This window comes from Corynebacterium antarcticum (assembly GCF_016595285.2).
In the GTDB taxonomy this organism is placed as follows: domain Bacteria; phylum Actinomycetota; class Actinomycetes; order Mycobacteriales; family Mycobacteriaceae; genus Corynebacterium; species Corynebacterium antarcticum.
Map to the genome: position 1 here is coordinate 230,687 of NZ_JAENIP020000004.1, position 115,343 is coordinate 346,029.

The 115,343-nt window shown below is 67.2% G+C and carries 95 protein-coding genes, 1 tRNA gene and 3 pseudogenes (2 of these 99 running past the window's edge); 43 read left to right on the plus strand and 56 right to left on the minus strand.

The genetic code is table 11. The annotated features are described in order from the left end of the window. A protein-coding gene (locus JIM95_RS10640) for a hypothetical protein (protein ID WP_248113870.1) crosses the window boundary here: on the minus strand, nucleotides 1–81 show its 5' end (the start). It extends 177 nt beyond the left edge of the window; 81 of the gene's 258 nt are visible here — the first part of the coding sequence; the start codon lies at nucleotides 79–81; its stop codon lies beyond the left edge, outside the window. Next, entirely contained in the window at nucleotides 78–1,754 is a 1,677-nt protein-coding gene (locus JIM95_RS10645; RefSeq protein ID WP_200256355.1) for a nitrite/sulfite reductase, read from the minus strand. Before JIM95_RS10645 ends, JIM95_RS10640 begins: the two co-directional genes overlap by 4 nt. 769 nt (nucleotides 1,755–2,523) lie before the next feature. Here JIM95_RS10645 and JIM95_RS10650 point away from each other — a divergent pair. The 3 genes from JIM95_RS10650 (at nucleotide 2,524) to JIM95_RS10660 (ending at nucleotide 8,221) form a co-directional block, all read left to right on the plus strand. Further along, on the plus strand, nucleotides 2,524–5,622 hold the full coding sequence (locus JIM95_RS10650) for a heterodisulfide reductase-related iron-sulfur binding cluster (RefSeq protein ID WP_200256353.1): 3,099 nt from the start codon (nucleotides 2,524–2,526) through the stop codon (nucleotides 5,620–5,622). Nucleotides 5,623–5,761: 139 nt separating this feature from the next. Then, entirely contained in the window at nucleotides 5,762–6,817 is a 1,056-nt protein-coding gene (locus JIM95_RS10655; RefSeq protein WP_200256350.1) for an ABC transporter substrate-binding protein, read from the plus strand. A gap of 129 nt (nucleotides 6,818–6,946) precedes the next feature. After that, nucleotides 6,947–8,221, plus strand: coding sequence for a pyridoxal phosphate-dependent aminotransferase (locus JIM95_RS10660; RefSeq protein WP_418904045.1), 1,275 nt, complete (start codon nucleotides 6,947–6,949; stop codon nucleotides 8,219–8,221). Nucleotides 8,222–8,481: 260 nt separating this feature from the next. Here the strand turns inward: JIM95_RS10660 and JIM95_RS10665 are convergent, their stop codons facing one another. Next, nucleotides 8,482–8,883 (minus strand): hypothetical protein, encoded by a 402-nt coding sequence (locus JIM95_RS10665; RefSeq protein ID WP_248702965.1) that lies wholly within the window; start codon nucleotides 8,881–8,883, stop codon nucleotides 8,482–8,484. A 97-nt stretch (nucleotides 8,884–8,980) separates the two neighbouring features. Here JIM95_RS10665 and JIM95_RS10670 point away from each other — a divergent pair, with 97 nt between their 5' ends. Together JIM95_RS10670 and JIM95_RS10675 are read left to right on the plus strand one after the other, a co-directional pair. Beyond that, a complete protein-coding gene (locus tag JIM95_RS10670) occupies nucleotides 8,981–9,616 on the plus strand; it encodes a DUF8175 domain-containg protein (protein ID WP_200256766.1) in 636 nt (211 codons plus the stop codon). Between the two features lie 99 nt (nucleotides 9,617–9,715). Further along, entirely contained in the window at nucleotides 9,716–11,035 is a 1,320-nt protein-coding gene (locus JIM95_RS10675; RefSeq protein WP_200256347.1) for a YibE/F family protein, read from the plus strand. Nucleotides 11,036–11,175: 140 nt separating this feature from the next. Here the strand turns inward: JIM95_RS10675 and JIM95_RS10680 are convergent, their stop codons facing one another. The 7 genes from JIM95_RS10680 to dcd all read right to left on the minus strand — a co-directional run bounded on the left by JIM95_RS10680 (nucleotide 11,176) and on the right by dcd (nucleotide 16,582). Continuing rightward, a complete protein-coding gene (locus JIM95_RS10680) occupies nucleotides 11,176–12,498 on the minus strand; it encodes a UDP-glucose dehydrogenase family protein (RefSeq protein ID WP_200256346.1) in 1,323 nt (440 codons plus the stop codon). A 105-nt stretch (nucleotides 12,499–12,603) separates the two neighbouring features. After that, on the minus strand, nucleotides 12,604–12,735 hold the full coding sequence (locus JIM95_RS11435; RefSeq protein WP_255567699.1) for a hypothetical protein: 132 nt from the start codon (nucleotides 12,733–12,735) through the stop codon (nucleotides 12,604–12,606). Between the two features lie 186 nt (nucleotides 12,736–12,921). Next, entirely contained in the window at nucleotides 12,922–13,902 is a 981-nt protein-coding gene (locus tag JIM95_RS10685; RefSeq protein WP_200256344.1) for an ABC transporter substrate-binding protein, read from the minus strand. After that, complete coding sequence (locus JIM95_RS10690) at nucleotides 13,899–14,573, minus strand: ABC transporter permease (protein WP_200256342.1); 675 nt, start codon at nucleotides 14,571–14,573, stop codon at nucleotides 13,899–13,901. The genes JIM95_RS10685 and JIM95_RS10690 overlap by 4 nt, the downstream gene beginning before the upstream one ends. Before the next feature lie 7 nt (nucleotides 14,574–14,580). Beyond that, entirely contained in the window at nucleotides 14,581–15,219 is a 639-nt protein-coding gene (locus JIM95_RS10695; protein WP_200256339.1) for an ABC transporter permease, read from the minus strand. Continuing rightward, on the minus strand, nucleotides 15,216–16,022 hold the full coding sequence (locus JIM95_RS10700; RefSeq protein ID WP_200256337.1) for an ABC transporter ATP-binding protein: 807 nt from the start codon (nucleotides 16,020–16,022) through the stop codon (nucleotides 15,216–15,218). Before JIM95_RS10700 ends, JIM95_RS10695 begins: the two co-directional genes overlap by 4 nt. Next, a complete protein-coding gene (dcd, locus tag JIM95_RS10705) occupies nucleotides 16,019–16,582 on the minus strand; it encodes a dCTP deaminase (RefSeq protein ID WP_200256330.1) in 564 nt (187 codons plus the stop codon). Before dcd ends, JIM95_RS10700 begins: the two co-directional genes overlap by 4 nt. 149 nt (nucleotides 16,583–16,731) lie before the next feature. Here dcd and JIM95_RS10710 point away from each other — a divergent pair, with 149 nt between their 5' ends. The 3 genes from JIM95_RS10710 (at nucleotide 16,732) to JIM95_RS10720 (ending at nucleotide 19,890) form a co-directional block, all read left to right on the plus strand. Further along, entirely contained in the window at nucleotides 16,732–17,595 is an 864-nt protein-coding gene (locus JIM95_RS10710; RefSeq protein ID WP_234034383.1) for an ATP-binding cassette domain-containing protein, read from the plus strand. Further along, nucleotides 17,592–19,739: a YhgE/Pip domain-containing protein gene (locus JIM95_RS10715; protein ID WP_200256328.1), complete on the plus strand. Its 2,148-nt coding sequence runs from the start codon at nucleotides 17,592–17,594 to the stop codon at nucleotides 19,737–19,739. The genes JIM95_RS10710 and JIM95_RS10715 overlap by 4 nt, the downstream gene beginning before the upstream one ends. Before the next feature lie 77 nt (nucleotides 19,740–19,816). Continuing rightward, a tRNA-Gly gene (locus JIM95_RS10720) sits at nucleotides 19,817–19,890 on the plus strand. Nucleotides 19,891–20,360: 470 nt separating this feature from the next. Here the strand turns inward: JIM95_RS10720 and JIM95_RS10725 are convergent. Both JIM95_RS10725 and JIM95_RS10730 read right to left on the minus strand, forming a co-directional pair. Further along, nucleotides 20,361–20,975, minus strand: coding sequence for a hypothetical protein (locus JIM95_RS10725; protein WP_200256326.1), 615 nt, complete (start codon nucleotides 20,973–20,975; stop codon nucleotides 20,361–20,363). Nucleotides 20,976–21,139: 164 nt separating this feature from the next. Continuing rightward, entirely contained in the window at nucleotides 21,140–21,322 is a 183-nt protein-coding gene (locus JIM95_RS10730) for a hypothetical protein (RefSeq protein ID WP_200256324.1), read from the minus strand. A gap of 464 nt (nucleotides 21,323–21,786) precedes the next feature. Between JIM95_RS10730 and JIM95_RS10735 the strand changes: the two genes are divergently transcribed. Then, on the plus strand, nucleotides 21,787–22,077 hold the full coding sequence (locus JIM95_RS10735; protein ID WP_267164937.1) for a helix-turn-helix transcriptional regulator: 291 nt from the start codon (nucleotides 21,787–21,789) through the stop codon (nucleotides 22,075–22,077). Here the strand turns inward: JIM95_RS10735 and JIM95_RS10740 are convergent. Then, nucleotides 22,061–23,776: a VanW family protein gene (locus JIM95_RS10740; RefSeq protein WP_200256320.1), complete on the minus strand. Its 1,716-nt coding sequence runs from the start codon at nucleotides 23,774–23,776 to the stop codon at nucleotides 22,061–22,063. The genes JIM95_RS10735 and JIM95_RS10740 overlap by 17 nt on opposite strands. 99 nt (nucleotides 23,777–23,875) lie before the next feature. Beyond that, entirely contained in the window at nucleotides 23,876–25,105 is a 1,230-nt protein-coding gene (locus JIM95_RS10745; RefSeq protein ID WP_200256311.1) for a glycoside hydrolase family 3 protein, read from the minus strand. A gap of 183 nt (nucleotides 25,106–25,288) precedes the next feature. On the opposite strand from JIM95_RS10745, the gene JIM95_RS10750 reads away from it, so the two are divergent. From JIM95_RS10750 to JIM95_RS10760, 3 genes are all read left to right on the plus strand, one after another. Further along, entirely contained in the window at nucleotides 25,289–25,774 is a 486-nt protein-coding gene (locus tag JIM95_RS10750) for a universal stress protein (protein ID WP_200256309.1), read from the plus strand. Nucleotides 25,775–25,844: 70 nt separating this feature from the next. Further along, complete coding sequence (locus JIM95_RS10755; protein WP_200256307.1) at nucleotides 25,845–26,042, plus strand: DUF2613 domain-containing protein; 198 nt, start codon at nucleotides 25,845–25,847, stop codon at nucleotides 26,040–26,042. A 3-nt stretch (nucleotides 26,043–26,045) separates the two neighbouring features. After that, a complete protein-coding gene (locus tag JIM95_RS10760; protein WP_200256305.1) occupies nucleotides 26,046–29,357 on the plus strand; it encodes an alpha-(1->3)-arabinofuranosyltransferase domain-containing protein in 3,312 nt (1,103 codons plus the stop codon). A gap of 220 nt (nucleotides 29,358–29,577) precedes the next feature. On the opposite strand, the gene JIM95_RS10765 is transcribed toward JIM95_RS10760, so the two are convergent. Next, nucleotides 29,578–30,729, minus strand: coding sequence for an acyltransferase family protein (locus JIM95_RS10765; RefSeq protein ID WP_200256303.1), 1,152 nt, complete (start codon nucleotides 30,727–30,729; stop codon nucleotides 29,578–29,580). A 73-nt stretch (nucleotides 30,730–30,802) separates the two neighbouring features. Here JIM95_RS10765 and pgfA point away from each other — a divergent pair, with 73 nt between their 5' ends. Then, entirely contained in the window at nucleotides 30,803–31,993 is a 1,191-nt protein-coding gene (gene pgfA / locus JIM95_RS10770) for a cell envelope lipid trafficking protein PgfA (RefSeq protein ID WP_200256301.1), read from the plus strand. A gap of 10 nt (nucleotides 31,994–32,003) precedes the next feature. Then, complete coding sequence (locus JIM95_RS10775; RefSeq protein WP_200256299.1) at nucleotides 32,004–33,500, plus strand: MmpA family trehalose lipid delivery protein; 1,497 nt, start codon at nucleotides 32,004–32,006, stop codon at nucleotides 33,498–33,500. Here JIM95_RS10775 and JIM95_RS10780 read toward each other — a convergent pair. Further along, a complete protein-coding gene (locus JIM95_RS10780) occupies nucleotides 33,448–34,563 on the minus strand; it encodes a glycosyltransferase family 4 protein (RefSeq protein WP_200256297.1) in 1,116 nt (371 codons plus the stop codon). The genes JIM95_RS10775 and JIM95_RS10780 overlap by 53 nt on opposite strands. 42 nt (nucleotides 34,564–34,605) lie before the next feature. Between JIM95_RS10780 and JIM95_RS10785 the strand changes: the two genes are divergently transcribed. Then, nucleotides 34,606–35,394 carry a class I SAM-dependent methyltransferase gene (locus JIM95_RS10785; RefSeq protein WP_248113849.1) on the plus strand — a complete coding sequence of 263 codons (789 nt, stop codon included), beginning with the start codon at nucleotides 34,606–34,608 and terminating at the stop codon, nucleotides 35,392–35,394. Nucleotides 35,395–35,587: 193 nt separating this feature from the next. Here the strand turns inward: JIM95_RS10785 and JIM95_RS10790 are convergent, their stop codons facing one another. Both JIM95_RS10790 and JIM95_RS10795 read right to left on the minus strand, forming a co-directional pair. Then, nucleotides 35,588–37,741: a DUF5979 domain-containing protein gene (locus tag JIM95_RS10790; protein ID WP_200256295.1), complete on the minus strand. Its 2,154-nt coding sequence runs from the start codon at nucleotides 37,739–37,741 to the stop codon at nucleotides 35,588–35,590. A gap of 406 nt (nucleotides 37,742–38,147) precedes the next feature. Continuing rightward, nucleotides 38,148–39,983 (minus strand): phosphoenolpyruvate carboxykinase (GTP), encoded by a 1,836-nt coding sequence (locus tag JIM95_RS10795; protein ID WP_200256293.1) that lies wholly within the window; start codon nucleotides 39,981–39,983, stop codon nucleotides 38,148–38,150. Nucleotides 39,984–40,308: 325 nt separating this feature from the next. On the opposite strand from JIM95_RS10795, the gene trmB reads away from it, so the two are divergent. The 4 genes from trmB to JIM95_RS10815 are packed head-to-tail and all read left to right on the plus strand — an operon-like array spanning nucleotide 40,309 to nucleotide 45,284. Continuing rightward, entirely contained in the window at nucleotides 40,309–41,076 is a 768-nt protein-coding gene (gene trmB, locus JIM95_RS10800) for a tRNA (guanosine(46)-N7)-methyltransferase TrmB (RefSeq protein ID WP_200256291.1), read from the plus strand. A 56-nt stretch (nucleotides 41,077–41,132) separates the two neighbouring features. Then, nucleotides 41,133–41,819, plus strand: a complete 687-nt coding sequence (locus JIM95_RS10805; protein WP_200256289.1) for an NYN domain-containing protein — start codon at nucleotides 41,133–41,135, stop codon at nucleotides 41,817–41,819. A gap of 55 nt (nucleotides 41,820–41,874) precedes the next feature. Beyond that, complete coding sequence (locus JIM95_RS10810; protein WP_200256287.1) at nucleotides 41,875–44,193, plus strand: MMPL family transporter; 2,319 nt, start codon at nucleotides 41,875–41,877, stop codon at nucleotides 44,191–44,193. An 8-nt stretch (nucleotides 44,194–44,201) separates the two neighbouring features. Beyond that, entirely contained in the window at nucleotides 44,202–45,284 is a 1,083-nt protein-coding gene (locus JIM95_RS10815; RefSeq protein ID WP_234034382.1) for a lysylphosphatidylglycerol synthase transmembrane domain-containing protein, read from the plus strand. A 336-nt stretch (nucleotides 45,285–45,620) separates the two neighbouring features. Here the strand turns inward: JIM95_RS10815 and JIM95_RS10820 are convergent, their stop codons facing one another. The 5 genes from JIM95_RS10820 to JIM95_RS10840 form a co-directional block, all read right to left on the minus strand. Further along, nucleotides 45,621–47,048, minus strand: coding sequence for a hypothetical protein (locus JIM95_RS10820; RefSeq protein WP_200256283.1), 1,428 nt, complete (start codon nucleotides 47,046–47,048; stop codon nucleotides 45,621–45,623). 191 nt (nucleotides 47,049–47,239) lie between these two features. Next, on the minus strand, nucleotides 47,240–47,989 hold the full coding sequence (locus JIM95_RS10825; RefSeq protein WP_200256281.1) for a sugar isomerase domain-containing protein: 750 nt from the start codon (nucleotides 47,987–47,989) through the stop codon (nucleotides 47,240–47,242). Nucleotides 47,990–48,106: 117 nt separating this feature from the next. Next, nucleotides 48,107–49,441, minus strand: a complete 1,335-nt coding sequence (locus JIM95_RS10830; RefSeq protein ID WP_200256279.1) for a PTS ascorbate transporter subunit IIC — start codon at nucleotides 49,439–49,441, stop codon at nucleotides 48,107–48,109. A gap of 39 nt (nucleotides 49,442–49,480) precedes the next feature. Next, nucleotides 49,481–49,765 (minus strand): PTS sugar transporter subunit IIB, encoded by a 285-nt coding sequence (locus JIM95_RS10835; RefSeq protein ID WP_198739198.1) that lies wholly within the window; start codon nucleotides 49,763–49,765, stop codon nucleotides 49,481–49,483. Between the two features lie 56 nt (nucleotides 49,766–49,821). Continuing rightward, nucleotides 49,822–50,265 carry a PTS sugar transporter subunit IIA gene (locus JIM95_RS10840; RefSeq protein WP_200256277.1) on the minus strand — a complete coding sequence of 148 codons (444 nt, stop codon included), beginning with the start codon at nucleotides 50,263–50,265 and terminating at the stop codon, nucleotides 49,822–49,824. A 595-nt stretch (nucleotides 50,266–50,860) separates the two neighbouring features. Here JIM95_RS10840 and JIM95_RS10845 point away from each other — a divergent pair. From JIM95_RS10845 to JIM95_RS10880, 7 genes are all read left to right on the plus strand, one after another. Beyond that, nucleotides 50,861–51,757, plus strand: a complete 897-nt coding sequence (locus JIM95_RS10845) for an SIS domain-containing protein (protein ID WP_200256276.1) — start codon at nucleotides 50,861–50,863, stop codon at nucleotides 51,755–51,757. Nucleotides 51,758–51,788: 31 nt separating this feature from the next. After that, the gene (locus JIM95_RS10850) at nucleotides 51,789–52,748 is read left to right on the plus strand and encodes a 1-phosphofructokinase family hexose kinase (RefSeq protein WP_200256273.1); all 960 of its coding nucleotides are present in this window, start codon (nucleotides 51,789–51,791) and stop codon (nucleotides 52,746–52,748) included. Nucleotides 52,749–52,775: 27 nt separating this feature from the next. Then, nucleotides 52,776–53,612 (plus strand): class II fructose-bisphosphate aldolase, encoded by an 837-nt coding sequence (locus JIM95_RS10855; RefSeq protein WP_200256271.1) that lies wholly within the window; start codon nucleotides 52,776–52,778, stop codon nucleotides 53,610–53,612. Nucleotides 53,613–53,749: 137 nt separating this feature from the next. Continuing rightward, nucleotides 53,750–54,586 (plus strand): DeoR/GlpR family DNA-binding transcription regulator, encoded by an 837-nt coding sequence (locus JIM95_RS10860; protein ID WP_200256269.1) that lies wholly within the window; start codon nucleotides 53,750–53,752, stop codon nucleotides 54,584–54,586. Nucleotides 54,587–54,687: 101 nt separating this feature from the next. Then, entirely contained in the window at nucleotides 54,688–55,854 is a 1,167-nt protein-coding gene (gene nagA, locus JIM95_RS10865; protein WP_200256267.1) for an N-acetylglucosamine-6-phosphate deacetylase, read from the plus strand. 90 nt (nucleotides 55,855–55,944) lie between these two features. Further along, nucleotides 55,945–56,433: a DUF3054 domain-containing protein gene (locus JIM95_RS11535; RefSeq protein ID WP_200256259.1), complete on the plus strand. Its 489-nt coding sequence runs from the start codon at nucleotides 55,945–55,947 to the stop codon at nucleotides 56,431–56,433. An 896-nt stretch (nucleotides 56,434–57,329) separates the two neighbouring features. Beyond that, the gene (locus JIM95_RS10880; RefSeq protein WP_200256257.1) at nucleotides 57,330–57,593 is read left to right on the plus strand and encodes a hypothetical protein; all 264 of its coding nucleotides are present in this window, start codon (nucleotides 57,330–57,332) and stop codon (nucleotides 57,591–57,593) included. Nucleotides 57,594–57,714: 121 nt separating this feature from the next. Here the strand turns inward: JIM95_RS10880 and JIM95_RS10885 are convergent, their stop codons facing one another. The 11 genes and pseudogenes from JIM95_RS10885 to JIM95_RS10930 all read right to left on the minus strand — a co-directional run bounded on the left by JIM95_RS10885 (nucleotide 57,715) and on the right by JIM95_RS10930 (nucleotide 74,924). After that, nucleotides 57,715–59,265: an acyl-CoA carboxylase subunit beta gene (locus tag JIM95_RS10885; protein WP_200256255.1), complete on the minus strand. Its 1,551-nt coding sequence runs from the start codon at nucleotides 59,263–59,265 to the stop codon at nucleotides 57,715–57,717. A gap of 24 nt (nucleotides 59,266–59,289) precedes the next feature. Then, nucleotides 59,290–60,384: pseudogene (locus JIM95_RS11600) on the minus strand (alpha/beta fold hydrolase); the annotation flags it as partial. Between the two features lie 77 nt (nucleotides 60,385–60,461). Further along, nucleotides 60,462–64,122, minus strand: a pseudogene (locus JIM95_RS10890) (beta-ketoacyl synthase N-terminal-like domain-containing protein); the annotation flags it as partial. A 167-nt stretch (nucleotides 64,123–64,289) separates the two neighbouring features. Continuing rightward, entirely contained in the window at nucleotides 64,290–66,134 is a 1,845-nt protein-coding gene (locus tag JIM95_RS10895; protein ID WP_200256729.1) for a FadD32-like long-chain-fatty-acid--AMP ligase, read from the minus strand. Nucleotides 66,135–66,243: 109 nt separating this feature from the next. Then, nucleotides 66,244–67,224, minus strand: a complete 981-nt coding sequence (locus JIM95_RS10900) for a cutinase family protein (RefSeq protein ID WP_200256253.1) — start codon at nucleotides 67,222–67,224, stop codon at nucleotides 66,244–66,246. A 5-nt stretch (nucleotides 67,225–67,229) separates the two neighbouring features. Next, nucleotides 67,230–67,784, minus strand: coding sequence for a DUF732 domain-containing protein (locus tag JIM95_RS10905; protein WP_200256251.1), 555 nt, complete (start codon nucleotides 67,782–67,784; stop codon nucleotides 67,230–67,232). Next, nucleotides 67,784–69,772 carry an alpha/beta hydrolase-fold protein gene (locus JIM95_RS10910; RefSeq protein WP_200256249.1) on the minus strand — a complete coding sequence of 663 codons (1,989 nt, stop codon included), beginning with the start codon at nucleotides 69,770–69,772 and terminating at the stop codon, nucleotides 67,784–67,786. The genes JIM95_RS10905 and JIM95_RS10910 overlap by 1 nt, the downstream gene beginning before the upstream one ends. 457 nt (nucleotides 69,773–70,229) lie before the next feature. Continuing rightward, nucleotides 70,230–71,258, minus strand: a complete 1,029-nt coding sequence (locus JIM95_RS10915) for an alpha/beta hydrolase (RefSeq protein ID WP_200256247.1) — start codon at nucleotides 71,256–71,258, stop codon at nucleotides 70,230–70,232. Nucleotides 71,259–71,414: 156 nt separating this feature from the next. Then, complete coding sequence (locus tag JIM95_RS10920; protein WP_200256245.1) at nucleotides 71,415–72,395, minus strand: decaprenyl-phosphate phosphoribosyltransferase; 981 nt, start codon at nucleotides 72,393–72,395, stop codon at nucleotides 71,415–71,417. After that, nucleotides 72,392–72,904: a phosphatase PAP2 family protein gene (locus JIM95_RS10925; protein ID WP_200256243.1), complete on the minus strand. Its 513-nt coding sequence runs from the start codon at nucleotides 72,902–72,904 to the stop codon at nucleotides 72,392–72,394. Before JIM95_RS10925 ends, JIM95_RS10920 begins: the two co-directional genes overlap by 4 nt. Next, a complete protein-coding gene (locus JIM95_RS10930) occupies nucleotides 72,897–74,924 on the minus strand; it encodes a glycosyltransferase (RefSeq protein WP_200256241.1) in 2,028 nt (675 codons plus the stop codon). The genes JIM95_RS10925 and JIM95_RS10930 overlap by 8 nt, the downstream gene beginning before the upstream one ends. 186 nt (nucleotides 74,925–75,110) lie before the next feature. On the opposite strand from JIM95_RS10930, the gene JIM95_RS10935 reads away from it, so the two are divergent. Beyond that, nucleotides 75,111–76,514, plus strand: a complete 1,404-nt coding sequence (locus tag JIM95_RS10935) for a DUF5129 domain-containing protein (RefSeq protein ID WP_200256237.1) — start codon at nucleotides 75,111–75,113, stop codon at nucleotides 76,512–76,514. A gap of 1 nt (nucleotide 76,515) precedes the next feature. Here the strand turns inward: JIM95_RS10935 and glf are convergent, their stop codons facing one another. Next, nucleotides 76,516–77,718 (minus strand): UDP-galactopyranose mutase, encoded by a 1,203-nt coding sequence (gene glf / locus JIM95_RS10940; protein WP_200256235.1) that lies wholly within the window; start codon nucleotides 77,716–77,718, stop codon nucleotides 76,516–76,518. Between the two features lie 388 nt (nucleotides 77,719–78,106). On the opposite strand from glf, the gene JIM95_RS10945 reads away from it, so the two are divergent. Then, the gene (locus tag JIM95_RS10945) at nucleotides 78,107–80,200 is read left to right on the plus strand and encodes an N-acetylmuramoyl-L-alanine amidase (RefSeq protein WP_200256233.1); all 2,094 of its coding nucleotides are present in this window, start codon (nucleotides 78,107–78,109) and stop codon (nucleotides 80,198–80,200) included. A 90-nt stretch (nucleotides 80,201–80,290) separates the two neighbouring features. Here JIM95_RS10945 and JIM95_RS10950 read toward each other — a convergent pair whose 3' ends face one another. The 4 genes from JIM95_RS10950 to serS all read right to left on the minus strand — a co-directional run bounded on the left by JIM95_RS10950 (nucleotide 80,291) and on the right by serS (nucleotide 84,375). After that, complete coding sequence (locus JIM95_RS10950; RefSeq protein ID WP_200256228.1) at nucleotides 80,291–80,935, minus strand: TetR/AcrR family transcriptional regulator; 645 nt, start codon at nucleotides 80,933–80,935, stop codon at nucleotides 80,291–80,293. Nucleotides 80,936–81,236: 301 nt separating this feature from the next. Beyond that, nucleotides 81,237–82,061: an HAD family hydrolase gene (locus tag JIM95_RS10955; RefSeq protein WP_200256227.1), complete on the minus strand. Its 825-nt coding sequence runs from the start codon at nucleotides 82,059–82,061 to the stop codon at nucleotides 81,237–81,239. Then, nucleotides 82,058–83,026 carry a lysophospholipid acyltransferase family protein gene (locus JIM95_RS10960; RefSeq protein ID WP_200256226.1) on the minus strand — a complete coding sequence of 323 codons (969 nt, stop codon included), beginning with the start codon at nucleotides 83,024–83,026 and terminating at the stop codon, nucleotides 82,058–82,060. Before JIM95_RS10960 ends, JIM95_RS10955 begins: the two co-directional genes overlap by 4 nt. A gap of 89 nt (nucleotides 83,027–83,115) precedes the next feature. Continuing rightward, the gene (gene serS / locus JIM95_RS10965; protein WP_200256225.1) at nucleotides 83,116–84,375 is read right to left on the minus strand and encodes a serine--tRNA ligase; all 1,260 of its coding nucleotides are present in this window, start codon (nucleotides 84,373–84,375) and stop codon (nucleotides 83,116–83,118) included. Nucleotides 84,376–84,475: 100 nt separating this feature from the next. On the opposite strand from serS, the gene JIM95_RS10970 reads away from it, so the two are divergent. The 3 genes from JIM95_RS10970 (at nucleotide 84,476) to JIM95_RS10980 (ending at nucleotide 86,715) form a co-directional block, all read left to right on the plus strand. Next, nucleotides 84,476–85,243 (plus strand): GntR family transcriptional regulator, encoded by a 768-nt coding sequence (locus JIM95_RS10970; RefSeq protein ID WP_200256223.1) that lies wholly within the window; start codon nucleotides 84,476–84,478, stop codon nucleotides 85,241–85,243. 78 nt (nucleotides 85,244–85,321) lie between these two features. Next, complete coding sequence (locus JIM95_RS10975; protein WP_200256221.1) at nucleotides 85,322–86,341, plus strand: septum formation family protein; 1,020 nt, start codon at nucleotides 85,322–85,324, stop codon at nucleotides 86,339–86,341. 29 nt (nucleotides 86,342–86,370) lie between these two features. Next, nucleotides 86,371–86,715 (plus strand): metallopeptidase family protein, encoded by a 345-nt coding sequence (locus JIM95_RS10980; RefSeq protein ID WP_200256219.1) that lies wholly within the window; start codon nucleotides 86,371–86,373, stop codon nucleotides 86,713–86,715. Between the two features lie 459 nt (nucleotides 86,716–87,174). On the opposite strand, the gene pheA is transcribed toward JIM95_RS10980, so the two are convergent. Beyond that, on the minus strand, nucleotides 87,175–88,017 hold the full coding sequence (pheA, locus tag JIM95_RS10985) for a prephenate dehydratase (RefSeq protein WP_200256217.1): 843 nt from the start codon (nucleotides 88,015–88,017) through the stop codon (nucleotides 87,175–87,177). A 59-nt stretch (nucleotides 88,018–88,076) separates the two neighbouring features. Between pheA and JIM95_RS10990 the strand changes: the two genes are divergently transcribed. From JIM95_RS10990 to JIM95_RS11000, 3 genes are all read left to right on the plus strand, one after another. Beyond that, complete coding sequence (locus tag JIM95_RS10990) at nucleotides 88,077–89,315, plus strand: amidase family protein (RefSeq protein ID WP_200256215.1); 1,239 nt, start codon at nucleotides 88,077–88,079, stop codon at nucleotides 89,313–89,315. 80 nt (nucleotides 89,316–89,395) lie between these two features. Next, nucleotides 89,396–90,076, plus strand: coding sequence for a CPBP family intramembrane glutamic endopeptidase (locus JIM95_RS10995; protein ID WP_200256727.1), 681 nt, complete (start codon nucleotides 89,396–89,398; stop codon nucleotides 90,074–90,076). Between the two features lie 20 nt (nucleotides 90,077–90,096). Beyond that, on the plus strand, nucleotides 90,097–91,458 hold the full coding sequence (locus JIM95_RS11000; RefSeq protein WP_200256209.1) for an LCP family protein: 1,362 nt from the start codon (nucleotides 90,097–90,099) through the stop codon (nucleotides 91,456–91,458). A gap of 82 nt (nucleotides 91,459–91,540) precedes the next feature. On the opposite strand, the gene JIM95_RS11005 is transcribed toward JIM95_RS11000, so the two are convergent. From JIM95_RS11005 to JIM95_RS11020, 4 genes are all read right to left on the minus strand, one after another. After that, nucleotides 91,541–92,455, minus strand: a complete 915-nt coding sequence (locus JIM95_RS11005) for a DUF5926 family protein (protein ID WP_200256207.1) — start codon at nucleotides 92,453–92,455, stop codon at nucleotides 91,541–91,543. A gap of 35 nt (nucleotides 92,456–92,490) precedes the next feature. Continuing rightward, complete coding sequence (locus JIM95_RS11010; protein WP_248702966.1) at nucleotides 92,491–93,234, minus strand: glycerophosphodiester phosphodiesterase family protein; 744 nt, start codon at nucleotides 93,232–93,234, stop codon at nucleotides 92,491–92,493. 166 nt (nucleotides 93,235–93,400) lie between these two features. Further along, on the minus strand, nucleotides 93,401–94,363 hold the full coding sequence (locus JIM95_RS11015; protein ID WP_200256203.1) for an L-lactate dehydrogenase: 963 nt from the start codon (nucleotides 94,361–94,363) through the stop codon (nucleotides 93,401–93,403). Between the two features lie 176 nt (nucleotides 94,364–94,539). After that, nucleotides 94,540–95,145, minus strand: coding sequence for a DUF6891 domain-containing protein (locus JIM95_RS11020; RefSeq protein WP_200256201.1), 606 nt, complete (start codon nucleotides 95,143–95,145; stop codon nucleotides 94,540–94,542). A gap of 127 nt (nucleotides 95,146–95,272) precedes the next feature. Here JIM95_RS11020 and JIM95_RS11025 point away from each other — a divergent pair, with 127 nt between their 5' ends. Continuing rightward, nucleotides 95,273–96,016 carry an HAD family hydrolase gene (locus JIM95_RS11025; protein WP_200256199.1) on the plus strand — a complete coding sequence of 248 codons (744 nt, stop codon included), beginning with the start codon at nucleotides 95,273–95,275 and terminating at the stop codon, nucleotides 96,014–96,016. Between the two features lie 169 nt (nucleotides 96,017–96,185). Next, a complete protein-coding gene (locus JIM95_RS11030; protein ID WP_200256197.1) occupies nucleotides 96,186–97,379 on the plus strand; it encodes a glycoside hydrolase family 16 protein in 1,194 nt (397 codons plus the stop codon). A 107-nt stretch (nucleotides 97,380–97,486) separates the two neighbouring features. Here JIM95_RS11030 and msrA read toward each other — a convergent pair whose 3' ends face one another. Beyond that, on the minus strand, nucleotides 97,487–98,179 hold the full coding sequence (gene msrA, locus JIM95_RS11035; protein WP_200256195.1) for a peptide-methionine (S)-S-oxide reductase MsrA: 693 nt from the start codon (nucleotides 98,177–98,179) through the stop codon (nucleotides 97,487–97,489). 256 nt (nucleotides 98,180–98,435) lie between these two features. Here msrA and JIM95_RS11040 point away from each other — a divergent pair, with 256 nt between their 5' ends. Further along, nucleotides 98,436–99,044, plus strand: a complete 609-nt coding sequence (locus JIM95_RS11040; RefSeq protein WP_200256193.1) for a superoxide dismutase — start codon at nucleotides 98,436–98,438, stop codon at nucleotides 99,042–99,044. Nucleotides 99,045–99,117: 73 nt separating this feature from the next. Here JIM95_RS11040 and JIM95_RS11045 read toward each other — a convergent pair whose 3' ends face one another. The 6 genes and pseudogenes from JIM95_RS11045 to JIM95_RS11065 form a co-directional block, all read right to left on the minus strand. Next, on the minus strand, nucleotides 99,118–99,954 hold the full coding sequence (locus JIM95_RS11045) for an ATP-binding cassette domain-containing protein (RefSeq protein WP_200256191.1): 837 nt from the start codon (nucleotides 99,952–99,954) through the stop codon (nucleotides 99,118–99,120). Beyond that, the gene (locus tag JIM95_RS11050; RefSeq protein ID WP_248702967.1) at nucleotides 99,951–101,060 is read right to left on the minus strand and encodes a FecCD family ABC transporter permease; all 1,110 of its coding nucleotides are present in this window, start codon (nucleotides 101,058–101,060) and stop codon (nucleotides 99,951–99,953) included. Before JIM95_RS11050 ends, JIM95_RS11045 begins: the two co-directional genes overlap by 4 nt. Then, nucleotides 101,057–101,401, minus strand: coding sequence for a FecCD family ABC transporter permease (locus tag JIM95_RS11440; RefSeq protein WP_336296550.1), 345 nt, complete (start codon nucleotides 101,399–101,401; stop codon nucleotides 101,057–101,059). Before JIM95_RS11440 ends, JIM95_RS11050 begins: the two co-directional genes overlap by 4 nt. Nucleotides 101,402–101,495: 94 nt before the next feature. Further along, nucleotides 101,496–102,035: pseudogene (locus JIM95_RS11445) on the minus strand (FecCD family ABC transporter permease); the annotation flags it as partial. Nucleotides 102,036–102,127: 92 nt separating this feature from the next. Further along, on the minus strand, nucleotides 102,128–103,165 hold the full coding sequence (locus JIM95_RS11060; RefSeq protein ID WP_200256189.1) for an ABC transporter substrate-binding protein: 1,038 nt from the start codon (nucleotides 103,163–103,165) through the stop codon (nucleotides 102,128–102,130). Between the two features lie 151 nt (nucleotides 103,166–103,316). Further along, nucleotides 103,317–104,237 carry a LysR family transcriptional regulator gene (locus tag JIM95_RS11065; protein WP_200256187.1) on the minus strand — a complete coding sequence of 307 codons (921 nt, stop codon included), beginning with the start codon at nucleotides 104,235–104,237 and terminating at the stop codon, nucleotides 103,317–103,319. A gap of 82 nt (nucleotides 104,238–104,319) precedes the next feature. Here JIM95_RS11065 and JIM95_RS11070 point away from each other — a divergent pair, with 82 nt between their 5' ends. Together JIM95_RS11070 and JIM95_RS11075 are read left to right on the plus strand one after the other, a co-directional pair. Then, nucleotides 104,320–105,570 (plus strand): MFS transporter, encoded by a 1,251-nt coding sequence (locus JIM95_RS11070; RefSeq protein WP_200256185.1) that lies wholly within the window; start codon nucleotides 104,320–104,322, stop codon nucleotides 105,568–105,570. 9 nt (nucleotides 105,571–105,579) lie between these two features. Beyond that, nucleotides 105,580–106,950: a hypothetical protein gene (locus tag JIM95_RS11075; protein ID WP_200256183.1), complete on the plus strand. Its 1,371-nt coding sequence runs from the start codon at nucleotides 105,580–105,582 to the stop codon at nucleotides 106,948–106,950. Here JIM95_RS11075 and JIM95_RS11080 read toward each other — a convergent pair. Continuing rightward, nucleotides 106,940–108,469: a TM0106 family RecB-like putative nuclease gene (locus JIM95_RS11080; RefSeq protein ID WP_200256181.1), complete on the minus strand. Its 1,530-nt coding sequence runs from the start codon at nucleotides 108,467–108,469 to the stop codon at nucleotides 106,940–106,942. The genes JIM95_RS11075 and JIM95_RS11080 overlap by 11 nt on opposite strands. An 84-nt stretch (nucleotides 108,470–108,553) precedes the next feature. Here JIM95_RS11080 and JIM95_RS11085 point away from each other — a divergent pair, with 84 nt between their 5' ends. Both JIM95_RS11085 and JIM95_RS11090 read left to right on the plus strand, forming a co-directional pair. Then, entirely contained in the window at nucleotides 108,554–109,192 is a 639-nt protein-coding gene (locus JIM95_RS11085) for a DUF6474 family protein (protein ID WP_200256179.1), read from the plus strand. 551 nt (nucleotides 109,193–109,743) lie between these two features. Beyond that, nucleotides 109,744–110,082: a histone-like nucleoid-structuring protein Lsr2 gene (locus tag JIM95_RS11090; protein ID WP_200256177.1), complete on the plus strand. Its 339-nt coding sequence runs from the start codon at nucleotides 109,744–109,746 to the stop codon at nucleotides 110,080–110,082. A 242-nt stretch (nucleotides 110,083–110,324) separates the two neighbouring features. Here JIM95_RS11090 and JIM95_RS11095 read toward each other — a convergent pair whose 3' ends face one another. Beyond that, complete coding sequence (locus JIM95_RS11095; RefSeq protein ID WP_198736633.1) at nucleotides 110,325–110,963, minus strand: LuxR C-terminal-related transcriptional regulator; 639 nt, start codon at nucleotides 110,961–110,963, stop codon at nucleotides 110,325–110,327. Nucleotides 110,964–111,051: 88 nt separating this feature from the next. Continuing rightward, complete coding sequence (locus tag JIM95_RS11100; protein ID WP_200256175.1) at nucleotides 111,052–112,341, minus strand: sensor histidine kinase; 1,290 nt, start codon at nucleotides 112,339–112,341, stop codon at nucleotides 111,052–111,054. Here JIM95_RS11100 and JIM95_RS11105 point away from each other — a divergent pair. Continuing rightward, nucleotides 112,340–112,942 (plus strand): DUF2020 domain-containing protein, encoded by a 603-nt coding sequence (locus tag JIM95_RS11105; protein WP_200256173.1) that lies wholly within the window; start codon nucleotides 112,340–112,342, stop codon nucleotides 112,940–112,942. The two genes, JIM95_RS11100 and JIM95_RS11105, sit on opposite strands and share 2 nt — an antisense overlap. Here the strand turns inward: JIM95_RS11105 and JIM95_RS11110 are convergent. Both JIM95_RS11110 and JIM95_RS11115 read right to left on the minus strand, forming a co-directional pair. Continuing rightward, nucleotides 112,939–113,091 carry a hypothetical protein gene (locus JIM95_RS11110; RefSeq protein WP_200256171.1) on the minus strand — a complete coding sequence of 51 codons (153 nt, stop codon included), beginning with the start codon at nucleotides 113,089–113,091 and terminating at the stop codon, nucleotides 112,939–112,941. The genes JIM95_RS11105 and JIM95_RS11110 overlap by 4 nt on opposite strands. Before the next feature lies 1 nt (nucleotide 113,092). After that, a complete protein-coding gene (locus JIM95_RS11115) occupies nucleotides 113,093–113,932 on the minus strand; it encodes a class E sortase (protein ID WP_200256169.1) in 840 nt (279 codons plus the stop codon). A gap of 138 nt (nucleotides 113,933–114,070) precedes the next feature. On the opposite strand from JIM95_RS11115, the gene yidC reads away from it, so the two are divergent. Next, a protein-coding gene (gene yidC / locus JIM95_RS11120) for a membrane protein insertase YidC (RefSeq protein ID WP_200256167.1) crosses the window boundary here: on the plus strand, nucleotides 114,071–115,343 show its 5' portion. Its footprint extends 59 nt past the window's final position; 1,273 of the gene's 1,332 nt are visible here — the first part of the coding sequence; it begins with the start codon at nucleotides 114,071–114,073; its stop codon lies off the right edge, out of view.

The window sequence follows — 115,343 nt, forward strand, 5'->3', positions numbered from 1 at the left end:
GAAGAGGTCGGTTCCGCCGCAGTACGCGCAGTACTGCGGGAAGCCGCGGTTGGGGTTGGGCGTGTCGACGCGGTAGCTCACTGCAGGTCCCCCTCGTCGGCGCGCAGGACCCATTCGCGGAACTGCTCGCCCTCGGTGCGCTGCTCGCGGTAGCGCTCGACGAGCCGGACGACGTAGTCGCCGAGTTCCGCGGAGGTGACCTTGTGTCCGCGCAGCTTGCGGCCGAAGTCGGGGTCGAACCCGAGGGCACCGCCGAGGTGCACCTGGAAGCCCTCGACCTTGTTGCCCTCGTCGTCGTTGACGAGCTGGCCCTTGAGTCCGATGTCGGCGACCTGGGAGCGGGCGCAGGAGTTGGGGCAGCCGTTGAGGCTGATCTTCAGCGGGACGTCCATGTCGACGAGCCGGTCCTCCAGTTCGTCGACGAGCTGGATCGCCCGGGCCTTGGTGGTCACGAGTGCGAGCTTGCAGAACTCGAGGCCGGTGCAGGAGATCACGCCGCGACGGAACTCGCTCGGCTCCGGATACAGGCCGGTGGCGTGGAGCGCCTCCTTGAGCGGTTCGACCTGCCGCTCCTCCACGTCGAGGAACAGCAGCTCCTTGTCCACCGTCGTGCGGATCCGGGTGACGCCGTGGGCCTCGGCGGCGTCGGCGATGGCGATGAGCTGGTCGCCGGAGGCGTGACCGACGGTGGGCTTGACGCCGACGTAGAAGCGACCGTCCTTCTGCGGGTGGACCCCCAGGTGGTCGCGGTTGCCGGGATTGACCGGGGCGGCGGAGCCGTCGAGGAGCGGGCGGCCGAGGTACTCGTCCTCGAGGACCTGGCGGAACTTCTCCACGCCCCACTTCGCCACGAGGAACTTCAGCCGCGCACGGTTGCGCAGGCGACGGTAGCCGTAGTCGCGGAACACCTTGACCACGGACGCCCAGACCTCGGGCACGTCGTCGAGGGGGACCCACACGCCGAGCCGCTGGGCGAGCATCGGGTTGGTCGACAGCCCGCCGCCGACGTAGACGTCGAAGCCGGGGCCGTGTTCGAGGTGGTTCACGCCGATGAAGGAGAGGTCCTGGATCTCGTGGGTGACGTCCTGGCGGGGCGAGCCGGAGATCGCGGACTTGAACTTCCGCGGCAGGTTGTGGAGTTCCTCGCGGTGCAGCCAGTCCGAGGTGATCGCCTCGATGGCGGGGGTCGCGTCGATGATCTCGTCGGCGGCGATTCCCGCGACCGGGGATCCGAGGATCACCCGCGGCACATCGCCGCAGCCGCAGAGGGTGGACAGGCCGACGGCGTCGAGTTTCTCCCAGATCGCGGGGACGTCCTCGATGCGGATCCAGTGGAGCTGGATGTTCTGTCGGTCGGTGAAGTCGCCGGTGCCGCGGGCGTAGTCGCGGGAGATCTCGCCGACGGTCCGCAGCTGGGTGGTGCTGACGACGCCGCCGTCGAAACGCACCCGCATCATGAAGAACCTGTCCTGCAGCTCGGCGTTGGTGGCGTTGCCGGTGTGCTCGCCGCCGAGGTCCTGGCGGCGCTGCGTGTACAGGCCGACCCACTTGAACCTGGGCGCGAGGTCCTCTTCGGCGATGGAGTCGAAGCCCTGCTTCGAGTAGATGTCGATGATCCGCTGCCTGCAGGACATCCCAGGGTCCTCGGCCTTGATCCGCTCGTCGTCGTTGAGGGGCTCGGTGCCGTCGATCTTCCACTGGCCGTCCGGCTTGCGCTGGCGGGCGGGCCGTTCCTTGACGGTTGTCGGTGCCATGGGGTGCTCCTTGGAAAGCCCGGTTCCGGTGGTGCCGAGGCCGGGGCCGCGATGGGGGTGCTGTTGGTGTGGCCAAGTCTGACACAGGAAACGCTTTTACGGCCATAAAAACGGCATTTTTTATGAACCGATCTGTCTATTTGAACGTTTTTGGTCGCTTTAAACAGTCCATATGGACAAACTATGCTCATGAATGAAATAGACCGTTCTGTACACACCCCGGTCTGTGCGCAATCCTCCACCGTCGGGCAGCGCCAGTCGTCGACAGGACCGGACACCCCCACTCCCCGAGCCCCCGTTCCGGACCGGACGGAACGACCCGACCCCGCACGCCGCCCGCCACAGGCGCACAGCCGATCATGCGGGGAGCGGGACGCCGGACCACGGCGCCACAGCCGGGCCCCGGCACGCCGACCGCTCCGCCCCACCCCGGGCCGAGAGACAACCGTGTTCCCCGGAACCACTTCGTCGACGGCACCGCACCGACACTGCAGCCGGCTCCCCGGGAAAGGTCCCGACCGCACACCCCCACCCCGAAGCCGGCCGCCGTCCGTTATTTTCAGGAACGCCGAACCATCCCCGGACGTCCCTTGAACAGACGGGTTCCCGTCTCCACCGGCGGATCGCGCCGACGTGGGACGCGGACTCTGTTGGGGAGATGACCAGGCCACCGCTTAGAGTGGGAACCACCAAGCCCGCACGCGGCCAGCCCGCCCGTGACGGGCGCTGATCACCCGTTCTCCCGCCCACGCCAAGGATCCCTCCCGCGATGACGCTCGCCGCAGCCCCAACCATGACCAGCACCACGGTGGTACTGGGATGCATCGGTTTCCTGCTGTCACTTCCCGCGTGGTTCTACTTCCTCCGGGGCGCGAGCCGACTCTTCCGGCTCGTCCGTGGGGGGCAACCCCTTCCGGGGCGCACCGACCGCCCCACGCGACGCGTCGGCACGCTGTTCAGGGAAGTCGTCCTCCACAGCGAACTGGCCCGGAAACCCGCGATCGCGGCGGCACACTGGCTGGTCATGGTCGGTTTCCTCATCGGCTTCGTCCTCTGGTTCGAGGCCTACATCCAGACCTTCCGGCCACGCGGCGGGTGGCCCATCGTCAGCGAATGGGGCATCTACCACCTCGCCGACGAATTGCTCGGCATCGGCACCGTCGCCGGTATCTGTTTCCTGATCGGCGCCCGGCTGCACACCGGCACCCGCGAACGCATGTCCCGGTTCTACGGATCCAATGCGCGCGCCGCGCACTTCGTCGAGGGCGTCGTCCTCATCGAGGGACTCGGAATGATCGCCGTGAAGTCGGCGAAGATCGCCACCTACGACGACATCCACCCGCACCTGTGGTCCGATTTCCTGACCATGCACATCGCGCAGCTCCTCCCCGCGAGCGCCGTGATGGTCAGCGTGTTCGCCCTGATCAAACTGCTGTCCGGGACAATCTGGCTCTTCGTCGTCGGGCGGCAACTGTCCTGGGGCGTGGCCTGGCACCGGGTCACCGCATTCTTCACCATCTTCCTCCAGCGCAACGCGGACGGCGCACCGGCGCTCGGCGCGCTTGCACCAATGGTCTCGCGCGGTGAGAAAGTCACCCTCGACAGCGTCGACGAGCTCGACCCCGACACCGACCCGATCGGCACGGGCACTCTCCGGGACGCGTCCTGGAAGATGCTTCTCGACGCGACGACCTGCACCGACTGCGGGCGCTGCCAGGAGCAGTGCCCCGCCTGGAACACCGCGAAGCCACTGTCCCCGAAGTTGCTGATGACCGACATCCGCGACGCGATGGTGACCAACTCCCCCTATCTCCTCGACCCGTCCCTGCTCGAGGCCGACACCTCCCACGACGGTGTGGACGTACTCAAGCTCGTCGGCGAGGGCCGGACCATCGAGCCGGACGTGCTGTGGAGCTGCACCAACTGCGGTGCCTGCGTCGAACAGTGCCCGGTGGACATCGAGCACATCGACCACATCGCCAACATGCGCCGGTTCGCGGTCCTCGCCGAATCGGAGTTCCCCTCCGAGCTGGCGGGCCTGTTCAAGAACCTCGAGGCCAAGGGCAACCCGTGGGGCCGGAACTCAGCCGACCGCGCCACCTGGATCGAGGCCGCACGCCGCGACGGTATCGAGATCCCGGTCTTCGGTGAGGACGTCACCGACTTCAGCGACACCGAGTACCTCTTCTGGGTCGGGTGTGCCGGTGCCTACGACGATGAGGCGGTCAAGACGACCCGTGCCGTCGTCGAACTCCTCCACACCGCGGGAGTGAAGTTCGCGGTGCTCTCCAAGGGCGAGACCTGCACCGGCGATCCCGCCCGGCGCGCCGGCAACGAGTTCCTGTTCCAGATGCTCGCTCAGGAGAACATCAGCACCCTCAACACCGTGTTCGAGGGTGTGCCGAAGGGCCAACGCACCATCATCACCACCTGCGCCCACTGTTTCAACACCCTGCGCAACGAGTACCCGGACTTCGACGGCCACTACGACGTCGTCCACCACACCCAGATCCTGAACAAGCTGGTCCGCGAGAAGCTCCTCACCCCGGTCCCCCGCCGACCCGAGGACCGCCGGCCGATCACGTACCACGACCCCTGTTTCCTTGGTCGCCACAACAAGGTCTTCGACCCGCCGCGCGAGCTGCTCGGCGCCACGGGGCATGATCTCAGGGAAATGGACCGCAACCGGAACGAGGCTTTCTGCTGCGGTGCGGGCGGAGCCCGCATGTTCATGGACGAGACCATCGGCACCCGGATCAACGAGAACCGCACCAGTGAGGCGCTCGCCACCGGCGCCGAGGAGATCGCCGTCGGCTGTCCCTTCTGCACCGTCATGCTCACCGGAGGGGTCAAGGCCCTCTCCGACAAGCCCTCCGCCGAGCAGCCGAAGGTCCGGGATGTCGCGCAGATGCTCCGCGATGCCGTCCTCGTCGAGGGACAGCTACCGGAACCCCGCGAGCGTGCCTTCCTCACACCGCCCCGTCGGGACACCCTGGATCTGGGTCTCACCTCCGTGAAGCCGCGGAAGAAGGGCACCTGCGGGAGCTCCTCCGGTGGTCAGGGCGACCGGGCTGTGCCCGTCGTGTCCACGAAACCGCCCCAGCCGACCACCACTCCCGATACTCCGAAGGAGCCCGGAACTCCCCCTGCCCCTGCCGGATCCGAGGCCACGAAAACCGCCGTCCCCAAGGCACCCGCAGCACCACGGGCAGCCGGCGGAGCCACACCGCAGGCACCGAAACCCGCCGTACCACCGGCACCGGGCGCCAGAGTGCCCGGTGCACCAGCCGGACCCGGGACCACGAAACCGACGGCTCCAAAAGCACCCATGGCACCCGGCACCACCGTTCCACCGGCACCAGGCTCAACCCGGTCCGGAGCACCAAAAGCTCCCGCAGCTCCCGCAGCACCCGCGGCCCCGAAACCCGCCGTACCACCGGCACCGGGCGCCAGAGTGCCCGGTGCACCAGGCACTCCCCCTGCCGGCTCCGGAACCGCAAATACCTCTGCCCCCAAGGTCCCCGCAGCGCCACGGGCAACCGGCGGATCCACGACGCCTGCCACACCCAAGGCACCCGGCTCTGCCACGCCGCAGGCACCCGCCGCTCCGAAACCTGCCGCACCACCGGCACCGGGCACCAGGGTGCCCGGTGTGCCCAAGGCTCCGACGGCCCCGGGAACTCCAGGCGCCCCGAAGGTACCGGGGGTTCCCACGGCGCCCGGCGGGGCACCACTGAAGCCGAGCGTGCCCAAGGCTCTCGGCGGCGGCACCCCGAAACCGCCGGGCGGAGTTCCCGGTGTGCCGGGAACGGAAGAACGGGTGCAGCCCACGGCCACCGAGGCACCGGGGCGGGAATCCGACGCCTGACCACCACGAGGCTTCTTCCCCCGCTGCGGGTTCCCCCGCGGCGGCGCCCGGCAGCGAGACGATTCACGCGCTGTTAACGTCGGGGGTGTATCTCAGACACTGACTGACCGCACTCCCGCGGCCCCCCGAAGGATTCCCCGTGACCACACCGTCCCGATTCCGACGTGCCGGCGTTCTGTTCTTCGCCACAGCACTCAGCTTCTCTCTGGCCGGCTGCGCCGCACACAGCGGCACCCCGGCTCCGGGAACCACGTCGCGGGAGTCGACGGAGGTCACCTCGCCGCAGGCAGCTGACGGTAGGCAGATCAGTATCGTCCATGCACTCGGAACGACGAAGCTCGACGCCCCGGCCAGGACCGTTGTCGCTCTCGATGACTCCTGGGCGGACGCGGTGCTCATGCTGCACGGCACTCTGGTCGGGTACACCGAGACGTACACGCACGGCACTGAACTCGGTGCCTACCTGGGCGATCTCCCAGAGGAATTCGGCGCCGGGGCTGCGATCGTGGGGACTCCGCGGGAACCTGACTTCGACGCGATCGCGGCGCTGAAACCAGACCTGATCGTCGGGGCCGCGGAAACCGGTGGGGAGCACTACCAGCGGCTCTCCGAGATCGCCCCGACGGTGTTGTCGGAGGGCGCGCCGACCACCTGGAAGAGTCGCTACCTGGTTCTCGGGAAAGCTCTGGGGGCGGAAGGTGAGGCGTCCGCCATGCTCGGACGGTACGAGGAGGAGGCGCGACGAATCGGCGGTGAGATCAACGCCGGGGCATCGGATCCGACGATCTCGGTTCTCCGGTTCCAGAACGGCCCGACGAGGATTTACGCGGCGGGATCCTTCCCCGGTACGGTGCTCACCGACGCCGGGCTGGCGCGGCCGAAGTCGCAACGCGGCAACCAGGATTTCATCAAGGTCACCGCCGAGCAGGTCGCGGACGTCGACGCCGACCGGATCTTCATCACCACCAGCCCGTTGGGTGGGGAACGCTCCATGGAGAGCTTCCGGGCGACTGAGAGCTGGTCGGATCTCGAGGCCCGGACCGTCCCCGCCGATGACGCGGCGTGGACCACCTCGGAGTCACTGCCGGGCGCGTACGCGATCCTCGACGAGCTCGCCCGCGCATTTCACGTGGACGGACCCGTTGTCCCCGAGGGCCTGGCACGGTACGCCGGTGCAGTGAGGAACGAACGGTAGCCCCCAGTTGAATCGCGGGGACCGCCCCCATTCACCCCCCTGAATCAGTCACCGCAATTGTGCTATGTACGGCAAAACGCCGGGACTGTTTTCCCGAAGCTCCCCGGTTCGGACGCCGTAGATGGCACGATGGTGTCCATGACTGATGCGACCCCCACTCCCAGTGACCCGACCAACGGCACCATGCGACGGCGGATCCGACACGCCCGCCGCCTGGACAACGTCGCGTACGAGATCCGCGGACCCATCAGCGCCGAAGCCGAACGGCTCGAGCGCCAGGGGGTCGAGATCCTGAAGCTGAACACCGGAAACCCGGAGATCTTCGGCTTCCATGCACCGGAAGCCGCCGTGAAGAGCATCATCGCCAACATCGGACCGGCGCAGGGATACTCCACCGCCAAGGGGATACCCGAGGTCCGGGAAGCCATCGTGCGCCGTTACGCGGAGATTCCCGGGTTTCCCGAGTTCGACGCCGACGACGTATTCCTCGGCAACGGCGTCTCCGATCTGATTCTCATGGTGACCACGGGCCTGCTGAGCCCCGGCGACGAGATTCTCATCCCCATGCCCGATTATCCGCTCTGGACGGCGGCGACCAGTCTCGCCGGTGGCACCGCGGTCCACTACCGGTGCGACGAGGACTCCGCCTGGAATCCGAACCTGGATGACCTCCGTTCGAAGGTGTCGGACAGGACCCGCGCCATCGTCGTGATCAGCCCGAACAACCCCACTGGTGCGGTGTATTCGAGGGAGACCCTGGAGGGCATCGTCCAGATCGCCCGCGAGAACGATCTGCTGCTGCTGTCCGACGAGATCTACGACCGGATCCTCTACGACGACGCGGAACACATCAGCGTGGCCACCCTCGCCCCGGATCTGTTCACCATCACCTTCAACGGGCTGTCGAAGGCGTATCTCGCCGCGGGCCTGCGCGCGGGGTGGATGGTGCTCACCGGACCCAAGGACCACGCGAAGGAGTACATCGAGGGGCTCGAACTCCTCGCGGGTACGCGCCTGTGCTCGAACGTACCCGCACAGTTCGCCATCCCCGCGGCCCTGGAGACCCACCAGGACATCTTCGATCTCACGGCTCACCGGGGCCGGCTCCTCGAGCAACGGAACATCGCCTACGAGGGGATCAACTCCATCGACGGGCTCAGCACCGTGAAACCGATGGGGGCGCTGTACAACTTCACCCGCATCGACCGGAATGTCCACGACATCCACGACGACGCGAAGCTCATGCTCGACCTGCTGCGTCAGGAGCACATCCTGATGGTTCAGGGAACCGGCTTCAGCTGGGACGAACCCGATCATTTCCGGATGGTCACGCTGCCCGCGAAGGACCAGCTGTCCGAGGCCATCGAGCGGCTGGGCAATTTCCTCGCACACTACCGCCAGTAGGCGTGACACGGCCCGCCCACAGAGGTTCCTTTCCGGGAGACGGCGCAGTGCGCGGGCCGTTTTCTCTATCATTGACCCATGTGGCCGGTCTCCTGACCGGCGTCGGCGGCAGCTCCGCCCCGACAATCGTGCACCACCGATGACGAGATGAGGACCAGCGTGCGGAAGAGTTCCGGTTACGACAGTTCCACCCTGACCCCACGGGGTCTGTTCGCCACCCTGACCACACTGACCGTCGCGGGATTGATCGCAGCCAGCGCCTACATGTACATCGGCGACGAGGAGGCGGGCGCCGCCACCGCGGGGCAACCGACCACCGACCCCGGGACCAGTGCCCCGTCTTCCACGACGGAATCAACGGGATCGTCCACCACGGAATCAACGTCGGCCGGGACGACGTCCCCGGGATCCACCGAGCCTTCCTCCACCGGTTCCACCCCCACGACGACGGCGACATCGTCGTCCCCGGCTCCCGAGACCGGCAGCTCGAGTACCTCCACCTCGGGTGCGGAAGCCACCGGGAGTGCGACGACGTCCTCTGAATCGACCTCCGCCACGGCCTCGGGGAGCTCGACGTCCTCTCCGCGCACCTCCTCGAAGGGCTCGTCCACGACGGCGACCTCCTCGTCCACCGGGAAAACGAGCGAGCGGAGGAGCAGCACCCGCGGCACGGCCACCTCGACGAGCAGCAGTACGGCGTCGGAGCCCTCGGAGAAACCGGAGCCCTCGGCGCTCGCCGGGAAAACCTACGCCACCGACATGGATCCCGCCGAACGTCGCACCGCCGACGTGGACGGCACCACCGTCTACTATCCCGCGGATCCCGCCGGTGACGTGTTCGAGGATGACGGCGGTGCGCTGACACCCGAGGACGAGAGCTGGTTGACCGCAGCCCCGAAGGTGGAGTGGCAGCGACTCAAGGAGAACAGGGCCACCGACACCGCGTGGGACTTCCCGTTCAGTGCATCGGACGGCCCGTGGCAGGTCACCGATGGTGTCGCCCACGGCTTCAGCCGCACCCCCCAGGGCGCGGCGCTCGCGGCCTGGCACGTCTTCCAGGGCGTCAACCGGGGAGGGATCGACGCCGTCCGGACCGCACGTACCTTCCTTCCGCCGAGCACGGATCCGGCCCGGCTCGATGCCGCGATCGCCGATCCGTCGATCATCCCGGAGACCCCCGACTACTCCGCGCCCATCCCGGTGGCGTACAAGGTCGACACCTTCACCGACGGGCTCGCGGTGATCACCTTCGCGACCGCGCGGGACGGTGACGTCGTCTCCGTGGTCACGATGGTGGTCGAGTGGATCGACGGTGACTGGCACCAGAGCGACCAGTTCATCCGCAGTCTCAGCCTGATCGACGCGGACCGGATCGAGGACTGGGCGCGCTGGTAGAACGGCCCACCGGCCCGCCACCCCGATCCCGGTCCGTGGCGGGCCTTTTACTGTTGCACTGACCACGACTCTCCCCTACTTCCCACCAAGGAGCACGCGATGGGGCGGCACCACCGATCCGACAGTCACGCGGACCCCACAGAGAACATCGCCGGTCACCTCGCCGCACACGGCATCGGCCCGGACGGTAATCCGCTGCCGAAGCGGAAGGGTGAGAGGAGACCCTTCACGACCGCCCAGTGGATCCTGAGCGCATTCCTCATCCTCACCTTCCTCGGCACCGTGGCCGGGCTCGTCGTCCTCTGGCCGTCGTCGGAGAAACCGAACGTCGCCCCCTCGTTCCAGAACATCTCCTCCCTGTCGAAGGACAAGGTCGGGGGCACCGTCTCCCTCATCACCGACGGTTCCTGCAATTCGCCCTCAGTGGGCCGGGTGTTCGAGTCCTCCCCGGTCATCCCGCTGGAGGAGTCCGACCGGGTCTGTGAACAGGCGATCATCGACATCACCTCAGGGGTCAACGAGGGCAAGCGGACGATGCTGATGCTCTCCGGGCAACCGGGTGACCCCGACCTCGCCGTGGACGAGAGGATCCTGCTCTACGAGGAGACCACGGCCGAGGGCGCCGCGGGGTACACGTTCGCGGACTACCAGCGCGGTTCCACGCTCCTGATCTGGGGACTCGTCACCGCGCTCGGCGTGGTGCTGCTCGGCTCCTGGCTGGGGGCGAGGTCCCTCGTCGGTCTCGCGGTCACGTTGGCGGGCGTCGGTGTCTTCCTGCTTCCCGCGCTGCTGCGCGGTGGTTCACCGCTGACACTGGCCGTCGTCTGCGGATCCGCGGTCCTCTTCGCCGCGCTCTACCTGGTGCACGGCGTGAACTGGAAGACCTCCTCCGCGCTCGGCGGCACCCTCATCGCACTCGGTATAGCGGCCGTCCTCGCGCAGTTCGCCATCAGGGGAACCCAACTCCGTGGCCTGGGATCCGAGGACAACCTGATGATCCAGCTCTATCTGCCGGATGTCTCCGTCACGGGGCTGATGCTGTGCGGCTTCATCATCGGTTCCCTCGGTGTGCTCAACGACGTGACAATCTCCCAGGCATCCACCGTCAACGAACTCGCCGCCATCGATCCGCGCGCGACCCCGTGGCGGCTGTTCAAGGGCGCCATCCGGGTCGGACGCGACCACATCGCCTCGATCATGTACACCCTGGTGCTGTCCTACACCGGTGCGGCGCTCCCGCTGCTCCTGCTGCTCACCGTCGCGGACCGCCCGTTCGGGGAGCTGCTCACCGGTGACATCATGGCGACCGAGCTGCTGCGCTCCGCCGTCGGCGCTCTCGCGCTGACCATGTCCGTTCCGATCACCACGGCCATCGCGGCGTTCACGTGTTCGGGGCGGGGGCACTCCCACGACCACTGAGTCCCGAACCACCAGCGGGGTCGGCGCGGAATCTCCGCCCACCGGCGTTTCACGCACGCGGATCCAACCGGACGCGTGCCCGGGGAGCCGGACACCCGCGGAGACGGGGCGCCGGACGGATCGGAGGGGACCCGGGGGCGTCAGTGGCTGCGGCCGATACCCCGGTAGTCCCAGCCCGCATCCACCCAGTCCTGCGCCGGGAGGCAGTTGCGGCCGTCGATGATGAGTGGTCGGTGCACGAGAGAGCGGGCCACGACTGGGTCGAGGTCGATGAACTCGCGCCATTCCGTGGCGAGTACGACGACCTCGGAGTCCTTGAGGGCGTCGAGTGCCGTCGACGTGTAGGTGAGCTCAGGGAGGATCCGCCGGGCACCGTCCATCGCCTGCGGGTCGTGGACGACGACCTGAGCGCCACTGCGGGCCAGTGATCCGGCGATGACCAGTGCGGGGGAGTCGCGGATGTCGTCACTGTCGGGCTTGAAGGCGGCACCGAGGACCGTCACGCGGTGCCCGGTCACGTCGCCGTCGTCGAAGGACGCGGTGACCGTGTCGATGACGGACTGGCGCTGACCGAGATTGATGCGGTCGACGTGGTCGAGGAGTCCCGGGATTCCGGTGGCACCGAGCTGCTCGGCCCGGGAGGCGAACGCACGGATGTCCTTGGGCAGGCAACCTCCGCCGAAGCCGAGTCCCGCGCCGAGGAACCGCCTGCCGATCCGGGTGTCGTAGCCGAGGGCGTCGGCGAGCTGGGTGACGTCGGCGCCGGAGCGCTCACAGATCTCGGCGATGGCGTTGATGAAGGAGATCTTGGTGGCGAGGAACGCGTTCGCGGCACCCTTGACGAGTTCGGCGGTGGCCAGGTCGGTGAGGAGGAAGGGGGTGCCGTCCTCCAGGGTGCGGGCGTAGACCTCGCGGATCCGGGACTCCGCCGTCCCACCGGGTGCCACGCCGAGGACGATGCGGTCGGGGTGCATTGTGTCCTTGACCGCGTGCCCCTCGCGGAGGAATTCGGGATTCCAGGCGATCTCCACGCTCGTACCGGGTCCGGAGAGTTGATCGACCATGCGCTGGAGGTCGGCCGCGGTGCCCACGGGGACGGTGGATTTCCCGACGATGAGGTGATCTCCGTCGAGATTCCCGACGAGGGCGGTGACGGCGCTGTGCACCTGGCTGAGATCCGCGGAGCGCCCCTCGGAGTGCTGGGGCGTGCCGACGGTGAGGAAGTGGACGTCGGCGAAGCGCGCGGCTTCCGCGGGGTCCGTGGTGAAGGAGAGTCTGCCGTCCGCGATGTTCCGGGTGAGTTTCGCGGCGAGGCCGGGCTCGTGGAAGGGGACCTCGCCCGCGTTGAGTGCGTTGATGCGTTCGGGGCTGATGTCCACGCCGAGGACCTCGTGGCCGAGTTCGGCCATGCAGATCGCGTGGGTGGCCCCGAGGTAGCCGGTTCCGATGACGGTCAGTTTCATGTCACCAGTTGTACCCCCCGTGGGTTAGGGGAAGGTGAACACTGTTTGAATGACCTGACCCGGGGTCCGGACGGTGTCCGGGCCCCGGGTCAGCGTGCGCAGGAGTCAGTCTTTGGGCATGCTCTTGCGGTAGCAGTAGATCGTGTACAGCGCCATCAATACGATGATCGCGGTGATGACCGCGACGACGATCACGCTCAGGGTGGGGTTCCACCAGCTTGCGTCTGTGGTCGGCATGTTGCTCCTCCTCTCCTGCGTCGGTCCTCCCCGGTCCAGCGACGGTGCAGCGCTGACGGCTCCGGGTACGGCGGCGGTATCGTTGCCTACAGGTTACGGTGCCGACGCCACCGGCGGGGCGGAATCCCCCCGCGAATCACCACTAATTGTAGCGGCAGGTGACACCCGGGGGCGAACTCCGCGGGTTCAGGAATTCTCGGCGACGAAGTCCCGGGCGATGGTCTCGGGCTCGGCCTTCTCCGGCCCGATGTTGCGGATGTTCATCTCGAGCAGCGCCTCGGTGGTGAGGTCGGCGTTGATCCTGGTGATCGCCTCGCGTGCCTCCCCGGAGACTGCCTTGCCCTGCATCAGCGGGAGGACGTGCTGGGGAAGGATGAGGTTCTCGGGGTCCTCGAGGGTGACCAGCTCGATCTCCTCGCCGTCGGTGCTGAAGGTCGGCGAGGTGGTGTAGACGTTGGCGACATTGGCCTTGCCCGTGGTCAGGGCGGCGATGGTGAGCGGCCCACCGGAGTCGGAGATCGGGATGATGCTCATCTTATCGCCCTCGATGCCGTACAGCTCCTCCAGCCCGGAGGGACCGTAGGGCCGGTCCTTGAGCTCGGGGTTCGAGGCGATCCGGATGTCGTCGAGGTTGGCCAGGTCCGCGAGGGTGACCAGTTTGGCCTGGTCGGCGAGTTCCCGGGTGACCCGGTAGGAGTCCTTCGATTCGCCGGGGGCGGCCTTGCCCGTGGCCAGCCCCGCGGGCAGGGCCTTGTTCAGGCCGTTGAGCACCTGATCCTCGGTGGCACCGACGGGCAGCTCCTGGTTCTCGGCGGCCATGAAGTACTGGGCGAGGTTGCCGGAGTATTCGGGGACGATGTCCACCGAGCCCTCCTGCAGTGCCTTGAGATAGACGTCGCGGGAGCCGATACCGGACCGGACCTCCACCTCGAAGCCGGCGTTGCGGAGGGTCTCGGCCCAGATCTGTCCGATGATCTCGCTCTCGGGGAAGTTCGCGGTGCCGATGACGATGCTGTCCGTGGCGTGCGTGGCCTTCGTCTCTCCGTCCGAGTTTCCCTCGCTCAGCGGGTCGGAGGAGCCCGAGCACGCGGCGAGGGGGAACACCAGGGCCAGCCCTGCGAGGGTGGCGCCGGCGCGGCGGAGGAGCTGGTTGTTCGGGAGGGTCATGAGGTGACGCCTTTCGGTCGTAGTCGATGTTGCAGGAGAGCGAGTGTCACGTCGGCTGCGAGGGCGAGCAAGGACACCAGGATGGCCCCGACGAGCATCTGCTCGTAGTCGCGGAGAGCTAGTCCGTCCAGCAGGTAGCGGCCGAGCCCACCGAGCCCGATGTAGGCCGAGATCGTGGCTGTGGCCAACACCTGGAGTACGCATGATCGTACCCCGCCGACGATGGTGGGGGCCGCCAACGGAAGCTCGATGCGGGTGATGATCTGCCCCTCGTTGTGCCCCATCGCCCGGGCCGCGTCCACGACCGGTCGGGATACGGTGGCCACGCCGGAGACGGTGGCCGCGAGGACGGGCGGGACCGCGAGGATGAGCAGCACGATGGTGGACGGGACGATGGGTAGCTGTATCCCGAAGCTGATCTCGAGGGTCAGCCACGTCAGCAGCCCGAGGGACGGTATGGCGCGCAGCGCACCGGTCGCCGCGATGACCCCGGACGCCCCTTTCCCGGTGTGCCCCAGATAGAGGCCGAGCGGGAGCGCGATGATGAGGGCGAGTGCGACGGCGAGCACGGAGTACCAGAGGTGTTCACCGAGGCGCTCCGCGATTCCACCGGCCCCGGGCCAGTTGGCCGGGTCGGCGATGAATGAAACGGCACCGCTGAAGTGGTTCACCGTCGTCTCACCTCCCCGCCCAGGGCATGAGCAGTCGGCCCGCGAGGACGAGAACGGCGTCGAACACGAGCGCCAGGATCACGGTCCCGACGACCCCGGCGATGATCTCCGTGGGGAACGAACGGACGAAGCCGTTGGTGAACAGGGTGCCGAGGGACTGCACACCGGTGAGGGCGCCGACGCTGACCAGCGAGATGGTCGAGGCGCTGACCACCCTGAGCCCGGCGAGGATGATCGGGCCGGCCAGCGGGAGCTCGACGGTGAGGATCTGCCGCCACGCGGGGTACCCCATGGCGACGGCGGCCTGCTTCTGCGGTTCCGGCACCGAGTCGAACGCGTCGGCGGTGGTGCGGATCTGCAGTGCGAGCCCGTAGAGGGTCATCGCGACGATGACGTTGAGCGGGGAGAGCACGGAGGTGCCGATGACGAGCGGCAGGACCACGAACAGGGCGAGCGAGGGGACCGCGTAGAGCAGGCCGGACGCGGTGACGAGCACCTCCCGGGAGATGCGGTTGCGGCTGGCGATCCAGCCGAGGGGCAGTGCGATGATCAGGGAGGCGATGATGGCGGGCCAGCTCAGGTTCGCGTGCGCGAGAGCCAGCTCACCGATGCGGTCGAGGTTTCCGGCGATCCAGCCCCAGTTCACCGGACCACCCCTTTGACCCGGCCGTGCCGGTCGACGGCGACGGTCGTGCCGTCCCTTTCCCGCAGGGTGAGTTCGCGGTCCTGCGTGCCGACGAAGCTGGCGACGAAGTCGCTGGCGGGGGCGGTGACGAAATCCTCGGCGGTTCCGGCCTGCGCGATCCGGGCCCCCATCTCGAGCAGGACGATGTTGTCGCCGAGCAGGAACGCCTCGTCGATGTCGTGGGTGACCAGGACGATGGTCTTGGAGATCTTCTCCTGCAGGTCGAGGACCTGTTCCTGCAGGTCCCTGCGGACGACGGGGTCGATGGCACCGAAGGGTTCGTCCATGAGGAGGATGTTCGGGTCGTCGGCCAGCGCGCGGGCGACGCCGACCCGCTGCGCCTGGCCGCCGGAGAGTTCACTGGGGTAGCGCTTCGCGAGGGAACCGTCGAGGCCCAGAAGCTCGAGGAGTTCGGCGGCCCGTTCCCGGGCCTGCTTCCGGGGCACCCCGTTGAGCCGGGGCACGGTGGCGATGTTGTCCGCCACCGTGCGGTGCGGCAGCAGCCCGGAGTTCTGCATGACGTAGCCGATGCTGCGGCGGAGTTTGACGGGATCGACCCCGGCGAGATCCTCGCCGTCGATGAGCACCCGGCCCTCCGTGGGCTCCACCATGCGGTTGATCATCCGGAGGAGGGTGGTCTTCCCGGATCCCGAGCTGCCGACCAGCACGGTCGTGGACCGGGCCGGTATGTCGAGGGTGAAGTTCCTGACCGCGGGCGTGGTGGCTCCGGGGAAGGTCTTGACGACGTGATCGAACTGGATCATTGGAAGTTGAGATACGCCTTTGATGGAGTTGGTCCGCGTTGACCCTGGTATTTCGAACCCAGCTGGGAGGAACCGTAGGGAACCTCCGCGGGGGACGACATACAGAACAACGCCAACTGACCCACTTTCATTCCCGGCCACAGAATGATCGGCAGATTCGCCACGTTGGACAGCTCCAGGGTGATGTGCCCGGAAAAGCCCGGATCGATGAATCCCGCGGTCGAGTGGGTGAGCAGACCGAGGCGTCCGAGGGAGGACTTGCCCTCCAGGCGTCCGGCGAGATCCGCGGGGAGGGTGAACTTCTCCAGGGTGGCCCCGAGGATGAATTCCCCCGGGTGCAGCACGAAGGGCTCGTCCTCGCCGACCTCGACGAGGCTGGTCAGTTCGTCCTGCCGCAGTTTCGGATCGATGTGGGTGTAGCGCGAGTTGTTGAACACCCGGAAAAAGCGGTCCATGCGGACGTCGATGCTCGACGGTTGCACGAGATGCGGGTCGAACGGATCGATGACGAGATCGCCGGAATCGATGCGGGTACGGATGTCACGGTCGGAGAGCAGCACGGCACCGAGTCTATCGTCTGGCGTCTCGACTGGGGACAGATGCGGGTTGATCTCGGAAAATGACCCTAAGTGGAAGTTCAGCCTCCGGTTGTACTACTGTAGCGTCAGTTCCATTCACGTCACCTCCTTCTGCCCCATCGGGAGCGCACATGTCCTCCGAAATCCCCGAAACCTCCGAACCTCATCCCCACCGGGACGACGATGAGTCGACCGGAAAGGCCACGACGTCATCACGCACCGTCGGACAACGCGCCACACCCGAGGTCGGCGAACCCCACCCCGCGGTCATCGCACACGACATCTCCGTCCGTGGTGAGGAGGGCCCCGTCTACGGGCCCCTCGACGTGGAGATCCCCGGTACCGGCCTGACCGTGCTCTCCGGCAGGGGCGGCGGCGGGCGCACCGCCCTGGCCCTGACGATCTCCGGACGGATGAAACCCCGTACCGGCACCCTCGAGGTGCTCGGGGAGACGAAGCCTTCGGTGATCCGCAGACACGTCGCCATCGCCGGGGTGGACGACATCGACCTGCTCGACCGCGACGTGCGCATCCACGTGATCCTCACCGAACACCGCGCGTGGTCCACACCGTGGATCATGTGGACGCCTCGGGCCGACCAGGACTACTACGAATCGGTCTGCCGCCCCGTGTTCGGCGAGCGTGATCTGCCTCCCCTCGACGCCTACGTCTCCCAGATCTCCGGTCTCGACCGGCTGCTCATCCGGATCGCCCTGGCCCTGCGGCCCGCGAACGGCGAGGAGATCGGCATGCTCGTCATGGACGATCTCGAGCAGGTCCACGAGTTCGACGACCGACTGATCCTCGTGACCGTGCTGAGTCGGCTGGCGGAGGACATCCCCGTCGTCGTCAACGCCGTCAACCGACTCCCCGACGATTTCCTGCCGGACTACACACTGATTGAACTGTTCACGGATGCGTCGCACCTCCAGCCCGATCACGTCGGTTCCGACCTGGACCGCATCCACCGCATCGCCAAGGAGGCGGAACTATGATCGCCGGATTCACACTCGGAACGGAACTGCGCCGGTTCCTCCGGTCCAAGCTCGGACGTGTCGCCATGGTCGTCCTCATGCTCATGCCGCTGATGTACTCGGCGCTGTACCTGTGGGCGTTCTGGAATCCCTTCGGCCACGTCGACAAGATGCCCGTCGCCTTCGTCAACAGCGACCTCGGCACCGAGGTCGACGGAGAGGAGATCAACGCCGGCAACCAGATCGTCGACCAGCTGAAGAAGGAGGACCGGGTCCACTTCGACTTCGTCTCCGAGCAGGAGGCCGAGGAGGGCGTGCGGGACGGCAGGTACTACTTCTCCGTCCAGCTGACACCGGACTTCTCCGAGGCGGTCGCCTCCCCCACCACCGGCGACGCCCGCAGGGCCGTGATCCAGACGACCTACAACGACTCGAACGGCTACCTCTCGACACTCATCGGCGAGAACGTCCTGCGCACCATGCTGCCCGCGATCTCCGACCGGATCGGCGAGGAGGCGGTGGACAAGGTCCTCATCGGCATCCAGTCCGCCGGTACCGGCCTGGAGAAGGCCGCGGACGGTGCCACACAACTGCACGACGGCGCGGAGAAACTCAACGACGGCGCGGTCCGGCTGAACGAGGGTGCGGTGAAGCTCAACGGCGGACTGGATTCCGCCCTCGCGGCGACGACGAAGCTCAGCACGGGCGCGGCGAAGGTGGACGCGAACGTCGTCAAGCTCGGCGCAGGCGCCGATAAACTCGCCGACGGGACCCAGCAGCTCAACGACCAAGTCGAGGGCGCGGCGACCAAGCTCACCGCCCTCGCCCAGGGCGTGGACCAGCTCGGCGGCGGCATGGACCAGCTCGCCGACGGCGCGGTCCGCATCGACGCCGGGGTCCAGCAGCTCAACGCGTCCCTGTCACAGGTCACCGACATCCAGACCACCGCGTCGGGCAACATCCGGCAGCTCGCCGACCAGCTCCGCCAGGTCCCCAACCCCGACGTCCAGAACGTGGTCAGCCAACTCGACCGGCTGGCCTTCGACATCGACCACAACGCGCTCGGCCAGAACGCCCCGGCGACCGCGCAGCTCACCGAGCTCGGGAACGGCACGAGCGAGCTCGCCTACCAGCTCTCCGACCCGCAGGCCCCGTTCCGCTCCGGTTTCAACCAGCTCAGTGAGGGCACGACGGTCCTCCCGGGCAAGCTCGGCGAACTGCAGAGCGGCGTCAGCCAGCTCAACGACGGCATGCGGCAGCTGGACACCGGGCTGAACAAGCTGCACGAGGACGGAACCTCCCGCCTGGTCACCGGCACCGGTGAACTGCAGAACGGCCTGCAGAAGCTCGACGACGGTGCCGGGAGCCTCGTCGACGGCACCACCAGACTGATCGACGGCACGGGCCGACTCAGCGACGGATCCGGCGAACTGGCCACCAGGCTGAACGAAGGTGCCCAGGCCGTACCGAAGTGGGACACCGAACAACGCAGGGGGGTGGCCAGTGTCCTCGGTGGGCCGGTCAGCCTGAGGACGACCAACGATGTGGGTTCCCACACGTTCGGCGCGGGACTGGCCCCGTTCTTCTTCTCGCTGGCGATGTTCATCGGTGGCCTGATCATCTTCATGATCATGCGACCGCTGCAGAACCGGGCGGTCGCCAGCGGCGTCGCACCGCTGCGCGCCGCCCTCGACGGGTTCCTCCCGGCGGCCCTGATCGCGATCGGCCAGGCGACCGCCATCTTCCTGGTCACCCGCTACGGAGTCGGCCTGGAACCGATCTATCCGATCGGCCTGCTCGCCTTCTGTGTCCTCGTGTCGCTGATGTTCACCGCGGTGAACCAGCTGCTCAACGCGGCCCTCGGCCCCGGGGCGGGCAAGGTCGTCGCGATGGCGTTGCTCATGCTGCAGCTGCTCGCCTCGGGTGGCCTGTACCCGGTGGAGACCGAGCCCGCGCTGTTCCAGTGGCTGCACCCGATCAACCCGATGACCTACTCGGTCAACGGCTTCCGGCAGCTGATGTACGGTCACGTCGACGACCGTATGCCACAGGCCGTCGCGGCGGTGATCTTCGTGTTCCTGCTCAGCATGACGCTGACCGCGGTGGTGGCGCGCCGCGACCGGAGGTGGACGATGAAACGCCTGCACCCGCCGATCAAGATCTGACCACCTGCGGCCGTGTTCACGACCCGTTCAGACCGTGTTATCATGGTCCGGTAGTTGCGCGAGAGCGTGACACCGATGCCGATGTAGTTCAATGGTAGAACTCCTGCTTCCCAAGCAGGTGGCGCGGGTTCGATTCCCGTCATCGGCTCCACTCAGACGCCCATTTCGATGCAGAGCCCGGCCAGGTCGGACTTCGGATCGAAATGGGCGTTCTGCTTGTCAGCTCAGGTTTCCGGATGTCGGGGTGGGTGGTTCACCGGTGCGGTCGGGCGTGACCGACGTCCCCGGCAGGGCGATTCTGTGGCTACCGCTCAGGGGCTGAGGGAGAGCGTCAAAACGTGTCGGGTTCCGTCAGAAGGGATGGGGCGGGCGTCAGATTGTCTGGTGCCGGTGACCCAGGCCGCCAGCCAGAGACGTCATGTCAGTCATGGCCGTAAACATGCCCACCGGAACAGCGACACCGGACCACCATCATCCTTCCGACCCGACGGCGGGTACAGGGCGGAACGGGCGCAGACCTCGCCCCGGTGCAGCAAGCGACGGTAACGCCGTCGGGCCCCTCAGAACGGGGCGCGGGCGGCCGGAAACCCGTCACGCGGACGCGTCGGCGGCGTCACCCGGTTACGCCGCGGCGCCGAGCTTTCTCGCGACAGACAGGAGCGCCAGGGCGTAGCCCGCGCAGCACCCCGACAGCATTCCCCCGGCGATCGCCCACTCGTTGGAGAAGTCCGTCGTTCCAGCGCTCCAAGCGAGCGCGGTGGCGGCGAGGGTGACCGGGACGACGAACCGGTCGACGGCCCTGCGGTAGGCGATGAGCATGGAGATGAAGTGGAGGGACACCGAGGTGATCACGAGCGGCAGGAACAGCCACCACAGGTCGAAGATCCCCAGTATGAAGGCGGCGGTGATGGCGATTCCCTCGAGAGCCGAGGTGATGTTGACGAATCTCGTGGCGGACCGGGAGGGAACGGCCTGCTCCGGCCAGCGGCGGGACAGCAGCCAGGTGACGAGGGCGATGCCGACGGCCCCGCCGAGACCGGCCGCCGTGGCCTCCCACGAGCGGGCGAAGAAAGTCAGTGCCGCATAGAAGACCGTCAGCACCCCGAGAAACAGGGCGACGGACATCAGCGTTCGGCGGGCCTTGCGGAGGTCTGTGCCACCCGCCTGCCCATCCCACGTGCCGCTCGCAGTCTCCACCTTCGCGCTCCCCACTGTCGTCTCCTTCGCGTTACCCACCTTGTCCTCCCTACGAGAACGGGTGCAGGTCGGTGCCTGATATCGGTTACTTCCCCGGCCGCGGGCCGGGCCCGCCGCTCCGTTTGGAGGGTCGCCGGCAACCCCACCCGAAATCGACGGGAAGGACCATGGGGCTCACAACCGTGACGGATTCGAGGCCGAGGCTACGCTCGTAGAGCGAGGTTTTTGCCGCGAGCGTACACGTCGATATCGTCGCCGAGCCTGTCGAGCAGTTTGCACAGGAGGCTTTCCGATCCGCGGATCAGTTCCTCCGGCCACACCGTGCCCTCATAGATCGGGTTCGTTTCGGGACAGTGCGGCAGGGGGTGGTCGTCGATATCGTGCACGAGCCGAGGATTCTCGGACCGCCGTTTGATCTTGTCGGGATCGCGTGCACCCCTGGAATCCGGTCAGGGACGTCCGCCCGGGCCTCGTTGACCGACGCATCCAACGCCTTCAGCGGACCCGGATGGTATCCCGTGCCGAGCGAGCTGATCGTGTCCGCGCGGACCGGGAAGATCCCCACGGACACGCCGAACGCGCTCGCCAGCAGGCCCGCCTCCACCTCCATTCCCGGCAGCTGCACCCGGGCGGGGAGCCACCGCGGAGCCGTTCCCACGCCGGTTCCCCGTATCCAGAGAACGTGCTCATCCCGATGCTGGGGAAGCACCTCGAGGCACCCCCACGTGAGGGTGACGCTAACTTGGCCCGCATCCCCGAATGGATCTGAATTCATGGATATGGGCCGAACTTCGCGGTTAATGACAGTGACAGCCCAACAAACCGTGCGTCATGTGTGATACTCAGTCCTATGTCTAGTCAACCGCGAAGCCGCCCTGCCGCTTTGGGCACGGAAATCGCCGCCAAGTTGCGCGAAGCTCTCGCCAGACGCCAGGTTACACAGGCTGAACTCGGCAAACGGGTCAGCATCTCCACCAGCCAGATCAGCCTCTACCTGCGGGGCAAACGATCAATGTCCCTCGACGAATTCAACAGCATCTGCGCCGCCCTCGAGCTCTCCGCCGATGAGGTGTTCAGCCAGGCCTTCCTGCTCACCAGTGGCCGTCAATCCAGCTCGACCGGACTCAGCCGCACTGGATGATCGGCGAGGGGTCGTAGACGGTGGTCCGGGTCTGTCGGTCGATCTCTGTACCGTTCAGATCCCGGATGATCCGGGTATCCGAGGTGGTGAACCCCGGAGCACCCGACGAGGGGACACAGTTGTCGTCGGTGAGGGTGATCCGGGTCGGTGGAGTCTCGGCCCACCGACCACCCGGCACCGATTCCACCTCGACTGTCTTGACCCCGGTCATCCGCACGGTGATGGAGTTGTCCCCGGTGACCGTGTTGATCATGACGGGGTAGGGGGAGTTGTTCCGGAACTGCAGGTCGATCAGCCCCTCGAACACGGTCGCCTCCCGGCCCGCCGGATACCGCGAGATGTAGTAGCTGTGGGGAGTGTGCGCGACATCGTCGAAGCCAGCGAAGTACGCCGCGTTGTAGAGGGTCGTCGCGAACTGGCTGATCCCGCCACCGACCGCGGTGTCGGCGTGTCCGTTCAGGATGATGCCCGATTCCACGAACCCCTGGGCGGTACCCCGAGGTCCCGTGTACCCGTTCAGGGAGAACACCTGGCCCGGTGCCACGACGGCGCCGTCCACCATTTCCGCGACACGGCGGATGTTCACGCCGGAGGCGTAGGAGAACCCGGTCGTGGTGAACTCGCTGACGGTCTCGTCGAAGGTCGCCTTCTCCGCGTCGGCGGTCGTGAAGCGCGCCGGTTCATCGGTGTAGGTGACCTCGAACTCCCTCGGTTCAGACCCGGTGATTCGCTCCCGGAGTCCGGCGACGAGGGCCTCGCCGTCCACGGTGCGACCGTCGGAATGCGGTGTCACCGTCCGGGATCCACCGGCGAAGGCGATCCTGGCGTTCTTCATCGGCACCTCCGTGCCGGCGAGGTTCTCCATCAGGATGTTCCTCGCCGCATCGGCGTCGACGTCGGTGTGCAGGTCCTCCCCTTCCGACCGGAAGGTGACGACCTCACCCATCCGCTCGACGGGGATGACACCGTCCACGCCGTCGGCACCGTGGGCGGTCACGGGACCGGAGACCGCCTTCGCGGCGGGGCCGTCGACGACTCTGGACACCGCCTTCTCGCCGATCACGGGATCGATCCGGTGCACGGCGACGTGGACGCCGTCGGGATTCAGCCAGTCAGCCGCGACCCGTTGCCTGAGTTCCTCCGGTTCGATCCCCTGCCCCGCAGCCGGCTGGGTCACCCGGACCTCTCCGGCCTCGATGGACACCTCCCCCTCCGTCGGCGGGATCGCGAGTTCGGTGGAGAGCCGGTCGATCTCGGGCGCGAGTGCGGTGTCATCCACGTCGCTGACGATGCCCACCTCGCGCTCCCCGAGGAGACCGCGGAAGCGGTCGACCGGATTGAGCGGCGGTTCCCCCGCCGCAGCGACCGTCGCCCGCCAGTTCGGGTGCAGTCCGGCCGCCACCGGGTCAAGGACCGCCTCAGCGGCCCCGGCGGTGACCGTGACCGGCGCGGCGAGTGAGTCGTCGAGCTCCGTGGCGAGACGGACCTCGGCGTCCTGCGGGGCCAATCCCCCGATCGCGACACCGGCCACGGTGACTCCGCGCGGGACCTTGTCCTTGCTCAGGAGGTAGTCCGCACCGTAGACGGCGAGGATGAGAACGAGGGCCCCGAGAACGGTGCCGAGGACGATCGCCCCTGTTCGGCGACCGGAGGATGATTCAGCGGCGGGGGCTGGGGTGTCGGGATCAGCGGAATGCACACCGCTCACACTATCCACCGGCTGACCGCGCGGCGACCCCCACCCGAGTCCGAGACGTCCCCGTTACCCTACCGTTACACAGGCGTTATGCATCCGTTTTCAGCCCGGAAGCGGACCGAGATTCTGCACCTGCACACGCAGTGCGGAGGCCTCCAGCTGCTCGAACGGGAACAGCCCGTCGGTGACCGCCCGGTCGACGGCATCGACCGCGGCAACCAGGTCATCGGTGGAGATCCACAGGGCGACATCCGCGCCGGCCAGCAGCGCGGCGAGGACGGCCTGCGGGGCATTCATCCTGCTGCTCACCGCCTCCATCCCGGACAGGTCATCGGTGTAGATGACCCCGTCGAACGGTTTCCCCCCGGGGTAGTCACCGCTGCGCAGAAGATCGTAGACGGCCGGATTGAGGGTGGCGGGGAGCCCCTCCTCCCCCAGTCCGGGCACGATCATGTGCCCGACCATCACCGCACCCGGTGCGGAATCCAGCACCGGACCATAGGGCCTCAGGTCCAGTTCCCTGAGCTGATCGACCCCCGGGGTGAGCACCTGGTCGTAGTGACTGTCCCCCGTGGCACGGCCGTGGCCCGGGAAATGCTTGAACACGGGCGTGATCCCCGCATCCCGGAGCCCAGCCGCGAACGCCGAGGCGTACTGAGCCGCACGCTCGGGATCGGGTGAAAAACTCCGGTCCCCGATCGCGGCGCCGGCGGGCTCCCCCGTGGTGTCCAGAACGGGCGCGAAATCGACGGTGACCCCCGCAAGCTCGAGCTTCACCCCCAGCTCGAAGGCGAGCGCCCGGACCTGTTCCGGGCTCATCGTCTCCGCCATGGTCCGGGGTGCGGGAAGGTGCCCGAAGATGTCGGGTTGGCGGACGACCCGCCCACCCTCGGCGTCAATGGTCACCGCGAACGGGCGCCCGACCGCCTGCCGGAGCGCCGCGATGTTGCGGTCGGCACCGGTGAGCAGCGCCGGATCCGTCCAGGAACCGATGAAGATCCCGCCGGCACCCTGCTCGAGCGCGAACAGCGCGTCATCGTAGTCACGGACACCGACCGTCATCAGGGAGGCGACGAGCCCACGCTGCGTCGCGGGCAGATTGGCCCGGGCCGCCGCGACCGGCTCCGGTTCGGGCGGCGGCGGGACGGGATCCGGAACGATCGGGGGCACGGGTGGACCGTGGAATTCACCGGTATCGACGTGAAAACGGGGATCCGGTGCCGGGAGGGGTTCCGGCGTCGCCGTGCAGGCGGACAGTCCCAGCAGCACGCCCCCGAGCGCAAGGGCGGTCCAGCGAGGTCGGCGGCGCGGGGACGGACCGTCACACAGCATTCGCGTGCCCCTCCTTCACCGAGTTTTCTTCCCACCCTGTGCCCACAGTGTGCCGGAGTCGGCCCCGTGACGCGAACCTCACCCCGATCGACAACCGTACCCACCCGACTAGGATTGTGGGCCACGGACCGCGGTGACCCACCCGATCCCACGTACCCACAGCCGACCCGAGGAGCACCAGCCATGCCGGAGTCCGACCCGACCACCATGCTCATCGCCTACGACGGATCAGATGAGGCCCGACGGGCGCTGACCTACGCCGCGGAGCTGCTCTCACCCCGGCACGTGCAGATCATCACCGCGTGGGAACCGATGCAACGGCAGGCCGCCCGAGCAGCGGGTGCACCCGGAGTCTCGGTCGTGGACTGGAACGCGGACGATGACGGCGACCCGGCACACGACGAGGCGCTGGCGGTCTGCCGCGAGGGCGCGGAGATCGCGGAATCCCTCGGGCTCATCGCCCACGCCCACCTCGTCGAGTCGACGGGGGCCATCTGGTCCGCCATCGTCGACGCGGCCGAACAGCTCCGGCCCGATGTCATCGTCACCGGCACCCGGGGAAACAGCGGTTTCCGATCGCTGCTGCAGTCCTCGACGGCCGACAACGTTCTGCACCACGCCGGGCTCCCGGTCTTCATCGTTCCTCCGTTGGAGGAGAACGACGGGTAGCTGGTAACCTCTGCTTTTGTCTCCGACACATCCCGGCCCACCCCACGAGAGATCACGGCAGCGACCACCCATGGCATTTGAATCAGACTCCGACACGCGGCGCACCCTCGGCCCGGCGCTGGCCAGCGTCGTCGTCGGCGTGATCCTCGGCGGCGCCGCGGTCATCGGCGTGGCGAAGCTCTCCGGGCAGGATCAGATCCCGCAGGAGCAGGTCATCAGCAGCGATGAGGCCCTCCTCGGCGGCGCGGAGTACGGCACCCGCGAGTAGCCCGTGCGTACCGCGGCCCGCACTCACCTCATCGGCTGGTTCCTGCTGGGTGTCCTCTCATTCCTGCAGTCACCGGGCCTCACCGTGGCCGACACCAAGCACGACCTCGCCGTCGATCCGGCGGCGTTCCTCGGCCGCGCCACCACAGCATGGTCGGACACCTTCCCCCTGGGCCAGCTGCAGAACCAGGCCTACGGCTACCTCTTCCCCCAGGGACCGTTCTTCCTGTTGACGGACCCCCTACCGGACTGGTTCGCACAGCGACTCTGGTGGACCGTGGTCCTCGGGGTGGGGTACTCGGGATTCCTCCGGCTCGTCCGGGTGCTCGACGTGGGCAGCCCGGTGTTCCGTGTCCTCGCCGCAGTTCTCTACGCCCTGTCCCCCCGGATACTGACGACCCTGGGCGCGATCTCCTCCGAGGCCTGGCCGGTCGCACTCGCCCCATGGATCCTCGCGCCTCTCGTCGCCGGTCGGTTGAGCCGGTCGCGGATCGCGGCGTCGGTCCTCGCGGTGGCCTGCCTGGGGGCCGTCAACGCCACGGCCACCCTCGCGGCCTGTGTCCCCGCGGGGCTGGCCCTCGCCTGGTGTGTCCTGCGCAGGCGGCCCGGTGCGGGGCGGCTCGGCGTGCTCTGGCTCATCGGCTGCGCCGCGGTTTCCGCCTGGTGGATCGTCCCGTTGCTCGTGCTCGGCCACTACGCTCCCCCCTTCACGGATTTCATCGAGAACGCCTACGTGACCACCCGGTGGCTGAATCCGACGGAGATACTGCGCGGGACGACGAGTTGGGCGCCGTTCGTCGACACCGAACGGGTGACCGGCAACCTGCTGGTGACCTCCCCGGTATTCATCCTGTTCACCTCCGGCGTCGCGGCGCTGGGCCTCATGGGGCTCTGTCGCCCCATCCCACGGCGCGGTCTCTGGGTCGGGATGCTGCTCATCGGGCTCGTGATTCTCGGGGCGGCGCACGGCCCGCTCGGCCCCGAGCTCCGCGGGTTCCTCGACGGCCCCGGCGCGGCACTGCGCAACATCCACAAGTTCGACCCCGTGGCCCGGATCCCGCTGCTCGTCGGATTCGCGGCACTGGGGCGGGCGCTGCCGGTGCCGGCGACACGCGCGCAGCTGCTGGATCCGGGCCGTCGGCACGCGGCCGCCGTACTCGTCGCGCTCATCGCGCTCGGGGCATGCGCCCCGGCCCTCAGCGGCAGACTCGCCCCCAGAGGCGGCTGGGACGAGGTTCCCGCCCACTGGCGGGAGACCGCGGACTGGCTCAACGCCCACGCGCGGGACACCCGGACGCTGATCCTCCCGTCCGCATCCTTCGCCAGGCAGGACTGGGGCTGGACCCGCGACGAACCCCTGCAACCGTTGCTGGATGTCCCGTGGGTGGTGCGGGACGCCGTGCCCCTCGTCCCGCCGGAGGCGATCCGTGGCCTGGATGGTATCGACGCCGTCCTGAATTCTCCGGCCGTCGATCCCGCGGACGCGATTCGCGCCGTACGCAGACTGGGGGTCGGGGTGATCGTGGTGCGCGATGATCTTCCCGGCGCGCCGGCCGGTGACCTGGTGGACCGGCTCCGGGACAGTGGCGCCGCCGCCCACGACTTCGGTGCGGTCACCGTCTTCGAGGTCGATCCCGGCCTGTACATGACCACGACCACGGATGATCCCGTCCGAGTCGCCGGGGGCGGGGAGTCACTCGCACTTCTCGACGCCCTCACCGGCTCCGCCGCACGCACCCTCGTCGACGGCGGCGCGGAGATCGTCACCGACACCCCGCAGCTGGTCGCCCGCAACTACGGCGCGGTGAATGGTGCGGTCTCCGCCCCACTCACAGATCCGGACGAGGGCGCGGACGTACGCAATCCGGTGGCGGACTACCCCTCGGCCGGACCGATGACCCGCGTCGCCGCACGGGGCGGCACGGTCCGGGTCTCCTCCTCAGCCTCGGACGCCACGAGCTTCGGCGGCGCTGAGCCGGGGGCGTCGGTCACATCCGCCGTCGACGGTGACCCCACCACCGCCTGGTACCCCACCCCGGGCCGGCAGGCGGGCGAGTGGATCGAGATCAGTGCAGACCACCCGGTGGCCGACCCCGTACTGCAGATCACCGCCACCGGCGACGATGTGGATGTGACCGTCACCGCCGGGGATGCCGGCGTCGATACGCACCTGGTGGCCGACGAAGACACGAGCATCCCCGTGCCCGGCGGCCGGGCCGACACCGTCCGGGTGACCCTCGGCGGATCACGGGACCGGGTGGGCATCTCCCGCATCGCGCTCGACGGGGTGACCGTCCACCGGACGGTCACGGTGCCGGACACGTCCCCGGGCGTGCGGCAGTTCCTCCTTCAGCGGGTCACCACCGGCGAGGATGTCCTCGACCGCACATTCACAGTGCCCCGGGACATGAGCGTGCGGCTCGACTCACCCGACTGCCGGAACCCGCGCCCGGTGGACGAGGACCCCAACCACGGGATCACGCTGGCAGATCAGGCGCGGGAGCGCAGTCTCCGGATCGACGGCGGATTTGTGTCGTGTGGAATGGTACAGCTCGCCGCCGGAGACCACCATCTGCGCACCCGGCAGGAGTGGACGCTGCTCACCGAGGAGGGTTTCACCGGTGGAACGACACCTGTGGCGGTGGGACGTGATCTCGCCCCGGCGGACACCGACCGGCTGCTCGTCACCGGGCGCGCCGCCCTCGACGGGCTCACCGCCACGGTCGGCGGTACCGCGGTGGACGCGAATGTGGTCGACGCCGCGACGCGGTCCTTCCGTGTCCCGGCCGGGGTCGGCGGCGCCGTGGAACTGCACTTCGCCGGTGACGCCCCCTACCGGGCAGGGCTCATCAGCGGTGTCGTGGCGTGGCTCTGCGCTGTGGCGCTGTGTGTGCTCGCGGTGATCCGCGGCCGTGGGAGCTCCGTACCGGACACCGGCGCAGACGTGGAACGGGGCGGCGTTCCGCGCCTGCCCGGGGGAGCGGTCGCCCTGTGGCTGGTCGGTGGTTGGGCCGGACTCGCCCTCGGGGCGGTGACGTGGGTGGTACCGCGGTACACCCTGATCCGTCCTTCCGTTCTCGCCGGTGGCGGGGCGGCTGTGGCCGGCATGTGGCTCGCTCACGCCCCCTGGCCGCAGGGCGGCTACGCCGGTGACGTGCCGTTCGTCGGGCTCGCCGCCCTGGTCTCGGTGGCCGCCGTGGTTTCGGCCCACCGGGCGGATCCGCAGCAGGACGCCCGGCCGGAATCAGCGGGCACGGGAGCCACCCCGGGCGGAGGCGGGAAGGCGCGGTCCGGGAGCTCGCCCACCGATCAATGAATGCGGACGCTTCCGCGAAGCGCCACACGATCGACCTGCCCGGGCCGTGTGGGGAAGGAATCCTCCGCATCGACATCGGGCGCTTCCGGCCGTGGTCCGGGAGACCGGGGCGCCACGACGTGGACGTGCCGGACACACGGAATCCGGATGCCCGCGGGAAGGTGTCCGGCTCCGGGCACCTCCCGGCTCCCGAAGCAGTCACAACCACCACCGCTCCTCCTCAGAGAGGTCGAGCCGGTTCCCCCGATCCCTCCCGCAGATACTGTCGCACCCCCACGAGCTGCCGCGTGGCGGTCCTCGCGGGTTCCTCCACGAGCACGTACACGGCGGCGGACACGGGGACCGTCACGGCGAGGGTCAGCACCGCGATCAGCGCGGTGTGACCGGTGAAGGGAGAAATACCCGTGAGCGGGAACATCAGCTCGAGCACCGGCAGGTGCACCAGGAAGATGGAGTAGGACCACCGGCCGAGGGCCTGGAACGCCGGGGTGGTCAGCAGTCCCTCCCGGGGTGCGAGGGCGTACGGGAGGACGACAGCGGCGGTGAACACGGTGCCCGCCAACACGCGGAGGACGAACTCGCCCGGCTGCGGGTGCACGAGACCGACGGGCCCGTACCAGGGTTGCGCGGCGATCCACAGCGTGACGACGGCGAGGCCCCACCACACCGGTCGCCTGCCCAGTATCCGGAGTGGCCGCGGCGTGAGGCGGCCCTCCACCTCCGCGGCGATCATGCCGACGGCGAACCAGCAGGTGAACGCGGGCGGGAGGATCTGCAGGTTGGCGACGCCCGGCGCGGGTGACGCGGCGACGAACGGCAGCCAGGCCCACCCGAGGCTCACCACCGCCACGAGAACGATCGCGGGGATGCGGGCCCGCCCCGGCAGGACACCGGCCACCACCGCGAGCAACGGCAGCGCGGCGTAGAAGGCGACCTCGACGCACAGGGACCACAGGTGCGTGAGCGCCGGTGCGAGACCACCCGGGACATAGATCTGGGTCATCGTCAGGTTCGTGACCCGCTGGACACCGGTACTGCGGTAGGCGTCGGGAAGGAGCATCAGCACGGCGGCGACCACCACCAGATATGCGGGGAAGATCCGCCCCACCCGGCTGACCAGGTAGCGGGTCCAGGAGACGTCCCGACCGGACCGGGGTCCGTAGCGTCGCCACAGCAGGAACGCCGACAGGGTGAAGAACACGGGGACGAAGAAGTCGAACCGTCCGAGGATTCCCCCGATGAAACCGGTGGGTGCCAGCCCGGTCTGGAAGGCGACGTGGGTGAGCAGGACACCGATGGAGGCGACGGCGCGAAGCCCCTCGAGTGAGGCGTTGAACCGTGTAGTTTGCGGGTACGATCCTTCTGTGCCCATGGCGCGTCCGCCTTTCCGCCCGCGTCATCCGGGCACATGTTCTTGCACAGATCCTAGTTGGAAGGGGGTCGCGATGACCTCGCGGGTCTCCGGCTTCACCGCCCTCACACTCGGCGTGGCGCTCGTCGCCGTCGCCGTTCTCCTGCCGTCGTTCCTCCTGCCGCGCCTGAAGGTGATTCCGCTGGATGCGGGCGGTAAGACGGTGACCCGCGAGGTGGACGCCACCCTCCTGGATTCCCGCGCGTTCGGGTCCCGGGAAGTTCTGCCCGAACATGCGGCGAATCCCGTGTGCGAGGGCGACGAGGTCCCGGTGTCCTGTTTCATCGGCCACGCGACCCCCGTCTACGGCAACCGCAGTATCAGCGTCGTCGAACCGGCGGACGCCGATGTGGTGACGCTGCGGGCGGGCAACGTCCTCATGCGGACCGACCGTCCGGAGCCGGACAACATCATCTCCGCGACGGTGGACACGATCACCCTGAACCGGCGCACCGCACTCCCGGTGGAGGAGCCGGTGTCGAGTTTCCACGCGACCTCCCCGAGGCTTGGCCTCGATGACATGCGCAACGGTTTCACGCGGGAGGGCGTGCAGTACCAGTTCCCCTTCGATTCGGACGCCCGCTCGTACCCCTACTTCGACACGACGGCACAGGAGGCGCAGCCCATCGACTTCGTCGACGAGGAGGTCCTGTCCGGGCACGGGGAGGTCAAGGTGATGCGCTATCACCAGCAGGTCGGCCCCGTGAATATGTTCACGGCCATCAGCGGGGTGTTCAATCTGGACGGTGAGGTCAGCGAACACGAGAAGGCGTCGCTGAACGCACTCCGGATGACCACACCCGCCCGCGACTGGTACACCCCCGCCGAGCTGGAGGAGCGTGGCCTGGCTCCGGACGAGCGGGTGACGATGACCCGCTACTACGCCAACGACCGCACGGTGTGGGTCGAGCCGTCGACGGGCGTGATCGTGCACGGGCGGGAGTACCTCAACTACTTCTTCGCACGCGACGACGACGAGGCGCGCACCATGGCGCAGGCCCGCTTCGATGACCCTGACGCCGCCGTGAACCCGAACCGCACGGCACTCGCCATGACGGCGGAGTGGAACGACGCCACGCAGGACCGTCAGTGGGCGAAAGCCCTCGACGGCCGGTCGAAACTGAATCTCCTGGGCTCGGTCGGCTGGAGTGTCGGCATCGCCGGGGCGTTGCTCATCCTCCTCGGTGTCTGGCTGCTGCGTCGACGGCCGCGGTCCCGGCCGTAGACTCTGTGGCGTGATCCGCCGTACCGTTCTGACCGCCTGGTCGGTCCTCTGCGTCGGTGTTCTGCTGTGGCCGCTCGTCGGAGCGGGCGCCCTGATCCAGCGGGACATGGTGGTACTCCCCCACCCGGCGCTGAGCCTGTCGGCCCTGGGCTTCGGTGACCTACCGGCACGGGGGGCACCGCAGGACGGGGTCCTGGCTCTGGCGGGGATGCTCGTCGATGCCTCGGTGCTCGCACGACTGCTTCTTCTCCTCGCGGGCCTGGCCGGTGCCGCCGGAGCCGCGGCACTCGCGCGGCACGTCACCGGCGGTGACAGGCTCGGCCCGCAACTCGCCGCGGTGACCGTGACCATCGCCAACCCTTTCGTGGTGGAGCGTCTGGTGCAGGGGCACTGGTCCCTGGTGATCACCGCATGGCTGCTGTCCGGAATCGCCTGGGCCGCGCTCACCGGGAACCTGACGGCGCTGACCGCGGGGCTGTGGGCGGCATCTCTGACGCCGTCGGGTGCCGTGCTGGGAATCGCGGTGGCGGTCGCGTGCTCGTGGCACCGGCCGCGGCAGGTACCGGCCGCCGCCGGGATCGGTCTCCTGGTGACTCTCCCGTGGCTGGTGCCGGCGCTGCTCGGTGGGGCCGGCACGGGCGCCGGGGGTGCCACCGCGTTCGCACCCCGGGCGGAGCATCTCGTCGGGACCGCCGGTGCGCTGCTCGGGCTGGGGGGTATCTGGAACGGGACGGCCGTTCCGGCCTCGCGGTCAGCGGGATTCGCGGTGTTCGGGGTCCTGCTCGCAGTACTGCTGGCCGCCGGGATACGCAGGTGCCCACGACCGCTGCTGATACTCGCGGGCACCGGGTTCGGGATCGCGCTGGGGTGGTGGCTCCTGCCCGGGGCCGCCACCTGGTCGCTCGCCCATGTGCCCGGGGCCGGGTTGCTGCGGGACGCACAGAAGTACGTCGTCCTGGCCGTCCCCGCATTCGCTGCGCTGGCCGCTCTCGTCGCGGACCGCCGGGTACTCCTCGCGGGGGCGGTCATCCTCCTCGCCGTGCTCCAGGTGCCCGACGCCCCCCGCGCGGTGGGAGTTTTACAGCCGGTTCCGGCGGATCCCGCGTGGACCCGGCTCGCGGAGGTCGCGGATGGCCGTGACGTGCTGATCACCGACGCGGGAACGATCATCACCTACCGCGGCAGAACCGTCGTCGACCCGCGGTCCAAAGCCCTCCCACTCGTCGACCCCGGCGCTCTGAGGGTCGACGGCGAGCTCACCGACGCCCCGAACCCGCGGTGGGTGCGGGGCGTGGAGTCGTGGCGGGGCGGCGACACCGACGGCGTCCGCGCTGCCGGGATCGGGGTCGTCGTCGACGACGGGGCGGTCCACGATCTCGGCGGGAGCCCGCGCCGGGACTGGCGTTGGTGGCTGGGCCTCGGGCTGACCGGGTCGTGGCTCGCCGTACCGGTGCTCACCGCCGTGTTGCGACGCGCTCCAGCAGTTCGGCGAACTGCCCGCCTGTGAGTTCCCAGGAGAACTCGGTGGCTCGGTTCTCTGCCGCGGCACCGAGCCTGGCTCGCCGGGTGGGGTCGTCGAGAAGCGCAGCGGTCGCGCGGATGAGCGCCGCCTCATCGTCGACGAGAACCCCGGTGACCCCGTCGATGACGGAATCATTGAGTCCCGCCGAACTGCGGTACCCGAGGGTGGGCACACCGTGCTGTGCCGCCTCGACGACCGCGAGCCCCCACCCTTCCTTCCTGGACGGCATCAGATGCAGTGCGGCGCGGGCGAGGAGGGCGTGCTTGTGTTCCTCGCTGACCTGGCCGTGCAGGACGATCCGGTCCTCGATCCCGAGCGACAGTGCGTGGTCCCTGAGCTCCTGCTCCCACCACCCTGAGCCGATGACATCGAGGACCACGTCCCGCGTCGGCGCGAGCGCCGCGATCACGTTCATGGCGTGCTCGATCTGTTTGTGCGGCACGAGGCGGGACAGCGTCACCAGATGCGTCGTCCCGCTTTCCGGATAGCGGGCGAAGTCAGTCGGCGCCGGGTCGACGCCGTTGCGGATGATCCGGATCGCCTCGGCATCGACCCCGAGTTCCACGAGTTCCCCCGCGGACGGCCCGGAGACCGTGACATAGGGACTGGACCTGTACACCCGGGGCGCCACACGGCGTTCGAGGAACCATCCGATCCGGCTGAGTACCGGCCCCGCGACCGGCCACTGCTCCCGGTGGCAGTGGTGGGTGAGCAGTACCGTCGGCCTGCCACCGAAGATGCGGGCGAAGAACGGGATCCCGTTCTGCGTGTCCACGATGACGTCGACACCCCGCAACGGTCCCAGCCCGACCCGTGCCGCGAGGAGCCCCGCCCACGCACGCGGATAGACGGTCAGCTTTCCGCCGGCGCGGGTGAAACGGATCCCGTTCCGGGTCTGTCTCCGTGGTGCGGCGTCGTGCGCGGCGGTCCGGTAGACCACCTCGTGGCCGCGCCGGACGAGGTACTCCCCCACGCGCTCCAGGTAGCGCTCACTGCCGCCGCCCTGGGGGTGGGAGGTGTCGCGCCAGCACAGGAACAGGATCTTCATGACCCAGTCAGTCTAACCGGCGGCCACCGATACACTGTCACAGTGCTGTTTCTCCCCTCATACCGGCTTCCCCGGACCCGGCGCCTGGCGACTCTCCGCCGGTCGGTCGGTCTCCTCCGGGACTTCCGCTTCGAACAGGCCCTCCCGGAACTGTTCTACGGGCACCTCGCGGAGGACACCGCCCGGATCCTGGAGTCACTCCACGCCGACTGTACGGGTGCGGGTCTTTCCGGACGTCACATCCTCGACGTCGGGGGCGGTCCCGGCTACTTCTCCCGGGCGTTCGCCGCACGTGACTGTGACTACGTCACGGTCGAACCGGACGCGGGGGAGATGTCGGCGGCCGGTATCGAGGTCGATGCAGCCGTCCGTGGCTCCGGTACGGCGCTGCCGTTCCGGGACGGGGTATTCGACCTGACCTACTCCTCCAACGTCGCGGAACACATACCGGATCCGTGGTCGATGGGCGATGAGATGGTGCGGGTCACCCGCCCCGGGGGACTCGTGGTGTTGAGCTACACGGTGTGGTTCGGTCCTTTCGGCGGCCACGAGACCGGTGTGCTCCCGCACTACATCGGTGGTGGTTTCGCTCGTGACCGGTACACCCGGCGGCACGGCCGTCCGCCGAAGAATGTGTTCGGTGAGTCGCTCTTCGACGTCTCCTGCGCGGCCGGCCTGAGGTGGGCGTGGTCGAGTGGCGCCGAGGTGTGCGGCGTGTTTCCGCGCTACCACCCCGCGTGGGCGTGGTGGATGGTCCGCGTTCCGGTGCTGCGGGAGTTCGCGGTGAGCAATCTGGTGATCGTGCTGCGCAGACGCACCGAACTGGCCTGAATCCGGCGTCCGGTGGGGCTCCCCGGGGATCAATCACCGACCGGAATGGGCTCTCTCATCCCGTGAATTTCCCGGATTGATGTACGCACCTGTGTGAACACCGGGACCGGGCCCAGGAACTGACGAGGCCGCCCCGGGAAGGTGTCCTCCCGGGGCGGCCCGATGGCGATCACCTGGCGGTGATCAGCCTGGATCAGCTACGGCGGCGGCGCACCATCACCAGTCCGAGTCCCATGAGGAAGAAAGCCACCAGGACGAGCAGCAGGACGTTCGCTCCGGTCTCGGCGAGCAATCCTCCCCGGCGTTCCTCCTTCGGCTGTTCGGTCTGGTTGTTCGGTGACTGTTCGACGTGAGTCCCGGGGGCCGGTGCACCGGGGACGGTCGGTGTTGCCGCCGGACCCGTGTTCGACGAACCCTGGGTGGCCACTGATCCACCGGAGGACAGCAGGGGAAGCAGCGCGACTGAGGCCAGTGCCGCCGAGCCGACCAGGGGGATGAGCCAGGGGATTCCCGCCGAGGACGCCCATCCGGAACCGTCGACGACTGGCGGAGGCCCGTCGTAGGTGTTGGTCACCTTCAGATCATCACTGTCATCGACAGCGACGACCACAGTCGACGACTCCGGCGACACGGTCAACGAATAACCGTCGAACTCAGCCGAACCCCTGTCCTCGACCACGGTGCACACGGTACCCACCGGGAACTCCGGCGACTGCACCGTCTCCCCGGCACGAACATCCAACATGCCGGTCGTTTCACCACAGGTGTAGGTGAACTCGAAGACCATATCCCTGACATCGGCTTCGTCCAGACCCTCAACCTGCTTCGTCACACTGAACGACGCGGTCTTGGGTGCGTAGGTGTTGCGGATGGCCAGTGAGGAGACGCGGTTGTCGCCGACGACCACGACCGCCTGTTGTTTGTCGTCCGAGATGGTGACCCTCGAGTCACCGCCCTCCTTCTCGAATACGGGAGCGGCCCAGGTGTAGTTCTCAGTGTCCGCCGGGGCCTGCTCCGTCACGGTGACTTCCGTGCCCTTGAGGAATTCGGGGAGGGAATCGAGATCGGCCTGTCCCTCGGTCACCTTGACGATCTCATCGTGCACCGTTCCGTCGGGATCCACCCAGTGGAGGTTCACCGAATACCTGTCACCGGCGAGGGGCCCCTTGAATCCGGCGGGTACCGTCCCGACGCCACTGACCACATTCTTCGTGAGCGCGATCTTGCCGTATCCGGGCCTGCCGTAGGCGTAGCCGCCCACCATCGCCTTCGCTGTGATCGTGGAGTCGAAGTCGACACCGTCGATGCGCGCGGTGTTGCTGACCCGTGAGCCGTTCGGGAAGGCGTCCATCGGGAACTGGGTGTAGATGTTGATCTGGTAGACCTTGCCCTTCTCGGTCGCCGGGATTCCGATGGTGGCCTTGGAGTCGTCCCAGTCGATCGTCCAGTCATCGGCGGGCAACGGGGTTGCATTGCCACCGTGGGCGACGTACTCCCATGTACCACCGGAGGCGTCTTCGTCGGCCCGGGTGCGCACGCGGATGTCGGTGCCCTCCTTCCGCTCGAAGTCGTAGGTGTTCGAGCGCTCGAACGGAGTCTGGGGTCCCTCCATCTCGTCGATGATCTTCAGGGCTCCACCTGTTCCGTTGACGACGATGCTCCACCGGATGATTCCGAGGTTCTCGGTCCAGCTGGCCACCCCGACGAAGTTGCCGGTCTTCGAATTGTTCTCCTGGATGACCTCGGGCTGGTTCGGATTCTTCACCGGGGGGAGAACTCCGTCGCCGATGACGTCCTCGTCGAGAATGCTCGTCACGCTCACGGTGGCGGGACCGATGTCGAAGGACCACGGAGTTATCTCTTCGTTCGCGACCCCGTACACGAGCATGTCGTAGTGGCCGCCGACGTCCTGCGAGTTCTTTGTGACGAAGTCGGTGAATACACACCTGACGGCGTGGTCATCGTCCGCGTTCTCGCACTCGAGGACCACATCTCCTGAGGCGTCGGTGAGGTTCACCGCCTTGCTGACCGTGTGCAGCCATCCCGGCAGTTCGAAGACGAGGTAGTCGCCCGGCTGCACCGCCTTGTCCGGATCATCCTGGAACTCCTTGGCGCTGAAGTCGATGCTCAGGGTGAGTGCCTCGTCCGAGCGCAGAGGCTCCGAGGCGCGTTTTCCGGAGCTCCGGGTGAAATTGACACTGGTGACGTAGTCCGCGGTCCGGTCGGAGCCGGTTTCAGCGCCGGCGGTCGGGACGGAGATGAACGCCAGAATCAGTGCCAGTACTGACGCGAGTGTCGCCAGCATCACGATCGGCAGAGGTCGTCCCCGCAATTGTCGCGTATTCATGTTGTCAGTTTTCTCTTTTCGGTCAGGGCGAACGTTCTTCGCTTATCTCTCCGGCGATCATCCGGAGAAAATTAAGCTGGAATTCCACCGTTACCTTACAGAATCCTCGCAGCAACCCTGCGAAAGCCTACCAAAGGTTTCCGGTACGCAAAAAGGCTCTTCACCTCGCAAAACAACGGCGGTATCCATTTTCCTGACCCCACTACCCCACCAAATAGAACGGAATCAGCGCCGCAAATCTCGATCAAACCTATTTGAGATATCTGTGCACGAAAGATCGGTTGTAAACCGTTTTCAGAACCATCAGAATCAATGGGCTCCGGGTGTTCGACCACGGCACGACAAAGCCCGGGGGCCACCGACAGCGGGTACTGTCGGTGGCCCCCGGGCGAGAGACTGTCCGGTACTACTCCCCGGAGTGCTTCGCGATGCGCTCCTTGAGCGCCTCGAACTGCTCGAAGACCTCCTTGGGGACGGCCGGGCCGAGCTTCTCCAGCCAGGCGGCGTTGTCCTCCATGTCCCGGGCCCACTGCTCCGGGGGAGCGGTCAGTGCCTCCTCGACATCGGCACGCGGGGTGTCCAGGCCTGTGAGGTCGAGGTCCTCGGCCCGGGCGGTGTGGCCCGCAACGGTCTCGTCGGCCTCGACACGACCCTCGATCCGGTCGACGATCCACTTCAGCACGCGGCTGTTCTCGCCGAATCCGGGCCACAGGAAGCGGCCGTCATCGCCGCGGCGGAACCAGTTGACCAGGAACACCGGCGGCATCTTGTCGCCGCCCTTCTCACCCATGTCGATCCAGTGCTGCAGGTACTCGCCGGCGTTGTAGCCGATGAACGGGAGCATGGCCATGGGATCGTGGCGCAGGGCACCGACCTTGGCCTCGGAGGAAGCGGCGGTCTGACCGGAGGACAGCAAGGTTCCGATCATGGTGGCGTGATTCCAGTCGAAGGCCTGCGTGACCAGCGGAACGGTGTCGGGACGACGGCCGCCGAACAGGATCGCGGAGACCGGGACACCTCGCCAGTCGTCGAACTCCTCCGCCGCAACCGGGCACTGGGAGATCGGGACGCAGTAGCGGGAGTTCGGGTGGCTGGACGGCTCGTCGGAGTCCGGGGTCCAGTCGTTGCCCTTCCAGTCGATGGCGTGATCGGGCTTGTTCTCCAGGCCCTCCCACCAGACGTCACCGTCATCGGTGAGCGCGACGTTGGTGAACAGGGAGTTGCCCGGCTCCATCGTCTTCATGGCGTTGGGGTTGGAGTCGTAGTTGGTTCCGGGTGCGACACCGAAGAAGCCGTTCTCCGGGTTGACCGCGTAGAGGCGGCCGTCCTCGCCGAACTTCAACCACGCGATGTCGTCGCCGACGACCTCGGCGGTCCAGCCGTCGATGGTCGGCTCGAGCATCGCCAGGTTCGTCTTGCCGCAGGCGGAGGGGAACGCCGCACAGATGTAGTACGCCTTGCCCTCGGGGGAGGTGAGCTTCAGGATGAGCATGTGCTCGGCCATCCAGCCCTCGTCGCGGGCCATGACGGACGCGATACGCAGGGCGTAGCACTTCTTCGCCAGAATGGCGTTTCCGCCGTAGCCGGAACCGTAGGACCAGATCTCACGGGTGTCCGGGAACTGGGTGATGTACTTCGTGTCATTGCAGGGCCAGGCGACGTCTTCCTCACCGGGCTCCAGCGGCGCGCCGACGGAGTGCAGGGCGTGCACAAACTCGCCGTCGTCGCCGATCTTCTCGAGGGCCTCGGTGCCCATGCGGGTCATGATGCGCATGGACATCACGACGTAGGCGGAGTCCGTCAACTGGACGCCGAGCTTCGGGTCGGGGTCGCTGATCGGGCCCATGCAGAACGGGACGACGTACATCGTGCGGCCCTTCATGGCCCCCCGGAAGCACTCCGTCATCTCGGCCTTCATCTCGGCCGGATCCATCCAGTTGTTCGTCGGACCGGCGCCCGACTCATCCTCGGAGCAGATGAACGTCCGAGACTCGACGCGGGCGACATCCGCGGGATTGGACCGTGCCAGGTAGCTGTTGGGACGCTTCTCCTCATTCAGCTTGATGAGGGTACCCGCCTCGACGAGCTCGGCACCGAGCCGATCCCATTCTTCCTGGGAACCGTCAGCGAAGACGACCCGATCGGGCTGGAACAGCTCCACCGCCTCGGAGATCCATCGGATCAGTTCCTCGTTCTTCGTGGGCAGTGCACCCTCAAGGCGCGGGATTGTTGACTCGGTCATCTTTACTCCTGACATCTTCTGTCGTTCGGCAGAGTTCTCATCGCCCAGCGTAGCCCGGGCACCGACACCTTGCAGCGAGTCGCATTGAGACCCTGACCACATTTGTCATTACCAGTTCGACACCCCCGAATTTCCCTCATCCACGAGGTGCAATCCGCCCGTTTCGGTGAAGATATCCCGCCCCCTCCCGGGGGTGTTCTGGTTTTCCTTCCCCTCGATCCGGGTCGTCGTGGCCCGACCGCTGACCGAGCATCGAGCGGACGGCGGCCACGGACGCCGGCGCGTGTATTGAAGTTTGTCCGGCACAGCAGGCAAACTGGAGAGGATGTCTAGCACCGATAATTTCCCTAGCCCCGGCGATCTCGGGGAACTTCCCTCGGGTCGCCGCCTGCAGTCCGTCTTCGACGACGGGCTCGATTACCCGCGCCTCGGCAACGTCACGTTCCGCCGGGGCACCCTCACCGACAATCAGCAGCGCCTCTGGAACGAGCACTGGCCCAGACTCGGCAAGGTCCTCGTCGACGAGACGATCGACACCGATGCATGGTTCGGGCGCAGCGCCCCGACGATCCTCGAGATCGGCTCCGGAACCGGCACGTCCACGGCGGCGATGGCCGTCGAGGAGCCGGACGTCAACGTCATCGCCGTCGAGCTCTACAAGCCGGGCCTGGCGAAACTGCTGGGCGCGACCGTCCGGGGCGGCATCGACAACATCCGGATGATCCGGGGCGACGGCATCGAGGTGCTCAACCGCATGATCGCGCCGGAGTCGCTCGCCGGAATGCGGATCTTCTTTCCGGACCCCTGGCCCAAGGCGCGGCACCACAAGCGCCGCATCATCCAGTCCGGGCCACTGAACCTGATCGCCGGCAGGCTGAAGCCCGGAGGTGTGCTGCACGTCGCGACGGATCACGCCGACTACGCGGAGTGGATCTCCGATCTCGTCGACGTCGAGCCGCAGCTCGAGTACCGGGGATGGCCGTGGCCGGACTGCCCCCAGCTGGTTGACCGACAGGTGATCACGAAGTTCGAGGGCAAGGGACTCGACCGCGACCACCGCATCACCGAGTTCCTGTGGCAGCGCCCCCTGTGAGTGCGGTCCCTCCAGTCCTCCTCCCCTTGACCCGATGACCAGCGAAAGACCCTCCAATGAATAACGCCCATCACGATCACACGCACAACTACAGCGAGCACACGGACAATACGACGGATCCGGGCCCGCAGACCCTCCTGCTGGTCTGGGACGCACCGAACCTCGACATGGGTCTGGGCGCGATCCTCGGGGGGCGTCCGACCGCCGTGTACCGACCGCGTTTCGACGCCATCGGCCGTTGGCTCCTCGGTCGTGCCGATATCCGCTCGGAGGAGCTCGGGTTCCATCTGGAGCCTGAGGCCACCGTGTTCACCAATGTCGCTCCCGGCGGCTCCGATGTCGTCCGCCCGTGGGTCGAGGCGCTGCGGAACGTCGGTTTCGCGGTGTTCGCGAAACCGAAGACCGACGACGACTCCGACGTCGACCCGGACATGCTCGCCCACATTCGCCGCCGACACGAGGAGGGGATCCTCCACGGCCTCGTCGTGGCGAGCGCCGACGGACAGAATTTCCGCGAAACGCTCGAGGAACTGGCCTCCGAGATGCCCGTCACGGTGATCGGTTTCCACGAGCACGCGTCATGGGCGGTGAGCTCGGAGACCATCGAATTCATCGACCTCGAGGAGATCCCCGGCGTGTTCCGCGAGCCACTGCCGCGGATCTCCCTCGACTCTCTCCCCGAGGGCGGCGCCTGGCTGCAGCCCTTCCGGCCGCTGTCGGCGCTCCTTTCCGGCCGTTCCTGATCCGACACTGACCGTTCCATCCCTCCGAGACCGAAGACAAGGAGTCGACGCCACCGTGTTCACAACCTGGGGACGACTCGCCTACCGGTACCGCCGCGTGGTTCCGCTGGTGGTGCTCACCGCGATCTGTGCGCTCTACATCCTGTTCGGACTGCGCCTCGACGACCGGATGAGCCAGGAGGGCTGGGACGATCCCGGCTCATCCTCCTCACGCGCCGCCGCGATCGAGCTCGAGACCTTCGGCCGGGACAACAACGGCGACGTCGTTCTCCTGGTCCACGCACCCGAGGGGGGCACCGTCGACGATCCGACGTTGTTCACCGCGATCGCGGAGCACCTCGAACGCCTCCGCACCGAGCATCCCGATGAGATCAGTCACGTCACCGGCTACTTCGACAAGACCCGGAACCGACAGCTGGTCTCCACGGATCACCGCACCGCGTTCGCGGCGATCGGACTGAAGGGCGACGGCGAACAGACGCTGAAGGACTTCCGGGCGGTAGAGGACGACCTCGTCCCGGACGGTCTTCCCGACGGCGTCGAAGTCTTCGTCGCCGGATCAACCGCTGTCGCGGACGCTCTCGACAAGGGCATGGCCGGGGACGTCTCCCGTGCCGAGGTCTACGCCCTTCCCGCGGTGGCGCTGCTGCTCATCATCGTCTTCGGATCGATCGTCGCCGCCACCATGCCGCTGATCGTCGGTGTTCTGTCGATCCTCGGTTCGCTCGGCATTCTCTCCATTCTCGCCGGGTTCACACAGGTCAACGTGTTCGCCCAGTCAGTGGTCACACTCCTCGGCCTGGGTCTGGCGATCGACTACGGGCTATTCATGGTGTCCCGGTTCCGCGAGGAACTGGACCGCGGATCGGACATCCCGGACGCGGTGGCGACGACGACGGCGACTGCCGGAAAGACGGTGGTGTTCTCCGCGGGCATGGTCGCCGTCGCACTGTCCGGCCTGCTCATCTTCCCCCAGGCGTTCCTCAAATCCGTCGCCTACGGCGCGATCAGCGCGGTCGGACTCGCGGCACTGCTGTCGATCACCGTGCTGCCCAGCATCTTCGGCCTGCTCGGGCGGAGAGTGGACAAGTTCGCCATCCGCAGGACCTCGCATGCCGGGGAGGACGTCACCCGGGGTTTCTGGGGGCGGGTCCCCGCGTGGGCGATGCGGCACTCGAAGATCGTCACGCTGGCGATCGTCGCCGGGCTCCTCCTGCTCACCCTGCCGCTGGCGGGCGTGAAGTTCGGTGGCATCAACGAAACCTACCTGCCCCCGGCCAACGAGGTCCGGCAGGCCCAGGCCGAGTTCGACTCGACGTTCCCCGCCTTCCGGACCGAACCCATCAAGCTCGTCGTCACCGGCGCCACCAACGACCAGCTCGTGCAGGTCTACCAGCAAGCCAACTCCGTCCCCGGTCTGACCGGGCGGTTCAGCCCCAGTTCGCCCACCAAGGACGGGACCACCGTCCTCACCGCCGGTATCACCGACCGCAGCCTGAACGGTTCGGTCGTCGACGAGCTCCGTGAGATCGACGTTCCCGAGGGGGTCGAGGTCCACATCGGCGGTACCCCGGCACTCGAGGTCGAGTCCATCGAGGCGCTCTTCGAGAAACTCCCGTGGATGGCGCTCTACGTCGTCATCGCCACCTTCATCCTCATGGCGCTGACCTTCGGATCGCTGATCCTGCCCGCCAAGGCGGTGATCATGACCATCCTCGGGATGGGCGCGACCCTCGGTATCCTCACCGCGATGTTCGTCGACGGCGTCGGAGCTTCGTTCCTCGGCTACTCCGCGGGCCCACTGATGAGCCCGGTCCTCGTGCTCATCATGGCGATCATCTACGGCCTGTCCACGGACTACGAGGTGTTCCTCGTCTCCCGGATGGTAGAGGCCCGCGAGCGGGGCGCGACCACGGACCAGGCGATCCGCTACGGTACGGCGCACACCGGTTCCATCATCACCGCCGCCGCAGTCATCATGATCGTCGTCTGCGGTGCGTTCGGGTTCTCCGAGATCGTCATGATGAAGTACATCGCGTTCGGCATGATCGCCGCCCTCGTCCTCGACGCGACCATCATCCGGATGCTCCTCGTACCGGCCGTCATGCACCTCCTGCGCGAGGACAACTGGTGGGCGCCGCTGTTCATCAAGAAGGCCGCGGCCCGACTCGGCCACGGATCGGAGGTCCCCACCTCCGTGCCGCCCCCCGGTGAACTGCCCGTCGGACACGCGGTCGTCATCGGCGACAGCGAGGCCGCGCGTCACGGCAGGACCGTCCGCGAGGACGATGCCCTGATTCCCTTCCCCGAGCTCCTCGCCCGCCTGGAGGCCGACGACGACCAACCCCAGCTGGATCGGGGAACCGGCAGATGATCCGGAGGTTGAGCAAGCTCCGCCGCAACCCCTGGGTGAGGTGGCTCACCCCGCTCATCCTCATCGCACTGGCCGTCTTCTTCCTCCGTGGCCGGACCGACCTCTTCAGCCAGGGGCTCGCCGCGGTGCGCCGTGCGGAACCGATCGGGGTCGGGGCTGCGCTGCTCGCCGCCATCGCCTCGCTGTACGCCATGGCCGCCGTCCTCCGCCTGCTCCTCCGGGCCGGAGGTGTACCGGTCAGACGCCGGGACGCGAACGCGCTGACCTTCGCGTCCAACGCCTGGTCCTCCTCGTTTCCGGGGGGCCAGGCGCTCTCCACCGTCCTCCAGTACCAGACCATGCGTTCGTGGGGTGCCGGGGTCATGGTCTGTTCGTGGCAGATCGTGCTCTCCGGGGCTCTGTCCACGATGTGGCTCGTCGCCCTCGGGGTGTCCGCGATCGTGATCCTCGGCGCCGACCTGTCGCTGGTGTCCCTGATCGGTACGTTCGCCGTCATGTCACTGCTGGCGTGGGCCGTCTACTGGGCCTCCGACAACCCCCGCCACGTCGCCCGGTGGGTCCGCCGGTGGTGGCCCCGTCTCAACAGACTGCGGCGACGGGACCGCGACACGGGACTCGACGACATTCTCAGTCACGTGCACCAGCTCCACGATGTCCGGTTGACGGTGCCGCGGTTCGCGGTCATCTCGCTCTGGTCGCTGCTCAACTGGTGCTTCGACATCGTCTCTCTCTGGGCGAGCGTGTGGGCGGTCACCGGGGTGTTCCCCGCCGTCTACGCGGATCCCGACCACACCACGGTCGCCGGAGTCACGCTCGCCTACGTGACCGCGAAGATAGCCGGCACCGTCCAGGCCACACCCGGGGGCCTAGGCCCCGTGGAGGCCGCCATGACGGCGACCCTCGTGGCCGTCGGCATGACCGGCGCCAACGCCTTCGGCGCCGTCTTCGTCTACCGCATGGTGTCCTTCCTGGCGGTGACCGCCATCGGCTGGCTCGTCTATCTCGTGTACTTCACCCGGCGTGGTGTGAACAGGAAGTCCCTCTCGGCAGCCTCCGTGTCCTCATCCGACAACCGCAACCGGGTCCGCTGACCCAATCTCCGGACGCGGCGCCCCCGCCGATTTTCAGCCGCCACCGCGGTCGACCACCCGCTCCGACGGCGATGGTGCGGGTCACCGCTCCAGCGGACGTCACACAACGGGGCATCGTCCCCGTCCGGGCATCCCCGGTGGACCGGGCGCACACTCTCTCCGTTCGCTCGGATCGCATCGGGCCGTCGCATCTCCCGGTTACTGAGGGTGACACAGGGGGCCGACGAGGTCGGGGAATGAATGAACGAACCCGCGGCCCCACCGTGAGGTGGAGTCGCGGGTCTGTCGGGTGTGCCGTTCAGCGGTGATCACCGCTGGATGGTCGCCGTCGGTCTACTACCGGGCCGGGGTGTAGAGCCGGATGTTGTCGACCGTGGCGGAGCCTTCGTAGTAGTTCAGGTGCGGGATACCGATGACGAAGTTGTCGGGGTACGCCGAGCCCGCGGGCCACATCTCCTTGTCGAACGAACCGTGCGGTCCCTCGAAGGTGAGGGTTTCGTTGAAGCGACCGTCGTACTCTCCGGGGGTCTGGTTGTAGTGCCAGATGGAGGTTTCCCGACCGTTGACCTCGCTGATGAACGGGCGCTCGTAGCGGTAGGTCTGCTGACCGACGTTCTTGAAGTTACCGCTCATCTCCTGGACGTAACCGGTGGCGGTGCGCTCGATGGCGAACCTGTAGGTCTCGTCCGGCATCAGCTCGGGCTGCAGCTCGACCGCCGACACGATGGTCGCGTCCTTGTCGGAGCCGTCCCTCACGCCGCACTCGGTGGGCATGATGAACTGGTTGTAGGCGAAGGCCTTGTCACGCCAGGCGCTGCCGTCGAAGAAGATCTCGTTCACACCGTTGCCGTTGGACTCGGTGTAGGGGAAGATCTCCTTGGTGGCGGGGTTGCAGGCCTTGTAGACGCGGGCCCAGCCGCCGTTGACGGAGTAGATGTCCATGCCGACCTTGCGGTGGCTGTGGATGAAGATGTTGTTGTGCGGTGCGGGGTGTGCGTAGTCCATGATGGACAGCAGGTAGTAGCCGTTCTCCGCGGTGACGTTGCCCCAGGGCTTCGCGCAGCCGTCGACCTTGTCGGCACCGCCCTGGCTGTAGTCACCCTTGCGGGTCCACGGGAAGTTGGTCTTGCATTCGCCGGGGACGTAGCCGTTGGTCTTGCCGTCGTAGTCCCATCCGTTGTTCTCCCCGCCGGGTCGCTTGCCGCCGAAGTCGAGGGTCTTGAGCTCGTACTCGACGCGGTACTGGCTGGGCAGCGGATCGGTGGAGGTGAAGATCAGGCCGCCGTCCCACGGGACGTTGATCTTGGCGGCACCGTTCTTGACCTCGAGGGTGGGCGGGGTCGCCTTGGAGCCGTCGGGGTTGATGTCCCGGGTGCCCATCTCGACGGTCAGCCAGCCCTTTTCGCCGATCTTCGCACGCTTGCGCATCAGCTTGAAGCTGTCGAGTGCACGCTGGAACGAGGGACCGCCGATGTGCTGGAAGTAGATGCCGTCGTCGTCGAACTCGTCGACGTTCCACGGGCTGTCTTCACCGTAGGTGTCCTGGACCCACGGGACCGCATCGAGGTTGGGGGCGGTGTCGAAGGTCTCCTCGTACTGGAGTTCCCAGCCGTCGCGGTGGGCGTCATCCAACCAGTCGTATCCGAAATCGGGGTAGCTCGATCCGAGAGAGCTGCTCGACGATCCGACGAAACCGTAGAGCGGAAGGCTCACGGCGCTGACGGCCAGGATGGCTATCGTCTTCTTCAGCGGGAGTTTCTTCATGTTGTTCTCCTTGCTGGTGCGGTGCCACTGGGGCACCTGTGCGGTTGACCGGGCACCGGTTCGGGGATCGGCGTACCGGTCGAGGAATGTATCAGTTCTAGTGTACCTACGGACCGTCCGTCCGCTTTCCGATCGACAGGGGACGAACGGTCCTTGTTGACCCCGCACGGGCCGTCCGTGGACGGCTCGCGTCAGTTGAGGTAGAAGATCCGGTCGGCGTTCTCGGCCATGTGCTTGGCGTTCCACTCGGCGCCACCGTCGAGGTTGGCGGCCAGGAAGACCGGTGCGGAGAAGCCCTTGGCGAGCAGCTTCTCGATGATCGCGGCGGAGAGGCTGTGCAGGATCGCGGTGGAGGTCACGCCGGAGGCCGGGGTGAACTTCTGCGGGATGCCCTCGAGGGAGAGCACGGCGTCACCGGGATCGACCTTGTTGTCCAGGACGACGTCGGCGTGATCCAGGAGCTTCGTTCCGTCCGGGACACGGGAGTCGACCGCTGCGGTGTACTTCTGCGAGGTCAGCGCGACCACGAAGACGCCGTTCGCCTTGGCGGAGCGGGCGAGCTCGACCGGGACCGCGTTGCGGCCGGAGACGGAGACGTCGATGAGGACGTCGCCCTCCTTCAGCGGGGAGTTGTTGAAGAGGACCTCACCGTAGCCGGGCATCTGCTCCATCTGGGAACCCAGGGTGGTGGGGCGGGTGGTCAGGGCTTCGATACCGGGGCCGTAGAGGGGGTTGATGAGCATCAGACCACCTGCGCGGTAGACGATGTCCTGGACCGGCAGGGACGAGTGGGAGGCACCGAAGGCGAAGATGCGGCCGCCGGCGATGACCTTGTCGGCGATGGTGTCCGCGGCATCCTCGACCTTGGGGAGTTCTTCCTCGCGGATCTTCGCGAGCAGGGCGGTGATTTCGTCGAAGTAGGTGTTGAGAAGGTCTGACATGGTTTTTCTCTTCCTTCTTTCTGGTTGAGCTTGGGGGGTGTGAAACGTTGGGCGGGCGGATCGGATACCGCCCTGGACCGGTGCCCGGGGTGGGGTCCCGGGCACCGGAGGGGTTTATCAGACTCCGAAGAGCTTTCCGATTCCGTCCACGACGATGCCGGGGACGATGGCGTCTGGGACGGTGAAGCCGAGGCCTTCAGCGCCGAACTCGGTGAGGTCACCGAACACCTGCATGTTGAAGGCGTAGGAGATGAGGATCCAGCCGAGGAAGCCCCAGAGGAAACCACCGAGCCAGGCGGCGGTGCGGCCACCGGTGGAGTTCGCGAAGATCGCGGCGGTACCGGAGGCGAAGAAGGCGACGATCATCGACGGGATCGGGACCGGCCAGCCGAGCGCGACACACAGCGCCATACCGGCGATCTGACCGATGAGGCCGGAGATCAGGCCGACGAGCAGGGCGTTGGGGGCGAAGGCGAACAGGACCGGGACGTCGAGGGCCGGGATGGCGTTCGGGATGACCTTCTGCGAGATGCCCTCGAAGGCGGGGACGATCTCACCGATCAGCATGCGGACACCGTAGAGGAGGATGAGCATACCGGCGGTGAACTGCAGCGCCATGAGCAGGGCGAAGACGATCCAGTTCTGGCCGTCGGAGATACCGCCGTCGTCGACAGCGGCCTGGAAGGCACCCGTGCCACCGGAGATGACCGCGGCGGTCGCGGACAGCAGGGAGACGATCGTCATGACGATGGTCGTGGAGACCGCGACGTCACGGAAGAAGGAGAGCTTCTCGGGGAGCTGGGTGTCCTCGGTGGACTTCTCCTTGTTGCCGACGACCATGCCGAGGTAGCCGCAGAGGACGTTCAGCAGGGTCTGGCCGTGTGCGAAACCGACCTCGTTGCCGCCGGTGATCCTGCGGACGAAGGGCTGTGCGATGGCCGGGGCGAGCGTGTAGTAGAAGCCGACCAGGAGCGACGCGGTGAAGACCGTGAGGAACGGGTTGAAGCCGAGGGAGTGCATCAGGATCGTGAATGCACCGGCGTGGACCCAGATCATGTGGCCCGTGAGGTAGACGTAGTGCCAGGGGGTCACACGCGCCAGGAACAGGTGGAACATGTAACCGAACAGCATGGTCAGGCCGATTTCGGAACCGATGGTACCGACACCGGAGGTCTGGACCGCGGAGACGACGGCCTCATCGAATGTGACGAAGGTGGTGATTCCCGAGGTGGGGAACGCCATCTCGAACATGCTCTGGATGGGGGCGAGGCCCTTGACCAGGACGCCGGCGCCGCCACCGATGATCAGCAGTGACAGTGCCGTCTTCACCGTTCCGGTGATGACGTCTCCGGTGGGCTTCTTCTGGACCATCAGTCCGATGAACGCGATCGCGCCGACGATGACGGCGGGGATCTGGATCAGCTGAACGATGAAATCTAGAACGGGATTCATGATGATTCTGAACCGATCTGTGTGGAATGGGCGGGGGAATTACTTGGAGTTGAACTCGTTGATGGCGTCGAGCACCTTGGTGCGGACCTCGTTCTTGTCGATGAGGTTGTCGATGAGCACGACGATGGACTTCGTTCCCTGGACGTTGCTCGCCATGCCGCTGGTGGTGACGACGATGTCGGACGGCTGGGACTTGAACGAACCGAGGTCGATGGCCTGAACCTGGGCGTCGATGTTCTCGCCCTTGAGGAGGGTACGGATCTGGCTGGCGAGCATCATGGAGGTTCCGAGGCCCATGCCGCAGACGGTTGCGATGGAGATCATTGTGGGGTCCTTACTGTCGGTGTCTTGAAATGTCTGGTGTGGAGCGGATGAAGCTGTCAGTCGTCGGCGAGATCGGTGAAGATGGCGGCGAGTTCCTCGTCGGTCTCCGCTGCGCGGACGCGGTCGATCAGGTCACCGTCGGAGAGGACGTTGGCGAGTGACTTGATCATCTCCATGTGCCCCTTCTTGTCGCCGGCGGCGAAGGAGACGAGCACATCGACGGGGTCGTTGGCGGGACTGCCGAACTCCACCGGGGTGGACAGCGTGACGACGGCGGTTCCGGCACGCTTGACGCCTGCCGCGGACTTCGCGTGCGGCATGGCCAGCCCCGGCATGAGCACCATGTAGGGGCCGAACTCGGTGACACCGTTGATCATCGCTTCGGCGTACTCGCTGGTTGCGATGCCCTCGCGCTCGTAGAGCCCACCGACTAGGCGGATGGCCTCACGCCAGTCGGCGGCAGTCTGCTTTGCGGCGACCGCATCGGGTTTGAAGGTCATTGTGTCCTCATCCTCCGGTGATGTTTCTGTGATTGTTTCCAGTCTCCGGAACCCGCCGTGCGGATTCCATCTTCAAAAATCAAGAGTTCCGACTGTGGGCCAGCCCTCTCAATACGCACTGTGTGCCTGTCACAACACTGATGGTATTGAGCGTTTTTGCTCGCCGCAAGCCTTATTCTCCATTTTCAATCAGTGTCGTCATACGCCCTCCCCCGACCCCGGAACAGTCTGGACAGGCTGGGATCCCACCCTCCCAGGGGAAAAATCGCCTATTTTATGCCGTCTCAACTGCATTTATTACAATCATATAACCTGTATCACATGGGACAAGATGGAGCGTCAGGCGTCACCGTGAGGCTGAAATTCAGCCAAAGATACCACCCCCGAGTGTGAAATATCTCTGATCGTTTGACGATTGGGTGGACAGGTTTTCAATCATCTGCAATCATCGAGGGTGACAATCCGCTGAGTTTCTCTCACCGACGGGCTGACCGACCGTCAGCCGTCGCGCACCACGAAGAGGATGCGGATCGCCGTTACCGCCACAGAGCAACGATTCAGCCACCCGAAGTCTTTTCGTTAGGAGACGATCAACATGAGCAGTGCACTCGGCACCCACATGGAACAGGAACTCACCAGCCAGCCCGACACCTGGCAGAAGGCCCTGGACATGGAGCAGGAGCGCTCCGTCCTCCCGAAGTCCGGCGAGCGCGTCGCCGTCGTCGGCTGCGGCACCTCCTGGTTCATGGCACAGGCCTACGCCGCCCTCCGGGAGAGCGCCGGACACGGCGTCACCGATGCCTACACCGCCACCGAGGCCCGCCTCGACCGCGACTACGACGTCCTGATCGCGATCACCCGGTCCGGCACCACCAGCGAGATCATCGATCTGCTGAAGCAGGTCGGGGACCGCATGCGCACCATCGCCGTTCTCGGCGACCAGAACTCCCCCGTCGCGGAACTCGCCGATCACGTGATCAACCTGGAGTTCGCCGACGAGCAGTCCGTCGTCCAGACCCGCTTCGCCACCACGGCACTGACCTTCCTGCGTGCCTCCATCGACGACCGCTCCGTCATCGAGCGCTCCATCGCGCAGGCCCGCGAGGTGCTCGCCGCCGATCTCGACGACAAGCTGGTCAACGCCGAGCAGTACTCCTTCCTCGGCACCGACTGGCGCCTCGGCCTCGCCACCGAGGCCGCCCTGAAGATGCGCGAGTCCTGCCAGGCCTGGACCGAGTCCTACAGCTCTATGGAATACCGCCACGGACCGATCGCCATCGCCTCCGAGGGCCGCATCACCTGGAACTTCGGCCCCGCCCCCGAGGGTCTGGCGGCCCAGGTCGCCGACACCGGTGCCACCTTCATCGACGACGACATCGACCCGATGGCCGATCTGGTCCGCGTCCACCGCATCGCGCTGGCCACGGCCCGCGCCCGTGGACTCGACGCGGATCACCCGCGCAACCTGACCCGCTCGGTCATCCTGAAGTAACCACACTGGCCCCGACACGAAGGATCAGCACGTGAGTACACGACCCACCGCAGACACCGGCGCCACCGCCGCCGTCGTCGCCATCACTCCGAATCCGGCCCTCGATGTGACGATCACGCTGGACCGCCTCGTCCCCGAGAAGACGCACCGCATCGACACCGCGCAGCGCAAACTCGGGGGCAAGGGGGTCAACGTCGCGGCGGTCGCCGCTGCGGAGGGTTACCCGGCGGTCATGCTCGGACCGGTCAACGACGACGCTCCCGGGCACGTCCCCGCCGAAGGCAAGGCCTCCCCCGAGGCCGCATTCACCCCGACGCCCGTACGCCTCCGGGAGACCTTCGCCATCCACACCACCGACGATGGTGCGACCAGCATCATCAACGAGAAGGGTGACCGGCACCCGGCGGAGATCTGGACGCAGCTGGCGGATCAGCTCGAGCGCACGCTCGTCGCACACCCGGGCAGCACCGTCACGGTGTCCGGCTCCTGGCCCCCCGGCGCGGACGAGAACGTCCTCGAGACCATGATCGACCGTACCCGTAAGGCCGGCGCCCGGATCATCGTCGACTGCGCCGGCGCCCACCTGAAGGCCGCCTGTCGCGCAGGCGTGGACGTCGTCAAGCCGAACGCCGCCGAACTTGCGGCGACCACCGGCACGGAAGATCCCGAGGCCGGTGCCGCACAGCTCCTCGACCTGGGTGTCGGGCTGGTCATCGTCTCGATGGGCGAGGAGGGCCTGCTCGCCGTCGACCGCGCGGGCAGCACCCGCGCGCGTCTCCCCGAGCCCCTGACGGGCAATCCCACCGGTGCCGGCGACGCACTCGTCTCCGCCCTGGCGACCGGTCTCATCGACGGTCTCGGGCGGGCGGACCTCCTCCGCCGCGCCACCGCGTGGTCGGCGGCCGCCGTCCTCGAGGACACCGCCGGTGTGATCAGCGACCGGTGGCGTGAGCTTGCCGACACCGTGATCATCGACGAACGCACCAACTGACACCCCCACACGAAGGAACCCCACACCATGACCAGAATCAACACCTTCGACATCGTCAAGGACGCAGCCGGGAAGAAGATCGGCGCCGCGGCCTTCAACGTCATCCACCTCGAGACCGCCGAGGCACTGGTCTCCGCCGCGGAGCGGGCCGGCAAGCCGGTCATCCTGCAGATGAGCCACAACTGCGTCCGCTACCACGGCGACAACCTGGAGCCCATCGGCCTCGCCATGATCGCGCTGGCCGACGCGTCCTCCGCCCCGATCGCCGTCCACCTGGACCACTGCGAGTCCGTCGATCTCGCCAAGCAGGCCATCGACCTCGGCTTCGATTCCGTCATGTACGACGGTTCGACACTGAGCGTCGAGGAGAACATCGCGAACACCGCGGAGGTCGTCCGCTACGCCCACGAGCGTGGCGCGACCGTCGAGGCGGAGCTCGGTGAGATCGGCGGCAAGACCGCCCACACCCCGGGTGTGCGCACCAGCCCGGACGAGGCGAAGCAGTTCGTCGCCGACACCGGTGTCGACGGCCTCGCCGTCGCCGTCGGTTCCGAGCACGCCATGCAGGAACGCACCGCATCCCTCGACATCGACCTGATTGGCGAGCTCAAGGACGCCGCCGGCGTCCCGCTGGTGCTCCACGGTTCCTCCGGTGTCCCCGACGAGGAGATCCAGCGCGGCATCCGTGCCGGTATGACGAAGATCAACGTCTCGACGCACCTCAACGGCCACTTCACCCGTGCCGTGCGTGAATTCCTGGACGACAACCCGTCGGTCACGGATTCCCGCAAGTACATCAAGGCGGGACGTGAGGCGCTGAGCGCCGAAGCCGAACGACTCATCGGCGTCTTCACCGAAGTATAGAATCAGCTACATGGCCAGTCGTCCGGTCGCCGCTCACGGGACGGGAGCGGCGACCGGACGCCCCCACTTTCCCTGTCCCCGCGATGCGCGCCCCCGGTTGCGCAGGATTCACGCACTTCAGTGCAGGAGGAACCGCGATGATCCGCAGCGAGCGACTCACCACGATTCTCGACACCATCGCCGACACCGGCACGGTCACCGTCGAGCAGCTCGTCGATGATCTCGACATCTCCCCGGCGACCGCCCGCCGTGACCTCGATGCACTCGCGGAGCGCGGCCTCCTGCGCCGGACCCGGGGTGGCGCGCGGAGCAACATCGTCGCCTTCGACACGCCCGTCCGCCAGAAACGGATGCAGCAGTTGACGGAGAAGACCACCATCGCCCGCCACTGCCTCAACTATCTCGAACCCGGTTGCGTCGTCGGCATGTCGGGCGGCTCCACGGTGGGAACCATCGCACAGCAGCTCGTCGAGTGGGCGGCGGAGCAGTCCCCCAACGACGTCCCCACGAACTACCCGGTCGTCACCGTCGTCACCAACGCCATCGACATCGCCTATCTGCTGGCGGGCAGCACGAACATGAAGATCGTGCTCATCGGCGGGGTCCTCAACGGCAACTCCTACGAGTTGACGGGCCCCCTCGGCGCGACCGTACTGGGACAGCTGAGCATGGACGTCGCGTTCATCGGTGCCAACGGCATCGACGAGAACGGACCCGGCACCGTCGACGAGTTCGAGGCCCAGACGAACCGGATGATGGCCACCAGAGCCATCACCCCGGTCGTCGTCGCGGATCACGCGAAGTTCGGACGTCGTTCGTTCTCCTCACTCGGCGGCATCGACACCGTGAACACCATCGTCACCGACTCCGATGTCGATCCGGCGTGGACGCAGCGACTGACGCAGCTCGGATACAACGTGATCATCGCCCACCAGGACGCCGGCACCCCCTCCGCGCAGCGTTCCGCGGTCTGACAGGCGGTGGTGCCATCAAGACAGTTCTCCACAGTTCAGCTCCAGGCCGGGGCATCTTCCCGACCCACCTTGCGCAACAACCCGAAAAGGACCGTTGAATCATGTCCACCCTGATCATTCACTCAGCCGCCCTCTACGACGGCACCATCGGCGGAACCGCCCCCGACGGCGCCCTGCGTATCGAGGACGGAGTAATAACCCACGTCGGAACCACCGCCGATTCCCGAGGCTGGCCCGCAGACGGAGCCGAGGTCATCGACGCCCAGGGCGCACCCGTGGTCCCCGGCTACGTCGACGTCCACCACCACGGCGGCGGCGGCGTCGCATACGACGACGGCCCCGAGGCCACCGCCACAGCCCTGGCGAAGCACGCGGCCCACGGAACCACCCGCGCGGTTCTCTCCTACGTCACCGACTCGCTGGATCTGATGGAGAAGCGCATCCGCGAGGGTGCGGAGATCGTCCGCACCAACCCGCGGGTCATCGGCCTGCACCCCGAAGGCCCCTTCCTGGATCCGGGGCACAAGGGTGCCCACCCCGAACACGAGCTCAAGGACCCCACCGACGAGAACGTCCGGCGGATCCTCGACGCCGGTGAGGGCACCATCGTCCAGATGACCATCGCCCCGGAGCGCACCAACGGCACCGAAGCGGTGAAGCTGCTCGTCGAGAACGGCGTGGTCGCGGCGGTCGGACACACCGACGCGAGCTACGAGACCTCCCGCGAGGCCTTCAACAACGGCGCCACCCAGCTCACCCACGCATTCAACGGAATGAACGGCATCCACCACCGCGCCCCTGGCCCGGTCATCGCCGCCCTCCGCGACGAGCGGGTGTGGGTCGAGGTCATCAACGACGGGATCCACGTGCACCCGCAGGTCGTCCGGTCCCTGTTCCTCGAGGCTCCGGAACGCGTCGTACTCGTCACCGACGCGATGTCCGCCACCTGCAACCCGGACGGCGACTACATGCTCGGCCAGCTCAAGGTGAACGTCCGCGACGGTGTCGCCCGCCTCGCCGAAGGCGATTCCCTCGCCGGGTCGACCCTGACCATGGACCGTGCGGTGGCAAACGCAGTGCACGGGGTCGGCGTTCCCCTTGATGTCGCCGTCGCCGCCGCCACCGGACACGCGGCACGCTGCATCGGAATGAACGACCGCTACGGCCGTATCGCCAAGGGCTACCCCGGAGACGTCCTCATCCTCGACCCGGAGAGTCTGCTCCCCACCCACATCTGGGCAGCCGGCGAAGCTGTCGAACCGGCCTGACCCGGAGGGGTAGAGTCAGGGGTGAGATACCCGACGCCGTACACCGGCGTCGGGGCCTTCCGCCGAGAGGCCCGCAGTGAGGAGCACCCCGTGAGCAGAACCCCGAAATCCCCTGTCGCCTTCTTCGTTGACCACCGTCGGGCACTACGGACGGACCTGACCGCGATTCTCCTGTTCGCGCTCCTGGCTCGGCTCGCACACCGCGGTGACGGGCTCGAATTCTCGATCGCCGGCTGGCTGGCCACGGCGTTGCCGTTTCTCGTCGGGGTCCTGGTCGCATACGGGATCCTCTCGGTCAAACGCCGCGGCCCCCTGCCGGTGAACCCCGGGGGAATCACCGTGTGGCTGGTCACCCTGGTGACCGGTCTGGCTGCATGGGGAGTGTCACACGCGGCGATCCCCCACTGGTCGTTCATGATCGTCGCGGGTCTCATGTCCGGGCTGCTCTTGCTCGGGTGGCGGGTCTTCGGCACAGTGGCTCGCCGCATGGGGTCGGTGCGGGTGGGTAACCGGTTCCGCACCGCGGACCGTCGACTCCGCCGGAACCGGGCCCACGGCGGAAGACGGCAGTTGAGGTAGCGCCCGGTTCCGCGCCAGGGGCCCGGTGTACACCCGCCCGGTGACTGCGCGCACGCCGGAGTACCTGTCAACAGATCGACCGCGGGAATCGGGCGCCGGCTCCGGCGGGTGCCTGAGCCCCCGTTCGGTCCACTGTGCCCTCCCACGGGACTGGGAGTGGTCGTCCCGCACGGCTCGTCCACGACAGTGATCGTGTCCGCTCAGCCCCTGTTCCACCTCTTTGTCGGGATCGGGAATGAAGATGTCCCCGATGCTGCAGGAGAATTGCCCGGCCAGCTGGAACGCCAGTGGCAGCGAAGGAGGGTAGCGCCCCTTCTCGATGCTGTGACGGTCTGTCGCGACAGTCCGTGCGCCTCACGCAGCTGCCTGAGCATGTTGTCCACGGTCCAGCTTTCCCGCAGCTTGCGGAGCCCGTGGACGACGGCGAAACCCCATCAGCAATGTGCCGACGCCCATCGCCATCAGGGATGCCCGCACAGAGAAAACCGCAGAAGACGGGCGCGACCCCGGATACCCCGACCGAGACGAGCGCCACGTGAAAGGTGTCCCGCGCGGCGATGGTCCAGAAGCCGACGGCGACCACGGTGCCACCGACCGGGTCCGACCGCCACCGGGACAGCCGCCCGGCAGTTTCCACCGGTCCGCTCGGCTGCACCCGCATCATCAGTGGGGTGAGACACGGTGCGGACGAGCGGTGGACAGACCTATCCAGCCCCGCACCCGGGCACGACAGCGGCCAGATCCCGGGGCTGCATCGGGAGCCCGTTCGCCCGTGAGGCGGCCCCGAACTGAGAGGTACCATGTAGGCCTCGCCCCGGAACACAGTCCATCGCTCCGATTCGCTGCACCCGGCGAGCCGGCCACCAGCACCCGACCGATGATCCGGAAGGAACCCCGTGCCCGTAGTGCCCACCGCACACGACCCGCAGTCGCTCTCCGCACCAGGCGCACCGATGGACAGCACGGCGGTGTGGCTGAGCGCCCTCGTGCTCGTTGTCCTCACGGCGACCGCGGTCTATTCCGTGGAACGGGCTGAATCCACGTCCACCGCGGCTCTGCTCTGCGCGGTCCTGTGCCTGATCGCCCCCGTTGTCGGCCCCCCGGTCTGGCTGCTGGCTCGGAGGGTCATCGTGCCCGTGGCACGCCACCGGTACCGGTGAGATGACCGCCTGCGGGCAGAATGCGGGATGGATGGTCGTGGCGGTGGTGGTCTGCGGGCCGTGAAGTAGGTGTTTTGTCTGGTTACAGGCGTGGCACTTGTTTGCCACGCCTGGTTCCCGGTCACATCGGCATGATGGTGTGCTTCTTCTGCTCGACGGGGACCCGCTTCGTGGACAGTTGCCGCAGCGCCTGCCGGAGCGCGACGCGGGTCTGGTTCGGTTCGATCATCGCGTCGATGTAGCCCCGCTCGGCGGCGACGTACGGGCTGGTCATGTTCTCGTCGTAGAAGTCCATGAACAGCTTCTTCATGTACTCCCGCTGCTCCGGCGGGGCGGCGGCGATCTGACGGCCCTGGATCATCACGACGGCCGCGGCCGCTCCCATGACGGCGACCTGGGCGGTGGGCCAGGCGAGGTTGATGTCACCGGACAGGGATTTCGACCCCATGACCGCGTAGGCCCCTCCGTATGCCTTGCGCACGATGAGGGAGATCTTCGGCACGGTGGCCTCCACGACGGAGAACCCGAGCTTCGCACCACGGTGGATAAGACCGAGCTTCTCCTGCTCGACGCCGGGCAGATAGCCGGGGGTGTCGACGACGAACACCAGCGGGATGTTGTACGCGTCGCAGATCCGGATGAAACGCGAGGACTTGTCGGCGGCGTCCGCGTCGATGCAACCGGCGTAGAACATGGGCTGGTTCGCCACGACCCCGACGCTGTTTCCGTCGATGCGCGCGAAACCGGTGATCATGTTCGGGGCGTACTCCGCCTGGATCTCCAGCAGACCCTCATCGTCGAAGATCTGGTCGAGGAGATCGTGCATGTCGTACCCGGCATTGGTGTCATCCGGCATGAACGAGTCGAGCGCCAGGTCCCGTTCAGTCGGAGTGTCGTCCGCGGCGTCGTACACCGGCGCCGACTCGAAGCAGGAACTCGGCAGGTGGTCGAGGAGTTCGTGGACGTAGTCGTACGCGTCCTCCTCGTCGGTGGCGACGTAGGAGACGTTGCCGTTCAGCATCTGCTCGTCGGCACCACCGAGTTCGGCCGAGGAGATGACCTCGCCGGTGACGCTCTTGATCACTTCGGGGCCGGTGACGTACATCTCGGACCGGTCCGCCACGGCGACGACGAAGTCGGTGGTGACGGGCGCGTACACCGCACCGCCCGCGCACTTGCCCAGCATGATCGAGATCTGTGGGCTGCGCCCCGACAGGGGCAACTGGCGACGGGCGATCTCCGAGTACATGGCGAGAGAGGTGACGGCGTCCTGGATGCGGGCGCCACCCGAGTCGTTGATGCCGATGACGGGGCACCCGATCTTGATGGCCATGTCCATCACCTCGCAGACCTTCTTGCCGAAGGTCACGCCGACCGAACCACCGAACACGGTCTTGTCGTGGGCGTAGACCGCGACGGTTCGCCCGTCGATCCGACCGTATCCGGCTACGACACCGTCACCGTAGGGGGCGTCCGGGGTGTCCGGGGTCCGCCCCAGCGCCCCGATCTCCACGAAGGAACCCTCGTCCAGGATCCGGGAAATACGGTGGCGGGGCGTCGTCAGGCCGGCGGCATCGCGCTTGGCGCGCGCTTTCTCACTCCCCGGATCCTGCGCCCGTGCGAGTTTGGCGTGCAGATCCGCGAGTTTTTCAGCGGTGGTGTGGCCGGTCACGTCGCCCCTTTACCTCTTCTGGTCCTAGTTGTCGTCGCGGGCGAGCTCTTCGATGCGCCGGGTGAGGTGTGCGCCGACGGTCCCGATGACCGGCTCGTCCACGATGGCGAGATGGTCGCCGCTCAATTGAACGATCTCCAACTCATTAACGATAGCGGACCATCCGCCGTCGGGGTCAATTCGCTCGAGCCGCGGTTCCAGTTCGATCGCGCCATCGTGCATGCGCTCCGCGCGGAACAGGAGGACCGGGACCTGCACGTCCGCCCAGCGGCCGAGATCGACCCTGTCGAGGATCCGGTTGTCCACGAAGCTGGCCCGCTGGTGCTCGAGAACACCCGCGGACAGCCCGTGTTCGGTGGCGTCGGTGTTGGCGAGGAACTCTCCCATCATCGCCAGCAGGGCCTCTTCACCGGCGCTCTCGAGGAGATCGAAGGGGACCGGGAAGTCGAGACCGTAGGTCTTCTTGGCGAAGGCCTGGTAGCGCTTCCAGCGGGCCTTGGTCTCCTCCATCGTGTCCGGCACCGGTTCGGAGGGTTGCACGGTGTCGAGCAGCACGATCTGCTCGATCTCGATGTCGGAGCCGACGAGCTGGTGGGCGACCTCGTAGGCCAGTGCGCCGCCGAAGCTCCAGCCTCCGAGGATCACGGGCCGGCCGTCGGAGTAGGTGCGGATCTCGTCGATGTATGCGGCGGCACGCTCCTCCAGGGAGCCCTCGAGGCGCTCGACGCCGTAGACGGGGACGTCCTCCGGCAGCCGCCGCATCAGCGGCTGGTACACCACCGAGGAACCACCGGCCGGGTGGAACATGAACACGGCGGGTTTGGCGGAGCCCTCCACGCGGGGTCGCAGGACGCGGATGTTGCCCTCGACCTCGGTCTCGAGGCCCTCGCGTACGGCATCGGCCAGCGGTTCGAGGGTCTGTGCCCCGCGAACCTGCGCGGCGGTGATCTCCGTGCCGGAGCGCTCGGTGAGGCGCTCCGCGATCGCGGTCGCGGTCTCCTCGTCGATCCCGGGGAGTTCACTGGTCACACCGGCAGCAGCAGCACCCGTCAGTGTCGCCCAGGTGGCGAATACCAGCCGCTCGGACGCGTCGCGGGGTGCGACACCGACGCCCTGCCCCTGGGTGTCCGCCGTCGACTGCGCGGCCTGCGCGGCTGCCTCGGGGGCGGACTCCGTTTCTCCGGGGGTGGAGTGCCGGTCCGCGACGAGCTGCTCGACCAGGACGACGACGTCGGCGACGGACGCGTCGCGCAGAGCCTGGACCTGCAGCGGCGGGATCTGGAAGTCGTTCTCGATGCGGTTCTTGATGCGCATGCCCATCAGGGAATCGAGCCCGAGATCGATCAGCGGGAGTTCACCCGGAAGATCATCGACGTCGTAGCCCATGGACTCACTGACGATGGTCCGCAACCGGTCCTCGACGCTCTCGCCGCTCGCCGGATCCCAGCGCACGGCGTCGACGATGATCTCCGGAAGACCCGTCTCAGACGGGTCCGCGGCCTCCGAATCGGAGTCGTAGCTTCCCACACCCGCGCCGCCGGGCACCGGGCCGGCGCCGGTGTGCGCCGCGGCGAATCCTTCCGCGAGGAGGGTCGCGGTGTCACCGAACATGCGGTGGACGGTGACGTCCACTCCGCCGAGATGACGGCGGGCGACCGTCGTGATCTCACCCGAGGGCGGCAGGGTACTGCGTTCCTCGAAGGCGACGACCGTGACCTCCGGGTTCAGTGACTCGGCGGCGGCCTCGACGAGTGCGAGGGTCGACGGCACGGTCTCCGCGAGGATGGAGAACGCCACCGATCCATCCGGCAGGGCCACCCGGTTACCGGGGATGCCGGACACCGATGTCGACGACGGGCGGGCGGCGGTCCAGTAGCGCTGGTGCTTCCAGCGCACACCGGGGGCGTCGATGCGTTCACCGTCGCCGAGGAGCAGACCGAGGTCGATCGGCTGGCCCGCGACGTAGAGCCGGGACAGCACGTCCCGCAGGGTCTCGGCCGGGGGCACCTTGCGCTTGAGGGTGTGCAGCAGCTGAGCGTCAGGCTTACCCACCGAGAATGCGGTGTTCATCATGCCCATCAGTGCCACGGGGTTCGGGCAGACCTCGACGAGGATGTCGTGACCGTCGGCGAACACGCGGGAGATCGCGTCCAGGAACCAGACCCGTCCCCGGGTGCAGCGCACCCAGTAGTCGGTGTCGTGGACGACGGAACCCGCCGGGTAGACCACGCCACGGTCGACGGAGCTGTAGAGCGGGATCTTCAGCGGACGGGGTCCGATGTCGGCGGTTTCCGCGGCGAGTTCGCCGAGCAGCGGTTCAACGGCGCTGGTGTGCCCGGCTCCCCGGACGTTGAGCAGCCGGGCGAACTTCTCCTGCTTCTCCAGCAGTTCGACGAAACGGACGACGGCGTCCCGGGGGCCGCCGACGGTGGTCATCCCCGGACCGGCGTAGACGGCGGGCTCGATGCCAGCGAAGTCGGGGTTCGCGGCGATGAAGGTGTCCAGCTCGTCGACGGAGAACTCCACCACGGCCATCGCACCCAGCTGGTCCTCGGGGAGGGACTTCTCCCCCTCACCCATCAGCCGTGAGCGGTGGCAGGCCACCCGCATGGCGTCCTCGGCGGTGAGTCCACCGGCGGCGTAGGCCGCGGCGATCTCCCCCATGGACATGCCCGCGACGGCGGCGGGTACCGCCCCGAGATGTGCGAGCAGGTCGGTCAGCGCGATCTGGATCGCGGTGATGCCGACCTGGGCGGTCTCGGTGTCGTAGGTCTGCTCGTCGTCGGTGATGATGTCGGTCAGCGACCATCCGGACTCGAAGCCGATGATCTCGTTCAGCTCATCGAGCCGCCCGCGGAACAGCGGCGACAGCTCGTAGAGGTCCTTGGCCATCTTGCGGTGCTGTGAGCCGAATCCCGAATAGACGAACACGGGGCCGGGCTGGGCGGGGGAATCGGCGACCGCGATACCGGCGCCCTTCTTGCGTTCGGCGACGATGCCCAGGCGTTTGACGGCCTCGGCGACGGTCGATGCGGTGACCACGGCCGCGGACCGTCCGTGGTTCTGCCGCGCGAGGGAACGCGCGACCTTCGGCAGATCGGAGTCCGGACGGCCCTCGAGGAACTCGGCCAGTACACCTGCGGCCCGTGCACGGCGGGACGGCAGCAGACCGGAGACCGGCAGCAGGACCGCCCGGCCGTCATCGAGCTGCGGTTCGGCCTCGGGGCGCTCGATGTCGTAGTCCATCGGATCGAAGTTCTGCACCACGGCGTGCGCATTCGTGCCGCCGAAGCCGAAGCCGGACACGCCCGCGGTGGGGCGTCCCGAGTAGCAGGGCCATTCGCGCGGGTCCTCGACGACCTCGATGTGTTCGGCGTCGAAGTCGATGTAGGGGTTCGGTCCGGTGAAGTTCAGCGACGGTGGGATCACGCCGTTGCGTATGCCGAGGACGACCTTGATCAGGCCGGCGGCCCCCGCCGCCGACTCGGTGTGCCCGAAGTTCGTCTTCGCGCTGCCGAGCAGCATCGGGTCCGCGGCGTCGCGGTCCGCTCCGAGCACCGCACCCAGGGCGGTGGCCTCGATCGGATCGCCGAGGATCGTGCCGGTGCCGTGGGCCTCGACGTAGTCGACCACGGCCGGATCGATGCCCGCATCCGCGTACGCACGCTCGAGGACGTCGATCTGTGCCTCGGGGTTGGGGGCGGTCAACCCGTTGGAACGGCCGTCGGAGTTGACGGCCGTTCCCTTGATCACGGCGAGGATCTCATCACCGTCGGCTATGGCGTCGTTGACGCGCTTGAGCACGACGAGACCGGCTCCGTCGGAGCGGATGAACCCGTCGGCGTCCTCGGAGAACGCGTGGATCTTGCCCGTCGGGCTGATCACACCGAGTTCCCCGAAGGCCGTGGAGATGAACGGTGAGGAGAGGATGTTGACGCCACCGGCGAGCGCGACGGTGGCGTCGCCGTCGCGCAGCGCCCGGACGGCGTGGTGGATCGCGACGAGTGACGACGAGCATGCGGTGTCGACGGACACCGAGGGTCCCCGGAAGTCGAAGGCGTAGGAGATACGGTTCGGGATGATGGAGCTGGCCGTTCCGGTCAGCGCGTAGGGGTGCGCCTCCGCCGGATCTGCGGAGATGAGCATCCCGTAGTCGTTGTTCGTCGAGCCTATGTAGACGCCCACGGGCTCACCACGCAACGAGGACACGGGGATGTGCGCGTTCTCGAGGGCCTCCCAGGCGAGTTCGAGGACGATACGCTGCTGCGGGTCCATGTTGGCGGCCTCGACGGGTGAGAACCCGAAGAACTCGGCGTCGAAGGTCGCGATGTCCTCGAGATAGCCACCCGTGGTGTTGACCTCGGCCAGTTTGCGCGCCATGACGTCATCGCCCGAGTACTCGGACCAGCGGCCGATGGGCAGGTCGCCCACCCCGTCGCGGCCGCTGACCAGCAGATCCCACATCTCGTCGAGGTTGCCCGCGCCCGGATAGCGGGCGGACATTCCGACGATCGCGATGTCGTGGCTGCCGGGGGTCCGGCTCACCGATGTGGTGCGCACCCCGGCCTGCGCCCGGGCACTGCGCTGTACCGCCACGGGCCCCTCGATGACGCGACGGGCGAGTGCCGCGATCGTCGGGAACTCGTACGCCACCGTCGCGTCGAGCTGGGTTCCGACGAGGTTCTCCAGTTCGCCGGAGAGGACCACTACGTCACGCGAGGACAGCCCGAAGGTCTCCATCGGCTTGTCGTCGCTGATCTCCTCCTCGGGCAGACCCGTTGTCCTCACGACCCAGTCGCGCAACCACGTACGTAGTTCTGCGGTGGTCATCGACGAGGACTGCTGACTGTGATCCATGCGGTGGCTTCACTCTTTTCGTGTGGTGATTTCGGTCTTCATGAACTATCTCTGCCGCCGTGATGAATGTTTCACGCCCGACAACGCATCGACCCCCCGTGATTCCCCTCCCGTGGGTGTCACGGGGGGATTCCATGGAGGGTCTCTACGGTGGTGGCGGATGATCCCTATGCGAGATAGTCGCGGCTGCAGACCCTCCGCGCAATCTTACCGCTGGAGCTGCGCTTGATCTCGTCGGGCCCGACGATCACGATGTCCGCGGGCACGACACCGTGCGAGCTGGACACCGCGGTCCGGATCGCTTCGACGGCGGCGGCGTCCCCGTCCGCGTCGCGACCCAGGTCACGCTCAGCGATGATGACGAGCTTCTCCACCTCATCGCCCGGAACGGCGAACGCGGCGATGGCGGCCGGCCGGATGTGGTCCGAGGCGTGGTCGACGGTGTACTCGATGTCCTGCGGGTAGTGGTTGCGGCCCGCGATGATGATGAGGTCCTTGCGACGGCCCGTGATGTAGAGCTCGTTGTCCACGATGACCCCGAGGTCGCCGGTGGCCATCCAGCGGTCGTCGTCCGGGGCTCCCTCGGCGCGGGAGTTCTCCGGCAGACGCCCGGCGAGGGTGTTGCGGAACGTCTCCGCGGTGTCCTCGGGGCGGTCGAGGTATCCGGCGGCGGTGTTGTCGCCGTGGGTCCATATCTCGCCGACGGTGCCGTCGGGCACCTCGCAACGGGTCTCGGGGTCGACGATGACGAGCTGCTGGGGCCGGGCGACCTGGCCGTTGGACACCAGGGCGGCCGCGTTGTCGGCGGGGCCGTCGACGACGACGGCGGTGCCCTCGTTGAGACGCTCCCGGTCGACCCACGTGATGACGGGCCGGTTCTCGGTCATCGGGGTGGAGACGATGAGCGAGGCCTCGGCGAGGCCGTAGGAGGGCCGGATGGCGGTGGTGTCCAGCCCGTAGCCACCGAAAGTCTCGATGAACTGGTTGATGGCCTTCGGGGTTACCGGCTCGGAGCCGATGATCAGTCCGTCGACTCGGCTGAGGTCCAGGGCCTGCCCCTCGGCGGGACGGCCGTAGCGGACGGCGAGCTCGAGGGCGAAGTTCGGGACGATGGTGTAGGTGTGCTCACCCTCGTCGCCGGCGGAGATCTGCTCCAGCCAGCGGCTGGGCTGCTGGATGAAGTCGCGGGGATTCATCATCTCGATCTTCAGTCCGAGGATGATGCAGAATGCAGCGAGGATGATGCCCATGTCGTGGTGCAGCGGCAGCCAGGAGACGACCCGCAGCGGAAGCTTGAAGTTCGCGGCGGTGAAGATCTGCAGCACGTTGGTCATGATGTTCCGGTTGGTGAGCACCACGCCGGCGGGCGTACGGGTCGACCCGGAGGTGTACTGCAGGAACGCCACGAGGTCGAGCGGCGAAGAGGTCGAGGATGCGGCGAGCTGCTTTCCCGCCTCGGTCTCCAGGGGATTGACGAAGCTCTCGGCGAGGGAGTCCGGCAGCGCGTCGATCGTGAGGATGCGCGGGCGTTCGGCGGCGGGGCGCGACGCGAACAGCTTGCGGACGGCCGCCGCGGACGCGGAGTTCGTCAGGATGAACTTCGGCTCGCAGTCCGCGAGCACCGCCGTCAGGTGGTCACCGTGGCCGGGTTCAGTCGGATCGTACAGCGGGATCGGGGCCATGCCTGCGTACATCGCGCCGAGGAAGCCGAACATGTACTCCGGGCTGTTGCCGGCGAGCACCGCGACCCGGTCCCCGAGGGTCCCGATCTGCTGGAGTCGGGCGGCGACGGCCTTGATTCGGGTGTTGATCTGCTTCCGCGAGTAGTCCGTGCGGTCCCCCTCTCGGTTCGCGGAGTAGTCCCAGAACCGGAGGCACTCACGGTCCGCGCCACCGGAGGCGGCCTCCACCATGTAGAGGGTCTCGCACAGTCCGGCCAGCGTCAGCTGCTCGGGAAGGTTGATCTGGCCCTTGTCATCAAAGAACTGGCCCATTGCCGCCTTGAGATCCATCATTCTCCTCGTTCGTCGGTGAGGTGCGTGCTGTCCGGCACCGAAATCTGCATCGTAAGTTTGGTCCAGTGTATTACTTTGCCGACGAAACCCACGCCGACGCGCGGTGTCAGGGCACCGGAGGCACTGAATTGACCGCCCCTGATTCGGGCGCCTGCACAGGGGCCGGAGCCCCGTCGATGAGACCGGAGATCCAGCCGATCAGCCACTGCGTGGTGGTCGACCCCGGGAAGACGTTCGGATTCGTCGCGTACTGGGCGTGCACCCCGTTGTTCTCGATCAGGCCCTGGGCACGCTCCACGGCATTGCCCACGCCCAGCGGGGCATCGCAGATGTGGTCGTTCGGGGCGCAGACCTGGAAGGTCCGGCCGTCCAGGACACCGAAGCCGCTGTCCCGGGGACCCCGCATCGTGGCACCCGGGGTGATGATCTGCACCGCCGGGTTCAGCAGTTCGAGCGAGATCTCGGCACCGACACCGGACACCGGGTTACCCACGGCCTGCCCGACACCGGGCTCGCGGCGGCCGTCCGCGACCAGGGCGACACCCCTGACCCGTTCGGCCGGCACGGCCCCGTGGCCGTTGCCGATCTCACTCGCGATGTCACCGACGATGACCGCGCCCTGGGAGAAACCCGTCATGATGAAGTCTGTGAGGGGACAGTCGCCGTGGGTGATCCGGAGCTCGTTCTCCAGCGTGGACGTGCCTTCGTTGCGGGACTCGTCGTACGTCATCTCACGGTCGGCGTTGATGTTGCGGAACTGCGCGGTGTACGGCAGCGTCCACACCTTCACCCGGTCCGCGGGATAGGTGTTCTGCACCGGTCGGGTGACCGTCAGCAGGAAGGAGTTGGGGTTGAACGACGGGTTCACCGGATCGTCCGCGGGCGATGACTCCCAGGTTCCCGGCGCGGCGATGACCTCGACGTCCGGGCACCAGTCCGGCTGCACCGGACCGGTGGCGGCGGGCCCACCGGGCTCGCCCGGGTCCTGGCCGGGAATGACCCCCTCGTCGTTGGCCCACCGCCATGTACCCACCGCGATGAGGCCGACGACGACAATGACGGCCAGGACTGTCAGCGTTTTTTTCATACCGTCTAGCAGTACGCCGACTTAGCGGCGGAGGCAATCCGATCAGCGATCTCCGGGACCGGTGCGGATGCGCGCTCCTGTTCGACGAGCTGGCCGGCGACAGCCTCCAGCGTGTAGTTCTCCACACCGCTGGCCGCCGAGCGGCACACCTCGGCTGCGGCACCGATCATCTGGTCCTCGACGCCGTCGACGGAGATTCCGCCGTCCCTGAGGGCCTTCAGGTAGTCCAGATCGGCGGGGCTCCGTTCCTGGGCGAGGCCGGGGATCTCGTCGATCTCCTTCGCCGCGCCGTCCCGGGGCTCGGGAACCGCGGGCACGACCGGCGCCGGTGCCGCCTCCCGGCGTTCCGGACTGGATGTGGAGAGCTCCGCCTCCCCCGATTCCCGGGTCGACTTCTCCCCGTCGGATTCACCGGCGCCGGAGGTCCGCGTATCCGCCTTGGGCAGTGCGGAGGTGGTCGCCGTGGCCGCGGAGACGTCGTCGCTCTCCGAGGTGACTCCGCCGCATCCGGCGAGCGCGAGTACCGCGACGGTCAGCAGGGGAAGGGAAAACCTGCGCATCAGTTCATTTCCTCGACGATTCGACCGTTGATCTGCTTGATCTTTCCGTGCTGGAAGGACTGCTGGAGCCCTCCGGCCTGGATCTCCTCGAGGTCACCGGTCGGCCAGCCGAACTTGCCCCGCTCCCAATCGTTCCTGCCCCAGTGGTCACGGATGTCGCCGTTGTACACGGCGTGTGCACCGGTGGAGGCGGACCAGTAGATCGTGCCGTTGTCGAAGTTCTGGAGCGCACCCCCCGGGATGAGGATCTCGTTGGAGGTCGGTGCGCCGAGCTTCGACGCGGTCGCCTTCATCTCGCCGTACTTGCGGGCGATGAGGCCACGGGACCAGAATGTGCCGTTCTTCGGGGTTCGGATGACGTAGCCACCCTGGAACTGCTGGATCCAGCTGCCCTCGAGCTCCTTGGCCACGTCCACCGGGTATCCGAGTACGCCGGTCTCCCAGCCCTGATCGCCCCAGGCTTCGAACATGTCGCCCGGGATCTCGCGCGCGCCGGTCTCCGGGGTCCAGTAGATGGACCCGTTCTCGAAGTGCACGAAACGTCCCCTGCCGTCCGGCGTGCTCAGCTCGTTGGTCTTCGGGAAGCCGAGGAACGAACCCGGCCCGCCGAGCTCCGCGTAGCGTGCGGCGATACGGCCGATGACCACGTGTGCCCCGGTGTCCGGGGACCAGTACGCCTGGCCGCCACGGAAGTCCTGCGCCTTGCCTGCGTCGCCGTCTCCGGCGACGACGTCGTACTCGTTGTTCACGCAGTTGCCCCACGCGCCGGAGGCGGTCGCCTGCGCGATCGCACCGATCGCGACACAGTCCGCACCGCGGTCCTCGTCCTTGAGGGCGAGGGTGTCGGCGATGTACGGCCACGCCTGGGTCAGTTCGAACTGCCAGTAGGGCCAGTTGTGCACTCCGGACGGGCGGAACATCGCGATGACGGGGACGTCAGCATCCTTCGCCGCGGTGACGAAGGTCTCCGAGGTCATGCGCGCGATGACCTCGAGTCCCTTGCCCGCCTGGTTGGATGGACCGGTGGCGACGGAACCGGGCTCACCGAAGTCGTCGCGGCCCGAACCGGCGGAGACGTAGACGGTCTTGCCCTTCAGCGCCTCGATGCCGAGCTTCGGGTCGTTGTCGATCCAGCGCTGGGAACCTGCCGGGCCCCACATGGCGTCGGCGTCGTAGCCGCCGCCCTCCCGGAGCGCACCGGAGATCATCAGGGGCATACCCGTGGACGTGGTGTCCAGGTAGCCCGAGAACGAGCCGACGAACTTGAAGAGGTCGGGACGGTGTTCCGCGATGTTGACGGCGGCGGTGCCGCCCATCGAGAGGCCGGCGAGGGCGCGCTCACCGTTGGCGCGGTACCCCTGGTTCAGCACGGCCGGGAGTTCCTGCGTGAGGAAGGTCTCCCACTGGTAGTTCTTGCCGTTGTCGGGGCGGTTCCAGTCGGTGTAGAAGGATGCCTCGCCGCCGATCGGCATGATCACGTTGACGTTCTTGTCGGCGAAGAACTGCTCCGCGTTCGTGTGCAGCGTCCAGCCGGACTCCTCGTCCACGGCACGCAGGCCGTCGAGCAGCCACACGCTCGGGAAGGTGGCGCCGGGCTGCGAGTACCAGTCCCGGGCGAGCAGGATCTGGACCTGCATCAGCTGTTCCGGCATCGCCGCCGACTTGATGAACAGGGCGATACGGTGCGTCCCCAGCCATTCCTGGCGGACCACGTCGACACCTTCCGGGAGGCCCTGGATGTCGGGGTACTCCGTCTTTACCGGGGTACGCTCCGGGACATTGTCCTCCTTGAGGTAATCGGAGATTCCGCCGGTGGGACCGATCCCACTGGACAGACCTCCGAGCTGGGAGCTCTGTGCCAGGATCGTCGACTGCTCGGCCGAGGCGACCGGGGAGAGGAGGCCGACGCCCAGAGCGAGGGCGGTGGGAACTGCAGCGAGTGCGATCCGGTGAAAGCGCCGGCTGCTGTTGGATGCGGTGTCGCGCATGAAGGTGTCCTTTGTATCGGTTCTTGAGATCAATGGTCGCCGGAGAACCGGCCGACCGGTGGATCCGGTGGCACGTATCAGCGTACCGCCCCGCTCCGGGAGTTCCCCTCGCCCGGAACGAACGGCGACGCCGCCACCGGCTCTTCTTCGGTTATTTCGTCGCTCGGGGGCCGGACCGTTACTTACCGCTGTACCGGCACCCGGCCAGACCCTAAAGATCGACTTTAAGTTTAGGTAGCTCTCCGCTGTCCGTCGACATTGACGTCGCGACACGCCGACGTCACCCCACAAGAAAACACCTGACGCGCCGCGACGGTCCGGGACCACGGGCCGGCGGCCCCGCCCGCCACTGAGCCGGAGCGGGCCGTCCACCCCATCCTCCCCGGCCACGGACACGGAAAATCCCCGCCGGATCCTGAATAAGGGATCCGGCGGGGACTCTGCGATCAGGCTTGAATCACCAGGCGTTCATGACGTCCAGGACACGGCCCTTGGTCTTGTGCATCTGATCGGTCCAGATACCCCACCGGTGGATACCCGTCGGCGGGTAGTCGACGGTCGGATTCAGACCGATCTCGCGGGCCTTGCGCTCCCAGGAGACCGTGGTACCCCTGGAGACCGCCTCGAGACCCCAACCGACGATGCGGTCCCAGAGGGGAAGATTCCAGTCGCCCCCGGTCCACATGCCCGTCGACGCGGAGACGTAGACGTCCTTGCCGCGGAGCCCCTCCATGTTCCAGTAGGGGTCGTTCTCGAACTGGCGGGGGCTGATCAGCGCGCCGTACATGGAGTTGAGGTTCAGGCCGCCGGTCTCCAGGAGCGCGAAACGAATCATGGTCTGCATACCGGGAGCCGTCGTGGTGAGGTATCCGGAGAAACTCATGGCCTGCTGGTACATCTCGGGGTGGCGCGCGGCGATGTTCAGCGCCGCGGTTCCGCCCATGGAGAGACCCGCGATGGAGTTGCGGTTGGGGTTGACCCCGAAGTGCTGCTGCAGATAGCCCGGCAACTCAGCGGTGAGGAAGGTCTCCCACTTGATCACCTGCGGATCGGAGGATGAGAAGGTGTTCCCGGGGTCGACCCAGTCCGCGTAGAAGGTACCCGCTCCGCCGATCGGCATGATGAGGTTGATGTTGCTGTCCTCGTACGTGACCTGGGCATCGGAGAACATCGTCCAGCCGGTCTGGTGCGGGTCCGCGCGCATGCCGTCGAGCAGGTAGAAGCCCGCATCGCCGCCACGCTGGGCGGGCTGCACCAGGACGGGCACGGTGCGGTCCATCGCGGGCGACCAGACGTCGCACCGCTGAACCCAGTGCCCCGAGGCATCCCATTCACACGCACCGGTGGCATCCGGCCGGAGCCAGTCCCGGTTGGCGGCCTCGGCGGTTCCGGCGCCGACGACCATGAGGGTGGCGGTCACTGCGGTGGCGGCCACCACGGACGTGACCTTCTTCCCTGCGCTGTGCAGACGGGAGGCGATTGACATTGTTCTCCTTGCGGGACGCTTATTCCGGAATCAGACGGTCGTCGGTAACTGCGACCGGTCGGAATATCCACGGGCTTGATCGTTTTGTTACACAGTTACCGTACACGGACATGGTGTCTGCCGTGCTATCCAGGGTGCACCTGCGGTATTGGGGATCTACAGGGCCGGCATGACGTAGACGGCGATCACGATGCAGGCGACCCACAGCACGGCGAGCGCCTGGAGCACCCGGTCGGAGAGTGCCAGTTCGTCGGGGGCCCCACCCTCGCCGCGGTCGATGTCCGCGGCGTACCGGAGTATGGCGACGGTGAACGGGACCATCGAGATCTGGTACCAGACCCCTCCCGCGCCGTCGAGGGAGCGGCTGACGTCGAATCCCCAGAGCGCGTAGCTCATGACCACGGCCGTCGCGGACAGTGTCCAGACGAACCGGAGGTAGGTGTCGGTGTAGCCCTCGAGGGACTTCCGGATCTTCGCACCCGAGGATTCGACGAGGAGGATCTCCGCGTACCTCTTGCCGGAGGCCATGAACAGGGAACCGAAGGCCGCGACGAGGAGGAACCACTGGGACAGTTCAATGCCCGTGGCCACGCCGCCGGCCATGGCGCGGAGCATGAACCCGGAGGAGACCAACGCGATGTCGATGACGGGCTGGTGCTTCCAGCCGAAGCAGTAGCCGAGCTGGAGCGCGATGTACACGGCGACGACGATCGCGAGGTTCACACCCGCCGAAGCCAGCAGGGAGATCAGCACCGAGGCGAGCATCAAGCCGACGGCCATCGCATAGGCGAGCTGCACGGGGAGCACACCTGCGGCGATGGGGCGGAAGCGTTTGGTGGGGTGCGCCCGGTCGGCGTCGACGTCCCGGGCGTCGTTGATCAGGTAGATCGAGGACGCGGCGAGACAGAATACGAGGAAAGCGATCGCGACGTCGGCGACGGTGCGGCCGCTGAGGAGTGCGGCGGATCCCGCCGCGGCGGGCGCCGCGATGACGAGGACGTTCTTCACCCACTGCTTGGGACGGAGCGCCTTCACCATCGCGTCGGCGAGGTTCCTCGGGGGCTGGTGTTTCCTGTCGCCCTCGATTCCCCGGGTGTGGGGTTCGGACCCGAGCAGCCCGTCATGCGGCTGGCTCATGAATTGTTCCTTTCACGCTTCTCGACTGCCCGGCAGACTACGTCGGCGGTTGCGGCACCGAGAGTGGCTCCCGCTGCGACGTCGGTCGGGTAATGCACTCCGAGCACCATACGCGACAGCATCATCACCGGCACGCCGAGCAGCGGCCAGGGAGAGCGGGTGATGCGGCTCACCGCGACGAGGGCCGCGGTCGTGGAGGTGGCGTGCGACGAGGGGAAACTCAGCTTCGACGGCGTGGCCACCCCGATCCTGATCCGGGGGTCGTGTGGGCGCTTCCGGCGCACGATCCGCTTGATCACGACGGAGGCCGCGTGGCTGAGGAACGCCGATCCGCTCACGGCCAGCCACCGGGACCGCCTGCGATCGTCCACGGCGGCGCCGGCTACTCCGAGTGCCATCCAGCCGAGGGCGTGCTCACCGAAATGGCTGAGGCCTCTCGCCACGGGCAGCGTCGCGGGGGCGTCGTAGAGGGTGTCCTGGATTCCCACCAGTACATCGGACTCACGCATGGAAGACCTTTCCCCAGCTGTCCCGGCTGGTGAGTTCCCCGTGCGCGGCCCGATAGGCGGTACGCAGATCATCGAAGCGTTCGAGGACCTCACGCTGCAGACGGTTGGATTCGGCGAGGAGCTTCTTCGCCTTCTCCCGGTCCCGCTGGCGGTAGACGACACCACGGCCGTCCGCGGTGGTGACGGTTGCTCCGTCGACGCGGGACAGGGAGAACCAACGGGCCTCGATCGGGGCGAAGTTCGCCTGCGGCACCTCGTGGTGCGCGGGGTCGTGGGGTCGCACGGAGTGCAGGAGTCCCCTGGCCAACCAGACGGCCTTCTTCACCGGCGCCAGGCGGCCGCCGATGTCCTTGACGGGAACGCCCGGCGCGCCCGACGGTTTCGGCAGTTCCGCCGCGGTCGGCAGGACCACGGCGTCCGGGTACCCGCGGCGCAGCCCGTTGATCCGTGGCAGGGAGGTCTCGAGGATGTCGAAGAGATGGTCCGGGCCGGCGAGGAAGTCCTTCATCGCCTCGTTCTGAATCGCGACGGTCGAGTACTCGAGGCACAGCAGATGCTTCAGCGTCGCCTTCCTCATGCTGCGCACGATTCCCTCCGGTCCACCCTCGTGGTCCATGGCGGCGACGATCAACCGGTTGCGCAGGTGGAAGTAGGCCTGCCAGTCGATGGCGTCATCCTTGTCGGACCAGGCCATGTGCCAGATCGCGACGCCCGGCCACGTCGCCGTGGGGAAGCCCGCCTTCGCGGCCCGCAGCCCGTACTCGGCGTCATCCCACTTGATGAACAGCGGCAGCGGCTGCCCGATCCGCTCCGCGACGACGCGCGGGATGAGGCACATCCACCAGCCGTTGTAGTCGACGTCGATGCGTCGATGCAGGTCACGGGAGTTGCGGTCGTTCGGTCCGTCGCCGGGCCTGCCCTGATGGGACAGCGGGAACTCGGAGAAGTCATGGTCGTAGCGCACGTGCGGCGCGGACGTCCACATGAAGATCGACCGGTCGATGACCTCACCCATCGAGTGCAGGTGACTGCGCTCCTGCAGATTGAGCATCTGACCGCCGACGAGCATGGGGCTCTTCGCGTAGCGCGCGACCTGGAGGGCTCGGAGCACCGAGTCCGGCTCGATGGCGATGTCATCGTCCATGTAGAGGATGTACGGGGATTCGCTCGCGCCGGCCTCCCCGCTGCCGTCGACGCCGCCGAGGGCCTCGAACATGATGCGTGAGTAGCCACCCGACCCGCCGAGGTTACCCTGGCGGAACTCGAAGAAGCGGTCGCCGAAGTGCTCGGTCACCGCCGCGTAGCCGGGCTCGTCCGACGGATGTCGGGTGCCCTGATCCGGCATGATCACCGTGTCAATCACGGCGTCGACCTGCGGGTCGCTGGCGAGCGCCTCGAGCGCGGCCACCGCGTCCGCGGGCCGGTTGAACGTGGGGATGCCGACGGTGACCCGCGGTTCGAACGGCCCGACGGTCGTGCCGTCGGGCATGGTCTGCGGCGCGGGCGCGCAGGGCGCGAACCAGCCGGCGCGGGTGATCGTGGCATCCGTCTCCGCGGTAACCTCGAACCACAGCCAACCACCGTCCTCGAACGGATCCAGCGACAGCTCGAACTCGGCGGCGCCGTCGGCGACGAGCTTCCCGTCGACCGCGATCCGGGAGCCGTCGATCTTCGAGCGGTAGACGTCGACGCGCGCCTCACCGGTGACCTCCACGCGGAGGATGACGGTGGACAGTTGTGACCAGCGGCGCCAGTAGGACGCCGGGAACGCGTTGAAGTAGGTCTGAAAACTGACCTCCTGACCGGCGCGGACGCTGAAGCTAGTCCGGTCCGGCCAGGTAACCCGCTGGGTGTTCGTCTCGGCCTCGAGGAGGTAGAGAGTACGGACGTCGTGCGGCTCGCCCCGCCTCGGCAGCAGAACACGCTGCAACTGCTCCACCGCCCCGGAATCAGCTGGCACCCGGGGATCCAACGGAGCGCCAGGCGTTTCCCGGGGAGTGGGCGCGGAAGATTCGCTCATGACGTTTCAACGTCCTTTCGGCCTGTGGTCTGGTACCCGTCTCAATGTAATCGTTGGCGCGGGAGGACTGCGTTACCCACGCGGTGACAGTGTCAACCGGCCACGGCCTCCCGTCGCGACGGCGGCACATACCGGAACAGGCTCACACCGTGAGCCTGTTCCCCGGACCACTCCTATACTGGCCCCATGAACCGCATCGATTCCCCGTTCCGGTACGCCCGGCCGGTGGCGGCCGTCCTCGCGCTGTTCGTCGTGCTGCTCCTGCCGATGGCGGCGGCCACCGCCCAGACCACCACCGCGACACGGTCTGTCGAGGTACCGCTGCGCGGCGGCCAGCTGACCGACGACGACGTCCGGCTCCTGGAGAACGAGACCCCGGCCCTGTCGCTGCCCGCTGCGGTCGACCGGGTCGTGTATCTGGTGTTCGGGTCGAATGAGTCCAATCTGAACGACTCACTGCGCCACTACGCGGAGCGGGACGACCGCTCTCTGCTGTCCGGGTCGGAGGATAAGTTCGCACCGGGTTCGTTGATCGTGGCCGTGGGCATGGATCCCCGGCGTGTCGGGGTGGCCTGCGGCGATGACGTGTGCAACGCGATCAACTTCTACGGCTCGGGACGCATGGACGGGATCCTCGACGAGATGCGGGTCCCCCTGCGGCAGTCGGGCGACCCGAACATCGCGGCGGCGCTGCTGGCCGGCGCCCGAGCGGCCGGGGACACGACGGTCGTCGCGGAGGGGGATTCCGACGTGTTGGGGTGGTGGATCCTCGGCGGGATCTCCGGTGTGGCCGCCGTCGTCACCGCCGGAAGCCTGGTCTGGGGCCAGCGGCACCAGCGGCGTCGGGTACGCGAACGCTACAACCACGTGGTGGGCAACTACTCACGGGTCGCGTCACAGCTGGACTCGATCGACGTCCGGGCGCACTCCCTGTCCTCCCCGCTCGCCGATGACGCTCTGCGCCGCGACTGGGAGGACGTGCGCACCCGGTTCCTGGCCACCGACAGCACGGTACAGCGCCTGAGTGGGATCGGCGACGAGGTCGGCGACCGTGAGCTGGCCGGACACCGGAAGGAGATCACCGAGGCGTATGAGGCGGTGCGGCAGATGGAGAACGCGGAGCACAACATCGACGAGTTCTTCCGGATGGAGCACGGCGACGACACCGTGCGCCGGCGGCGCCTGACCGAGCTGCACGAGGATCTGGTGGAGGCGCGGACGACGGTCTCCGATGACGGGCTCCGGGACGACCTGGACGGGATCGACGCCCGGGTCGTGGCACTCCGGGAGACACCGGATGCTCCGGATTTCATGGATGCCTACGCCCGGATCATCACCGACTACCGGATCATCATCGAAGCCGTGCGGAATCGCGAGTTCGATGACGTCGAGCCGGATGACGACAATCCGACGCCGCGACTCTGGGACGATTCGTGGCGCCCGGGCTACGGGTACTACGGGTTCGTGCCGTTCGTGACGGTGAACTCGTGGCACGAATCGGCGACGAGCTCGGCATCCGGTTCCTCCGGCGCCACCACCGGGTACTCCTCGGGAGGGTTCTCCGGCGGATCCGCGTCCGGCGGCTGGTGAGCTACTCCCCCGTGAGCAGCGGGGAGAGCTTGTTGTCGAAGAGATTCATGGCGCTCGCGATCGCCATGTGCATGTCCAGGTACTGGTAGGTGCCCAGGCGTCCACCGAAGAACACCCGGTTCGCGGCGGTCTCCTCATCCGCGCGCCTGCGGTACGCGAGCAGCATCTCCCGGTCATCGGGGGTGTTGATCGGGTAATACGGCTCGTCGGCGTCCCCGGCGAAGCGGCTGTACTCCTTCATGATGACGGTCCTGTCGTCCGGGTAGGTGTCCTTACGCTCGGGGTGGAAGTGCCGGAACTCGTGGATTCGGGTGTAGGGGACGTCGGCGTCGTTGTAGTTCATGACGGGGGTGCCCTGGAAGTCACCGGTGTCGAGGACCTCGGTCTCGAAATCGAGCGTGCGCCAGCCGAGCTTGCCCTCGGAGTAGTCGAAGTAGCGGTCGAGTGGGCCGGTGTAGACGACCGGCGCATCGGGGTTCGCCGCGCGGACCTCGTCGCGGACCTCGAACCAGTCGGTGTCGAGCCGGACGTCGATGAGCTCGTGGTCCGCCATGCGTTCCAGCCACGCCGCGTAGCCGTCCTTCGGCAGGCCCTCGTAGGTGTCGTTGAAGTAGCGGTTGTCGAAGGTGTACCGCACGGGCAGGCGGGTGATGTTGCCCGCCGGCAGCTCGGTGGGATCGGTCTGCCACTGCTTCGCCGTGTAGTCCCGGATAAACGCCTCGTAGAGGGGACGGCCGATGAGGGAGATCGCCTTTTCCTCGAGGTTGGAGGCGTTCTCCGAGTCGATCTCGCTGGCCTGCTCCGCGATCAACGCCCGCGCCTCATCGGGGCTGTAGTAGCGGCCGAAGAACTGGGCGATCAGGCCGAGTCCCATCGGGAACTGGTAGGCCTGGCCGTCGTGCATGGCGAAGACCCGGTGCTGGTAGCCGGTGAACTCGGTGAACTGGTTGACGTAGTCCCAGACCCGCTTGTTCGAGGTGTGGAACAGGTGTGCGCCGTACTTGTGGATCTCGATCCCCGTCGTCGGCTCGGCCTCCGAGTACGCGTTGCCGCCGAGGTGGCTGCGACGTTCGATGATGAGCACGCGCCTGCCCAGCTGGCTGGCGGCCCGTTCGGCGACGGTGAGCCCGAACAGACCTGAGCCGACGACGATGAGGTCGTAGGGGGCGGTGTTCGTGGCGGGGCTGGTCGAGGGATTCGTCATGGGGACCAGAGTAGTGCCACGACAGCTGCCCGGGCGCGGGGCACGCCGTGTCCCCGACTGCCGGTGGGGTGAACGGGACGCGGGTCCCCGGAGGGCTCCGTGACGACGGTGTCCGGGGATCGCGGCTCGACCGTCCCGGGTCCGCGGAGGGCACCCGTGCCGTGACCGACGGGTGGTGGGGAAGAGCGGATCCGCGGGCGACACGCCGCCCCCGCCCCTACAATCACACCAACAACACTGTTACCATCGGTCACGTACGCAGTCTGTCGTGCTCTTTTGCCCCATTGTTCAGCAATGGCATCTTTCGACACATGAGCCTGTCCCGGTAACTCCACCGGCAGTGGAGTGCCCGACAGTCCCACCTGTCCCATCAAGGAGAACCAAGAACGTGAAGCAGCGACGCCGCATCACCACACAGTCCAGACGCCCGGCCCTCGCGGTGATCCTCTCCGCGGCTCTGATCGCCTCGGCGGTGGTCGGGGTGGGCGACCGGTCGATTCTCCGGACCGACACCGTCGGCACGGAACCGGTCACCGCGGCGGTCTCCACCGCGAGCTTCGCGACCGGCCGGAACGTGGTCGTCCCGGACGCGGCGATCATCAGCCAGGGCGGGGAAACCACCGGCAGCAGGGTGGTCAAGGAGTTCACCCGCGACGAGGAGTTCTCCATGTTCGCCCTGACGTGGCACGGGGAGAAGGACATCGCGGCGTTCTTCCGCGCCAAGCGCGCGGACGGGTCCTGGAGCCCCTGGTACGACGCGGAACCCGCCGGCGACATCCAGGATCCCACGGGACCGAACGGAACCGAACTGATCTACGTCGAACCGACGCACACGATCCAGGTGTCCACCGGCAACATCGACATCGCCGCATCCCCCACCGGAGCGGACCCGGTCGCGGAGGAGACAACCGACGGACCCGCGGCCTCCCCCTCCGGTCAGCCCGCGACGTTCGACGGGGTTCCGGAGATCGACGGCACACCGGTGAGCGAGACCGGGCACGCCACCAACGTCGGTGAGATCGCTCCGGTCGCGGAGGTCATCGACCCGGATGCGATCGAGGCGGTGTTCATCGACGGCAGAGCCTCCGAAGGCACACCCGTCGATCTCGTGAACGCCGAGGAGGACGCCCGGGGCATGCCCAAGGTCATCTCCCGCAAGGGCTGGGGTGCGGACGAGTCCAAGCGCTGCGGCGACGTCACCATCGACGACCAGGTCAGCGCACTGACGATCCACCACACCGCGGGATCGAACGACTACACCCCGAGCCAGGCCGCCGGCATCGTCCGCGGCATCTACCAGTACCACGCCCAGAACCTGGGCTGGTGCGACATCGGATACCAGTCGCTCGTCGACAAGTACGGCCGGATCTACGAGGGCCGGTACGGCGGCATGAACCGCGCGGTGCAGGGCGCACACGCCGGCGGTTTCAACGAGAACACGTGGGCCATCTCCATGATCGGCGACTACTCCACGGTCACCCCCTCCCCGGAGACCCTCGCCTCCGTGGGTGAGCTCGCCGGATGGCGGGCCAAGGTCGCCGGGTTCGACCCCCTTGGCTCCGACACCCACTACTCCGAGGGCACGTCCTACACGAAGTACCCGTACGGCCAGGCGGTGACGCTGCCGAACATCTTCGCGCACCGGGACGTCGGCAACACCTCCTGCCCGGGTGACGCCGGCTACGCACAGATGGGCACGATCCGGGGACTCGCCGACGCCAAGTACAAGGCGCTGCTCCGTGGTGAGGACACCACCGGCGGAACAACCACCACCGAGCGCACGACCACCGAACCGGCCCCCACCGAAGCTGCCCCGACGACCACGACGGCGCCCCCGGAGAAGACGACCACGACCACCGCCACAACCACGCGACCCACCCCCACCGGCGATCAGGATGCCGATCAGGACGCCGCCGAACCCGGACCGGCCGCGACGCTTCCGGGGAGCAGCGGTAGCCGCCTGAACTCGATCCTCGGGGTCGCCGGATCCCTGTTGTCCGTCGTGATCGCCTTCCTCACGTCCCGGGACGGGGTCCCGCAGAGCATCTCGCAGATCGGCCAGACACCGATTATCGCGGGACTGAAGCTCTCCGACGTTCCGGCACTCGTCGACAAGGCCGTGTCATCCGGCGGTGACCCGAAGGTGAAGGACGCCTTGAACCGGGCCACCACGGTGGCCGGCCCGGTTCTCGGATCCCCGCGCGGCGGGACCCAGATCGCGACCCCCGTCGGTGAGAGGAACTCGCGCATCGAGGTCACCCCGTTCGACGGTGGTCTGGTCGTATCGTCCCCTGAGACCGGCACCCACGCCATCTGGGGTGCGATCGGCGACGCATGGGCGGCACAGGGCTTCGACGCCGGGCCGCTGGGCATGCCCGTCAACGAGGAGTACCGCGACGGCGACCTGATCCGCACCGATTTCCAGGGCGGATGGATCACCTTCGACCCGGCGACAGGCGACGTTCAGATCCACGAGTCCTGATCTCCCGGGAACTGACGGGTGGGGCGCCCCAGCACAGGGGCCACCCCATCCGTTCGCGTTCACCCGTGTCCGCGCACCGGCGACACCGGGTCAGCTGGGGGCGTGCTCGCCGAGCATATCCATGGCGACGGTGCGCAGGAGCTCATCGACGGAGTAGGAGCGTGCCCCCTCATCGAGGAGCCGGGCCGCGTACTCGGGGTCCCAGGGCAGCATGTCAGGCAGCGATTCGCTGGAGCAGAGCGGCTTTCCCGCCTCGGATGCGGCCCTGTCCACCTGGCGCGCGATGACCTCGCCGACGATGATGCGCCGCAGTGACTGCACGCTTCGGACGATGACCTCGCCCGAGACCCCGGAGTCGTGGGCGGTCAAGGCGAATTCGCGGTAGAGCGCCCCGAAGACGATGGACGTGTCCTCACCGGAGATCATCATCTCCTTGGCGAAGGGGAAACTCTCGAGCTGGTTGATGATCTCCCGGGCCACGGCGACGATCCGGTCCACCGGATCCTCGGGGAGCTCCGTCGGAGCCTGGACCTTCAGGGTGTGAAGAAAGGCTTCCGCGATGAGGGCGTTCTTGCAGTCGAAGTGGTGGTAGAGCGCCATCGCGGTGACGCCGACCTCCTCCGCCACTCCACGCATGGAGAACCCGTCCGCACCGTTGTCCCGAATCTGGCGCGCGGCGATCTCGATGACCTTGTCGCGGGATACCGTGAGAGGACGACCACGTCGGCCGCTCACGGCTCTGCCCCTTGCGTCCCTGGCATTCTTCACCGTTCCCCATTCTCCGGTGGCGGCGGGTCATGGAGCAGACTCGTCCGTGACCCGCCGCCACACCGTAGCTTCGTACAGGTGGCAGTCGGAACGGTCAGCCACATCCGCTCCCGCTTCAGCCTCCGGCGGATCGTCGGGACGGCCGGCGTGCTGGGCCGGGTGTGGCACTGTTCCGGCAGAAGTACTATCTGCGACAACTCGGATTCGTTTCACAGCAGTACCTCTACTGTACAATGAGTTTCAACATCGAGAGCGTTTCCGCAGTTCTTCAGTACCAGCGCTCCAGGACGGCCGCCAGGCCATCTTCATCGTTGGTGACGGTCGTCTCGTCGGCGACGCTCTTCAGTTCCGGTGCCGCGTTACCCATGGCGACACCCGTACCCGCCCAACGGAGCATCTCCGTGTCATTGGGCATGTCACCGAAGCAGATGGTCCGCGTGGCGGGGATCCCCAGGCTCCGGGCGATCCCCCGGAGTCCGACGGCCTTCGTGATGCCCGGCGCGGCGACCTCGAGGAGCCCCTCGCTGACGGAGTAGGTCAGGTGCGCCATCTCCGGGGGGATGGCGGGGGCGAGTCTCCTGTACATCTCCGCGCTGTCCAGTCCCTCGTTGCGCAGCAGCAGTTTGATCGCGGGTTCGGCGAGCAGCGCATCCTCCCCGGCCTCACCGAAGTCGATCGCGGGCCAGGCGTGCGCCCATTCAGGGGCGATGATGAAGAGTTCGGGCTGGGGGTCGAAGGCGCTGTGCCCGGCGCGTTCGACGGCGACACCCACACCCCCGTCCCCGGCGAGGATCGACCGGGCGGTGTCGACGATGGTGCGCAGCTGATCGGGGAGCAGAGGATGGGTGTCGACGATACGGTCGGATGCACTGTCGTAGAGGACGGCCCCGTTGGCGCAGACGGTCATCGGGCGGACGGGCAGCTGTTCGAGAACGGGGAGCAGCCACCGCGGCGGCCGGCCGGTGGCGAGAGCCAGGACTCCCCCGGCGTCGATGAACCGACGGAGACACTCACGCGTGCGGGGGGTGACTCTCTCGGTGCTGGTGATGAGGGTGCCGTCGATGTCACTTCCGACGAGCAGTGGACGACTCACCGAAGTCCCCGGAGGAACGCACCCAACCGGGCGAAGGCACGGTGGATCCGGGCGGGGAGTGCACGGCCGTGCTCGGTGATTCTCTCGAGGGCGAAATCCGCCCGACGATCCGCGCGCGCGGCCGCCCGGGCCGCTTTTTTGTCCGCGCGCGCCTGCTTCTTCTCGGCGGTGATCACGGCGGCCTCCTCGAGGGTGGGCGCGCTGCCGCCGAGGGACGCGGGCATCCAGGGCGCGCCCGCGAAATCTCCGTACTCCGCGGCGTAGTCGGCGCGCACACCGTCGAGAAGTTCGGCGACGGCGTTCCGCAGGGTGTCGGTGACCTTGACCGGATCGCCTGCGGCGGAGATGGGTTCGCCGATGCGGATCCAGACGGGGATGTGCTTGCGCCCCAGGTTACGGGGTACGCCCTTGCTGATGATGCGCTGCGAACCCCACATGGCGACGGGGATGAGCGGTACCTCGGCGGCGGCGGCGATGCGGGCGGCACCGGTCTTGAACCGGTCCATCTCGAAGCTGCGGGAGATGGTGCCCTCCGGGAAGATGCCGACGAGCTCACCGTCACGAAGCCGGTTGACGGCTTCGTCGAGAGCTCCGCGGCCGGCGGAGCGGTCGACGCGGATGTGGCGCATCCGGTTCATGAACCAGCCGACGACGGGCACATCGTAGATCTCGCGCTTCGCCATGAAGCGCACCAGCCTGCGGCCACGGAAGTATCCGGCGACCCCGCCGAAGATGAAATCGTAGTAGCCGGTGTGGTTGTAGGCCAGGAGGGCGCCGCCCTCGGCGGGGACGTTCTCCACACCCTCGATCGTGATGGTGATGTCCTGGGCCCCCATCAGCGCGCGGACCGCGGCGATGATGCGGGAGTAGAACGGCTCGGTTGCCTCGGTCGGGTGGTCCGGCACGCGGACGAGGTCCGCCGGATAGCGGAAGATGCCCTCCCGGATGAACTCACGCTCGGTCATTGGGGGTCCTGTCTGTATCGGCTGGCATTTCGTCTCGACGCCGGGCCCTCCCCGCGGGCGGGGTGCTGTCCCGCGGGGAGGGCCCGGGTCTACTTCACGGGTTCGAGAACCTCGCGGCCCACGAAGGGCTGCAGGGCCTCGGGGATCCGGACGGATCCGTCGGCCTGCTGGTTGTTCTCGAGGATGGCGACGAGCCAGCGGGTCGTGGCCAGTGTCCCGTTGAGGGTGGCGCAGGGCTGGGTGCGCCCGTCGTCATCGCGGTAGCGGACCTTCAGTCGTCGGGCCTGGAAGGTCGTGCAGTTCGAGGTGGAGGTCAGCTCACGGTAGGTGCCCTGTGTGGGGACCCAGGCCTCGGTGTCGAACTTCCGCGCCGCTGAGCTTCCGAGATCGCCACCGGCTACATCGATGATGCGGTAGGGGACCTCGACGGCAGCGAGCATGTCACGTTCCATACCGAGGAGCTTCCGGTGCTCGGCGGCGGCATCCTCCGGCCTGCACCAGCTGAACATCTCGACCTTGTCGAACTGGTGGACGCGGAGGATCCCGCGGGTGTCCTTGCCGTAGGAGCCGGCCTCCCGGCGGAAGCAGGAGGACCAGCCGGCGTAGCGCAGGGGCCCACCGGAGAGGTCGATGATCTCGTCGGAGTGGAACCCTGCGAGCGCGACCTCACTCGTGCCCACGAGGTAGAGGTCGTCCTCCTCGAGGTGGTAGATCTCGTCGGCGTGACTGTCCAGGAACCCGGTTCCCTGCATGGTCTCCGGCCGGACGAGGACCGGCGGGATCATGAGGGTGAAACCTGCTGCGGTGGCGCGCTGTGCGGCGAGGGTGAGCATACCGAGCTGCAGGAGAGCGCCGAATCCGGTGAGGAAGTAGAAACGGGAGCCGGAGACCTTGGTGCCGCGTTCGACGTCGATCAGCCCGAGGGACTCGCCGAGCTCGAGATGGTCCTTCGGTTCGAAGTCGAAGCTCGGGGGCTCGCCGACGTGCTCGAGCACGATGAAGTCGTCCTCCCCGCCGGCGGGGGCGCCCTCGACGATGTTCCCGATGCGCGACTGGAGCCGTTCAACCTCCTCGGCGGCCTGCCGCTGGGCGGCCTCGGCTTCCTTGACCCTGGTCTTCAGCTCGTTGGAACCGGCCAACAGGGCGGGGCGGTCCTCGGGGGCGGCCTGGCCGATCTTTCTGCCGAAGGCCTTCTGCTCGGAACGCAGGCTGTCGGCGGCGACGATCGCCTCCCGTCGGGCGGAGTCGGCGGCGATCAGCTGATCGACGAGCTCGGGATCCTCGCCGCGGGTGCGCTGGGAGGCACGGACCACGTCGGGGTTGTCGCGGAGGAATTTGAGATCAATCACGCGTGCCAGCCTACCGAACCGTGCAGCACGGCGGCCCGGGTGGTGGAGCATCACGGTAGAGACGGCAATCCGGTTATGACCACCGGGGTATACTGAGCGCATGGTCAACTCCGCGAAGTTTCCGGCGCTCCCGGCCCGCCGACTCACCGACGGACCGAAACCGAAGCACGCGCAGCTGCGGGAGATCCTCGAGGAGATCTGCACCACCGACCTGCAGCCCGGGGACATGCTGCCCGGCGAACGCGTCCTCGAGGAGACCTTCGGCGTCTCCCGGATCACCGTCCGACGGGCCATCGGGGATCTCGTCGCCTCCGGTCGCCTCAAACGGGCCCGCGGCAAGGGCACCTTCGTCGCCCCCGCGCCACTCATCTCCCGCCTGCACCTCGCCTCCTTCTCCTCCGAGATGAGTTCCCAGGGGATCCGGGCAACCTCAGACATCCTGCTCGCAGAGGTGACCGATGCCCCCGCCGAGGTAGAGGCGTTCTTCCGCGCCGGCGAACGGGCCCACACACACCTCCACCGCCTCCGTCTCGGCGACGGTCGGCCCTACGCCATCGACGACAGCTGGTACAACAACGCGCATGTGGTGGACCTCCTCGACAGGGATGTGCACACCTCCGTCTACGGCATCCTCGACAAGGAGTACGGGCTCCCGGTCACTGAAGCGGAGCAGATCGCGACGGCCGTCAACGCCGACGCGACCACCGCCGGGATCCTCGACGTGGAACCCGGTACCGCACTGCTCAAGATCGTCCGACTCTCACTTTCCGGGGATCACCCCGTGGAGTGGTGCTCCTCCCTCTACCGGACGGACCGGTACACACTGAAGACACACGTGGAGAGGGCTGCCGAGCAGTCCACCGACTGACGCTCGCGCCAACCACCCCGCCCCCGGTGCCGGGGCCCACGTGCGCCCATCCGACGCACCCGGCATGATGGAGGAATCATGACAGCAACCAGATCCTGGCGTTCAGCCACCGCGGTGCAGGCGGGACTCATCGCGATGCTCGTCGCCGCCGTCGGCGTCGGGTCCTACAGCTACGTAGCCGCAGAGACCGCCGCGGACACCGGCACCGAAACCGGGGTGGTGACGGGCACGCCGTCCACGGACAGCGGCGAGACGACCACCACCAGACCGACGGCCGCCCCGTTCACCACCGCCGACGTCGGAGACTGCCTCACCTGGGACGTCGGCGCGGACGGCACGGTCTCGAACTTCCAGAAGGCCGACTGCGCGGCGGACCACCGGTTCGAGATCTCCGCCCGCGAGGATCTCGCGACCTATCCGTCGAGCGAGTTCGGCCCCTCCGCCCCCGCACCCAACCTCACCCGGCAGGCGCAACTGCGCGAGGAACTCTGCAAGACCCCCACCATCGACTACCTGGGCGGCCGCTACACACCGCACGGCCGGTACTCCATCGCCCCGATCCTCCCCCCGGCGAGCGCCTGGGAGGCCGGTGACCGCACCATGCTCTGCGGCGTCCAGGTCACCGATGACGGCGGCCAGACCCTGACCACCCGTGGCCGGGCCGCCGAGCAGGACCAGTCCCGGATCTTCCAGCCCGGCGAGTGCGTCACCATCGGCCCCGCGGGGGCGCCCAGGGCGGTGGACTGCGCCGAGCCCCACCAGCTCGAGATCACCGCGGTCATCGACCTCAAGCCCGTGTTCCCCGAGGGCACCCCCACCGTCGAAGACCAGGACGCCTACCTCAAGAACGCCTGCACCCAGGCCGCCCGGGACCACCTCGGCGGTGACGATCCCTTCTACCACTCGACTCTCGAGTCCTTCTGGACCGCCATCGACGCCAACGCCTGGACCGGCGGTTCAAACACCGTGAACTGTGCCCTGTTCAAGGCGAATGCAGGCGGCGGCTTCGCCACCCTGGAGGGCGCCGCCACCGGCCCGTTCGTGATTGACGGCGCAGCTCCGGAGCCCCGCCCGGAACGCGACCCCATCCGTCAGTAGCCCCCACACCGCAACAACAAGGACCTTCGATGATCGACGTCTCCGACGAACGCTTCAACGAGCTCGTGGACATGGGCTTCGAGCGTATCCCGGACAAGTTCCTGGACAACCTCAGAAACGTCGCCATCCTGATAGAGGACTACAACCCCGACTCACCCTCCATCCTGGGGCTCTACCACGGCGTCCCCCTGCCCGAACGGCTGGCCAACCACACCGGGCTCCCGTCCTCGATCACGATCTACCGGGAGGCTCTGCTCGACCACTGCGCCACCGAGGAGGAGCTGGTGGAACAGGTCCGCATCACGGTCGGCCACGAGATCGGCCACCACTTCGGGCTCGACGACGACGAACTGCACGAACTCGGCTGGGGATGAACCACCCCGGACCGTCAGCGACCCGACCCACGGCCCCCGCAATGACCGGATCCACGTCGGCACCCGGGTGACGACCGCAGCTGTCCACCGCCGGCGGAACGGGGTGACCGCCCCTGCGGGCGCCCGGGTTCCCGGCACGACAGCGTGGAGGGCCTCCCGAACCAGCCTGGCACACATCCCCGTTCGCGTGATCCGGCAGGAACGTCGGTCAGCCCGGAGAACGAATCCACCTGCGCCTCTGCCCCGCATCCGGGTTCCGGGCGGTGGAACGCAGGCGCATCAGCGGTGAATGAGCGCAGTTCCAGCGGGATCCGGTCAGGGTCGGCCGCCTCGATCCGGGTGGCACGGAGAGTGAGGGACCCGTCCACGCCCCTGCGCGTACGCCTGTGTTCCGGACGCGGCGGCGGAGAACCCTGAAGGCAACGGAGGTCGGCCGTTTCCGACGATCCCGGGCGTCGGTCAGAACGCGGGCCAGGAGCCAAGGAAGGTCACGTCCTCAACCTGTTGAGCCAGTTCCCGGAACGCCTCCCGGACGTCCGGTTCATCGACATGGCCCCTGACATCGACATAGAAACGGTAGGTGCCGATTTCTGTTTTGGTGGGCCGAGATTCGATCCTCGACAGATCCAGACCACGGTCCGCGAAAATCGTCAACGCGGAAACCAGTGATCCCGGCCTGTTCGGAAGGGTGAATACGAAAGCGGTCCGATCGTGCCCCGTCGGTTTCGGCGGCTCCGTGATCCGGCCGACGACCACGAACCGTGTCCGTGCGCCGGGCACGTCGATCACGTCTTCCGCGATGACGTCGAGAGCGAAGATCTCTGCCGCCCGATACGGTGCGACGGCGGCGTCAGCCCGCCCCTCCGCGACCGCCTTCGCCGCCGCGGAGTTTGAGGACGCGGGAATGAACTCCGCTCCGGGGAAGACACGATCCGTCCACTGACGTACCTGCTGGCGGGCCACCGGATGCGTCGTGAAGGTGCGTACCTCGCTCGCCGTCAACCCCGGGCGCACCATCACGGCGAAGCGGATGGCGAGCTCCGTCTCCGCGAAAATCCTGACGCCCTGCCCGTCGGCCAGCGCGTCGAAGGTGTGGGTCACGGGACCGTCCACCGAGTTCTCGATCGCGACGCACGCGTACCGGGCGACCCCTGAACGCACCGCATTCAACGCCTCATGGGGGCTCTCCACGGAGAGTTTCGCGATGTCGCCGGACCCGAAGCTCCCCCGCCGGTGGAACTCCAGCAACGCTGTCTCGGTGAATGTTCCTTCAGGCCCCAGATAGGCGACGACTGTACTCATAGACCGGAGTGTAGCCGCCCACCCGCACTCGTCCGTATGGTCGGGGTAATCTGCTCTGCATGGTCAACGGCTCCGCAGTCCCCCTCGTGGATCGGCTTCACACCGCTTCCACGGATCTCGCGCGGACGGTGGAACGCCACCTCTCGGACATCACCGGGGTCTCTTCGTCGGTGAACGGTTTCGCCGCGGTGGATCCCGATATCGCGCTTCAGCGGGCGCAGTTCCTCGACGCGGTCCCGGTGGATCGGCGGGGTCGACTCCACGGACTGGTCCTTCCGGTCAAGGACCTGATGCCCGTCTCCGGGCTCCCCTGCTCCTACGGTTCCGTCACCCGGACGGAGATTCCCGTCGACACCGACCCGTGGGCGGCCCAGCTGCTCAGGGAAGGCGTCGTCATTCCGGGCAAGACACAGACCTCCGAGATGGGCATGACGGCGTACTGCGAACCGGTCGGGATGCCCGCCGTGGCGAATCCGTTGTGGCCGGGGCGGACACCGGGAGGTTCCTCCGGAGGAGCCGCCGCCGCGGTGGCGCTCGGTCTGGTGGATGTCGCCCACGCGTCCGACGGCGGTGGTTCCATCCGGGTCCCCGCCGCATCAACGGGCACTGTCGGGGTGAAACCTCCGCACGACAGTACCGGTGGATCCCCCACCACGCAGGGTTTCATCACCCGGTCGGTCGCGGACGCGGCGTTCGTGTTCGGGGTACGTCCGGTCCATCGTCGGCTGCGGGTCGGTGTGCTGGTGGAGCCACTGCACGGTGACGGGTCGGTCAGTCCGGAGATGGTGTCAACCGTGTTCTCGGTGGCTGATCGTCTGTCTGATCTGGGACACCGGGTCCGGGAGGTCTCCCGCCCGTACGGTGAGCGACCCTTCGCGGCTTTCGCCGATGTGCTGGCCTCGCGCTCGATCCACATCCCCGGCCCGGCGAGCGACATCATCGAGTGGCTGCGGGAGCGTGGAGCCGCGTTACCTGAGGCCCGACGCGCGGAGGCTGTCGCCGATTTCGACGCCGTCCCGGGGACGATCCTGTCCGCATGGGACATTGACGTCCTCCTGACCCCGACACTGGCCCACGACCCACCGGAGATCGGCCATTTCTCCCGGTTGGAACCGCCGGAGGATTTCGCGGAGCAGACCCGCTGGACCCCGTGGGCGACATTGTTCAACATGACCGGGGGCGCGGCGGTGAATGTACCGGTCGCGGTGGCCGGCCGCCCTCCCGTGGGCGTCCACCTGGGGTCCGTGCGGGCGACCTTCGGCGAATTGCTCGGCGTGGCCTCGCAGGTGCATCCGTGACGGCCGGAGCGACCGCGCCCCGGACAGCGGTGGCCCGTCTGCGCGCGGAGATCGGTGTCGTACTGCTGGTGACATTCGGCATGGCGGGTGTGCGCTCGGCACTCCGGTTGATTGACGCGGCCCTGGCGCCGGAACCGTTGAGCGCACAGAAGGTCACGCTGAATGCGCCGAAGGCTGATGTGCACTGGTTGGACCTGGCACTCCAGCTCTGCTCGGCGTCGGTCCTCACCGGTTGGGGACTGCTGGCGCTGTTCCTGCTGTCCGGTTCCGGTGTCCGGTTGCTCCCGTTGCGCCGTGGCGACTGGCTGCGGGGCGTTGGGCTGGCTGCCCTGATCGGCGTTCCCGGACTGGTCTTCTATCTGACGGCACTGCATCTGGGGCTCAGTAGACAGGTGGTGCCCACGACGCTGGATTCAGTGTGGTGGCAGGCTCCCGTGCTGCTCGTGTGGTCCTTCGCGAATGCGTTCGCCGAGGAGACCGTGGTGGTGTTCTGGCTGATGACCAGACTCCGGCAGCTCGGTTGGTCCACGCCCGCGATCATCGGCGCATCCGCGCTCCTGCGCGGAAGTTACCATCTCTACCAGGGATTCTCCGCGGGCCTCGGGAACATCGTGATGGGCCTCGTGTTCGCCTGGTTGTTCACCCGTACCCGGCGCGTGTGGCCGCTCATCGTGGCGCATTTCCTCATCGATGCGGTGGCCTTCGTCGGCTACAGCACACTCGTCGAACCACTGGGGTTGGCGGGGCTGTTCATCTCCTAGTCTCCGCTAGGGTGGTTTCCATGGATTCTCGAGGCCCGTCCCAGCACGGTGATCTACCGGACGACATCGCCCGCGACAGCAGGGGCAGGCCCATTCTCGACCGGTTCGGACGGCCCGTCCGACGTCGTCGGCCCGACGGTTCCTCCCGCCCGCGACCGGAGGCCGGAAAACACACGCACGGGGAACGGTCCCCCCGCGAACGGCATCCGGATCGGCCGGACCGGCCACCGCGCAGGGACACCGGGGCACCCCGCTACACGCCACGACCGCAGGAACGTCCCCAGTATCAGCGGTCGACTCCGCCCCCGGAGCGCCCCGTCCAGTACCGTCCGGAGGCCCGGCCGGTCCCGAGCTATCGTCGTGAGGCCCCGGTTCCGTCGCAGGCACAACCGCCGGTACGTCCGGAGCGGCGCGGTGGCGATCGGAGGGATTTCGGCCCCGAGCCCCGTTCCCGCCGGCCACGACGCCGACGCGGGCGTGGCTGCGGCATGGGGTGCATGACGCCGTTCCTGCTCGCCATAGGGATCGTGCTCACCCTGACCGTCGTCATCGGCCTGTGGGCCGATGCGAAACTCAACCGCGTCGAGGCGACCCCCACGCAGCAGGTGGCGAACACCGCGGGCACGAACTGGTTGCTGGTCGGTTCGGACTCGCGCCAGGGGCTCACCCCGGAGGAGATCGACACACTGGGCACCGGTGGGGACATCGGCGTCGGGCGCACGGACACGATCATGCTGCTGCACTACGGCCGCGGATCGAAACCGACGCTCCTCTCCATTCCCCGTGACTCCTACGTCAACGTCCCGGGGTACGGGATGAACAAGATCAACTCGGCGTTCACGTTCGGTGGTCCGCAGCTGCTCACCGAGACCGTCGAGCAGGCGACCGGGCTCCGGATCGACCACTACGCGGAGATCGGCTTCGGTGGTTTCGCCGGCTTGGTCGATGCGGTGGGCGGTGTGGAGATGTGCGTGACCGAAGCCATCAACGATCCGTTGGCGAACATCGATCTGCCCGCGGGGTGTCAGAAGCTGAATGGCCCCGATGCTCTCGGTTACGTCCGTAGCCGCGCCTTCGAGATGGGCGACCTGGACCGGGTGTCCCATCAGCGGGAGTTCCTCTCCGCGTTGATGGAGAAGGCCACGGATCCGACGACACTGCTCAACCCGTTCCGCCTGGGTCCGTTGATCGGTCGCGCGAGCGGCACGTTCACGGTGGGCACCGGTGACCACATCTGGAACCTGGCCCGCCTGGCCCTGGCCATGCGCTCGGGTGTCGTCACCGAAACCGTCCCGGTCGGGGGTTTCCAGGACACCACGGTGGGCAATGTCGTGCTGTGGGATGACGCCGCCGCGCGATCCCTGTTCGATTCCCTCCGGTGAATCGGAGAGCGTAGCGAAGGAGAGAGGGCCCGGTCACCGGCAACACGGTGACCGGGCCCTCTCTCCTGTCTCCCGGATGGAGCTACCGGATGGTGACCTGTCGGGACTTGATGTTGTCGAGCTGCCTGCGCTCGTCGGCGGTGAGCTCGGCGTCGTTGCCCAGCTCCCGGTTGATCTTCTCGTCCAGTGCCTCGAGCGGGGAGATGAACTCGGCCGGGGCGGTTTCCCGGGGGAGGTCGAACACCGGCACGGCGATACCGTGGGTGCGGAACACCCCGGCGAACCTGGTTCCCTCGCCGAGGGTCAGCTCGCCGGCGGCGGCGATGCGCGCGAGGGCGGCGATGAGCTTGTCCTCGTTCTCGGTGCGGATCCACCGGACATGGGCCTTCTCGCCCGGGTCGATCCACCAGACGGTGCCCTCGACGTCAGCGGCGATCTCCTCGGAGGGCATGACCGCGGAGTTGGCCTGCTCGATACCCTGCTTGAGGCGTGGATCGAGGGCGCTCCCCTCGGCGAGCCACCAGTCGAAGGTGTCGTGTGCGGTCGGGGTCAGTGTGGCGGCGGGATCGATCAGCTCCTTGAGGTCGGGCTGGTTGCCGTCGGCCACCGTCGACTCGAGGGTCTGTCCGCTCTCCGCATCCTTCACCCAGTTGATCGCGTAGGCGAGGTCCCGGCCGGGGTTGTGGCTGTGCGCCTGCACCTGGAGCGCGACGAGACGCTCGATGCCTCCGTCGGCGTCCTCACGGACGACGGCGGCGACGGCACCGGGCAGCACGGTGCAGAGGGTGACGGGCTCATCGAGCCCCTTCACCGGGAGCTTGGCGGTCGCCGAGGGAACGAACTCCTGCAGGGCCACCAGGTCCGCCTCCATGACGAGACCGTCGTAGGGACGGGGGTCCCGGTCGAGCGCGGCGCGTTCGGCGGCGCGGGCGGCGAGCTTCGCCTGGCGGCGGCTCATGCCCTCGGGCAGATTCTCATTCTTCTTCTTTTTGGCCATGACTAGAAGATACCCGCAGGAACCTGCTCCGGGTGCTACCGCCCGAGCACCCGCCGTGCCGTGCCGGGTCGATTCGTGGCCATCCACCGCACACCGTGGTCCGCGGTCCATGCCATGTCGGCCGGGTCGTCCACTGTCCACATGTATCCGGGAAGTCCGCGGTACCCGATCCGGGAGGGGTTCTCCCTCGCCCTACCCACGGAGATGCCCCAGCCGGCTACCACGCCGCGGGCGTGCACCACAGGGTCGTAGACGGGGCATCTGTCCCTGCGGAGGTGAATCCTCGGTACCGCCGGGGCGAGCTGACGCATCCGGAGAATGGACAGCGTGGAGAAGGATATGATCCGGATTCGGGGATCGTCGATGAGGCCGTGGTACCTCAGTCGGAGAGCCACTTTTTCTTCCAGTTCGCGACCGAAGCGCAGGGGATGCTTGGTCTCGATGAACAGTTCGCGGCCCGGGTACGCGGAGATGAGCTCCAGGAGATCGTCGAGCCGGAGGGGTGGTTGCGGGTCGACCGGGGTGCCGAAGTTGAGACGGTTCAGTTCCGCGAGGCTCAGGGCGGATACGCGGCCCGATCCGTCGCTCACGCGGTTCACCACCGGATCGTGGATGCACATGACGGTCCCGCAGGAGCTGAGCCGTACATCGCACTCGATTCCGTCAGCTCCGAGTTCGAGCGCGGACTCGAACGCGGGCATCGTCATCTCCGGGTGGTTCTCGCAGTCACCGCGGTGCGCGATGATCCGGGTTCCGGGTACTGGTGCTTCATCGGTCACGGGCTCCATTGTCCCACTCCGATCCCTTTCCGGTCATGGTTGGTGCGCATCCACACGCCGACGGCGGGGCGGGCGCCGTCACTGACTGTGCGCCTGCCCCGCCGTACGACGGTGTGCCGCGTGGAACTACTACTTCTCCCGGCCGGGAACGATCTCCCCGGGTCTGCTACTTCTTCTCTTCGGCCGGGAAGAACTGCTCCTGGATCTCCCGGAGGGTGTTGGCCGAGTGCTTGAAGCGGTCCATCTCGTGCTCGGTGAGCTCCAGTTCGACGACGCGGCGGATACCGCGACGGTTCACGATCGCCGGGGTGCCGATGTAGATGTTCTCCTCGCCGTACTCACCGCGCAGCAGCGCGGAGACCGGGACGGCGACGTCCTGGTTCTGCAGGATGGCACGGCTGATGCGGGCGAGCCCCATGCCGATGCCGTAGGAGGTGGATCCCTTGGCGTCGATGATCTTGTAGGCCATGTCGCGGGTCTCCTCGAAGATCCGCTCCAGCTTGGCCTCCAGCTCCGGGTCCTTCTCCAGCTGCTTGCGCATGGAGACACCGGCGATCGTCGCCGACGAGAGGACGGGCAGCTCGGTGTCGCCGTGTTCACCGATGATGTACGAGTGCACGGAGGTCGGCGCGACCTCGTACATCTCGCCCAGCATGTAGCGGAAGCGTGCGGAGTCGAGGACGGTGCCGGAGCCGATGACGCGGTGGGCGGGCAGGCCGGAGTCTTTCCAGCAGGCGTAGGTGAGGATGTCCACCGGGTTGGAGGCCACCAGGAAGATGCCGTCGAAACCGCTGGCCATGACGTCATCGACGATGGACTTCATGATCTTCATGTTCTTGTCGACGAGCTGGAGGCGGGTCTCACCCGGCTTCTGGGCGGCACCGGCGCAGATGACGACCATGGCGGCGTCCTCGCAGTCCGCGTAGGTACCCTTGGTCACCTTCGTCCGGGAGGGGGCCCAGACAACACCGTGGTTGAGGTCCATGACGTTGCCCTCGAGCTTCTTCTCATCGATGTCGATGATTGCGAGGTGGTCACAGATTCCCTGGTTGATGAGAGCGAAAGCGTAGGCGACCCCGACATCGCCGGCGCCGATGAGAACAATCTTGTTTCCGACACTGACCTTCATGGATACCTTCTCCCTGCCGGCCCCGGTGGTACCGGCTGATGGGCGCCGACTGAACGACGCAGAACGTTCTTCCACAACCCATAATGCCCGTTTATGTTGCTTCGTGTGGAAAATGTGAGGAATCTATCCCCCAAACATGTCCGGCCATCCCCAAAACACAGCCCCCTCCGACCCGATCACCGCACCCAGGCGTTCACGAGCTCCGGGACATGCCACTTCCACAGCAGCCGCACCGTCACTTTCCCGTGGTTCGGCGCGGAGGCGGCCAATCCCGCCTCCCGCAGAGCTCCGGTGAGCTCGAGACCGATGTCGGACTCGTCCTCGGCGACACCGGCGAAGTTGATCGTCAGGCGCCTCTTGCGCAGGAAGCTCAGGTCCTGCCAGTCGTCACGGCGGACCAGAACTGCGCCGCGACACTCCGGCGGGATGTCCATCGCCTTCCAGTTGGTGAACAACCCGGAGACGATCCCCGATTCACGTAACGCGGCGAAGGCCGTGAGCAGACGGTCGGCGTCCGTTTCCTGGTCGGCCCACGGGCGGGCGGTCCGTTCGCAGTTGCCCCAGACATGCCTCGCGAGCGCCTCGGAGACGTGGACCACCGAACCGCGCGCGTCGCGGCAGTCCACCCGGGAATTCAGCAGTTGCTCAGCGAGATGATCGGTGGCGTCATCCAACTCGACGATCGCCCCGTTGAGGATGCGCTGCCCCAGTTCGTCGAGAACATCGTCGATTTCCCCGCCGTCGATGAGGTGCTGTGCCTTCTCTGTCGTCAGGTCGTTCACTTCGTTGCTTCCTCCAGCTGGCTGTCCATGGAATCGGTTCCGGGTCGGCCGGGACCGGAGCCTCACCGGGTCACCGCCGCGGGACACCCTACCTGCCGGAACACGGATACTGCTAGCCTGACGTGGCGTGAGTTACAGAGCGATCATCTTCGACCTCGACGGCACCCTCATCGACCACACCGGCGCAGCCCGGGTGGCCGCCGGCACGTGGGCCCGCGAACTGGGTTTCCCCGGTGACCACACGGACCGCTGGTTCGAGATCGAACGGCGTTGGTTCGAAGCCTACGAGCGGGGCACTGTCAGCCACCTGGAACAACGCCGCGGGCGCACGCGGGAGTTCACCGGCGAGCACACACTCACGGACTCCGCGTGCGACGAACTCTTCGGCCGGTTCCTGTCCCTGTACCGCGAGGCGTGGGTCGCTTTCCCGGATGCGGAACCCGCACTCCGGCGGGCACTGGAAACCGGTGCCCGGGTCGCCGTCCTCACCAACAGTGTGGCTGAGATCCAGTCCGCGAAACTCCGGCGCACCGGCCTCGCCCTCCCCGGAGTCCGGTTGCTCGCGTCGGGCGACCTCGGGGTCGCGAAGCCGCAACCCGGGTGCTACCGGAAGGCCCTCGAACTCCTCGACACCGCCCCGGACGAGGCGGTGATGATCGGCGACAGCTACCCGAACGATGTCGCCGGACCGAGACGAGCCGGTATGGCAGCTGTCTGGCTGAATCGGGATGATCTCCCTGCGGTGAATGGCGACCCGGGGGTTGCGGGCCTCGCCGGTTTTCCGTCCGGGGGAATGACCCCCGAGATCAATCACACGTACGTTGGCAGGTCCTCCACGACCCGCCCGAGCTGCACCACCGGCAGAAACTGACGGGCGATTGGACGCCCTGCACCCCACGGAGACACATCCTCACTACACAGCCAAAATTAGCAATTACTCATGAAACGTGGCAATGAACGAGCCTTCGGATATGCGTCTTTCTCAGCGAACAGCTAAATTTTTTAAAGAATAGAAATCTTCCAGCAGTTCGGAGCTCCAATTGCCCACATTCCACCGTCTCCGCCTCACGAGCACAGCCGTGCTCGCCACCTCCGCGGTCGTACTCGGAGCCCTCGCCCCGGTGGCCACAGCGTCTGAGCCACCCGTACTGTCAAAACCCTACGAATGGACCGAGGACTTCGACTCCGCTGACGCCCTCGACGGCTGGTTGATCTTCAACCAGCCCGACTATCTGAATAAGAACGTCACGGTGACCCCGGACGCGGTCGAGGTCAGGGACGGAATGCTGGTAATCACCACCGCACGTCACTGCATCGAAAAAGACGGCGACCCTTTGACAGACGCCAATATCGTCGAAACTCCGTGCCCGGAGAACATGATCACCCGGTACACCACGGGTCGGCTCCACAGCGACTGGGTCGCATCCGGGTTTTTCACCGTGAACGTGAGAGCGAAGTTCCACACCGGCGGCGTCAAGGGTGTCCGAAGTGCGATCTGGATGCAGAATGACCAACCGGCCTGCCACGCGGGAGCGACCGACAGCAGCTACGGGGAGCTCGACATCATCGAGCACTACTCATGGCCCTGGCGATCGAAGCACTCTCCGGCGACGGTCCACTTCGGGTGCAACGAGTCAGGAACCATCCGCGATGGTCGGGTGTTCTCCGAGGGAAAGGACATAGCGGAGAACTGGCACACGTGGACACTGCAGACGACGACGGATGATCTCCGCTTCTCCATAGACGGGAAACCCATCCTGCACGAGAGCGGTCCAGCATTCGACGAGAAGGAGCACATCACTCCTGCAGACCTGAACATCTCGGACGAGAAGTACCGCGAGATCCTCTCCCGTCCCTACCGCCTCATCCTGAATCAGTATGTCGAGGTCAAGGACTGGGCACATCCCGCATCGGATTCGGATCCGTTCCCGGTGCGCCAGATGTTCGTCGACAGCATCACCCTCAAGGGGCAGCCGTTCACCGCGGAGGAACTGAATCCCCCGACCACTCCCACCGACGAACCGACCACCCCGGCCACTCCCACCGACGAACCTCCGGTTCCGGGCTCCTCCACCCCGACAGGTCAGAACAGCTGGACACTCCTGGGTGGGGCTTTCACCGCGATCATCGGAGCGCTGTCTGTGTTCACTCTGGTTGCACTTCCGATCATCGGCTGGCTTCATTCCACAGTTCAACTGAATGCGCTTCTGCGGTCCATAAGCTTCCGGATGTGACCGGACAGGACCCCAGATGAATGAGGGTCCGGGTACCACTTTCGCGGTGGTCCCCGGTCTCTCCCGCTTTTCCAGGAATTTTCCGGAGGCTGTGTGGCCCACGGCATTCAGTCGCGTTCCGTCTGCTCCGGCACCCCACAGGCGACGCCGGTTGAGTGGTGGGGGCAGTAGCCTCCGGGGTTCTTGTGCAGGTACTGCTGGTGGTGGTCCTCGGCGCGGTAGTAGTCCCCCGCGGGTGTCTCCGCGAGCGGGAGGATCTCGGTGGTGACGGGGCCGTAGCCGGCGCCGGTGAGCCGTTGGCCGTAGTCGGTGACCATCCCACGGATCACGTCGGCATCGGCACGGGCCCGCTCGGGACTGCCGGTGGTGTAGAAGGCGGAACGGTACTGGGTGCCCACGTCGTTTCCCTGGCGGAAACCCTGGGTGGGATCGTGCGCCTCGAGGGCGGTGGCGACGATCTGCGGCAGCGTGACACGGGCCGGATCGAACACCACTTCGACAACCTCCGTGTGTCCCGTACGCCCGGTGCAGACCTCCCGGTAGGTGGGGTTGGGCGTGTAGCCGCCGGCATATCCGACCGAGGTCGACTCGACTCCGTCGAGTTCCCAGAAGATCTTCTCGGCGCCCCAGAAGCAGCCCATTCCGATGAGGACACTCGACTGTCCTTTCCACCACGGGCCAGTGATCGGCGTCCCGAGAACTGCGTGGGGTCGCGCCTCCTCCAAGACCGGATGCGAGCCCCCTTTGAGCGCGTTTTCCGCGGTGACCATCTCAGGGTCGCGGCCTATCAACCATCCCATGTCGGGTTCCTTTCTCGGTGCGTGTTCGTGACCACCACCCTAGGCGGTGGGGCGGGGAATGACTCGCGCATGAAATTACCCCTAACCGGGGGAATTGACGCTTAGCGGCAGGCGACAGGTACCGGGGAGCGGTGTTCGCATGAACGTACTTATAACAATTTCGTGCTAGATGTGTGACGTTATTCTGTCTTGACCTATCATAGGGGTCACGGCGCGGACATGTTCCGCGCTCCGTCTTATACGAAAGGATTTTCACATGACCACCTACTACGAGCTCCCCGAGCTGGATTACGCCTACGATGCCCTCGAGCCGCACATCGCCGCCGAGATCATGGAGCTGCACCACTCCAAGCATCACGCGAACTACGTCAAGGGCGCCAACGCGGCCATGGAGGCACTCGCCAAGGCCCGCGAGAACGGCACCATCGGTGATGAGGTCACCGCACTGTCGAAGAACCTCGCCTTCAACCTCGGTGGCCACACCAACCACTCCATCTTCTGGAAGAACCTCTCCCCCAACGGTGGCGGCGAGCCCACCGGTGAACTGGCCGAGGCCATCGAGCGGGACTTCGGTTCCTTCGAGAAGTTCAAGGAGCACTTCTCCGGTGCCGCGCTGGGCCTGCAGGGCTCCGGCTGGGCGATCCTGGGTTACGACCACATCGGCGGCCGCCTCATCATCGAGCAGCTGACCGACCAGCAGGGCAACATCTCCGCCAACCTGACCCCGCTGCTCATGCTGGACATGTGGGAGCACGCCTTCTACCTTCAGTACAAGAACGTCAAGGCTGACTACGTCAAGGCCGTGTGGAACGTCTTCAACTGGGACGATGTCGCCGAGCGTTACGCCGGCGCCGCCAAGAAGTAGGCTCCACGCACCCAACCGCCCACCATCTTCGGTGGGCGGTTTTTCCGTGGTCACATCCCGCGGAAAGGGCCCGCTAGGCGACCCCGGTGAGTCGTCGTCGCCCGACCGGAACGATGAGCGGTCTGTCCGACACGGGATCCGGCAGGATCCGGGCGTTCAGGCCGAACACGGAATCCAGCAGCTCCTCGGTGACGATGTCCGCGGGATCCCCCTGGGCGACGACTGCGCCGTCGCGCATGACCACGAGATTGTCGCTGTAGCGGCAGGCCAGAGCGAGATCGTGGAGGACCATGACCACCGTCCTGCCGTGGTCCGCCTGCATCGAGTCGATCAGGTCCAGCACGTCGAGGGAGTGGGCGAGGTCGAGATAGGTCGTCGGTTCGTCGAGGAGCAGGATGTCGGTCTGCTGGGCCAGCGCCATGGAGAGCCACACCCGTTGACGCTGACCACCGGACAGTGAGTCCACCGCGCGGTCCGCGAGATCGGCCACGCCTGTCAGCTCGAGTGCCTCCCGGACCGCGTCATCGTCGTCAGCCGCCCACTGGCGGATCCAGCTTCGGTGCGGGTGTCTGCCGAGGACAACGAGATCGGCGACGAGGACACCCTCCGGCGCCACCGGATTCTGCGGGAGAACCCCCAACCTGCGCGCGAGGACCCTGGACGGGACACGGGACAGGGGTGTCCCGTCGATGGTCACCTCGCCCGCACGGAGGGGAAGCAGCCGGCACAGTGCCTTCAGGAGCGTTGACTTCCCGCATCCGTTGGGGCCGATCACGGAGGTGACAGCGCCCCTCGGTATGTCGATGTCCAGACCGCTGATGACGCGTTGGTCCCGGTACCCGACATCGATACCCCTGGCGGTGAGCGCGGTGGCACCCGGCGCGGAGCGGGTGTGCGTGTCGGTGTTCACAGAGTGACCTTTCGGTTGGTCCTGATGAGCAGAAACATGAGGAAGGGTCCGCCGATCGCGGCGGTCGCGACCCCGACGGGCAGGGTCCAGGGCAGCACGCTGCCGGTGACGATGTCCGCGGCGAGGATGATGATGGCCCCTGTCAGTGCGCCGGCCGCCAGTGGCGGTGTGGGGGAACCGGTCAACAGCCTCGCCACCTGCGGTGAGACGAAGGCGACGAATCCGATGGGGCCCGCCGCTGCGACGGTCACCGACGTCAGTGCGATGGCCACGAGCAGGACGAGGGCCTGGGTGACGGTGACACGGACGCCGAGACCGACGGAGAGGTCACGTCCGAAGTGGAGTGGCCTGAGGTCGAACGCCGAGACGAGCAGGACCGGTACGGAGACCAGGAACACGATGACCAGGGGAACGAACTCGGGCCATCCACGTCCGTTCAGGGAACCGGTCAACCACAGCGTGGCCTGCTCCGCACGACGGATGTCGGCGATGACGAGCAGCCAGGTGACCAGCGACCCCAGGAGCGCATTGACGCCGATGCCGATGAGTACGAGTCGGTAGAGGTCGACCCCGTTCTTCAGCGCCAGCAGATAGATCACCACCGCGGTCGCCAGGCCGCCGCACAGTGCGGCCACAGGCACGCCGATCAGCACACCCGCGATGCTGACACCCGATCCACCGAGGACGATCACCGCAACCGCGGCGACCGACGCGCCCATCGAGATACCGAGGATGTCCGGTGACGCGAGGGCGTTCCGGACGATGGACTGGGTGATCGCCCCCGACACCCCCAGGCACAGTCCGATGACGACAGCGACCAGTGCGCGACCCAACCGCCACTGGACGACGATCGTCCGCTCGATGTCGGTTCCGCCTCCGGCGACGATCACCGGGACCCGGGTGATCGACACGGGATAGTCACCGCGGCTGAGTGCGACGGCGAGGAGAACCAGCAGCACCGACGTGAGCACAAGCACAACGACGAGCCCCCGCCATCTGACCCGCGCCGTCGGCAACGGCCAGATGAGCTCACTGTTCCGGGGCAGGATCCGCTGTCCCGCGGTGGCCGGGAAACCGTCGTGTGTGTCACTGATTCGATCGTTCACAGCGTCACCAGTCTCTTTCTCCGTACCAGGGCGATGAAGAAGGGGGCGCCGATCAGGGCGAGGACGATTCCCACCTGCAGCTCTCCGGGACGGACGAGAGTCCGTCCGACGATATCCGCCACCACCAGAACGAGGGAACCGGTCAGCGCGGAGGCCGGTACGATCCACCGGTAGTCGGGGCCGGTCATCGCCCGCACCACGTGGGGGACCATGAGGCCGAGGAAACCGATCGGGCCCACAGCCGCCGTGGCACCGCCCGCGAGCAGCGTGATCGCGGCGAAGCCGAGGAGTCGGGCCCTCACGACGTTCACCCCGAGCCCGGTAGTGACCTCGGTTCCCACGGTGAGGAGATTCAGTGTGGGCCCGCTCGCGAGGGGCGATGAGGAACCCGACGATGAGGAGAGGTGCGACAGCGGACAGAATGCCCAGGTCCCTGCCGCTCACCGATCCCGCGTTCCAGAACCTGAGTTTATCCATGGACGCCTCATCCATCAGGATGATCGCCGTGGTGACGGAACCGAAGAAGGCGGTGAGCGCTGCACCCGCGAGGATCAGACTCAGCGGATTCGCACCGCCCCCACCGATCGCGGACACCGTGAACACGATGGCGGAGCCCAGGGCCGCCCCGATGAGTGCGGCCCACATGTAGACGTGGATGTCCCCGACCCGGAAGAGATACACGGTGAGCACGATTCCCAGTGCGGCACCGGCGGAAACCCCGAGTATCCCGGGATCCGCGAGCGGATTCCGGGTGTGTCCCTGGATGAGTGCACCGGCGACCCCGAGAGCCGCACCCGTGACGACGGCGAGGGCTGTGCGCGGTATCCGCTGCTCCCACACGATGATCCCGGTCTCCGTGTCGGTGCCGCCCCACACACGGAGCGACTCCCAGACGTCAGCCGCCGCGGTGATACGCGCACCGACATGCAGCGACAGCAGGACGGCGAGACAGAGTCCCACGGACATCAGGAGCATGAGCGGCCCCCGGAGGGAGCGGAGACGGGTGACTCCGGAGGTGTCGGGACCGGATGCGTCGGCGCACCCGGATTCCGTCACCGACCGCGCGGTCAATTGTCGTCGCGGTGATTGTCGACATCGAACATCTCGGCGACGTCGTCGAGCAGCAGCGGCGCGGCGAGCGGGGAGACGTTCATGTACCAGACGCGGTCCCACACGGGCTTCTTCTCACCCCTGAGGTTGGCCCACAGACTTCCCTCCATCACGGGTGCGACCTCCTCCTTCCAGGCGGGGTACCGGTCGGAGTCCTCCTCAGGTGCCATGTAGAGGATCAGGTCCGCATCGATGTCCCCCACGGTCTCCGCGGAGCAGTCCGTGAAGATCTCCTCCGGGGCGTCCTTCGGCGCGATCTGGTTCTCGGGACGGGGCAGACCGACGTCGGCGATGAGTGATCCAGGGAAGGAGGTGTCGCGGAACATCCGCATGTTGGGGGCCAGGCGCACGATGGAGACGGTGGGCCTGCCCTCCTTCGCCTCGATGTCTTCGCCGATGGCGTGCGCCCGATCGACGATTCCGTCGAGCACCTCGTGGGCTCGTTCCTCCATACCCAGTGCCTTACCGGTGAGGATCAGGTTCTCCCGCCATGTCGTTCCGGCCTTCTCCGAGTACACGGTCGGTGCGATCTCGCTCAGCTGGTCGTAGAAGTCCTTGGACCGGTAGTCGCTGGAGAGGATGAGGTCGGGCTGCAGCGCGGCGACCATCTCGAGGCTGGGTTCCTTCACGTCCCCCACGTCGACGGCGTCAGCGACGAGCTTCTTCTGTTCCTCGGTCACGTACGGCGGAATTCCGGAGCCGTTGAAGCTGGCGTACCCGACGACGGAATCGTCACCGAGGGCGATGACGTTCTCCAGGTAGCTGTTGTCCAGGACGACGACTCGCTCGGGCTTCTTCTCCAGGGTCGTGGTCCCACGGAAGTGCTCGATCGTCACCGGGAAAGCCGTCTGTGCCTCCGATCCGGTGTCGGACGCCGCGGTGGTGGCGTTCCCCGCCTCGGGGCCGGTGGCCTCCTCCCCGGAATCGGTCGAGCACCCCGCGAGCAGGGAGACGGTCAGTGCAACAGCGAGAGTCGCCTGAACCGGGTTCTTCATGATGGTTTTCTTCTGGCGTAACGTTAAAGAAATGATTAATGCCGTACGATTTCGGCACAAACGGTAGTTAGGTTACGCAATCCCATCTTCTCGGGCAACGGGGTCAGCCCCGAGCAGGAAACGGGCGACGGCCTCATCAGGGGTTAACGGGTCAGGTATCGCCCCCGGCGGCTGAAATAAACCCGCGGAACCGGTCCACCGGCGGCGCGGGTGCCGCCGCGGTCCGCCAGACCACACCGAGTTCGCGGTACGCCGGCGGATCCAGGGGGCGGAGCAGCAGGCCCGCCGGTGCCAGGTAGGGATCGTTCATCGGCAGCAGTGCCACCCCGAGGCCTGCACTGACCAGCCCGGCGACGGTGCTGAGTTCCATCGACTCGAACACGAGGTTCGGCCGGAAACCCGCCTCGTCGGTCAGATCGTCGAGCAACTGCCGGGTGCCGTAGCCGGCCCGCATGCCGATGAAGGGTTCCCCGGCCGCGGCCGACAGCGGCACCGGACCATCCCCCGCGGCGAGCCGGTGCCCCTCCGGGACAGCGAGGGCGAAAGGTTGGCGGTACAGCCGGAGCCATCCGAGTGCGGCCCCGTCCCCACGGCTCTCCCCGGGACGGGGTCCGACGAGTGCGAGATCAGCGTCGTCCCGGAGGACCCGCTCCACGAGCTGACGGGCGGCACCCTGGTGGAGTTCGAACTGCACGCCGGCGTGTTCCGCCCGGTAGGCCCGCAGCAGTCCGGGGACGAGCCAGGTCCCGAGGGAGTGCATGAAGTCGATGCGCACGGTGCCGCGTTCCGGGTCCATGAGACGCTCCATGTCCGTCCGGGCGGCGGTGAATCCGGCGCTGATGCGGCGGGCGTGGCCGAGGAAGGCCCGTCCCCGGGTGTTCAGCGTCAGTGTCCGCCCGGCGCGGTCGAACAGGTTCGTACCGAGGTCCTCCTCCAGCCGGGCGATTCTCCGGGAGAGCGTCGGCTGGGGAATTCCGAGTTCTTCCGCGGTCGCGGTGAGATGCCCGGACTCCGCGAGGTGGATGAACGCATCGACGTCATCGAGCCGGAGTGAGGAACGGCGTCGCACCATCTCCCTTTCATGCGTTTAGTGCATCATTTTCCCGCTTTATCCACATTTTACTAATTACCTGACACACGGCACGATGGACGCCATGAGCGCCACCTCTCCCGCCGATCCCACCGACTCCGACGCTCTGCCGGAGGGCCTGCGGCGCGGCGACGCCGACTACCGGAGGGCCGTCCTGGCGATGCTCGCCGCGGGACTCGCCACCTTCAACGCGCTCTACTGCACTCAGGCGATGCTGCCCACGCTCACCACCGAGCTGGGTATCACGCCCACCCAGTCCGCGCTGACGGTGTCGGCGACGACCGGCGCGCTGGCACTCGCCATCGTGCCCGCCTCCATCCTCTCCGAACGATTCGGCCGCGGTCGGGTCCTGGTCGCCTCGGTGATCGCGGCCGTGGCGCTCGGGGCTCTGCTCCCCTTCGCCCCGGGGATCTGGTGGCTGATAGCGGGCCGTGGGCTGCAGGGTGCACTCCTGGCGGGTGTTCCCGCGGTCGCCATGACATGGCTGTCCGAGGAACTCCACCCCGAACATCTGCCCCGCGCGATGGGCATCTACGTCGCGGGCACGTCCCTCGGCGGGCTCATCGGCCGGATCGTGCCCGCCGGGGTCCTCGAGTTCGCGTCGTGGCGGTGGGCACTCGGTGCCGATGCACTGGTCGCAGCACTTTTCGTCCTGGTGATCCTGCGGACCCTGCCTGCGCAGCGGAGATTCACCCGCAAGGAGCTCCACGTCCGCAGTGAGTTCGCGGCGATGGCCGGACACTGGCGCAACCCCCGGCTGGCCGCCCTGTTCGTCACGGCCTTCCTTGTCATGGGCGTGTTCGTGTCCTTCTACAACTACCTCGGCTTCCGGATGATCGACCGCTTCGGTCTCTCCGAGGCGCTCGTCGGTGCACTGTTCATCCTGTACCTGTCGGGGACCTGGTCCTCCGCCCGGGCGGGCGCCTGGGCCTCCCGCTTCGGGCCCGGCAAGGTGCTCGTCGCGATGGTCCTCGTCGCACTGGCGGGCATCGGGATGGCGGTCTCCGGCAACCTGGCGGTCACCGTTCTCGGGACCCTGCTGTTCACCGCGGCGTTCTTCGCGGTTCATTCCACCGCCTCCGGGTGGATCGGCCGGCTCGCCACCGCCGACCGCGCCGAGGCATCGAGCATGTACCTGTTCTGCTACTACCTGGGATCCTCGGTGGTGGGTTGGTTCTCCGGAACGGTCCTTGTCCGCGCCGGATGGTCGGGGCTCATCACCTGGCTGCTCGTTCTCCTGGTGATCCAGCTGCTCATCGCCGTCGCCCTCACCTGGGACCGGATCCGCCGCCACGCGGCACGGAGGCAGGGTTAACCTGGCGGTATGCCCACACCACCCGCCGACACCCCGGAGGCACCGCCCGCGTGGTCCCGTCGCCAGTGGATGCTGCGCGCCAACGGTCCCGTCGCCTGCTGGCTGCTGCTCCTGATCGCCTCCGCTGTATCCGCCCGGGCCGGCGGGGTGGGCACCTGGATCCCGGTGCACGTCCTCGGGATCGGGGTGATCACGACCTCGATCATGGTGTGGTCCCAGTACTTCACGGCGCGGTTCACCGGGAACCGGCCCACCCGCGCGCACCAGGTCCGCCAGCTGTACCGGATCGGTGCCGTGACCGCGGGCACCGCGCTACTGCTCGCGGGCCAGCTCCCGGCAACCGCGTCCCACCGGCTGTCCCTGCTCGGTGCCGGGTCGGTCGGCACCGGGGCCCTGCTCCACGGACTCTCCCTGGCAGCGCAGTACCACGCCGCGGAGCGGACGCGGCGGTTCCGACCCATCGTCGCCGTGTACGTGCTCGCCACGGTCTGTCTGCTGGGCGGGATCACCGCGGGCACGCTCCTGATCGTCGGGGTTCCCGGTGCGTGGGTGCCGCGACTGTACACCGCCCACCTGCTGCTGAACCTCCCGGGGTTCGTCGGACTGGCCGCGTTCGGCTCCCTCACGCTCATGTTCCCCGCGGTCTGGCGGACCCGCGGCGGTGACGATCGCACGGTCCCGGCCGCGGTAGTGCTGAGCTGCGGCCTGGCCACCTCCGTGACCGGGGCACTGGTCGGGGCCGCCCCGGTCCTGGGCGCGGGCCTGGTGGTCTACGCCGTCGGGTGGGCGATCGCCGCCCTGCCGTGGCTGGGCAACGTCCGGGATGTCCTCGCGGATCCGCGGGACCGGCTGACGTTCGCCGCGTTCGCCGTCGTCGCCGCGCCGGTGTGGTTGATCGTCGGTGTGCTCACCGCCGCCGCCGATGCCCTGCGCGGGGGCGATGTCGCGGTCTCGCTGCCGGTACCGCCGCTCCTCGTGGGTTTCGGTGCGCAGCTGCTGATCGGTGTCCTGAGCTTCCTGCTTCCCTCGGTCATCGGTGGCGGGCCGGCCGCCGTCCGGCGGGGCATGGGTCTGCTGGACACCTTGGGGTTGCTGCGGTCCACGCTGCTCAACGGCGCACTGGCGCTTCTCCAGCTCCCCCTCCCCTGGGACGCGGGGCCCGTCCCCGCCCTGTTCGTCGCGCTGAGCCTCGGCGCTTTCCTCCCGCTCGCGGTCACCGCGGTGGTCGTGCAGCGGCACCGTCCACAGGAGACGCACGATCCGGGTACTCCGGCAACCGCGACCGGCAGATACCGGCCGGCGTACGGTCAGGTCGTGGTGGGGCTGGTCGTCCTCGGCGCGCTCACCGGGCTGATTCTCACGGGCGCATTCAACCCATGAGGGGCGGGGCGCCCGGCGCACCGGCGGCCATCCAGGCCCGGACGACGGACGTAGCCCGGCAGTCGTCGCCGTTGTAGCTGAGCAGCCGTCTCCTGGCTTCGGCCACCGCAGCGGGACCGGCGTCCGTGTGCCCCGCGGCGATCCGGTACATGTCCACGCTCGCCTCACCGTCCAGCTCCGTCTCCGCCCAGGTGAATCCGGCCTGGGGTGCCACCGTCTTCAGCCCGAGTCCACGGGGCCCGATGAGCTGGGCACGGACCGCGGCGAACACGTCGATCCACTCCTCCGAGGAGATGAACGCGGTGACCTCCGCCTCGGAGGGTACGCGGTGCCCCGCCGCGCTCACGTGGCCGGCGAACCGACGGGCGCTGCTGGTCAACCAGTGGTTCTCACCGTGTCTGGCGTAGCAGAACGCGGCGAAGCTCAGGCCCCGGGAGCGGGCGTCGTCGCGCACGGAGTTCAGCCAGGACCAGAATTCCGCGAAGGTGTCGGCCTCCGCGGCGGCTCCCAGGCCACCCCAGATGACGAAGGGACGGTAGTCACGCCCGTCGAACGCGCCCCAGAGGTAGGCACCCTGGTCAAGGTAGGCCTCCACGTCGATGTCGATCTCCACGTCGAACCGGGGGAAGGTGACCCGTTCCACGCGGCGCAGCACCGGGATCCGGGCCCGCCACGCCGCGGCGAGCGCGGAGGCTTCCCCGAGGTCCGCGTCGATCAGCTCACCCACGGTGTCGATCCCGCGCAACCGGTACCGCTCCGCGCGGTCCCCGGGGAACAGCAGCGAGATGTCGTCCGCCGCGGTGAGTCTCGGACCGCAGTCGAACCAGAAACGGCACTCGCCGCATTCCTTCAACCGCCGTGGCCGATCAGGCAGGGACGCGGCGAGTGCGGTCGACAACGCGGCCTGGTAGTGGCCGGTGTCGACCAGGAACGCCAGCTCCCGGTCCTGCCCGATCGCCGCCCCGCGGCCGCTGTCGAGGCCGAACTCCGCCAGTGCCCGGGCTGCGAGCCCCAGCCGGTAGCCGTCGACCGCGTGGTGCCGGAGCCGGTAGGCGCCGGTGGACGGGGCACCGAGCCCCAGCCGTGGGGTGGCGATGAGCGGCTGTTTCCGACCTTCCGCCGGACGGGCGATGCGGTGGTTGGACACGATCACCGGGAGATAGCGCCCGTCACCGTCGCGGACGAGAACGTCCGGCGTGGCCCGCCAGCGGCATCCGTCGGAGACTCCGGTGAACACCGCCCCGGTGATGATCGTGGTCTGCGCGGCGAGTGCCTCCAGCGTCTCGAGCTCGGCATCCTCGCCGTCACCGTCGATGTGTGTCCGACTGAACCGTTGCGGATCCCACGGTTCCGGTGCGTCGGGCAGTAGCGCGAGAACACGGTTCCTCCCCGCCTCCGCTCGCTCGAAACGCCGGACCGCGGCCTCTGTCGGCGACTGCTCCACCAACCGGTGACGCTGCACCACCCGGTACCGGCAGCCGACGAGGTCCGACGGTTGCAATTCGATGTCCAGCTCCACAATGACAGTCAGCTTAACCCCACCTGCGGGTAGGATTGAAACGAAACGACCGCGACAACATCAACGGGAGACCAGACAGACACCATGGGCATTTTCGAGGCGATCCGCAAGAACCGGGCCAGGACCAAGGCAGAGATCAAGGCCGCGCAGGCCCGGGCCAGGTCCGAGGTCAAGCAGACCGCCAAACTCAACCACCGACGCTCCAAGATCCTCGCCAAGCAGGAGAAGGAACTGCTGAAAGCGGAGAAGAAGGGGCTGAAGGCCAAGCGGCGGCACGAGAAGAAGATGGCGGAGAACCAGCTGGCGCAGATCCGGCAGGGACGGTTCAACACGCAGAGCGTGCGCCGCTACGCAGCCGCCGCCAGGATGGTCGTCCCGCTCGCACTCCCCCTCGTCTACCGGGGTGTCACCCTCGTCCGGGAGCAGCTCGAGAAGCGGCAGGCCCATCGCAACGGAGTCACCACGGAACAGCTGGCCCGGTACTCAGGACACGGGGCTCCGTTGAAGGCCCGTATCGACGGCATCCGGGACAATCTCGACTCCGCCCCCGTCGCCTCCGGTTTCCGGATCGACGCCAAGGACCGGCTGGACGAGCTCGTCAGCGCGGTGGAGAACGCCGAGTACCTCGCTCCCCAGCAGCGTCGGCGGAGCCACAACACCGTCGCACGGGAGCTCGACAATCTCGCCGCACAGATCCAGGAGCGCCTGCAGAGCCGGAGCTGATCCCGGCCCCGCACTCTCCGGCTGTCGTTCGCCCCCTCCTCCCGCGGGGCGACGGCAGCCTTTCTTCTGCCGGGAAGCACGACGATCACCGCGTACGGCGAATCCCCGGTGGATGGAGCGCTGCTCCACCACCGAGACGAATCCATTCGTGGCCACGATTCGGATTCAATCCACGCCTTCCGTCATGGAATCCTTAACATCTCTCAGAGACAACTGTTCGATAATTAATTCTGCGCAGCTATAGTTCTCACACCAGACGAGAATCAATGAATCCACAGCACCACCGGGCACATTGTGCAAAGTACCGGAATCGTATAATCTTCATTTAAAGTGGCGAGTAAGGGTGCATATCCTCATATCTCCTCGTGTTTTGACTCTCCTCGGCGGAACCGGACATTTCCGGTCGAATTGGAAGTCGACACGGCGAACGGGACAGATGCGCACCCATCCACTCCACGTATCCGGACACCGGAGCACATCCGGGCGGAACACCATCAGCTCTCCGTGTACCCATCACGAGTCACGACTATGAAAATGAAGGAGTCAACGGCATGGCACGACGGGAAATCACCCAGTACTTCGACGATTTGACCCAGACCCCCCTCTCCGAGGACGAGCTGCACGTCGTGCACTTCTCCCTCGACGGGACGGACTACTCCGTGGACCTGAACGAGGAGCACGCCAACGAGCTCCGCGAGTCCCTGCAGCGCTACATCAAGGTGGGGCGCAAGCGCACCGGCGGCGGCACCCGCCAGCGGCGCCGCTCCAGCGGCGGATCACGGAACCGCACCAAGGAGATCCGCCAGTGGGCCCGGGAGAACGGCTACGAGGTCGCCGACCGCGGCAAGATCCCGGACAACATCGTCAAGGCCTTCAACGCCGCCAACTGAGACATTCCGCACCATTTCCGTCCCCGGCCCGCCGGTGACATGAGGGGAAACGGTTGACACCGGTTACACCGGGTCAACCGTTTCCCCTTATTCCGGTCCCGTCGAATGAAAAATGCGGATTACGTTTTTAAGAGTTTCTTCACCCTTTTATCCGGGTATTCCCCGGTTCCCGCAATCCCCGTCACCGGAAATGAGTTCATTCAACCGGGAACAGCACGGTCGCACGGACCGATACCGGTCCGCTACAGCACGCCCTGTTCCCGGGCCGCAGCCACGGCGGAGGTACGGGAACGAACACCGAGTTTGTCGTAGATGTGCACGAGGTGCGACTTCACGGTTGCCTCGGAAAGGAAAAGGACTTTTCCGATCTCCCGGTTCGAGGAACCCGCGGCGACCAGTTTGAGAACCTCGAGTTCCCGCGGAGTGAGTGACGTACGGGGGGTACGGACGCGGGTCATCAGACGATTCGCCACCACAGGCGACAGTGCGGAATCACCCTCAGCCGCGGAACGCACCGCAGCCAGCAGCTCAGACGGCGGCGCGTCCTTCAACAGATATCCGACGGCACCGGCCTCTATCGCGCCCATGATCTCCGCGTCGGTGTCGTAGTTGGTCACCACCAGAACATTCGGCGGGTTCTTCATCGTCCGCTTGATCTCGGCGGTCGCGTCCGCACCGGTGGACACGAGTGTTCCCTCCGCTCCGGCACCGAAGCGCAGATCCATGAGAATGACGTCGAGGCCACCGGCCTGAGCTGCCGCGATCGCGCCCTCCGCGGTCGCCACCTCACCGACGACCTCGATGTCGTCGGCCTCCTCCAGCACGGCGCGTAGACCCAGCCGGACAATCTCATGGTCATCAGCGAGCAAGACTCTGATCATCGTCTACTAACGTCTCTTCCCTTGTGTCTATCACGGAATGTTCGCGGTGTCCCTCACGGATCCGGAGGCGTCCACCGGTCCCGCCGCACTAGCGGCCGGTCTCCTCCGGATGTGCACCGGGATCCTCGACCTGCGTGAGCGCCGTGGCACGTCGCTCCGGACCGTGTGTGTCATCCTCGACGGGAATCGCGATGGATACCGCGGTTCCCTGTCCCGGCGCAGATTCAACAGTCAGCGTACCGTGTTGCTCCGCGGCACGTTGCCGCATGGCGTCCAGACCGATGTGCCCCAGTCCCCGGGGACGTTCCCCGATCGCCGCCGGATCGAAGCCGCATCCGTCATCGACGACATCCAACCGGACCTCGTCCTCGTCGTAGGTGAGCGTGACGTGGCACCGGTCCGCGTCGGCGTGTTTCGCGACGTTGCCCATCGCACCCTGCGCGATGCGCAACAGCGAGGCCTCTGTCCGCATCGGGAGCTGGCGTTCATCCCCCTCCACTGCGATCGTCACCTCTGTGCCGACTATCCCGTTGGCCACCCGGTGCAGGGCGCCCTCGAGCGATGTCCGCGACAGTGCCGCCGGCTGCAACGCGGCGATCATCGCCCGGGCCTCCCCGAGGTTGTCCGCCGCGGTGGTCCGCGCCTGGTCGATACGCTTCAGGATGGTCTCGGCCTCGTCATCACCGATCCCCGTCTTCTTCAGTTCCTGCTCCGCGACGTAGAGCAGCATCTGGATACTGGAGAGCCCCTGGGCGAGGGTGTCGTGGATCTCGTGGGCGATGCGCTGCCGCTCCGCGGCTATACCCGCCGCCCGCTCGGTGTCCGCGAGCTGGGAACGGGTCTCCAGCAGTTCCGCGATGAGCTCCTCGCGTTCGGCGGAGACCTTCCACAGCGTCTTGAACGCGTAGTCGATGCCGATGGAGACCAGCGCGGCGACGGTCGGCCCGAGGATCGCGCCCGCCGTGAGGTCCGGCCACTGCGAGAACACCGAGACCGCCGTCGCCCCGATGACCGCGATGACACCCCGAATGTCGTCCAGGACCTGGAGATAGAGGAAGTACAGCGGGAACACGAGATAGATCGCGGTCGGCTGAATCGGTATGAGCAGCACCCACAGCAGCGTCAGCGCCAGCAACCAGAGCTGGTTCTTCCCACCCGACATGGTGTCCCGGAACCGCGAACCGAGGATGTAGATCCCGGAGAAGGCGGCGCACAGGGCCAGGGTGATGAGCAGCTGCAGGGCATCGGACTTCACCGCGGCGAACGCCACGACGACCAGCAGCACACCGGTGAGGATGTGGATACCCTGCCGGATGCTCTTCTCCCCGGGAGCACCCGAGGTGCGGTCGGCGGCTTCGGTCCCTACGCTAAGTCCCATGCGCCGTACCTTACTTGCACTGTCCAGTCTGCTGCCGCTCCTCGCCGTTGCGGGCTGCGGCTCCGCGGCCGAGAACCCGGCCCCGGTCCCCGCGGCCTCCGCATCCGGGCAGAGCCCCGCCGGCGACGCACCATCCGAGGCTCCGACCGCACCCACCCACGACTCCGGGCTTCCGGTCGATGCGATGCCGGTGATCCCGGGTGGCCGCGAATCCCGGACGGACTGCCCCTACCTCGACACACAGTGGGTCGCGGACACGAACGGGCAGCGCGTGACCGGCGTCGGCGTCGATGAGCGCTTTGACACCCCGGCCTGCGTCTACTGGTCCTATCCCGAGGAACCGCAGCTGACCGTCATCGTCCGGCACACGGACTCTGTCGATGCGGCCACCGCCGTGGTCGACTGGGCGGCACCGATCGCCTCCACCGACCCCGCGGAGGAGCCCGAGGGCTGGTCGGGAGGACGATTCGGTGGAAACGGGCACGCCCTGTACGCGGTGCAGAAGGACCGCACCGCGGTGGTGGTGTTCTCCAATCAGGAGCAGTCGATCAAACCGCAGCTCGTCGCGGAGCGGGTGATCGGACAACTCGGACTGGGCTAGACCGACACATCGTTGTAGGGCATCAGGGTGGACACCCAGGGATAGACGACCTCCATCAGCAGGAGGAACACCGCCACCAGGAGGAACACCGCCACCAGGATCTTCACGGGCCGGGGGCCGGGAATGTGCCGCCAGATGAAGCCGTACATGTCAGTTCTCCTCCAGCTCTACCGGACGGTAGCCGTCCTGCTTGGGGTCGGTACGCACGAGCATCGCGTGCACGATCATCCGCTGTGCGTTGGAGAACCGCGGATGACAGGTCGTCATCGTCATCAGTCCCTCCATGTGCGGATCCGCGACCATGTCGGGCTGACCCGGGATCGGGTCTATCACCGACACATCGCCGGGAACCGTGATGAGCCTGCCCTCGACGCCCGCGTAGTCCCCCGTGACCACGCGTTCGACCTGCGCCGGGGTGAGGCATGCGGCTGCCGCCGCGCGCCGCTGATCCCCCGTCGTACCGTCGACGGGGAGGACGCGGTAGATGTCCCACGAATCACGGGTCTCGACGACGACCGAGTCGCAGGTGCGGAGGTTCCCGAGGTCGTTGAATGGCGCGCCCTTGCCGACGCGGTGGCCGGCGACGGCGAAGTTGCCCGGCTGGCCCGGCATCTGGGTGTCGGTGTAGCGGCCCGGGCCGGCGAGAAGATCAGCGTCCTCGGTGCCCTCGACGATCGCGAAGTGGAAGTCGGGGCCGAAGGAGGGGACATACATGCGGGCGAAGGCCTCGCCCAGTGCCAGCTCGCGGCGGACCCGGGGATTCTCCCGTGGACCATCATCCTGCGGCCCGGCCCACCGTTGCTCGAGATTCGACGCGACCCGGTCCTGTTCGCGGCTCGCCTCCAGGTTCGTCCAGTAGGACTCGTAGAACGCGAACAGGAGGAGCAGCAACCCGGCCGTCAGCAGCAGTTCACCGAGAAACTCCATGATGCTGAAACCGCGGGACGAGGTCGACGACTGCGGTGACGGATCAGGCGCACGGTGACTCATGGTCAACCATCTTAGCGCCAGTGCTCCTCCGTCCGGTGGTCACTCCATCCCGGTGCCGCGCTTGGGTTACGATCATGGACGGCCCTCCTGCCTGTCCGGGCAGGCTCCCCAGACAGTACGAGGAATTGACCACCCGCCATGCTCGATATCCTGATCTACCCGGTCTCCGGTGTGATGAAGCTCTGGCACATCGCGCTCCACTCATGGATCGGGCTGGATGACTCCCTCGCCTGGCTTCTCTCGCTGTTCGGCCTGATCGTCACGGTCCGGCTCATCATCCTCCCCTTCGCGTGGGCGCAGTACAGATCCACCCGGATCCTCGTCAACCTGAGACCCAAGCTGCATTCGCTGGAAGAGGAGTACGGTCTCCGGACCGACGCGGAAGCCAACTCGGAACTCAGCGAGAAGCGCAGGGAGCTCTACAAGGAGCACCGCTACTCACCCGTCGGCGGATGCGTGCCGGCGCTGATCCAGCTGCCCGTGTTCATCGGGCTCTACCAGGTGCTGCTCCGGATGGCGCGCCCGACCGACGGACTCGACGCGGCCCGGCACCAGCCCATCGGGTTCCTCACGCCGACCGACATCGAGACTTTCCTCCATGGCCGGATCAACGGGGTGCCCATGCCGGCGTACCCGGCGATGTCCACTGATCAGCTCACGACGCTGGGCACCGACCGGGACGCGGTGTTCAACTTCGTCCTGCCTTTCCTGATCGCGGCCGCGGTATTCATGACGATCAACATGCTGGTGTCGATCTACCGCACCCAGATCACCCTCGACCATCAGAGTGCGGTGGCCCGCCGGATCCAGCATTTCATGATCACGCTCGCCGTGATCGTCCCGATTTTCCCGCTGGCATTCGGACTCAAGGGCCCGGTGCCCGCGGCCATCGCACTCTACTGGTTCGCCGGAAACCTGTGGACGATGTGTCAGACCATCATCCTCAATCTCATCCTCGACCGGAAGCACCCGCTCACCGAGGAATTCACAAGGTTCAGGGAGGAGTCGAAACGACAGGTCCGTACCCGGCTCCGCAGGGCCCGCGCCGCCCGCTGGGGGATCCGCCGCCGCCGGCTGCTCATGCTGGTCCTGCCGCACCGGATCGGGCGACTCCACCGCAGAAACGTCGAGGTCCGCAGGGAGATGAAGGCCGAGGCCGAAGCACTGAAAGCGCCGAAGAGGGAGGCCAGGAAGAAGCGCCGTGAAGCCGCCCGGGAGCGGGACCGGGAGAAGCTGCGCAAGAAAATGGAGGAGAAGGCCAAGACCCGGAAAAAGAAGCTGCGCTCCGGCGGAGAACCGGATGAGCCCACCGACGGGAATTCCCCCGGGGACGCGTCTCCGGATGCCGACCCCGGTGTGGCCGACGCGCAGGCCGCTGACGCGGAGACTCCGGCCGACGCCCCCGACCGGA

Coding starts and splice junctions, on each gene's coding strand:
- JIM95_RS10935 (WP_200256237.1), top strand. CDS start 75,111: ATGAACCGCATCGATTCCCCGTTCCGGTACGCCCGGCCGGTGGCGGCC.
- JIM95_RS10835 (WP_198739198.1), bottom strand. CDS start 49,765: ATGATCTCCATCGCAACCGTCTGCGGCATGGGCCTCGGAACCTCCATG.
- JIM95_RS11070 (WP_200256185.1), top strand. CDS start 104,320: ATGAGCGCCACCTCTCCCGCCGATCCCACCGACTCCGACGCTCTGCCG.
- JIM95_RS10710 (WP_234034383.1), top strand. CDS start 16,732: ATGTCCTCCGAAATCCCCGAAACCTCCGAACCTCATCCCCACCGGGAC.
- JIM95_RS10670 (WP_200256766.1), top strand. CDS start 8,981: ATGGATCCCGCCGAACGTCGCACCGCCGACGTGGACGGCACCACCGTC.
- glf (WP_200256235.1), bottom strand. CDS start 77,718: ATGACGAATCCCTCGACCAGCCCCGCCACGAACACCGCCCCCTACGAC.
- JIM95_RS10685 (WP_200256344.1), bottom strand. CDS start 13,902: ATGACCCTCCCGAACAACCAGCTCCTCCGCCGCGCCGGCGCCACCCTC.
- JIM95_RS10990 (WP_200256215.1), top strand. CDS start 88,077: ATGGTCAACGGCTCCGCAGTCCCCCTCGTGGATCGGCTTCACACCGCT.
- JIM95_RS11000 (WP_200256209.1), top strand. CDS start 90,097: ATGGATTCTCGAGGCCCGTCCCAGCACGGTGATCTACCGGACGACATC.
- JIM95_RS10805 (WP_200256289.1), top strand. CDS start 41,133: ATGAATAACGCCCATCACGATCACACGCACAACTACAGCGAGCACACG.
- JIM95_RS10780 (WP_200256297.1), bottom strand. CDS start 34,563: ATGAAGATCCTGTTCCTGTGCTGGCGCGACACCTCCCACCCCCAGGGC.
- JIM95_RS11005 (WP_200256207.1), bottom strand. CDS start 92,455: ATGGCCAAAAAGAAGAAGAATGAGAATCTGCCCGAGGGCATGAGCCGC.
- JIM95_RS10735 (WP_267164937.1), top strand. CDS start 21,787: ATGTCTAGTCAACCGCGAAGCCGCCCTGCCGCTTTGGGCACGGAAATC.
- JIM95_RS10830 (WP_200256279.1), bottom strand. CDS start 49,441: ATGAATCCCGTTCTAGATTTCATCGTTCAGCTGATCCAGATCCCCGCC.
- JIM95_RS10995 (WP_200256727.1), top strand. CDS start 89,396: ATGGCGGGTGTGCGCTCGGCACTCCGGTTGATTGACGCGGCCCTGGCG.
- JIM95_RS11040 (WP_200256193.1), top strand. CDS start 98,436: ATGACCACCTACTACGAGCTCCCCGAGCTGGATTACGCCTACGATGCC.
- JIM95_RS10660 (WP_418904045.1), top strand. CDS start 6,947: ATGGTGTCCATGACTGATGCGACCCCCACTCCCAGTGACCCGACCAAC.
- JIM95_RS10925 (WP_200256243.1), bottom strand. CDS start 72,904: ATGCGTGAGTCCGATGTACTGGTGGGAATCCAGGACACCCTCTACGAC.
- JIM95_RS10840 (WP_200256277.1), bottom strand. CDS start 50,265: ATGACCTTCAAACCCGATGCGGTCGCCGCAAAGCAGACTGCCGCCGAC.
- JIM95_RS11085 (WP_200256179.1), top strand. CDS start 108,554: ATGGGCATTTTCGAGGCGATCCGCAAGAACCGGGCCAGGACCAAGGCA.
- trmB (WP_200256291.1), top strand. CDS start 40,309: ATGTCTAGCACCGATAATTTCCCTAGCCCCGGCGATCTCGGGGAACTT.
- JIM95_RS10675 (WP_200256347.1), top strand. CDS start 9,716: ATGGGGCGGCACCACCGATCCGACAGTCACGCGGACCCCACAGAGAAC.
- JIM95_RS11095 (WP_198736633.1), bottom strand. CDS start 110,963: ATGATCAGAGTCTTGCTCGCTGATGACCATGAGATTGTCCGGCTGGGT.
- JIM95_RS11065 (WP_200256187.1), bottom strand. CDS start 104,237: ATGGTGCGACGCCGTTCCTCACTCCGGCTCGATGACGTCGATGCGTTC.
- JIM95_RS11090 (WP_200256177.1), top strand. CDS start 109,744: ATGGCACGACGGGAAATCACCCAGTACTTCGACGATTTGACCCAGACC.
- JIM95_RS10960 (WP_200256226.1), bottom strand. CDS start 83,026: ATGACCGAGCGTGAGTTCATCCGGGAGGGCATCTTCCGCTATCCGGCG.
- JIM95_RS10715 (WP_200256328.1), top strand. CDS start 17,592: ATGATCGCCGGATTCACACTCGGAACGGAACTGCGCCGGTTCCTCCGG.
- JIM95_RS10820 (WP_200256283.1), bottom strand. CDS start 47,048: ATGAAGAAACTCCCGCTGAAGAAGACGATAGCCATCCTGGCCGTCAGC.
- msrA (WP_200256195.1), bottom strand. CDS start 98,179: ATGGGATGGTTGATAGGCCGCGACCCTGAGATGGTCACCGCGGAAAAC.
- JIM95_RS11100 (WP_200256175.1), bottom strand. CDS start 112,341: ATGGGACTTAGCGTAGGGACCGAAGCCGCCGACCGCACCTCGGGTGCT.
- JIM95_RS10790 (WP_200256295.1), bottom strand. CDS start 37,741: ATGAATACGCGACAATTGCGGGGACGACCTCTGCCGATCGTGATGCTG.
- JIM95_RS10645 (WP_200256355.1), bottom strand. CDS start 1,754: ATGGCACCGACAACCGTCAAGGAACGGCCCGCCCGCCAGCGCAAGCCG.
- JIM95_RS10795 (WP_200256293.1), bottom strand. CDS start 39,983: ATGACCGAGTCAACAATCCCGCGCCTTGAGGGTGCACTGCCCACGAAG.
- JIM95_RS10910 (WP_200256249.1), bottom strand. CDS start 69,772: ATGCGCGACACCGCATCCAACAGCAGCCGGCGCTTTCACCGGATCGCA.
- JIM95_RS10825 (WP_200256281.1), bottom strand. CDS start 47,989: ATGTCAGACCTTCTCAACACCTACTTCGACGAAATCACCGCCCTGCTC.
- JIM95_RS10755 (WP_200256307.1), top strand. CDS start 25,845: ATGGCATTTGAATCAGACTCCGACACGCGGCGCACCCTCGGCCCGGCG.
- JIM95_RS10650 (WP_200256353.1), top strand. CDS start 2,524: ATGACGCTCGCCGCAGCCCCAACCATGACCAGCACCACGGTGGTACTG.
- JIM95_RS10845 (WP_200256276.1), top strand. CDS start 50,861: ATGAGCAGTGCACTCGGCACCCACATGGAACAGGAACTCACCAGCCAG.
- JIM95_RS10975 (WP_200256221.1), top strand. CDS start 85,322: ATGACAGCAACCAGATCCTGGCGTTCAGCCACCGCGGTGCAGGCGGGA.
- JIM95_RS10745 (WP_200256311.1), bottom strand. CDS start 25,105: ATGCTGTGTGACGGTCCGTCCCCGCGCCGCCGACCTCGCTGGACCGCC.
- JIM95_RS10900 (WP_200256253.1), bottom strand. CDS start 67,224: ATGAAAAAAACGCTGACAGTCCTGGCCGTCATTGTCGTCGTCGGCCTC.
- JIM95_RS11075 (WP_200256183.1), top strand. CDS start 105,580: ATGCCCACACCACCCGCCGACACCCCGGAGGCACCGCCCGCGTGGTCC.
- JIM95_RS10905 (WP_200256251.1), bottom strand. CDS start 67,784: ATGCGCAGGTTTTCCCTTCCCCTGCTGACCGTCGCGGTACTCGCGCTC.
- JIM95_RS10680 (WP_200256346.1), bottom strand. CDS start 12,498: ATGAAACTGACCGTCATCGGAACCGGCTACCTCGGGGCCACCCACGCG.
- JIM95_RS11115 (WP_200256169.1), bottom strand. CDS start 113,932: ATGAGTCACCGTGCGCCTGATCCGTCACCGCAGTCGTCGACCTCGTCC.
- JIM95_RS10855 (WP_200256271.1), top strand. CDS start 52,776: ATGACCAGAATCAACACCTTCGACATCGTCAAGGACGCAGCCGGGAAG.
- JIM95_RS10920 (WP_200256245.1), bottom strand. CDS start 72,395: ATGAGCCAGCCGCATGACGGGCTGCTCGGGTCCGAACCCCACACCCGG.
- JIM95_RS11110 (WP_200256171.1), bottom strand. CDS start 113,091: ATGTACGGCTTCATCTGGCGGCACATTCCCGGCCCCCGGCCCGTGAAG.
- JIM95_RS10700 (WP_200256337.1), bottom strand. CDS start 16,022: ATGATCCAGTTCGATCACGTCGTCAAGACCTTCCCCGGAGCCACCACG.
- pheA (WP_200256217.1), bottom strand. CDS start 88,017: ATGAGTACAGTCGTCGCCTATCTGGGGCCTGAAGGAACATTCACCGAG.
- JIM95_RS11060 (WP_200256189.1), bottom strand. CDS start 103,165: ATGAAGAACCCGGTTCAGGCGACTCTCGCTGTTGCACTGACCGTCTCC.
- JIM95_RS11015 (WP_200256203.1), bottom strand. CDS start 94,363: ATGAAGGTCAGTGTCGGAAACAAGATTGTTCTCATCGGCGCCGGCGAT.
- JIM95_RS10895 (WP_200256729.1), bottom strand. CDS start 66,134: ATGGATCTCAAGGCGGCAATGGGCCAGTTCTTTGATGACAAGGGCCAG.
- JIM95_RS10750 (WP_200256309.1), top strand. CDS start 25,289: ATGCCGGAGTCCGACCCGACCACCATGCTCATCGCCTACGACGGATCA.
- JIM95_RS10980 (WP_200256219.1), top strand. CDS start 86,371: ATGATCGACGTCTCCGACGAACGCTTCAACGAGCTCGTGGACATGGGC.
- JIM95_RS10765 (WP_200256303.1), bottom strand. CDS start 30,729: ATGGGCACAGAAGGATCGTACCCGCAAACTACACGGTTCAACGCCTCA.
- pgfA (WP_200256301.1), top strand. CDS start 30,803: ATGACCTCGCGGGTCTCCGGCTTCACCGCCCTCACACTCGGCGTGGCG.
- JIM95_RS10930 (WP_200256241.1), bottom strand. CDS start 74,924: ATGAGCGAATCTTCCGCGCCCACTCCCCGGGAAACGCCTGGCGCTCCG.
- JIM95_RS11105 (WP_200256173.1), top strand. CDS start 112,340: ATGCGCCGTACCTTACTTGCACTGTCCAGTCTGCTGCCGCTCCTCGCC.
- JIM95_RS10970 (WP_200256223.1), top strand. CDS start 84,476: ATGGTCAACTCCGCGAAGTTTCCGGCGCTCCCGGCCCGCCGACTCACC.
- JIM95_RS10860 (WP_200256269.1), top strand. CDS start 53,750: ATGATCCGCAGCGAGCGACTCACCACGATTCTCGACACCATCGCCGAC.
- JIM95_RS10915 (WP_200256247.1), bottom strand. CDS start 71,258: ATGTCAATCGCCTCCCGTCTGCACAGCGCAGGGAAGAAGGTCACGTCC.
- JIM95_RS11435 (WP_255567699.1), bottom strand. CDS start 12,735: ATGCCGACCACAGACGCAAGCTGGTGGAACCCCACCCTGAGCGTGATC.
- nagA (WP_200256267.1), top strand. CDS start 54,688: ATGTCCACCCTGATCATTCACTCAGCCGCCCTCTACGACGGCACCATC.